The sequence below is a fragment of the Herbidospora sp. RD11066 genome (genome assembly GCF_054661255.1).
The window spans coordinates 229,321-338,257 of record NZ_BAAGDO010000007.1; the positions used below are offsets into that span (position 1 = coordinate 229,321).

103 protein-coding genes and 1 tRNA gene are annotated in these 108,937 nt (G+C 70.6%); 49 read left to right on the forward strand and 55 right to left on the reverse strand.

Annotation, left to right across the window (positions count from 1 at the left end; translation table 11 throughout):
* Positions 1–53: 53 nt before the first annotated feature.
* Positions 54–809 (forward strand): alpha/beta hydrolase, encoded by a 756-nt coding sequence (locus ACYQ78_RS26265; RefSeq protein ID WP_459803573.1) that lies wholly within the window; start codon positions 54–56, stop codon positions 807–809.
* Between the two features lie 60 nt (positions 810–869).
* Here the strand turns inward: ACYQ78_RS26265 and ACYQ78_RS26270 are convergent, their stop codons facing one another.
* The gene (locus ACYQ78_RS26270; RefSeq protein ID WP_459803574.1) at positions 870–2,306 is read right to left on the reverse strand and encodes an aldehyde dehydrogenase; all 1,437 of its coding nucleotides are present in this window, start codon (positions 2,304–2,306) and stop codon (positions 870–872) included.
* Between the two features lie 208 nt (positions 2,307–2,514).
* On the opposite strand from ACYQ78_RS26270, the gene ACYQ78_RS26275 reads away from it, so the two are divergent.
* Entirely contained in the window at positions 2,515–3,393 is an 879-nt protein-coding gene (locus ACYQ78_RS26275) for a coiled-coil domain-containing protein (protein WP_459803575.1), read from the forward strand.
* Here ACYQ78_RS26275 and ACYQ78_RS26280 read toward each other — a convergent pair.
* A complete protein-coding gene (locus tag ACYQ78_RS26280) occupies positions 3,375–4,625 on the reverse strand; it encodes a GH1 family beta-glucosidase (protein WP_459803576.1) in 1,251 nt (416 codons plus the stop codon). The two genes, ACYQ78_RS26275 and ACYQ78_RS26280, sit on opposite strands and share 19 nt — an antisense overlap.
* 74 nt (positions 4,626–4,699) lie before the next feature.
* Here ACYQ78_RS26280 and ACYQ78_RS26285 point away from each other — a divergent pair, with 74 nt between their 5' ends.
* The 3 genes from ACYQ78_RS26285 to ACYQ78_RS26295 all read left to right on the forward strand — a co-directional run bounded on the left by ACYQ78_RS26285 (position 4,700) and on the right by ACYQ78_RS26295 (position 7,269).
* The gene (locus ACYQ78_RS26285) at positions 4,700–5,332 is read left to right on the forward strand and encodes a TetR family transcriptional regulator (RefSeq protein WP_459803577.1); all 633 of its coding nucleotides are present in this window, start codon (positions 4,700–4,702) and stop codon (positions 5,330–5,332) included.
* A gap of 39 nt (positions 5,333–5,371) precedes the next feature.
* Positions 5,372–5,749 carry a MerR family transcriptional regulator gene (locus ACYQ78_RS26290; RefSeq protein ID WP_459803578.1) on the forward strand — a complete coding sequence of 126 codons (378 nt, stop codon included), beginning with the start codon at positions 5,372–5,374 and terminating at the stop codon, positions 5,747–5,749.
* Positions 5,750–5,823: 74 nt separating this feature from the next.
* The gene (locus ACYQ78_RS26295) at positions 5,824–7,269 is read left to right on the forward strand and encodes a peptidoglycan D,D-transpeptidase FtsI family protein (RefSeq protein WP_459803579.1); all 1,446 of its coding nucleotides are present in this window, start codon (positions 5,824–5,826) and stop codon (positions 7,267–7,269) included.
* On the opposite strand, the gene ACYQ78_RS26300 is transcribed toward ACYQ78_RS26295, so the two are convergent.
* A complete protein-coding gene (locus tag ACYQ78_RS26300; protein ID WP_459803580.1) occupies positions 7,266–9,164 on the reverse strand; it encodes an ABC transporter ATP-binding protein in 1,899 nt (632 codons plus the stop codon). The two genes, ACYQ78_RS26295 and ACYQ78_RS26300, sit on opposite strands and share 4 nt — an antisense overlap.
* 150 nt (positions 9,165–9,314) lie before the next feature.
* On the opposite strand from ACYQ78_RS26300, the gene ACYQ78_RS26305 reads away from it, so the two are divergent.
* The 7 genes from ACYQ78_RS26305 to ACYQ78_RS26335 all read left to right on the forward strand — a co-directional run bounded on the left by ACYQ78_RS26305 (position 9,315) and on the right by ACYQ78_RS26335 (position 19,187).
* A complete protein-coding gene (locus ACYQ78_RS26305; protein ID WP_459803581.1) occupies positions 9,315–11,744 on the forward strand; it encodes an ATP-binding protein in 2,430 nt (809 codons plus the stop codon).
* 349 nt (positions 11,745–12,093) lie between these two features.
* Entirely contained in the window at positions 12,094–12,813 is a 720-nt protein-coding gene (locus ACYQ78_RS26310) for an AMP-binding protein (protein ID WP_459803582.1), read from the forward strand.
* Positions 12,814–12,884: 71 nt separating this feature from the next.
* Positions 12,885–14,156 (forward strand): ABC transporter substrate-binding protein, encoded by a 1,272-nt coding sequence (locus ACYQ78_RS26315; protein ID WP_459803583.1) that lies wholly within the window; start codon positions 12,885–12,887, stop codon positions 14,154–14,156.
* A 24-nt stretch (positions 14,157–14,180) separates the two neighbouring features.
* A complete protein-coding gene (locus ACYQ78_RS26320; protein ID WP_459803584.1) occupies positions 14,181–15,383 on the forward strand; it encodes an MFS transporter in 1,203 nt (400 codons plus the stop codon).
* Positions 15,384–15,438: 55 nt separating this feature from the next.
* A complete protein-coding gene (locus ACYQ78_RS26325; RefSeq protein ID WP_459803585.1) occupies positions 15,439–16,890 on the forward strand; it encodes a benzaldehyde dehydrogenase in 1,452 nt (483 codons plus the stop codon).
* Positions 16,891–16,913: 23 nt separating this feature from the next.
* Entirely contained in the window at positions 16,914–18,074 is a 1,161-nt protein-coding gene (locus ACYQ78_RS26330; RefSeq protein WP_459803586.1) for a CynX/NimT family MFS transporter, read from the forward strand.
* 30 nt (positions 18,075–18,104) lie between these two features.
* Positions 18,105–19,187: a glycerophosphodiester phosphodiesterase gene (locus ACYQ78_RS26335; protein WP_459803587.1), complete on the forward strand. Its 1,083-nt coding sequence runs from the start codon at positions 18,105–18,107 to the stop codon at positions 19,185–19,187.
* Here the strand turns inward: ACYQ78_RS26335 and ACYQ78_RS26340 are convergent, their stop codons facing one another.
* A complete protein-coding gene (locus ACYQ78_RS26340; protein ID WP_459803588.1) occupies positions 19,188–19,727 on the reverse strand; it encodes a cysteine dioxygenase in 540 nt (179 codons plus the stop codon). It lies immediately after the preceding gene.
* A complete protein-coding gene (locus tag ACYQ78_RS26345) occupies positions 19,724–20,608 on the reverse strand; it encodes an amidohydrolase family protein (protein WP_459803589.1) in 885 nt (294 codons plus the stop codon). Before ACYQ78_RS26345 ends, ACYQ78_RS26340 begins: the two co-directional genes overlap by 4 nt.
* 126 nt (positions 20,609–20,734) lie before the next feature.
* On the opposite strand from ACYQ78_RS26345, the gene ACYQ78_RS26350 reads away from it, so the two are divergent.
* On the forward strand, positions 20,735–21,715 hold the full coding sequence (locus tag ACYQ78_RS26350) for a LacI family DNA-binding transcriptional regulator (protein WP_459803590.1): 981 nt from the start codon (positions 20,735–20,737) through the stop codon (positions 21,713–21,715).
* On the opposite strand, the gene ACYQ78_RS26355 is transcribed toward ACYQ78_RS26350, so the two are convergent.
* Both ACYQ78_RS26355 and ACYQ78_RS26360 read right to left on the reverse strand, forming a co-directional pair.
* Positions 21,698–23,023: an aromatic amino acid lyase gene (locus ACYQ78_RS26355; protein WP_459803591.1), complete on the reverse strand. Its 1,326-nt coding sequence runs from the start codon at positions 23,021–23,023 to the stop codon at positions 21,698–21,700. The two genes, ACYQ78_RS26350 and ACYQ78_RS26355, sit on opposite strands and share 18 nt — an antisense overlap.
* Positions 23,013–23,387 (reverse strand): phage holin family protein, encoded by a 375-nt coding sequence (locus tag ACYQ78_RS26360; RefSeq protein WP_459803592.1) that lies wholly within the window; start codon positions 23,385–23,387, stop codon positions 23,013–23,015. The genes ACYQ78_RS26355 and ACYQ78_RS26360 overlap by 11 nt, the downstream gene beginning before the upstream one ends.
* Positions 23,388–23,502: 115 nt before the next feature.
* Here ACYQ78_RS26360 and ACYQ78_RS26365 point away from each other — a divergent pair, with 115 nt between their 5' ends.
* Positions 23,503–23,787: a hypothetical protein gene (locus ACYQ78_RS26365; protein ID WP_459803593.1), complete on the forward strand. Its 285-nt coding sequence runs from the start codon at positions 23,503–23,505 to the stop codon at positions 23,785–23,787.
* On the opposite strand, the gene ACYQ78_RS26370 is transcribed toward ACYQ78_RS26365, so the two are convergent.
* Entirely contained in the window at positions 23,784–24,602 is an 819-nt protein-coding gene (locus tag ACYQ78_RS26370) for an FAD:protein FMN transferase (protein WP_459803594.1), read from the reverse strand. The genes ACYQ78_RS26365 and ACYQ78_RS26370 overlap by 4 nt on opposite strands.
* Before the next feature lie 149 nt (positions 24,603–24,751).
* Here ACYQ78_RS26370 and ACYQ78_RS26375 point away from each other — a divergent pair, with 149 nt between their 5' ends.
* The 4 genes from ACYQ78_RS26375 to ACYQ78_RS26390 all read left to right on the forward strand — a co-directional run bounded on the left by ACYQ78_RS26375 (position 24,752) and on the right by ACYQ78_RS26390 (position 27,878).
* Positions 24,752–25,438, forward strand: a complete 687-nt coding sequence (locus ACYQ78_RS26375; protein WP_459803595.1) for a response regulator transcription factor — start codon at positions 24,752–24,754, stop codon at positions 25,436–25,438.
* Positions 25,435–26,481 carry a HAMP domain-containing sensor histidine kinase gene (locus ACYQ78_RS26380; protein ID WP_459803596.1) on the forward strand — a complete coding sequence of 349 codons (1,047 nt, stop codon included), beginning with the start codon at positions 25,435–25,437 and terminating at the stop codon, positions 26,479–26,481. The genes ACYQ78_RS26375 and ACYQ78_RS26380 overlap by 4 nt, the downstream gene beginning before the upstream one ends.
* A 10-nt stretch (positions 26,482–26,491) precedes the next feature.
* The gene (locus ACYQ78_RS26385; RefSeq protein ID WP_459803597.1) at positions 26,492–26,881 is read left to right on the forward strand and encodes an OsmC family protein; all 390 of its coding nucleotides are present in this window, start codon (positions 26,492–26,494) and stop codon (positions 26,879–26,881) included.
* A 370-nt stretch (positions 26,882–27,251) separates the two neighbouring features.
* Positions 27,252–27,878 (forward strand): NYN domain-containing protein, encoded by a 627-nt coding sequence (locus tag ACYQ78_RS26390; RefSeq protein WP_459803598.1) that lies wholly within the window; start codon positions 27,252–27,254, stop codon positions 27,876–27,878.
* An 87-nt stretch (positions 27,879–27,965) separates the two neighbouring features.
* On the opposite strand, the gene ACYQ78_RS26395 is transcribed toward ACYQ78_RS26390, so the two are convergent.
* From ACYQ78_RS26395 to ACYQ78_RS26460, 14 genes are all read right to left on the reverse strand, one after another.
* The gene (locus ACYQ78_RS26395; RefSeq protein ID WP_459803599.1) at positions 27,966–28,628 is read right to left on the reverse strand and encodes an alpha/beta fold hydrolase; all 663 of its coding nucleotides are present in this window, start codon (positions 28,626–28,628) and stop codon (positions 27,966–27,968) included.
* A complete protein-coding gene (locus ACYQ78_RS26400; RefSeq protein WP_459803600.1) occupies positions 28,622–30,472 on the reverse strand; it encodes an anthranilate synthase family protein in 1,851 nt (616 codons plus the stop codon). Before ACYQ78_RS26400 ends, ACYQ78_RS26395 begins: the two co-directional genes overlap by 7 nt.
* Positions 30,466–31,083, reverse strand: a complete 618-nt coding sequence (locus ACYQ78_RS26405; protein WP_459803601.1) for an isochorismatase family protein — start codon at positions 31,081–31,083, stop codon at positions 30,466–30,468. Before ACYQ78_RS26405 ends, ACYQ78_RS26400 begins: the two co-directional genes overlap by 7 nt.
* Before the next feature lie 16 nt (positions 31,084–31,099).
* A complete protein-coding gene (locus ACYQ78_RS26410) occupies positions 31,100–31,789 on the reverse strand; it encodes an SDR family oxidoreductase (protein WP_459803602.1) in 690 nt (229 codons plus the stop codon).
* Entirely contained in the window at positions 31,786–33,135 is a 1,350-nt protein-coding gene (locus ACYQ78_RS26415) for an amidohydrolase family protein (protein ID WP_459803603.1), read from the reverse strand. Before ACYQ78_RS26415 ends, ACYQ78_RS26410 begins: the two co-directional genes overlap by 4 nt.
* Positions 33,132–33,359, reverse strand: a complete 228-nt coding sequence (locus ACYQ78_RS26420) for a phosphopantetheine-binding protein (RefSeq protein WP_459803604.1) — start codon at positions 33,357–33,359, stop codon at positions 33,132–33,134. Before ACYQ78_RS26420 ends, ACYQ78_RS26415 begins: the two co-directional genes overlap by 4 nt.
* Entirely contained in the window at positions 33,356–34,888 is a 1,533-nt protein-coding gene (locus ACYQ78_RS26425; protein WP_459803605.1) for a (2,3-dihydroxybenzoyl)adenylate synthase, read from the reverse strand. The genes ACYQ78_RS26420 and ACYQ78_RS26425 overlap by 4 nt, the downstream gene beginning before the upstream one ends.
* Positions 34,888–36,012 carry a ketoacyl-ACP synthase III family protein gene (locus ACYQ78_RS26430; protein WP_459803606.1) on the reverse strand — a complete coding sequence of 375 codons (1,125 nt, stop codon included), beginning with the start codon at positions 36,010–36,012 and terminating at the stop codon, positions 34,888–34,890. The genes ACYQ78_RS26425 and ACYQ78_RS26430 overlap by 1 nt, the downstream gene beginning before the upstream one ends.
* On the reverse strand, positions 36,009–37,313 hold the full coding sequence (locus ACYQ78_RS26435) for a salicylate synthase (RefSeq protein WP_459803607.1): 1,305 nt from the start codon (positions 37,311–37,313) through the stop codon (positions 36,009–36,011). Before ACYQ78_RS26435 ends, ACYQ78_RS26430 begins: the two co-directional genes overlap by 4 nt.
* A gap of 7 nt (positions 37,314–37,320) precedes the next feature.
* Entirely contained in the window at positions 37,321–39,426 is a 2,106-nt protein-coding gene (locus tag ACYQ78_RS26440) for a non-ribosomal peptide synthetase (protein ID WP_459803608.1), read from the reverse strand.
* 12 nt (positions 39,427–39,438) lie between these two features.
* Positions 39,439–40,509, reverse strand: a complete 1,071-nt coding sequence (locus ACYQ78_RS26445) for a 3-deoxy-7-phosphoheptulonate synthase (protein WP_459803609.1) — start codon at positions 40,507–40,509, stop codon at positions 39,439–39,441.
* A complete protein-coding gene (locus ACYQ78_RS26450) occupies positions 40,497–41,534 on the reverse strand; it encodes a ketoacyl-ACP synthase III family protein (protein WP_459803610.1) in 1,038 nt (345 codons plus the stop codon). The genes ACYQ78_RS26445 and ACYQ78_RS26450 overlap by 13 nt, the downstream gene beginning before the upstream one ends.
* Positions 41,521–42,681 (reverse strand): FAD-dependent monooxygenase, encoded by a 1,161-nt coding sequence (locus tag ACYQ78_RS26455; RefSeq protein ID WP_459803611.1) that lies wholly within the window; start codon positions 42,679–42,681, stop codon positions 41,521–41,523. Before ACYQ78_RS26455 ends, ACYQ78_RS26450 begins: the two co-directional genes overlap by 14 nt.
* Before the next feature lie 137 nt (positions 42,682–42,818).
* Positions 42,819–44,174, reverse strand: coding sequence for an MFS transporter (locus tag ACYQ78_RS26460; protein WP_459803612.1), 1,356 nt, complete (start codon positions 44,172–44,174; stop codon positions 42,819–42,821).
* A gap of 96 nt (positions 44,175–44,270) precedes the next feature.
* Here ACYQ78_RS26460 and ACYQ78_RS26465 point away from each other — a divergent pair, with 96 nt between their 5' ends.
* Positions 44,271–44,828 carry a CGNR zinc finger domain-containing protein gene (locus ACYQ78_RS26465; protein ID WP_459803613.1) on the forward strand — a complete coding sequence of 186 codons (558 nt, stop codon included), beginning with the start codon at positions 44,271–44,273 and terminating at the stop codon, positions 44,826–44,828.
* A gap of 26 nt (positions 44,829–44,854) precedes the next feature.
* Here ACYQ78_RS26465 and ACYQ78_RS26470 read toward each other — a convergent pair whose 3' ends face one another.
* From ACYQ78_RS26470 to lysW, 7 genes are read right to left on the reverse strand one after another with little or no spacing between them, the layout of a single operon-like run.
* Complete coding sequence (locus ACYQ78_RS26470) at positions 44,855–45,994, reverse strand: acyl-CoA dehydrogenase family protein (RefSeq protein WP_459803614.1); 1,140 nt, start codon at positions 45,992–45,994, stop codon at positions 44,855–44,857.
* A complete protein-coding gene (locus ACYQ78_RS26475) occupies positions 45,991–47,451 on the reverse strand; it encodes an AMP-binding protein (RefSeq protein WP_459803615.1) in 1,461 nt (486 codons plus the stop codon). The genes ACYQ78_RS26470 and ACYQ78_RS26475 overlap by 4 nt, the downstream gene beginning before the upstream one ends.
* Entirely contained in the window at positions 47,448–48,374 is a 927-nt protein-coding gene (locus tag ACYQ78_RS26480; RefSeq protein WP_459803616.1) for a transketolase family protein, read from the reverse strand. Before ACYQ78_RS26480 ends, ACYQ78_RS26475 begins: the two co-directional genes overlap by 4 nt.
* Complete coding sequence (locus ACYQ78_RS26485; protein WP_459803617.1) at positions 48,371–49,207, reverse strand: transketolase; 837 nt, start codon at positions 49,205–49,207, stop codon at positions 48,371–48,373. The genes ACYQ78_RS26480 and ACYQ78_RS26485 overlap by 4 nt, the downstream gene beginning before the upstream one ends.
* An 8-nt stretch (positions 49,208–49,215) precedes the next feature.
* Positions 49,216–50,250 (reverse strand): N-acetyl-gamma-glutamyl-phosphate reductase, encoded by a 1,035-nt coding sequence (gene argC, locus ACYQ78_RS26490; RefSeq protein ID WP_459803618.1) that lies wholly within the window; start codon positions 50,248–50,250, stop codon positions 49,216–49,218.
* Positions 50,247–51,089 (reverse strand): RimK family alpha-L-glutamate ligase, encoded by an 843-nt coding sequence (locus ACYQ78_RS26495; RefSeq protein WP_459803619.1) that lies wholly within the window; start codon positions 51,087–51,089, stop codon positions 50,247–50,249. Before ACYQ78_RS26495 ends, argC begins: the two co-directional genes overlap by 4 nt.
* Positions 51,089–51,271 (reverse strand): lysine biosynthesis protein LysW, encoded by a 183-nt coding sequence (gene lysW / locus ACYQ78_RS26500; RefSeq protein ID WP_459803620.1) that lies wholly within the window; start codon positions 51,269–51,271, stop codon positions 51,089–51,091. Before lysW ends, ACYQ78_RS26495 begins: the two co-directional genes overlap by 1 nt.
* Before the next feature lie 225 nt (positions 51,272–51,496).
* Between lysW and ACYQ78_RS26505 the strand changes: the two genes are divergently transcribed.
* From ACYQ78_RS26505 to ACYQ78_RS26530, 6 genes are read left to right on the forward strand one after another with little or no spacing between them, the layout of a single operon-like run.
* The gene (locus tag ACYQ78_RS26505) at positions 51,497–52,321 is read left to right on the forward strand and encodes a family 3 encapsulin nanocompartment shell protein (RefSeq protein ID WP_459803621.1); all 825 of its coding nucleotides are present in this window, start codon (positions 51,497–51,499) and stop codon (positions 52,319–52,321) included.
* Positions 52,314–53,216, forward strand: coding sequence for a sulfotransferase family protein (locus tag ACYQ78_RS26510; protein WP_459803622.1), 903 nt, complete (start codon positions 52,314–52,316; stop codon positions 53,214–53,216). Before ACYQ78_RS26505 ends, ACYQ78_RS26510 begins: the two co-directional genes overlap by 8 nt.
* A 13-nt stretch (positions 53,217–53,229) precedes the next feature.
* On the forward strand, positions 53,230–53,997 hold the full coding sequence (locus ACYQ78_RS26515) for an SDR family NAD(P)-dependent oxidoreductase (protein WP_459803623.1): 768 nt from the start codon (positions 53,230–53,232) through the stop codon (positions 53,995–53,997).
* A gap of 3 nt (positions 53,998–54,000) precedes the next feature.
* Positions 54,001–56,115 (forward strand): M20/M25/M40 family metallo-hydrolase, encoded by a 2,115-nt coding sequence (locus ACYQ78_RS26520; RefSeq protein ID WP_459803624.1) that lies wholly within the window; start codon positions 54,001–54,003, stop codon positions 56,113–56,115.
* On the forward strand, positions 56,115–57,008 hold the full coding sequence (gene cysD, locus ACYQ78_RS26525; protein WP_459803798.1) for a sulfate adenylyltransferase subunit CysD: 894 nt from the start codon (positions 56,115–56,117) through the stop codon (positions 57,006–57,008). The genes ACYQ78_RS26520 and cysD overlap by 1 nt, the downstream gene beginning before the upstream one ends.
* Positions 57,005–58,162 carry a sulfate adenylyltransferase subunit 1 gene (locus ACYQ78_RS26530; protein WP_459803799.1) on the forward strand — a complete coding sequence of 386 codons (1,158 nt, stop codon included), beginning with the start codon at positions 57,005–57,007 and terminating at the stop codon, positions 58,160–58,162. The genes cysD and ACYQ78_RS26530 overlap by 4 nt, the downstream gene beginning before the upstream one ends.
* Here ACYQ78_RS26530 and ACYQ78_RS26535 read toward each other — a convergent pair.
* Positions 58,139–58,837 (reverse strand): TetR/AcrR family transcriptional regulator C-terminal domain-containing protein, encoded by a 699-nt coding sequence (locus tag ACYQ78_RS26535; protein WP_459803625.1) that lies wholly within the window; start codon positions 58,835–58,837, stop codon positions 58,139–58,141. The genes ACYQ78_RS26530 and ACYQ78_RS26535 overlap by 24 nt on opposite strands.
* A gap of 17 nt (positions 58,838–58,854) precedes the next feature.
* Between ACYQ78_RS26535 and ACYQ78_RS26540 the strand changes: the two genes are divergently transcribed.
* Positions 58,855–59,913, forward strand: a complete 1,059-nt coding sequence (locus tag ACYQ78_RS26540; RefSeq protein WP_459803626.1) for an FAD-dependent oxidoreductase — start codon at positions 58,855–58,857, stop codon at positions 59,911–59,913.
* On the opposite strand, the gene ACYQ78_RS26545 is transcribed toward ACYQ78_RS26540, so the two are convergent.
* The 7 genes from ACYQ78_RS26545 to ACYQ78_RS26575 form a co-directional block, all read right to left on the reverse strand.
* Complete coding sequence (locus ACYQ78_RS26545) at positions 59,901–60,410, reverse strand: monooxygenase family protein (RefSeq protein ID WP_459803627.1); 510 nt, start codon at positions 60,408–60,410, stop codon at positions 59,901–59,903. The two genes, ACYQ78_RS26540 and ACYQ78_RS26545, sit on opposite strands and share 13 nt — an antisense overlap.
* 82 nt (positions 60,411–60,492) lie before the next feature.
* Positions 60,493–61,701 carry an RNA polymerase sigma factor gene (locus ACYQ78_RS26550; RefSeq protein WP_459803628.1) on the reverse strand — a complete coding sequence of 403 codons (1,209 nt, stop codon included), beginning with the start codon at positions 61,699–61,701 and terminating at the stop codon, positions 60,493–60,495.
* A complete protein-coding gene (locus ACYQ78_RS26555) occupies positions 61,701–62,063 on the reverse strand; it encodes a YciI family protein (RefSeq protein WP_459803629.1) in 363 nt (120 codons plus the stop codon). The genes ACYQ78_RS26550 and ACYQ78_RS26555 overlap by 1 nt, the downstream gene beginning before the upstream one ends.
* Before the next feature lie 92 nt (positions 62,064–62,155).
* Positions 62,156–62,959: an esterase/lipase family protein gene (locus ACYQ78_RS26560; RefSeq protein ID WP_459803630.1), complete on the reverse strand. Its 804-nt coding sequence runs from the start codon at positions 62,957–62,959 to the stop codon at positions 62,156–62,158.
* Positions 62,960–63,017: 58 nt separating this feature from the next.
* A complete protein-coding gene (locus tag ACYQ78_RS26565) occupies positions 63,018–63,509 on the reverse strand; it encodes a hypothetical protein (protein ID WP_459803631.1) in 492 nt (163 codons plus the stop codon).
* A gap of 3 nt (positions 63,510–63,512) precedes the next feature.
* Positions 63,513–65,522, reverse strand: coding sequence for an MMPL family transporter (locus tag ACYQ78_RS26570; RefSeq protein WP_459803632.1), 2,010 nt, complete (start codon positions 65,520–65,522; stop codon positions 63,513–63,515).
* Positions 65,519–66,661, reverse strand: coding sequence for a cytochrome P450 (locus ACYQ78_RS26575; protein ID WP_459803633.1), 1,143 nt, complete (start codon positions 66,659–66,661; stop codon positions 65,519–65,521). The genes ACYQ78_RS26570 and ACYQ78_RS26575 overlap by 4 nt, the downstream gene beginning before the upstream one ends.
* Before the next feature lie 69 nt (positions 66,662–66,730).
* Between ACYQ78_RS26575 and ACYQ78_RS26580 the strand changes: the two genes are divergently transcribed.
* The 3 genes from ACYQ78_RS26580 to ACYQ78_RS26590 all read left to right on the forward strand — a co-directional run bounded on the left by ACYQ78_RS26580 (position 66,731) and on the right by ACYQ78_RS26590 (position 69,480).
* Complete coding sequence (locus ACYQ78_RS26580) at positions 66,731–67,954, forward strand: wax ester/triacylglycerol synthase domain-containing protein (protein ID WP_459803634.1); 1,224 nt, start codon at positions 66,731–66,733, stop codon at positions 67,952–67,954.
* Positions 67,955–68,044: 90 nt separating this feature from the next.
* The gene (locus tag ACYQ78_RS26585) at positions 68,045–68,287 is read left to right on the forward strand and encodes an acyl carrier protein (protein WP_459803635.1); all 243 of its coding nucleotides are present in this window, start codon (positions 68,045–68,047) and stop codon (positions 68,285–68,287) included.
* Positions 68,284–69,480, forward strand: a complete 1,197-nt coding sequence (locus ACYQ78_RS26590) for a beta-ketoacyl-[acyl-carrier-protein] synthase family protein (RefSeq protein WP_459803636.1) — start codon at positions 68,284–68,286, stop codon at positions 69,478–69,480. The genes ACYQ78_RS26585 and ACYQ78_RS26590 overlap by 4 nt, the downstream gene beginning before the upstream one ends.
* Here ACYQ78_RS26590 and ACYQ78_RS26595 read toward each other — a convergent pair.
* The gene (locus ACYQ78_RS26595; RefSeq protein ID WP_459803637.1) at positions 69,477–69,974 is read right to left on the reverse strand and encodes a hypothetical protein; all 498 of its coding nucleotides are present in this window, start codon (positions 69,972–69,974) and stop codon (positions 69,477–69,479) included. The two genes, ACYQ78_RS26590 and ACYQ78_RS26595, sit on opposite strands and share 4 nt — an antisense overlap.
* 207 nt (positions 69,975–70,181) lie before the next feature.
* On the opposite strand from ACYQ78_RS26595, the gene ACYQ78_RS26600 reads away from it, so the two are divergent.
* Positions 70,182–70,886: a CAP domain-containing protein gene (locus ACYQ78_RS26600; RefSeq protein WP_459803638.1), complete on the forward strand. Its 705-nt coding sequence runs from the start codon at positions 70,182–70,184 to the stop codon at positions 70,884–70,886.
* Between the two features lie 38 nt (positions 70,887–70,924).
* On the opposite strand, the gene ACYQ78_RS26605 is transcribed toward ACYQ78_RS26600, so the two are convergent.
* Entirely contained in the window at positions 70,925–73,033 is a 2,109-nt protein-coding gene (locus tag ACYQ78_RS26605; RefSeq protein ID WP_459803639.1) for an alpha-L-fucosidase, read from the reverse strand.
* A 284-nt stretch (positions 73,034–73,317) separates the two neighbouring features.
* Here ACYQ78_RS26605 and ACYQ78_RS26610 point away from each other — a divergent pair, with 284 nt between their 5' ends.
* Positions 73,318–74,169: a hypothetical protein gene (locus tag ACYQ78_RS26610; protein WP_459803640.1), complete on the forward strand. Its 852-nt coding sequence runs from the start codon at positions 73,318–73,320 to the stop codon at positions 74,167–74,169.
* Here the strand turns inward: ACYQ78_RS26610 and ACYQ78_RS26615 are convergent.
* Positions 74,166–75,032: a LysR substrate-binding domain-containing protein gene (locus ACYQ78_RS26615; protein WP_459803641.1), complete on the reverse strand. Its 867-nt coding sequence runs from the start codon at positions 75,030–75,032 to the stop codon at positions 74,166–74,168. The genes ACYQ78_RS26610 and ACYQ78_RS26615 overlap by 4 nt on opposite strands.
* Before the next feature lie 248 nt (positions 75,033–75,280).
* On the opposite strand from ACYQ78_RS26615, the gene ACYQ78_RS26620 reads away from it, so the two are divergent.
* The 6 genes from ACYQ78_RS26620 to ACYQ78_RS26645 all read left to right on the forward strand — a co-directional run bounded on the left by ACYQ78_RS26620 (position 75,281) and on the right by ACYQ78_RS26645 (position 83,126).
* Entirely contained in the window at positions 75,281–75,511 is a 231-nt protein-coding gene (locus tag ACYQ78_RS26620) for a hypothetical protein (protein ID WP_459803642.1), read from the forward strand.
* Positions 75,508–77,460, forward strand: coding sequence for a TOMM precursor leader peptide-binding protein (locus tag ACYQ78_RS26625; protein ID WP_459803643.1), 1,953 nt, complete (start codon positions 75,508–75,510; stop codon positions 77,458–77,460). Before ACYQ78_RS26620 ends, ACYQ78_RS26625 begins: the two co-directional genes overlap by 4 nt.
* An 11-nt stretch (positions 77,461–77,471) precedes the next feature.
* The gene (locus ACYQ78_RS26630; RefSeq protein ID WP_459803644.1) at positions 77,472–78,920 is read left to right on the forward strand and encodes a SagB family peptide dehydrogenase; all 1,449 of its coding nucleotides are present in this window, start codon (positions 77,472–77,474) and stop codon (positions 78,918–78,920) included.
* A gap of 62 nt (positions 78,921–78,982) precedes the next feature.
* On the forward strand, positions 78,983–81,166 hold the full coding sequence (locus ACYQ78_RS26635; protein WP_459803645.1) for a sensor histidine kinase: 2,184 nt from the start codon (positions 78,983–78,985) through the stop codon (positions 81,164–81,166).
* Positions 81,167–81,248: 82 nt separating this feature from the next.
* A complete protein-coding gene (locus tag ACYQ78_RS26640; protein WP_459803646.1) occupies positions 81,249–81,866 on the forward strand; it encodes a response regulator transcription factor in 618 nt (205 codons plus the stop codon).
* 69 nt (positions 81,867–81,935) lie between these two features.
* Positions 81,936–83,126, forward strand: coding sequence for a lamin tail domain-containing protein (locus tag ACYQ78_RS26645; RefSeq protein ID WP_459803647.1), 1,191 nt, complete (start codon positions 81,936–81,938; stop codon positions 83,124–83,126).
* A gap of 17 nt (positions 83,127–83,143) precedes the next feature.
* Here the strand turns inward: ACYQ78_RS26645 and ACYQ78_RS26650 are convergent, their stop codons facing one another.
* From ACYQ78_RS26650 to ACYQ78_RS26660, 3 genes are all read right to left on the reverse strand, one after another.
* Positions 83,144–85,579 carry a DUF4132 domain-containing protein gene (locus tag ACYQ78_RS26650; protein WP_459803648.1) on the reverse strand — a complete coding sequence of 812 codons (2,436 nt, stop codon included), beginning with the start codon at positions 85,577–85,579 and terminating at the stop codon, positions 83,144–83,146.
* 85 nt (positions 85,580–85,664) lie between these two features.
* A tRNA-Lys gene (locus ACYQ78_RS26655) sits at positions 85,665–85,741 on the reverse strand.
* A 52-nt stretch (positions 85,742–85,793) separates the two neighbouring features.
* The gene (locus ACYQ78_RS26660) at positions 85,794–86,414 is read right to left on the reverse strand and encodes a hypothetical protein (RefSeq protein WP_459803649.1); all 621 of its coding nucleotides are present in this window, start codon (positions 86,412–86,414) and stop codon (positions 85,794–85,796) included.
* A gap of 294 nt (positions 86,415–86,708) precedes the next feature.
* On the opposite strand from ACYQ78_RS26660, the gene ACYQ78_RS26665 reads away from it, so the two are divergent.
* Positions 86,709–87,308, forward strand: a complete 600-nt coding sequence (locus ACYQ78_RS26665; protein ID WP_459803650.1) for a TetR/AcrR family transcriptional regulator — start codon at positions 86,709–86,711, stop codon at positions 87,306–87,308.
* A 159-nt stretch (positions 87,309–87,467) separates the two neighbouring features.
* Positions 87,468–89,795, forward strand: a complete 2,328-nt coding sequence (locus tag ACYQ78_RS26670; RefSeq protein WP_459803651.1) for a glycoside hydrolase family 6 protein — start codon at positions 87,468–87,470, stop codon at positions 89,793–89,795.
* Between the two features lie 71 nt (positions 89,796–89,866).
* Here ACYQ78_RS26670 and ACYQ78_RS26675 read toward each other — a convergent pair whose 3' ends face one another.
* The 5 genes from ACYQ78_RS26675 to ACYQ78_RS26695 all read right to left on the reverse strand — a co-directional run bounded on the left by ACYQ78_RS26675 (position 89,867) and on the right by ACYQ78_RS26695 (position 94,665).
* A complete protein-coding gene (locus ACYQ78_RS26675) occupies positions 89,867–90,985 on the reverse strand; it encodes a PP2C family protein-serine/threonine phosphatase (RefSeq protein WP_459803652.1) in 1,119 nt (372 codons plus the stop codon).
* Positions 90,986–91,116: 131 nt separating this feature from the next.
* The gene (locus ACYQ78_RS26680; protein ID WP_459803653.1) at positions 91,117–92,676 is read right to left on the reverse strand and encodes a trypsin-like serine peptidase; all 1,560 of its coding nucleotides are present in this window, start codon (positions 92,674–92,676) and stop codon (positions 91,117–91,119) included.
* A 458-nt stretch (positions 92,677–93,134) separates the two neighbouring features.
* Positions 93,135–93,602 (reverse strand): NUDIX hydrolase, encoded by a 468-nt coding sequence (locus ACYQ78_RS26685; RefSeq protein ID WP_459803654.1) that lies wholly within the window; start codon positions 93,600–93,602, stop codon positions 93,135–93,137.
* A gap of 32 nt (positions 93,603–93,634) precedes the next feature.
* On the reverse strand, positions 93,635–94,123 hold the full coding sequence (locus ACYQ78_RS26690) for a TIGR03668 family PPOX class F420-dependent oxidoreductase (RefSeq protein WP_459803655.1): 489 nt from the start codon (positions 94,121–94,123) through the stop codon (positions 93,635–93,637).
* A 116-nt stretch (positions 94,124–94,239) separates the two neighbouring features.
* Positions 94,240–94,665: an ATP-binding protein gene (locus tag ACYQ78_RS26695; RefSeq protein WP_459803656.1), complete on the reverse strand. Its 426-nt coding sequence runs from the start codon at positions 94,663–94,665 to the stop codon at positions 94,240–94,242.
* Positions 94,666–94,798: 133 nt separating this feature from the next.
* Here ACYQ78_RS26695 and ACYQ78_RS26700 point away from each other — a divergent pair, with 133 nt between their 5' ends.
* Genes ACYQ78_RS26700 through ACYQ78_RS26710 form a run of 3 tightly spaced genes read left to right on the forward strand, consistent with a single transcriptional unit; the run spans position 94,799 to position 97,210 of the window.
* Positions 94,799–95,305 (forward strand): PadR family transcriptional regulator, encoded by a 507-nt coding sequence (locus tag ACYQ78_RS26700; RefSeq protein ID WP_459803657.1) that lies wholly within the window; start codon positions 94,799–94,801, stop codon positions 95,303–95,305.
* Positions 95,298–95,963 carry an ABC transporter ATP-binding protein gene (locus ACYQ78_RS26705; protein ID WP_459803658.1) on the forward strand — a complete coding sequence of 222 codons (666 nt, stop codon included), beginning with the start codon at positions 95,298–95,300 and terminating at the stop codon, positions 95,961–95,963. Before ACYQ78_RS26700 ends, ACYQ78_RS26705 begins: the two co-directional genes overlap by 8 nt.
* Positions 95,960–97,210 carry a hypothetical protein gene (locus ACYQ78_RS26710; RefSeq protein WP_459803659.1) on the forward strand — a complete coding sequence of 417 codons (1,251 nt, stop codon included), beginning with the start codon at positions 95,960–95,962 and terminating at the stop codon, positions 97,208–97,210. The genes ACYQ78_RS26705 and ACYQ78_RS26710 overlap by 4 nt, the downstream gene beginning before the upstream one ends.
* Here the strand turns inward: ACYQ78_RS26710 and ACYQ78_RS26715 are convergent.
* Complete coding sequence (locus ACYQ78_RS26715) at positions 97,179–97,682, reverse strand: shikimate kinase (RefSeq protein WP_459803660.1); 504 nt, start codon at positions 97,680–97,682, stop codon at positions 97,179–97,181. The genes ACYQ78_RS26710 and ACYQ78_RS26715 overlap by 32 nt on opposite strands.
* 91 nt (positions 97,683–97,773) lie before the next feature.
* On the opposite strand from ACYQ78_RS26715, the gene ACYQ78_RS26720 reads away from it, so the two are divergent.
* From ACYQ78_RS26720 to ACYQ78_RS26735, 4 genes are all read left to right on the forward strand, one after another.
* Positions 97,774–98,034: a DUF6458 family protein gene (locus tag ACYQ78_RS26720; RefSeq protein WP_459803661.1), complete on the forward strand. Its 261-nt coding sequence runs from the start codon at positions 97,774–97,776 to the stop codon at positions 98,032–98,034.
* Positions 98,035–98,283: 249 nt separating this feature from the next.
* The gene (locus ACYQ78_RS26725) at positions 98,284–99,159 is read left to right on the forward strand and encodes an alpha/beta fold hydrolase (RefSeq protein WP_459803662.1); all 876 of its coding nucleotides are present in this window, start codon (positions 98,284–98,286) and stop codon (positions 99,157–99,159) included.
* A gap of 37 nt (positions 99,160–99,196) precedes the next feature.
* The gene (locus ACYQ78_RS26730; RefSeq protein ID WP_459803663.1) at positions 99,197–99,487 is read left to right on the forward strand and encodes a putative quinol monooxygenase; all 291 of its coding nucleotides are present in this window, start codon (positions 99,197–99,199) and stop codon (positions 99,485–99,487) included.
* An 18-nt stretch (positions 99,488–99,505) separates the two neighbouring features.
* Positions 99,506–100,405 (forward strand): alpha/beta fold hydrolase, encoded by a 900-nt coding sequence (locus ACYQ78_RS26735; protein WP_459803664.1) that lies wholly within the window; start codon positions 99,506–99,508, stop codon positions 100,403–100,405.
* A 135-nt stretch (positions 100,406–100,540) separates the two neighbouring features.
* Here the strand turns inward: ACYQ78_RS26735 and ACYQ78_RS26740 are convergent, their stop codons facing one another.
* Positions 100,541–101,338: a hypothetical protein gene (locus ACYQ78_RS26740; protein WP_459803665.1), complete on the reverse strand. Its 798-nt coding sequence runs from the start codon at positions 101,336–101,338 to the stop codon at positions 100,541–100,543.
* 26 nt (positions 101,339–101,364) lie between these two features.
* Complete coding sequence (locus tag ACYQ78_RS26745; protein WP_459803666.1) at positions 101,365–102,402, reverse strand: medium chain dehydrogenase/reductase family protein; 1,038 nt, start codon at positions 102,400–102,402, stop codon at positions 101,365–101,367.
* 101 nt (positions 102,403–102,503) lie between these two features.
* On the opposite strand from ACYQ78_RS26745, the gene ACYQ78_RS26750 reads away from it, so the two are divergent.
* Positions 102,504–103,139: a TetR/AcrR family transcriptional regulator gene (locus tag ACYQ78_RS26750; RefSeq protein WP_459803667.1), complete on the forward strand. Its 636-nt coding sequence runs from the start codon at positions 102,504–102,506 to the stop codon at positions 103,137–103,139.
* Between the two features lie 59 nt (positions 103,140–103,198).
* Positions 103,199–103,729, forward strand: coding sequence for a hypothetical protein (locus tag ACYQ78_RS26755; protein WP_459803668.1), 531 nt, complete (start codon positions 103,199–103,201; stop codon positions 103,727–103,729).
* A 59-nt stretch (positions 103,730–103,788) separates the two neighbouring features.
* Here ACYQ78_RS26755 and ACYQ78_RS26760 read toward each other — a convergent pair whose 3' ends face one another.
* Positions 103,789–104,055 carry a hypothetical protein gene (locus ACYQ78_RS26760; protein ID WP_459803669.1) on the reverse strand — a complete coding sequence of 89 codons (267 nt, stop codon included), beginning with the start codon at positions 104,053–104,055 and terminating at the stop codon, positions 103,789–103,791.
* A gap of 30 nt (positions 104,056–104,085) precedes the next feature.
* Positions 104,086–105,402, reverse strand: a complete 1,317-nt coding sequence (locus ACYQ78_RS26765; RefSeq protein ID WP_459803670.1) for a PfkB family carbohydrate kinase — start codon at positions 105,400–105,402, stop codon at positions 104,086–104,088.
* Positions 105,403–105,513: 111 nt separating this feature from the next.
* On the opposite strand from ACYQ78_RS26765, the gene ACYQ78_RS26770 reads away from it, so the two are divergent.
* Positions 105,514–106,521 carry a glycosyltransferase family 9 protein gene (locus tag ACYQ78_RS26770; RefSeq protein WP_459803671.1) on the forward strand — a complete coding sequence of 336 codons (1,008 nt, stop codon included), beginning with the start codon at positions 105,514–105,516 and terminating at the stop codon, positions 106,519–106,521.
* A gap of 117 nt (positions 106,522–106,638) precedes the next feature.
* Here the strand turns inward: ACYQ78_RS26770 and ACYQ78_RS26775 are convergent, their stop codons facing one another.
* Together ACYQ78_RS26775 and ACYQ78_RS26780 are read right to left on the reverse strand one after the other, a co-directional pair.
* Positions 106,639–107,562 carry a glycosyltransferase family 9 protein gene (locus ACYQ78_RS26775; protein WP_459803672.1) on the reverse strand — a complete coding sequence of 308 codons (924 nt, stop codon included), beginning with the start codon at positions 107,560–107,562 and terminating at the stop codon, positions 106,639–106,641.
* Positions 107,559–108,755 carry a glycosyltransferase gene (locus ACYQ78_RS26780; protein ID WP_459803673.1) on the reverse strand — a complete coding sequence of 399 codons (1,197 nt, stop codon included), beginning with the start codon at positions 108,753–108,755 and terminating at the stop codon, positions 107,559–107,561. Before ACYQ78_RS26780 ends, ACYQ78_RS26775 begins: the two co-directional genes overlap by 4 nt.
* Positions 108,756–108,937: the final 182 nt, after the last annotated feature.

Here is a 108,937-nt window from a genome sequence, read left to right on the forward strand (position 1 = left end):
GAGCCTGCCGCCCGCAAGAGGGTGACAATTCACAACGCCGTAATGTTGCGCCCATGATCTATGGGGCCATGTTGCGTACTCCCGACGGTGTCCGGATCGACGCGGCGCACCTGCCCGGCGACGGCGATCTCGGGATCGTGCTGGCCCACGGATTCACCGGAACCTGGCGTTCCCCGGCCAACCGGCGCATCGCCGCCGCGTTCGCGCGGCGCGCCGGGGTGATCGCGTTCGACTTCCGGGGGCACGGCCGTTCTTCGGGGCTCAGCACCGTCGGTGACCTGGAGGTCCTCGATCTCGATGCGGCCGTACGCCATGCGCGCGCCCACTATTCGAAGGTCGCGACCGTGGGGTTCTCGATGGGCGCGGCGGTGGCCGTCAGACACGCCGCGCTCAACCGGGGCGTCGACGCCGTCGTCTCGGTGAGCGGGCCCGCACGGTGGTACTACCGGGGCACCCGGCCGATGCGGACGGTCCACTGGGCGATCGAACACCCGCTGGGGCGGCTGGCCGCGAAAGTGGGCAAACGTACCCGGATCAAAGTGGGCACCTGGGACCCGATCCCGCTGGCGCCCTACGAGGCCGTGCCGCTCATCACCCCCGCGCCGCTGCTGGTCGTCCACGGGGACAGCGACGCCTTCTTCCCGCTGGAGCACGCCGAGCAGCTCTACGCGTGCGCGAACGAGCCGAAGGAGCTCTGGGTCGAGCCGGGTTTCGGGCATGCCGAGGCCGCCGCGAGCGCCCATCTGATCCGGCGGATCGAAGACTGGATTTTCGTCCGAACCAAATCGGCTCAGGCGTCGTCTACATGAAAGTGCGGGAGGGGCCCAGCGTCGCGGGGGCGCGATGGGCACCCTCCCGGTGGCCTCCGGCTAACCCAGCCGGGCGATGCTCTTGTACTCCAGGTAGCCCGCCAGTCCCTCCGGGCCGAGTTCGCGGCCGATGCCGCTGGCCTTGAAGCCGCCGAACGGGGTGCCGCTCTCCAGCGGGTTCATCATGTTGACGCCGTAGGTGCCGGTGCGGACCTGCCGGGCGATGTCCATGCCGTGGTCGACGTCGGCCGTCCAGACGCTTCCGGACAGGCCGTAGTCGCTGTCGTTGGCGATGCGGACGGCGTCGGCCTCGTCGTCGTAGGGGATGACGGTGAGGACCGGGCCGAAGATCTCCTCGCGGGCGATCCGCATGTCGTTGGTGGCGCCGGCGAAGACGGTCGGGGCGACGTACCAGCCCCGGTCGTGGGGGCGGTCGAGGCCGCCGACGACGGCCTTGGCGCCCTCTTCCAAGCCGATGCGGATGTAGCCCTCGACCCGTTCCTGCTGGCGCTTGGCCACCATCGGGCCGATGCCGGTGGCCGGGTCGGCCGGGTCGCCGACCTTCTGGCCCGCGGCCATCTCGGCGACCGCCTGCACGACCTCGTCGTAGCGGCTGCGGCTGGCCAGGATCCGGGTCTGCGCCACGCACGCCTGGCCGCTGTTGAGCAGCGAGGCGATCGAGAACATGCCCATGGCCGAGGGCAGGTCGCAGTCGTCGAGGATGATGGCGGCCGACTTGCCGCCGAGCTCCAGGCTGACCCGCTTGAGCTGCTCGCCGCAGATCGAGGCGATGCGCCGCCCGGCCGCCGTCGAGCCGGTGAAGGCGACCTTGTCGACGCCGGGGTGGGAGATCAGGTGCTCGCCGGCCTCGCGTCCGGCCGCGACGATGTTGACGACGCCCTCGGGGATCCCGGCCTCGCGGATCACCTCGGCCAGGATGTAGCTGTCGAGCGGGGTCTCGGGGGCGGGCTTGACCACGACCGTGCAGCCCGCGAGCAGCGCCGGGGCCAGCTTGGTCATGATCACGAACTGCGGGACGTTCCACGGCACCACGGCCGCCACCACGCCCACCGGCTCCCGGCGGACGGTGACCGCGCCGAACATGCCCGGCCGCTGCTCCTCGACCTGGAAGGTCTTACCGAGTTCGGCGTACCACTGGAGGACGCCGGTCGGCGGGCCGACCTGGCCGAAGTGGGAGAAGGTGATGGGCGAGCCCATCTCCAGGGTGATCAGCTCGGCGAGTTCGGCGGCGCGGGCCGCGTAGAGCCCGGCCAGGCGGCCCAGGACCTCGGCCCGCTCCGCCATGGTCAGGCGGGGCCAGGGGCCGTGGTCGAAGGCCCGGCGCGCGGCGTCGACGGCCCGGTCGAGGTCGGCGGGGGTGCCCTCGGGAACCCGGCCGACGATCTCCTCGGTGTGCGGGGAGACCACGTCGATCGTGCCGGTCCCCGCCGGGGAAACCCAGTCGCCGCCGATGAAGAGCGTGTCGTGCTGGATCATGGGATCCGCCTCCATTAGGTATGCCGGTCGCACCCGACCGAATCATGTTCTGTGAGGGCTTGGCAAGGATGGGACAGTCCCGGCGCATCATCTCGTCCCATACAAAATGTGGGAATCTTCGCCAAAGGCGCATGGGTTCCCTGGTTCCGGTGGCGACCATCAAGATCGTCTTCTATAGTTTCGGTCCGACTGGGAGAGGGAGGGACACATGCGGCGATCACTCGCGGCCGTCCTCGTCTCCGGTCTCCTGCTCGGTCTGAGCGTGTCGCCCACGGCGGCCGAACCCGACCGGCAGGCCAAGCTCAACAAGCTCACCAAACAGGCCGCCGACCTGGCCAAGGCCTATCGCGGCGAGATCGCCACCCTCGACGACACCCGCAAGGACGCCGAGAAGGCCGAGTCGAAGGTCAAGAAGCTCAAGCGAGACCTGACGGCGGCCCAGCGCCGGGCCGTGCAGTTCGCCCAGACCTCCTACATGGGCGGCGGCCTGGAGACGGTCAGCCTCTTCGCGATGTCGAGCGACCCCGCCAGCGCCGCCACCCTCGCCTACCTGTCGACCGAGAAGGTCGAGCGGCTCGGCAACGTCAAGCGCCTCATCGACAAGCAGAAGCTGGCCGCCAAAGAGGCCGACCTGAAGCTCGACCAGCTCGAGAAGGACATCAAGGAGCTGAAGTCGAAGCAGAAGGACGTCGAGAAGCTGCTGGCCAAGTTCGGCTTCCAGACCCCCGGTTCGCCCGACGGCCTGACCGCCCGCATGGTCAGCATCCGCGCCGCGATCCAGGCCCAGTTCCCGATGCCCTACGGCGTGGGGTGCCTGCGCCCCGGCGACTTCGGTGAACACGGCAAGGGCCGCGCCTGCGACTTCATGATGTCGGGCGGCGGCAGCTCAGCCGCGGGCGACAACAAGGCCCGCGGCGACGCCCTGCTCCAGTGGTGCCTCACCAACGGGCGCGCGCTCGGCATCATGTACGTGATCTGGCAGCAGAAGTACTACGACATCCGCACCGGCGCGCCGGGCAAGATGATGGCCGACCGTGGCGGCGCCACCGCCAACCACTACGACCACGTTCACGTGTCGGTGCTCTGAATCCGCTCCCTGAACCAGCGATACGACGCCTTCGGCGTGCGCACGCCGGTCTCGAAGTCGACGTGCACCAGTCCGAACCGCTGGTGGTAGCCCTCGGCCCACTCGAAGTTGTCGAGCAGCGACCACACGAAGTAGCCCCGCACGTCGGCGTCGGCCTCCAGGGCGGCCGTGATGTGCCCGTCGAGGTAGGCGATGCGCTCCTGGTCGTCGAGGCCGTCGTACGAGCAGCCGTTCTCGGTGACGTAGAGAGGGACGCCGTAGCGCCCGTGCAACCCGGTGAGGAGCTCGCGCAGGCCGTCGGGGACGACGGGCCAGCCGAAGGCGGTCAGGGGGTGGCCCTCGACGCCCGCGTCGGTGAAGGGCAGCTCGGGGGACTCGGGGGCGGAGATGCGGGTCGGGTTGTAGTAGTTGACGCCCAGGCCGTCGATCGGGCGGCCGATGACCGCCAGGTCGCCGTCGCGAAGGCCGGGCATCTCCTCCAGTCCGTACATGGAGAGATCCGGATACTTCCCGAGGAAGACCGGGTCGTTGAACATCCGGTTGTGCAGGGTGTCGTAGGCGTCGGCCGCCGCCAGGTCCTCGGGGGAGTCGGAGGCCGGCCACACGGGGGTCAGGTTGTTGGTGATGAGGACGGTCTCCGCGCCCGCCGCGCGCAGCGCGTCGACGGCCAGGCCGTGGCCGAGGAGTTGGTGGTGCGCGGCGGGCAGGGCATCCAGGAACAGCGCCTGTCCGGGGGCGTGGACGCCCAGCGCGTGGCCGTAGACGGTGTGCACGAACGGCTCGTTCAGCGTGATCCACGGGCCCACGCGGTCGGCCAGCCGACCGGCGACCAGGGCGGCGTAGTCGGCGAAGCGATACGCGGTGTCCCGGTCGAGCCAGCCGGGCAGCGCCGCGGGCAGGTCCCAGTGGAAGAGCGTCAGCGCGGGTGTGATCCCGGCCGCGAGCAGCGCGTCGACGAGCCGCTCGTAATGGTCGAGACCCTTCGTGTTCGCCGGGCCGACACCCTCGGGCTGGATCCTGGTCCAGGCGACCGAGAACCGGTAGGCGTTCACGCCGAGGTCCGCGAGCAGCGCGACGTCGTCGGCCCAGCGGTGATAGCTGTCGCAGGCGACCTCCGCCGTGTGACCATCGCGGATGGGGCCGAAGGAGTCCCAGATCGACGGCCCCCGGCCGTCGTCGGAAAGGGCGCCTTCGATCTGGTACGCGGCCGTCGCCGCACCCCACAGGAACATCGGCGGATCCCCCCTAGAACGCGAGTGCGACTCAGGTTAACTCGTTGGCAATCGAACCGGGAGAAAATGGGTTCATGACAAACACCGCCACCGGAACCCTGCGCCGCAAACCCGCCCAGCGCAGGAGCGCCGAGAGGGTGGAGCGCATGCTCGACGAGTGCGCCCGGCTGCTCGACGAGGTGGGCTACGAGGGCCTGACCACCAAAGAGGTCGCCCGCCGGGCCGAGGTCCCCATCGGCACCTTCTACCAGTTCTTCCCCGACAAGCAGGGGCTCGTCCGGGCGCTGGCGTTCCGCAACCTCGACGCGTTCCTGGCCCGGATCACCGCCACCCTCGCGGCGACCCGCATCTCCGAATGGACCGAGGCCACCGACCTCGTCATCGACGAGTTCGTCTGGATGAAGCGCTCGACGCCCGGCTTCAGCGTCTTCGACTTCGGCGTCGCGCTGGCCGCGCCGGGCACCTCGCGGATGCTCGACGAGGCGCTCGAGGACAACCTCGTCGTCGCCGACCGGCTGCGCGGGTTACTGATCAACCTGATCGGCGTGCCCGCCGGAGAAGAGCAGGCGCGCGCGTTCGTGGTGGCCGTCGAGGCCGCCGACGCCGTGCTCAAACTGGCCTTCCGGGCCTGCCCCGACGGCGACCCCGACCTGATCGCCGAGTGCAAGCGGTTGGTGCGCCGCTACCTGTCCGACCACCTCGGCTAGCTTGACCTGGAGCCGACTCCAGGTGTGATGATGCGATCCATGGCCGTTTACACACCCGGACAGGTCGTCGAGGAGACGGGGTTCAGCCTCGACACGCTCAGGTACTACGAACGGATCGGGCTGCTCGGCAACGTCGGCCGCAACGCGGCAGGTCAGCGCCGGTTCACCGACGGCGACGTCGGCTGGCTCGGCATGATCCGCTGCCTGCGCGACACCGGCATGCCCATCGCCGAGATGCTGCGGTTCGCCGAGCTCACCCGGCAGGGCGACCACACCATCCCCGAGCGCATCCGCCTGCTGGAGGCGCACGACCACCAGGTCGAGGAGCAGGTCGCCGACCTGCGCCACAAGCAGGGCGCCATCCAGCGCAAGGTCCAGTACTACAAGGACGTGCTCGCCATCCCCGAAGCGATCTAGTTCCCCGCTTTACCCATCGGGAGCCCCCTCTTTCCGGTCCGGCTGTTAGACCGGAGTCCGGAGGAGGGGGCGGTATGGCGGGTCCGCGCGCCAGGCGCATGAACGTGCCGCTGCGCGGCGTCGCGGCGGTGTCAGGGGTGATGCTGTTCGCCCTGCTCGGCAACGTCACCTGGGTTCAGGGGTTCCGGTACGAAGAACTGATGGCCGATCCACGCAACAACCGGACCATGATCCTGCGGTTCGACGAACCCCGGGGCGAGGTGCGGCTGCGCGACGGCACCGTGGTCGCGGCCAGCGAACGCGTCACCGACCAGCGCTTCGCCTACCGCCGCGTCTACCCCCAGGGCGCCCTCTACGCGCCCGCCACCGGCTACGCCTCGCTCTACCGCACGACCGGCATCGAGGGCGCCGAAGACGGCTCCCTGACCGGTGAAGATCCTCGTGTACGCGTCCGCGCGCTCCTCAAGGACATCGACCGGGGCGCCACCGTCACGCTGACGCTCGACTCGCGGGCCCAGAAGGCCGCCTACGACGGTCTGGCCGCCACGGGCAAGCGCGGCGCCGTGGTCGCCCTCGACCCGCGCACGGGCGCGATCCTCGCCATGGTCTCGCTGCCCTCCTTCGACCCCAACGGCTTCGCCACCTTCGACGTGGACGAACTGACGGCGTACGACAGGAAACTCCAGCGCGACCCCGCGCGGCCGCTGCTGAACCGCGCGATCGGCGAGAACTACCCGCCCGGCTCGACCTTCAAGGTGATCACCGCCGCGGCGGCGCTGGCCTCCGGCGACTACGACCCCGAGACCGAGGTACGCGCCCCCGCCCGCATGAAGCTGCCCGGCACCCAGACGTGGCTGCGCAACTCCGGCGGCGAGGCCTGCGGCGACGGCACCCCCGCGCTCCTGGACGCCTTCGTGCTGTCGTGCAACACCGCCTTCGCCGACCTCGGCCTCGAACTCGGCGAGGAGAAGCTGAGCCGCTGGGCCGGCGCCTTCGGCTTCGGCGACGCGGCCCTCAAGGTGCCCCTGGCGGTGGCCGAGAGCGTCTACCCGTCGGGCCTCGACCGCGCCCAGACCGCGATGAGCGCCATCGGCCAATATGACGACCGCGCCACCCCGCTGAGCATCGCGATGATCTCGGCGGCGGTGGCCAACGGGGGCTCGCTGATGCGCCCCTACCTGGTCGACGAGGTGCGGCTGCGCGACGGCACGATCGTCCGCTCGACCGACCCCGACGAATACCGCGACACGATGCCGATGGCCGTGGCCGACCGGCTGACCGAGATGATGGTCGCCGTCACCGGCCCCGGCGGCACCGGCACCGCCGCCGCGATCCCGGGCGTGAAGGTCGCCGCCAAGACCGGCACGGCCGAGAACGAGGGTTCCGACCACGCCATCTTCACCGCCTTCGCCCCCGCCGACGACCCGGTCGTGGCCGTCGGCGTACTGGTCGAACACGGCGGCTTCGGCGGTCAGGTCGCGGCCCCCATCGCCCGCGCGGTCATGCGCGCTCTGCTCTAGGCCTGGTAGGCGCTCGCTTGTAGTCCGTAGAGGTCGGCGTAGATGCCCTGGCGGTCGATCAGTTCGTCGTGGGTGCCCTCCTCGACGACCAGGCCGTGGTCCAGCACGTAGACGCGGTCGGCGTAGCGGACGCTGGCGAGGCGGTGGGTGATGAGCAGGACCGTTCGTCCGTCGGCGTGGGCGCGGATGCGGTCGAACAGGGCGTGTTCCGCTCTCGCGTCGAGGGCTGCTGTCGGTTCGTCGCAGATCAGGAGCGGGGCGTCGCGGTAGAAGCCTCTCGCCACCGCGATGCGCTGCCACTGGCCGCCCGAGAGCTCCTGGCCGTCTTTGAACCGCCGGTCGAGGAGGGTGCGGTAGCCGTGGGGGAGTTCGTCGATGACCTCGTCGGCCCCGGCGACCCCGGCGGCCCTCACCACGGCCGGTTCGCCCTTGTTCAGGCCCATCGTGATGTTGTGGCGGGCGGACAGGGGCCAGCGGGTGTGGTCTTGCGCGATGACCGCGATGCGGCCGCGTAGGGCATGGGCGTCGACGGTGGCCAGGTCGGTGTCGTCCCAGGACACGCGGCCTGACTGGGGTTCGTAGAGGCCCGCGAGGATCTTGGCCAGGGTGGTCTTGCCGGAGCCGTTCTCGCCGACCAGGGCGACCACCTCGCCCTGGTCGATGTGGATCGAGACGCCCTTCAGCGCCGGGGTGTCCTTGCCCGGGTAGCTGAAGACGACGTTCTCGGCCGTGATGCGGGCGAAGCCGTCGGGCGGAGCTCCCGAGCCCGCCATGACCGGCGCCCGTTCGGTGGTGGTGCAGAAGTCGATGAAGTCGGTGAAGTAGAGGCCGTTCTCGTAGCTGCGATTGACGGAGTAGAGAAGGCGCTGGAGAGCGCCCTGGCCGGTGCGGACGGCCAGCACCGCCGTGCCCGCGACGGCGAGCGGGACCGAGCCGCCCGCCAGCAGCAGGCCGAGGGCGAGGAAGACGAGCCCGGTGCCCAGGCCGCCGAGCGCCTCGCCGATCAGCCGGGCCGTGGTCTGGCGGCGGGCCAGGTCGACCATGACGTCCTGCTCCTTGCGGGCCACCATGTCGTAGACGCGCAGCAGGAAGCCGCGCATTGTGAACGAGCGCACCTCGGCGGCGGTGTCGCGGTCGGCCAGCAGCTCGCTGACGATCCACTTGCGGCGGAAGGTCGGCAGCAGCGACAGCAGCGTGGTGTAGCGCATGCGCGCGGCCCGCACGGTCGCCCACGCGTCGGGCAGCACCGCCAGCACCAGCAGCGGCAGCAGGACCGGGTGGAGCACGCCCAGCACACCACCGGCCGCGATCAGGCTGATCGACGCCGTGAGCACGTCGATGGCCGAGCCGACCACCTCGTCGGAGGAGTTGACCCCGCGCGAGCGGGCCCGCTGGAGCGTGTCGTGGAAGTCGGGGTCGTCGAACCGGGCGAGGTCGACGCTGGAGGTCAGCCCGTAGAGGCGTTCCTCGGCGATGCGGAGCACCTGGGGCTGGAGCCGCGACTGGGCCCATCCGGCGCCCGCCGAGAGCAGCGAGCGCATCACGGCCGCGCCCGCGACGACCAGCAGGGCGGGCAGCGCGTCCCGGACCCGCTCGGGGGTCGGGCCGGCGGCGAACAGCGCCTCCAGCACCCCCGTGGTGGCCAGCAGGCCGAACGCGGTGAACACGCCGCTCAGCAGGTTCAGGGTGATGGTGGCGACGGTGTCGCGGGGACTGGCCTCCCAGGCCATGCGGAACGCCTGATTGATGAGGGCGGGCAGGCGGCGGGCGACGGTGAAGAAGCCCACGCTGCTCATCAGGTCGTTGTGCGTGTGCCACTCGCTGGTGGTCAGATCGGAGAAGTCCGGTAGGTCATCGCTTTCTGACGGGTCGTCCCTGTCGATGGTGACGGTCATTCCGTCAGTGTGCGCCCGCCCACCGACAAAGCGGCACCGGTGATCTCCGGGGCCAAACCGGAATACGATCTGGGCACGTTCCGGAATTGGTGCGACACTTCCTGTGACGATGCACCCCCCGAAGCACACGTAAGGCGACTCCGAGGGCCGATGACCACTGAGATCTCCCACTCGATCGCCGTCGAGGGCAACCTCCCCCTGGAACCCAACGCGTTCGTCGGGCGCGGATCCGATGTCGAGGAACTCGTCACGCTGATGACGGCCACGCGGGTCGTCACGCTCTGCGGCGTGGGCGGCATCGGGAAGAGCCGGCTGGGCCTGCGGGTCGCGGCCGAGCTCGCGCGCGACCTGCCCGACGGCGCGTGGCTGGTGGAGTTCCCCGAGGGCACCCGGCCGAAGGAGACGATCCGGCGGGTCGCGTCGGTGCTCGGCGTGGAGGGCGAGCCGGGGCGTGACCTCGATCTGGCGATCGCCGAGGTGTTCGCCGGGCGCAAGGCGGTGATCCTGCTCGACAACTGCGAGACGGTGGTCGAGGAGTGCGCGCTGCTCACCCGGCGGCTGGCCGAGCACTGCCCGGAGGTCCGGGTGCTGGCCACCAGCCGCGAGCCGCTGCGGGTGCCCGGCGAGACGGTCTGGCGGGTGCCGCCGCTGGCGCTGCCGCCCGACCACAACGCGGGCGCGGCCGTCGTCGGCGGCTACGAGGCGGTCCGCCTGTTTCAAGACCGGGCGGCCTCGGTCCGGCCGGGGTTCACGCTGTCCGACGACAACGCCTCCGACGTGTCGCGCCTGTGCCACGCGCTCGACGGCATGCCGCTGGCGCTCGAACTGGCCGCCGGGATGACGCGGGTGCTGTCGATCCCGCAGATCGTGGCCCGGCTCGGCGACCGGTTCCGGCTGCTGTCGGCCGGCGACCGCACCGCCCCGCCCCGGCAGCGGACCCTGCGGGCCACCGTCGACTGGAGCTACGACCTGCTCGCCGAGCCCGAGCGGGTGCTGCTGCGCCGCGCCACCGTGTTCCGCTCCGGCTGGACCCTCCCGATGGCCGAACAGGTCTGCGCGGGCGGCCCGGTCGAGACCCCCGACGTCCTGGGCCACCTGACCGCCCTGGTCGACAAGTCGCTGGTCGTGGTCGACGGCGAACTCGCGGGGGAGGCCCGCTACCGGCTGCTCGACACCATCCGCCAGTACGCCGCCGAGCGCCTCGACGGCCTCGACGAAGACGAGACCCGGCGGCGGCACCGCGACTTCTTCGTCCGGTTCGCGCACGACTGGGAGATCGCGGTCGACGCAGGGTCGTGGCCGGCGGTGCACCGGCGTACCGAACGGCTGGAGCGGCTGCAGAGCGACCTGCGGGCGGCGGTCGAGTGGTCGCTCAAGACGGGCGACGCCGCGCCCATGCTCGACGCGCTGCTCGGGCTGCGGTGGATGCTGCTCGGCAGCGGCCGGTTCCAGGCCGAGCTGACCCGCTGGGCCGACCGGCTCGTGGAGCTCGCGCTGCCCGGCATCGACCCGGCCACCCACGGGCGGGTGCTGGCGTTCACCGCCAACCTGCTGTCGAACACCGCCGACTTCGCCGGGGCCCGCGAGCGCGCCACCCAGGCCCTCGACCTGTGCCGGACGGCCGGTGACCGGCTCGGCGAGGGGCAGGCGCTGCTGGTCCTGGCCATCAGCGACGGGTCGGAACCGGCCGAGACCCGGCTGGAGGCGACGATCGCGATCGCCCGCGCCATCGGCGAGCGCGTGCTGGAGGCCGAGGCCCACGGCACCCGCGCCTTCCTCGCGCTGGCCCAGGGGCGCCTGCGCGAGGCGCAGCGGTCGGCCGAACGCCTGGTCGCGCTGGCCAGCGAGCTCGACAACCACCTGGCGCTGGTCATCGGCCTGTCGGGGCTCGGGCAGACCGCCCGCCGCCGGGGCGACCTCCCGGCCGCCCGCCACCACTTCACCCGGGCGCTGCGCATCGTGCGCACCTTCGACGCCCGCCAGTGGCTCATCTCGTGCCTGGCCGGGCTGGGTTCCGTGGCGCTCGATGCGGGCGACCTGCCCGAGGCCCGCCGCCGGTTGGGCGAGGCGCTGCGGCTCGGCCGCGACGCCGGGCTGCGCATGCAGTCGGCCCGCCGCCTGGAGGCCTTCGCCGCGCTCTACCTGAAGCAGGGCGACACCCGCAGGGCGGTGCTGCTGGCCGCCGCCTCGGCCGGGCTGCGCAGCGGCCGTCCCGGCGCGCGGGTCGAGTCGATCCTGACCCCCGCCCGCGACGAACTGGGCGAGCCCGTGGTGGCGGCGCTGTGGTCCGAAGGGCAGAACCTGCCGTTCGACACCGCCGTCACGCTCGCGCTGGAGGAGTCGGCCGGGAGCCCGGTGCCGGTCGTCGCGCCGATCGCGGTCACCCCGCAGAGCAGCCTCACCGCCCGCGAACGCGAGATCGCCGGGCTGGTCGCGCGCGGCCTCAGCAACCGGGCCATCGCCGACGAACTCGTCATCAGCCAGGCCACCGTGGCCCGTCACGTCGCCAACATCCTGGCCAAACTCGGTTTCACCTCGCGCACCCAGGTCGCCACCTGGGTCGTCGAGCACGGTGTGTAGACGCCGCCACCCGGCCTTCTACACACCCACATGCGCACATCAGCCGATGTGAGGACGGTCCCCGCCGATCTACCGTGAACTCTGTGGTCGGGTGCGGCGCGACTCCGTGGCCGCCCACCGGCCCGCGAGGGCGGATGCCTACTGAAGCCGGACGTCAGGGGGGGCATCTGGAAACGGCCACGTGCCCGTCACGCCGGTCGAGGTCACCTCGGAGGGGTGGAGACCGAGACCGGGGGCACCTGGCCCGCGGGCCCGGGTCGCGCAGGACCCGGGCCCGCCCTCTGTTACACATCCGCCTACACACTTATGCGGATTCCGGGGCGGGAGCCCGGCCCGTACGGTCACGGACATGGAGTCAGGGGTCAACGGCGCGGTGTTCGGCCGATCCGCGCTGTGGGCCGACCGGCCGGCGCTGGTCGATTTCGGCGCGGGCCGGGCCGTCAGTCACGACACGCTGACGGCGACGGTGTACGGAGCCGCCTCGGGGCTGGTTCGGAGGGGGACCCGCCCCGGGCAGGCGGCCGCCGTCTACACCGACGGGGTCTACGGCCACCTGACGGCCGTCTTCGCGGTCATCGCCGCCGGTGGGGTGGCGCTGCCGCTGACCGTGCCCGATCCGGCCGAGCTGCTCGCCCACGATGTCCGGCTGATGTTCACCAGCGGGCGGCTGGCCGCCGAGGCGGTCGCGGCGGCCGACGCGTCGCGGGTGCGGCAGGTCGTCTCGTTCGGCGGCGGGCACGGCGCGACCGAGTTCGAGGACCTGCTCGGCCTGGACCCCCTGCCGCTTCCCGTCGTGGATTTCACCAGCAAGGCGATCATCGCGGAGGAGGGCGACCTCGGCCACGACGGGTTCGCCGAGGCGATGGCGCTGCTCGACGGCCATCTGTTCCTCTGCGAGCGCGACGTCGTGCTCATCGACTGGCCGCCGACGGGGTCGGCCGACCTGGCGGTGCTGGCCGGGCTGGCGTTCGCGAAGGGAGCCCTGGTGGTGACGGGTGGTGGGCGGGAGCTGGGGGTGACGGTGGCCGCCGTCGTGGAGTGCGGGAAACGCGGCGTGCGGCGTATATAGAACCGTTGCTTGACGAGGTACCTCCCACGGTGGGTTGATTGGCTGCCATTCACACCCGGAGGTCGGCCGCGATGAGGCGACGTTTGACCGCGGTCGCCGCGGCACTGCTCGTGCTGGTGACGTCGTGCAGCAGCGCGGCGACGGAAGCACCGGAGCCGTCGGCGAAGGAACGCGTCGAGGTGTTCTCGTGGTGGACGGGCTTAGGTGAGGCCGACGGCCTCAAAGCGATGCGCGCCCTGTTCGACAAGCAGAACCCGAAGTTCACGTTCGTCGACGCCGCCGTCGAAGGCGGCTCGGGAGACCAGGCCCGCGCCCTGTTATCCAGCAAGCTCCAGGCCAACCAGCCCCCCGACACCTTCCAGGGCCACGCGGGCGCCGAACTCCAGGGCTACATCACCGCAGGCAAGCTCGAACCCCTCAATTTCCTGTACGACGAGCTGAAGTTACGCGACGTCTTCCCGCCCCAGCTCGTCGAGCAGATCTCGGTCCACGGAGAGATCTTCTCCGTCCCGGTGAACATCCACCGTTCCAACGTCCTGTGGCTCAACCCGGCGGTGCTCAAGGCGGCCGGAGTGAACGGGGCGCCGCAGACCCTCCCGCAGTTCGTCGAGGCGCTGGAGAAGGTGCGGGCCACCGGAAGGATCCCCCTGGCCATCGGGCCGCAGTGGACCGTCGTCCACCTCTTCGAATCCGTGTTGCTGGGGTCGCTGGGGACCAAGGCGTACAACAAGCTCTGGACCGCCGACGGCGACTGGAACAGCGCGGCGATGAAGCGGGCGCTGACCGACTTCGCCTCGGTGCTGTCCTACGCGGGAACGCCGCAGGCCGACTGGCAGCCGGCCGCCAAGCAGGTGGCCGACGGCGAGGCCGCGTTCACCGTGATGGGCGACTGGGCCTACAGCTACTTCCACAACAAGCCCGACGGCGGGCTCGGCAAGACCTCGAAGACCGACTTCGACTGGGCGCCCTCGCCGGGCACGGCGGGCACCTTCATGTGGCTCTCGGACAGTTTCACCCTGCCGCGCGGCGCCCCCAACCGCGAGGGCGCGCTGGCCTGGCTCAAGGTGGCCGCCAGCAAGGCCGGGCAGGACGCCTTCAACCCGCTCAAGGGCTCGATCCCGGCCCGGGTCGACGCCGACGTCAGCCTCTACAAGGACTACCTGGCCTGGAACCTGACCGAGTGGTCGCGCGACGACCTGGCCGGGTCGATCCAGCACGGCGTCGTCGCGGGCGACGGCTGGCGGGCGGCCATCAACGACGCGGTCGGGATCTTCATGGAGAACCCCGATGTCACGGAACTGCAGCGGGCTCTCGTGCTGGCGGCGAAAAACAGCGGCCAATAGACCGTTTTGTCATAACATCGCCCGATGAGTGCGGTGGACGAACGGGGTGCGACCTTCGGGGAGCTCTTCCGGATCGGTGAGTTCCGGGTGCTGTTCGGCAGCCAACTGCTGCTGACGCTGAGCGAGTCGGTCAAGATGCTGGCGTTCTCCGTCATCGTCTTCGACCGCACCAACTCGGCCGGGCTGTCGGCGGTCTCGTGGATGCTCGGCTTCCTGCCGATGATGCTCGGCGGGCTGTTCCTGGCGTCGCTGGCCGACCGCGTCAGGCCCCGGGTGCTGATGGTCATCGGTGAGATCGTCCGGGGGGCGGTGTGCCTGCTCCTCGGGTTCGCCGGGCTGCCGGTGTGGGCGATGTTCGTGGTCGTGCTGGTCACCGGTGTGCCGACGGCGGTGTTCATGGCGGCGCGCAACGCCGTGCTGCCGGAGATCCTCGACGGCGACCGGTTCGTGCTCGGCCGGGCGCTGTTCACCATGACCGGCGCGGGGGCGCAGATCGCCGGGCTCGCGGTCGGCGGCGCCATGATCGCGCTGACCGGCGCGGAGGGCGCGCTGCTGATCACCGCCGGGCTCTCGCTCGTGGCGGTCCCGCTGATCCGGTTCGGGCTGAAGAACCGGCCACCGCGCGCGGTGAACGACGGCACCGGCGCGATCCGCGCCACCCTGCGCGGCAACTGGGAGCTGATGACCGACCGGACGATCAGGGGCCTGCTGCTGGCCGGGTGGCTGCCGCTGATGTTCATGGTCGGCTCGGAGGCGGTCTTCATCCCCTATCTGACCGGGATGGGGCAGGCCGGGGCGGCCGGGTTCGTGCTGGCCGCGGCGGCGGCCGGGATGGGGTTCGGGGAGTTCGTCGTCGGGCGGTTCGTGTCGCCCGCCGGGCGCGACCGGCTCGGGCTCGCGCTGGTCGCGCTGATGGGCGTGCCGCTGGTCGGGTTCGTGCTCGAACCGGGGCCGTGGTGGGCCGGGATCCTGGCGTTCCTGGCGGGTAACGGGCTTGCTTACCAATTGGTGTTGCAGAGGCCGTTCGTCGACGCGGTGCCGGAGGAGCGGCGGGGGCTGGCGTTCGGGCTGCAGGGGTCGGGGATGATGACCGTCCAGGGGCTCGGCGGGGCGGTGGCCGGTGGGCTGGCCGAAGTCGTCGAGGTGCACCACGCGATCGCGATCTGTGGCGGGCTGGTGCTGGTTTTCGGGGCGCTGCTGTGGCGGCCCTTGGCGCGGCGCTCTTGACGGGACCATTTCGCCCTGACAAAACGGGCTGAACCCCAATATTTCGGAGGGTCACATGTCTTTGCTGGACCCCAAACTCTGGACCGGCCGCATCCACAGCGACGGCTGGGTCACCTCTCAGGCGGGTGACGCGGCCGTCGTCGAGCCCGCCACCGGCGCCGAACTCGGCCGGGTCGGGATCGCGAACGCCGATGACGTGCGGGCCGCCGTCCGGAAGGCGGCCGCCGCGCAGCGGACCTGGGCCGAGACCAACTTCGAGGAGCGCGCCGCCGTGCTCCGCCGCGCGGGCGCCCTCTTCGAGCAGTACGCCGCCGACATCCACCACTGGATCATCCGGGAGACGGGCTCCGTACCGCCGAAAGCCGGGCTGGAGACCCACGTCGCCGCGCAGGAGTGCTTCGAGGCCGCCGCCCTCGCCTCCGGGACGACCGGCGAGATCCTGCCCACCAACCGCAAGCGGCTCAGCCTGGCCCGGCGGGTGCCGGTCGGGGTGGTCGGCGTGATCGCGCCGTTCAACGTGCCGCTGATCCTCGGCATCCGCTCGGTGGCGCCCGCGCTCGCGCTCGGCAACGCCGTGGTGCTCAAGCCCGACCCCAGGACCGCCGTCTCCGGCGGCGTGGTGATCGCCCGGGTGCTGGAGGAGGCCGGGCTGCCCGAGGGGCTGCTGCACGTGCTGCCCGGCGGGCCCGACGTGGGGGAGGCGCTGGTCGCCGACCCGCTCGTGCCGGTCATCTCGTTCACCGGCTCCACCGCCGCCGGGCGCAAGGTGGGGGAGGCCTGTGGACGGCTCCTCAAGCGCGCCCACCTGGAACTGGGCGGCAACTCGGCGCTGATCGTGCTCGACGACGCCGACCTTGACCTCGCCGTCTCGGCCGGGGCGTGGGGGTCGTTCCTGCACCAGGGCCAGATCTGCATGACCACCGGCCGCCACCTGGTGCACGCCTCCCTCGCCGACGAGTACGTCGAGCGCCTCGCCGCCAAGGCCGACCACCTTCCGGTGGGCGACCCCGCGACCGGACAGGTCGCCCTGGGGCCGCTGATCTCGGCGAGCCAGCGCGACAAGGTGCACGCCCTTGTCAGCGGCAGCGTCGAGGCGGGCGCCCGGCTGGCGGCGGGCGGGACCTACGAGGACCTCTTCTACCGCCCGACCGTGCTCGCCGGAACGGGCCCCGCCTACGACCACGAGGTGTTCGGCCCGGTCGCCCCGGTCAGGTCCTTCTCGACGATCGAGGAGGCGGTGGCCCTGGCGGGCGACAGCGAATACGGCCTCAGCCTGGGCATCCTCACCCGCGACGTCATGAAGGCGATGCACCTGGCCGAGCGGATCCCCACCGGGATCGTGCACATCAACGACCAGACCGTCGACGACGAGGCGGTCGCGCCGTTCGGCGGAGTGGGGGCCTCGGGCACCGGTTCGCGCTTCGGCGGGGCCCGCGCCAACGCCGACGCGTTCACCCACACCCAGTGGGTGACGCTCCAGGGCGACATCGCCTCTTACCCGTTCTGACCCATGTTGTAGGTTCGCGGGTCATGAGAAAGAACGGCTGGTTGTTGCTGGTCGCCGGGTTCGTCCTGGCGGCACTCAACCTGCGACCGGCCCTTGCCGGAGTCTCGCCCCTCCTCGGCGAGATCATGACCGACCTGTCCCTCTCCCCCGCGGCGGCCGGGGCCATCACCACGATCATGTTGCTGTGCCTCGGCCTGCTGGGCCCGCTGGGCCCGATCCTGTCGTCGCGGCTCGGCCTCGACCGCACCCTCATGGCAGGCATGCTGCTGCTCATCGCCGGAGTCGTGATCCGCAGCTCCGGCGGCGTCGTCACGCTCTATCTGGGCGCGGCGATGGCCGGCACCGCCATCGCGTTCATGAACGTGATCATGCCCGGCCTCGTCAAGCAGCACTTCCCCGACCGCGTGGGCCTGTTCACCGGCCTGTACGTCACCTCGCTGGTCAGCGGCGCCGCCCTCGGCTCGGCCGTGATGGTGCCGCTGGCCCACGAGATGGGCTGGCGCTGGGCCGCCGCGACCACGGCGATCTTCGCCCTGGTCTCGGCGATCGTCTGGCTGCCGCAGGTGCTCAAACCGCCGCAGCCCGCCCCGCCGCAGGCGCCCCGGCCCTTCCGCGCCCTGATGAAACGTCGGGTCACCTGGTACGTCGCCACCTACATGGGCGTCCAGAGCATGACCTTCTACATCATGCTGGCCTGGTTGCCGACGATCTTCACCGACGCCGGTCTCAGCGCCGACGACGCCGGATACCTGCTCGGGCTGACCAACGTCGCCCAGATCGCCGCCACCCTGACCGTGCCGCTTCACGCGGGGAAGGCGAAATCCCAGGTTCCCCACGTCGTCGGCGCGGCGATCATCACGATCGTCGGGTACATCGGTGTCCTGTTCTGGCCGACCACGGTGCCGTGGCTCTGGATGATCGTGCTGGGTGTGGGCCAGGGTGCCTCCATCGCCCTCGCCCTGCTGATCATCACGCTGCGCGCGCCCGACCCCCGCTCGGTCACCGCCCTGTCGGCGGTCGCCCAGTCGACCGGTTACACCCTGGCCGCCATCGGCCCGGTCGTCATCGGCGCGATCTACCAGGTCAGCGGCGACTGGACGGTTCCACTGACCGTGGGCCTCGGCGTGTGCGGGGTGCAATTGGTGTTGGGTTATCTCGCCGCACGTCAACCGCAGGGCACCTGATCTTCATGTGACGCGTTTACCGTCCGGCCCATGAGTCTCACGCGCAGAGGCGCGATCACCGTGCTCGCGGCCGGAACGGCCGCCGGCGCCCTGATGGGCACCACCCCCGCTCTCGCCAAGCGACGTTTCGGTGACGTCACCGTCATCGGCCACCGGGGCGCCAGCGCTCTTCGTCCTGAGCACACCCTGCTCTCGTACGAGGCGGCCATCGCCCTGGGGGCCGACTACATCGAGCCCGACCTGGTCTCGACCAAGGACGGCGTGCTGGTCGCCCGGCACGAGAACGAGATCGGCGGCACCACCGACGTCTCGACCAAGACGGAGTTCGCGAACCGTCGCGTCACCAAGATCATCGACGGCCGCCCGATCACCGGCTGGTTCACCGAGGACTTCACCCTCGCCGAGCTGAAGACGCTGCGCGCCACCGAGCGGATCCCGGACCTGCGCCCCGGCAACGCCGCGTTCAACGGCCTGGCCGAGATCCCCACGCTCGAAGAGGTCATCCAGCTCGCGCAGAAGCACGAGGTCGGCATCTACCCGGAGACGAAGCACCCCACGTACTTCGACTCCATCGGCCTCTCCCTGGAGGAGCCGCTGCTGGCCACCCTGGCGAAGTGGGGCTGGACCCGTTCCGGCGACCCGGTCATCATCCAGTCGTTCGAGGTCGGCAACCTGAAGGCGCTGCGCCCGAAGACCAAGCTCAAGCTGGCCCAGCTCATCGACGCCGCCGGCAAGCCGTTCGACACCGCCACCCTCACCTACGACCAGATGGTCACCCGTGAGGGCCTGCGCGAGATCCGCACCTACGCCAACGGCATCGGCGTCAACACCCGCCGCATCCTGCCGGTCGGCCCCGACGGCCGCACCACGGCGCCCACCACGCTGGTGCACGACGCCCACCGCGAGGACCTGATCGTCCACGCCTGGACGCTGCGCAACGAGAACTCGCAGCTCCCCGTCGACTACCAGTTCGGCAACCCGGCCAACCCGGTGTTCCCGCGCGCGGTCGGCAACGTGATGGGCTTCGCCGCGGCGCTGTTCGAGCAGGAGATCGACGGCATCTTCGCCGACGACCCCGCCATGCCCCGCGCCGTGCTCAGCTCCGACAAGTAACTAGTCGAGCGGGCGCAGCTCGTCGGCGTAGCTCACCGACTGGCGGCGCATCATGCCGTCGTCGCTGATCGAATACTGACCGAGCCGCCACAGGGGCGGGGAGTAGGCGTGGATCGACACGCTGCCGTGCTCCGCCCCTGTGAGGCGGTGGATGTGGTCGGGGCCGAAGCTGAACGAGGTCCCGGCGCCGACGCTGGTCTCCAGGTGCTCGCCGCCGATGCGCGGGTTGGCCTCCACCAGCGTGCCCCGCACCACGTTGACCGCGCCCGACGAGACGTCGTGGTCGTGCCAGCCCGTGTCGTCCTCCGGGCGCCAGCACAGCAGCCAGACGTCGACGTAGGAGTCGCGGTAGAGCGAGGCGTAGTGGCGCCCGCCGTCTTCCGCGCCCTCGAACGAGAGGTGCTCCTCCCACAGCTCGGGCTTGGTGGCCAGGTCGTCGACCAGTTCGCGCAGCTCACGACGGTCGAGTGAGCGTGGTGGCAGCGTCTCGAAGGGGGCCGCCGGACAGGTCGCGGGCACCGGGATCGTGGGCGTGCTCATGAGGACGGCTCCTTTCGTGTCAGCAATCTGGCCGGGTTCGCCACGGTGATGGCGTGCCGCGCCGCGTCCCCGAAATCGAGGGCCGGGGCTTCGGCGTAAGGGCGGTCGGACCCGTTCACGACGACGTCGATGCCGAGCTCGCGGACGATCGCGTCGACGGCCCGGCGGCCGTAGGACGAGGTCTCCACGAACAGGGCGGGATCGACGAGGCCGCGGCCCTGTCCACCGCGGGTGATCTGACGTTCCGAGTGCAGCGGTGCCAGTCCCGCCAGCAGCGCGAAACAGACCTTGAGCCGGGGGTGCCGGGGCCGCCCGAACGCCTGGAAGGCGTACCAGGAGGCGTGCATCTGCTGCACATACGGCACGACGGCGGGCCACCAGCCGGGAGTACCCGGCGCGGCGGCCGGCCCGGGGTGGATGAAGAGCGGCCGGTCCCCGAGGGTGTCGAGCAGAGGTGCGAGGGCGGCGAGGCCCTCTGCGTCCTGCACCGCTGTGGCCGGAAGCTGGAGGCCGACCGCTCCCGCGTCGAGCGCTTCTTCAAGCTTCTGTACGGAGATGTCGGTCACCGGGGCCGACGCCCAGAAGCCGAAGGGCTCGGGAAGCTCCGCCACGCCCTCGTGGAAGGCGTCGATCAGCGGCCACGCCTCGTCGGGCGGGAGGTGCTCGATGCCCAGCGGGCTCGACAGCGAGACGAGCGCGAGATCGAGTTCACCGTTCAGCTTGGCCCGTGCGGCGGGGTCGTGGTCGGCCGGGTTCACTTCGTAGGCCGGTTCGCCGTCGAGCAGCAGGGTCCAGCCGTCGAGGCGCGGATTTTCGGTGCGGGAGCGCAGCGCGTCGAGGAAAGCCGCAGGCCAGAGGTGCTGGTGCACGTCCACTGCCATCTCCGCCTCCTCTAACCCGAATTCCCTACCCATAATACAGGTATATCGATCTGAGGCTAGTGAAACGGTTCACTGATTCGCTTCAGTGAACCGTTTCACCCCATATGTGTCAAGTAGTGTGGACCGATGCCCCAACGGAAGCGCGCGACGATCCGTGAGGTGGCCCAGGCGACCGGGCTGTCCACCGCCGCTGTCAGCTACGCGTTGCGGGGTCTCCAGGTCTCTGAGGAGACCATGCACCGGGTCCGACGCGCCGCGGCCGAACTCGGTTACGAGGCCGATCCCAACGCGCGGGCGCTGGCGAGCGGGCGTACCGGAATGATCGGTGTGCTCTGCGGATCGCTTGAGGACCTCTGGCAGCAGTCGCTGGCCGTGGGCATCGGCCGGTCCCTCCGGGAGAAGGACCACTACGGCCTGATCCTCGACGCCGCCGGTGACCCCGACCGCGAACGCACCCTGGCCCGGCAGCTCCGGGGGGTCGACGGGCTGATCGTGCAGCCGGTCGACCCGGCGGCGCCGTTCTGGGCGGAGATCGCGGAGAACGTGCCGCTGGTGACGATCGGCGACGCGCTGAAGGAGACCAGGACCGCCGCCGAGGTCGTCTTCGACAACCAGAGCGGGGTGACCCTGGCGCTGGAGTACCTCGCCGGTCGCGGTCATAAGAGGGTCGCGGTGCTGACCTCGACCTTGGCCGAGACGCCCGACCGGCCCGCCGACCGGCTCGTGGCGGCCGAGGCTTCCCGGCTGGGGCTTGAGGTGACCGTACAGACCTGCCCTCAGGGTCTGGGACCGGCGGCCGAGACGGCCCGCGCGGTGCTCAGAGACCGGCCGAGCGCGGTGTTCTGCTTCTCCGACTCGATCGCCTACGGGGTGCTGAAGGCGGCAGGTGATCTGGGGCTCTCCGTGCCGGGCGACGTGTCGGTCATGGGCTACGACGACCACCCGATGTCGGAGCTGCTCGGCCTGACCACGGTGAGCTGGGACCTCGACACGATCGTCCGCTCGGCGGTCCGGCTGGTGCTCGGCGCCGCCGACGGAACGCTGCGCCGCCGCCGGGTGGTCCAGGCCCCCACGCTGCGAGAACGCGGGTCAGTCGGCCAGTGCTGACCGGGCCGCTTCGATGTCGCCCTCCAGCGACCGGTCCTTCTCCACTTCGCCACGCCGCATCGCCAAGGCACGGTCGGCGGCGACGAGTTCGCAGGCCAGGATGATCTCGTAGGGTTCCCGTGCGGCCAGGCAGGCTCGTGCGGCCTGGGTGCCGAAACCGGCGTGATCCTCCACGCTTCGGGACAGGACCGCCCCGCCCAGGGTCACCGGGGCGGCCAGCTGACGGAGTGAGGCGAGGGCGTCGTGGGCGACGTACTCGAGGATCAGGACGCCTGAGCCGCCGGGGGAACCCGCGAGGAAGGGGTGGAGGCCGGTGTAGGCCGGTTCCATCAGCGTGGCCAGGCGAGCCGTGGACAGGGAGGCCGTCTGGACGAGGGCGGCGCGGAGGGCGTCGAGGGCCAGGGCGATCGGGGCGGTGTGGAAGTTGCCGTTGTGCCAGGCCGCGTCGCCCGCGATCAGGGGGTTCTCGGCGGCCGAGTTCATGTCGATGGTGACCGCGCGGCGGGCGACGTCGAGCGCGTCGAACGCGGCGCCGTGGACCTGCGGCAGGGCGCGGTAGCCGTAGGGATCCTGGAGGCGTCCGGCGGGGGCGTGGTCGTCGAGGAGGGCGCTCAGCGCGGCGGCGACCCTGGCCTGGCCGGGGTGGCGGCGGGCGCGCTGGACCTCGTACGCGAGCGGTTCGACCGAGGCGCCCGCCGCGCGCCAGGTGCGGGCGGCGACCCGGACCGAGGCCTCCAGCAGGCGGGCCAGGTCGGCGCAGGCCATCGCGGCGTCGGCCAGGGTGAGCGCGTTGGAGCTGATGAAGGGGAGCGCGTCGGCGGAGGTGAGCGGGAAGCGCGGACCGTTCCAGGGGACCTCGCCGAGCAGGCAGAGCGCGGTGGTCGACAGGGCGGTGAGGTCGCCGGTGCCGATCGCGCCGTAGCGCCTGATCGGGGGCGTCGCGCCGGTGTTGATCGCCTCGGCGAGCGTCGGCAGGATCGCCGGGTCGAGGCCGGAGCCGCCGCGCAGGAGCTGGTTGAGGCGGACCGTGAGCATCGCGGTCGCGCAGGCCGGGTCGATGAGCGGGCCGGCGCCCCCGGCGTGGCTGCGCAGCAGGTCGAGGCCGGGTTCGTGCACCTCGACGTCCTTGTTCGCGCCCACTCCGGTGGTGCGGCCGTAGACGGGGCCGGTCTGCGCGCGGGCGGCCGCGAAGGCCTCCTCGGCCTGGGTCGTGGAACCGAGGACGACCTTCGCCGTGCCGTGGGCGACGGCCCTGACCTGATCGCAGGTCAGGGTCGAGCCATCGAGGAGAACGGTCTTAGTCGTCAATTCCGAAGATCAGGTCGAGCAGCCAGGAGATGATGCCGATGATGAGCGCTCCCCAGAAGGCCGCCCAGAATCCGACCACCTCGAACGGGAGGGTGAGCTGTTCGGCGATCCAGCTCGTGAGCAGGAGCAGGCCGGCGTTCACGACGAGCGCGAACAGGCCCAGCGTCAGGACATAGAAGGCGCAGCCGATGGTCTTGATGATCGGCTTCAGGAGGGCGTTGATCACCCCGAAGATCAGCGCGACGGCGAGCAGCGTGCCGATCTCTTTGGCGGTCGTATCGCCGCCGATCGTGATGCCGTCGACGACACGTGTGGAGACCCACAGAGCCGCCGCGATCACGATGATCTTGACGATGACTTTCACGAGGGTGATCCTCGCATGTCGAGCCGGTCTCCGCGAAGGTCGCGTGACTCTGACCCGTTGTTGGGCATAGGTGGTGATCGTCCCGGGAAATCACCGCTTGGGGGTGGGCCAGATCATGAACGTCGACCAGCTCGAACAGCTCTCCGCGAAGGAACTGCACGACCGCGCGGTCCGATATGCCGTGAGGCATGGCGATTTCGGGTTCCTGTGGGACCTGCTGAAGGTCATCCCGGCGGCCCAGGGCGCCAGCGGGAGCGAAGACGAGACGGCCAACGACCTCAGCCGGGTCTCCGCGCTGCTGAGCGACGCCCTCGCGTCGGGCGAGGGCAAACTCGGAGAGGCACTTCGCCCGGTCTACATCGAGTACCTCTCCAAACACGACGTCGATCTCGACGACTAGCTCGCTTTGACCTCGGGCCCGTACACGAGGAAGCCCGGCGTGCTGGTCACCTTGCCGTCGAGGCCGGTGAGCATCACGTCGTAGGGCGTCGCCTGGACGTCCTTCGGCAGGGCGATCTCGCGAGCGAAGCGGCGGGCCCGGACCGAGCCCATGGCGTAGAGCGCCGCGGCGTACGCGCCCGCCGTGGCCAGGTCGGGCCCGACGACGGTGACGGAGGCCAGGTCGCTCTGCCCGCCGGAGCCCCCGGGACGCTCGGTGGTGGCGACGGCCAGGTCGTGCGCGAACACGACCCGCGACACGGCGCCCTCGTTGGCGTCCTTGAGCCCGACGCGCCACGGCACCCCGGGCCGGGCGGAGCCGCGCACGCGGACGTCGCCGTCGGCGCTGACACAGTGGTCCACCGCGCCCGCGGCGGCGAGCGCGCGGGAGACCCGTTCGAGGGCCCAGTCGCGCACGTATCCGGCCCCGGCCGCGGCGCCCGCCGGGTCGCCCGCAGGGCCGCCGAAGAAGCCGTCCGTGGTCTTGCCGATCTCCGCGATCCGCTGGAGGACCTCGGTCAGTTCGGGCGCGGCCTCCTCAAGGGTGATCTCCCCCCGGGCCAGCCGGTTGAGCTCGCTGTCCTCCCGGACGGTGCTGAACGTTTCTTCGACCCAGCGCAGCCACGTGAACGCGTCGTCGAGGAGCGGCCGCAGCTCCCGCTGCGGGAGAGCCGTGCGGATGTCGATCCCGACATGCGATCCCATGAGGTCCTCAGCTCGGTGAGCACCGGGAAAGCGGTCGATGCGGCGGGTGGTGGTGTCCGTAGAGGTAGTCATCGCACTCCTTCGTCTCCGACGGGAGGTACGCGCCGGAGCACGGACGCGTTCAACCCCGATAACGATTCAATCTCAAACCCTTCGTCCCTTTTAAGAGGTATGTCGGATTCTTTACGTTCCTCAGCGACTTTTCATGAACCGGCGCCACAATGGCCGACGTGCCAGAGACCCGAGTGCTCGTCGTGGACGACGAGCCCGAAGTGCGGACCGCCATCGCCCGTGCGCTCCGCGTCGAGGGCCACCGCGTGGCCAGCGCCGTCGACGGCGTCACGGCTCTCGCGGCCATCGCCGGGAACGCCCCCGACGTGGTCGTCCTGGACGTGATGATGCCCGACATGAACGGTTTGGAGGTCTGCCGCCGCCTGCGCAGGAACGGCGACCGCACCCCCGTCCTGATGCTGACGGCCCTCGACGGCGTGGGCGACCGGGTCGCGGGATTGGACGCCGGCGCCGACGACTACCTGGTCAAGCCGTTCGCCCTGGAGGAGCTGTTCGCCCGCGTGCGGGCCTTGTTGAGAAGGGCGGCCCCGCCGCCCGAGACCTCGTTCGCCGACCTGCACCTGCTGCCCGACCGGCGGCAGGCCCGGCGCGGCACCCGGGTCTTCGACCTGACCCGCACCGAATACGCGCTGCTGGAGCTGCTGATCCGCAACGGCGGGCAGGTGCTGACGCGCGAGGTCATCCTGGAGAGGATCTGGGGCTACGAGTTCACCCCCGGGTCGAACTCCCTTGAGGTCTACATCCGCTACCTGCGCCGCAAGACCGAGGCCGACGGGGAGACCCGGCTCATCCAGACCGTCCACGGTCTGGGCTACGCCCTTCGGGAGCGTCCGTGAAACTCCACTGGCGGATGGCCCTGGCCTCGGCGCTGGCCGGGGCGGTGAGCGTGATCGTGGTCATCTACGCCGCCTGGCGGATCACGTGCAACCGCGTCGAGTCGGCGATGGGCGGCTACACCGGCGACTACCGTCCGCCACCCGGGGTGCTGACAGGGCTGGCCGAGGTCACCGACCTCGGCTGGCCCTTCTTCGCGATCGCCCTCTGCGGCCTGTGCCTGTCGGGCGCGTTGGGCTGGATCGCGGCCTGGACGGGCCTGCGCCCGGTCGGCAAGTTCAAGAACGCCGCCCAGCGGGTCGCCGCCACCAGCGACCTCACCACCCGCATCGACGTGACCGGCGACGACGAACTCGGCAGCCTGGCCCGCAGCTTCAACACCATGCTCGACGCCCTCGAACGCTCGGCCAAGGCCCAGAAACGCCTGGTCGCCGACGCCTCCCACGAGCTGCGCACCCCGCTGACCGCCGTCCGCACCAACGCCGAACTGCTCCAGCGCGGCAAACTCCCCGCCGAGGAACGCGAAGAGGTCGCCGCCGCCGTGATCAGCGGCCTGGAGGAACTGACCGGCCTCGTCTCCGACATCGTGGAACTGGCCCGCGACGAGGAACCCCAGGCCCTCGTGGAGTCGTTGCGGCTCGACGAGATCGTCTCCAGGGAGATCTCGCGCGCCTCGGCCCACTGGCCCCTGACCAGGTACGCCTCCGAACTGGAACCCGTGGTCGTCCAGGGCGTGGCCGACCGGGTGTCGCGCGCGGTGGGCAACGTCCTCGACAACGCCGCCAAATACAGCCCGACGGGCGCGGCCGTGGAGGTCCTGCTGCGCGACGGCGTCCTGACAGTCCGCGACCATGGCCCCGGTATCGCCGTCGACGACCTCCCTCATGTCTTCGACCGCTTCTACCGTTCCTCCAGCGCCCGCTCCATGCCCGGCTCCGGCCTGGGCCTCGCGATCGTCCGCCAGGTCGTCGACAGCCACGGCGGCTCCGTTTCCGCAGGTCCCGCTCCCGGCGGGGGCACGCTGGTCCGGCTCGCCTTCCCGTAGGGTTTCTTTCATGGGAGATGTACGGGTTTCGCGGACCCCGTCCGGCTTTGTCGCGACCAACGAGCGGGGCGCCTCCGTCGCGTTGGGCCATGGTGAGGGTGAGTTCGGGGCGGTCGAGCTGCTTCAGGTCGCCGTCGGGGCCTGCAACGCCATGACGGTCGAGCCTTTGACCGCCCAGCGGGGGCTCCGGTTGCCCTCGCTTTCTGTGACGGTGAGTGCCGAAAGGTCTGCTCCGACCCTGCTGGGCAAAGTGACGGTCAGCTACGAAATCGAGCTGCCCGAGGGCATGACGATGGCGAAGTTCCACGAAATAGCCCAGCGTGTGCACGACAGGCACTGCATCGTGAGCCGATCCCTGGAAGCCGGGACCGAGGTCAAGCTCGACCTGCCGGACTCCTGAGAGTTAGACCAACATCCGGCTGTGGCATTGCGTGGTCCTTAAGGTCGGTTCAGTAACGTGGAAGCAGGTCAAGGGGGCTGGAAAGCCGCCACACAAGCCTTTTTCCCATAAGGGCGCGGAGGGGGAACCGCGCCCGAGAGCGGGGGAAGCCGTCCAGACGTCTTTGGGGGAGGACGTCTCGGCGGCACCGCTTGGAGTCGGGGCCGGCCGCAGTTGGGGGACTGCGACCGGCCCCGACGTATGTTCGAAAGAAGTCGCGACTCTGTGCGACGTTGACGCTACTGATGGTAGCTTGCTATAAAAGAGCCACTGTTCCCCGTCATCTGGCTCTGCTGGATTGGCGGGGCTATTTTTTCGTGAGGCACCCCCCATGCCTGATCGCGTGATCCTCTTCCTCGACTACCAGAACGTCTATAAGGGCGCTCGTGAGACGTTCCACGAACCGTCGGCGGCGCCTGGCCGAGACGGACAGATCGATCCCCTCCGCCTCGGGACCTGGCTGATCGATAACAGCCGCTTCGAGCGCGAGCTGACCGAAGTGCGCGTCTACCGAGGCCAGCCTCACCCGTCCCGGGACGCCAGGGGGCACGCCGCTTTCGTCCGGCAGCGAGTGGCCTGGGAGGCTGACTCGCGAGTGGTCGGCGTCTTCCGTGACCTGCGTTACCCGCGCGGATGGCCTGACCGCTGCGCACCTGGCGTGAAGCCGCAAGAGAAGGGCATCGACGTCGCCCTCGCGATCGACTACGTCAGGCTGGCGCTGGAGGGGCGCTATGACGTCGGCATCCTTATGTCCACCGACACCGACCTGAAGCCGGCGCTCGAAATCGTCGCCGAGATGAGGTCGAGGGGCGGGCCTCGAGTTGAGGCGGCAGCATGGAATGGGCCGGGCGCTCAGAGATCGTTGTCGCTCACCCAGCCGAAGATCTGGCGCCATCTTCTCGACAAGTCCTGTTACGACGTCGTCCGAGATCCGACCAACTACGCCCTGCCCTTCTGAGGGCGGCACATGGAGCAGGTTGCGATGACAGGGTGACTCCTGGTAGTCTTGACCTACTGTTCCCCGCCATCCACTGGATTGGCGGGGCTATTTTTTTGCGCTGATGGCGTCCATGAACTCGTCGTGGTGGCCGTACCAGACGTGGTGGTCGGCTCCCTTGACGGTGATGGCGCCCTCGGTGTCCTCCGGGACGAAGCGGCTGCCCTCCGGTCTGATGACCAGGCCCTTCTGGGGCGGGGTGAAGTCCTTGCCCGCCGCGTTCAGGAGCAGGGCCACCGCCGTTTCCACGTCGAAGCGTTGGGCCGCCTCGGCCTCGGCCTCGCGGTCGATCTCGTGCCAGTTCGGGTGTTTCTCCGTCAGGGCCGCCAAGGTCCGCTTGGACTTGGCCTTCTCGTAGGTCGCGCGGAGCGCGTCTTCGGGGATCGTGTAGCTCGGGCCCGTCGGAGTGTCGACGTACACGACCCGGCCTGCCATCAGGGCGGTGCCGAGGATGAAGGAGCCCATCGAGTGGGCGATCGCCAGGTCGATCTCGGCCGGAACGGCCTGGAAGAGTTCCAGCGCCATCCGCTCGACCGTCGCGTCGCGCATCGGGGCGCTGCGGCCGTGGCCGGGAAGGTCCACGGCCACCACGTGGTAGCCACGTGAGGCCAGGTCGGGGCCCACCTGCCACCAGCAGCCCGAGTCCGACAGGATGCCGTGCACCAGGACCGCCGTCTTCGGGCCCGTTCCCCATTCGCGGACGTTCAGCATGTCGCCGCCTCTCTCGTCAGTCGCGTCAGCAGGTCGGCCAGGATCTCCACGCCGTTCCTGGTCAGGACCGACGCCGGGTGGAACTGGACCGACGCGAAACCCGGGCCCATCAAGGCATGGACTTCGTCCTCTTCCCTGGAGACGGCGATCTCACCGAGAAGGTCCGTTGAACACCGTGCGGCGAAGGTGTTGTAGAAGCCGACCTGCTCCATGCGGCCGAAGAACGGGATGGTCCGCTGGACGCCCTGGTTGGGGAACGGGTTCCGGGTGATCGACAGGCCCAGCAACGTGCAGAGCACCTGGTGGCCCAGGCAGACGGACAGGAACGGGATGCGGCGGTCGAGCAGTTCGCGGGTGGTCTCGCGCAGGCGGGCGATCTTCGGGTGGTCCACGTCGCGCGGGTCCCCGGGGCCGGGGCCGACGATCACCAGGTCGTGGTCGTCCACGACGTAGGGCTCGTCGTAGCGGCTCACCGTCACCTCGCAGCCCAAGGCGCGGATGATGTGGCGGGCCATCGCGGTGAAGGTGTCCTCGGCGTCGATGACCAGGACGCGGAGGCCGGTCAGTTCCGGCACGCGGCGGTCGCGGCACTCCGGGCCCTCGAACCAGAAGCCCGCCAAGGGCTCGTTGCGGGACATCAGCGCCTGGTAGATCGCCGGGTGGCCGTCGAGGCCCGTAACGGCGTCGCGGCAGGTGCCGCCTCGCAGCGCTTCCAGCAGGCCGGAGGCCTTCGCTCTGGTCTCGGCCGCTTCCGAAGCCGGGTCGCTGTCGCGGACCAGGGTCGCGCCTACCGAGATGCGCATGTCTCCGGAAGGGGAGATGTCGGCGGTGCGGATCAGGATCGCCGAATCGAGGGAGCGGTCGCCCGCACCATCTCGGCCGATCAGGGCGACCATGCCGGCGTAGTAGTCCCGCCCCTCCGGTTCGAATTTGGAGATCACGCGGCAGGCGCTCTCCAGCGGGCCCCCGGTCACGGTCGGGGCGAAGAGGGTTTCGCGGAGGATGTCGCGGACGTCCAGGGAGCTGCGGCCCTCGATCAGGTATTCGGTGTGGGCGATGCGGGCCAGTTGCTTCAGGTGGGGGCCGATCGCGCGGCCGCCCTGGTCGCAGACGCGGCCCATCATCTTGAGTTCCTCGTCGAGGACCATGTAGAGCTCGCCGGCCTCCTTGTCGTCGTCCAGGAAGTCGAGGACTCCCGGGAGTTCGGGGCCGCCTCTCGGGTATCGGTAGGTGCCGCTGATGGGGTTCATCACGACGTTTCCCGATTCGAGGGTGATGTGGCGCTCCGGGGACGAGCCGACGAACGTCCTGGTGCCGGTCCAGATCACGAAGGTCCAGTGGCAGCCGGGGTCGCGGCCCAGCAGGCGGCGGAAGTAGGACAGCGCCGCACGGTGGGACCAGCCGTCGATCGAGGCGCCGAAGGTCCGCTTGATGACGAAGTTGGCGCCGGTGCCCTCGCCGATCTCCTCGGCCAGGACTCTGCGGACGACCTGCTCGTATTCCTCGTCGGAGGTGTCGAAGCCCTCGTCCCGCAGGACGATCGGTTCGTCGGGGAGGACGGTCAGCGCCTCGTCCACGGACAGGGTCGACTGGCCGGTCACGGTCATCGCGAGCAGTGGCGCGGCGTCGTCGGGGCAGGCGTAGCCGCGCTCCCTGATCTGGCGGTAGGGGAGCAGGACGAGGGTCTCGTGTCCCGGAAGGACCTCCGAGGAGAGCGGGATGTCGGCGATGTGCTCGTACGACGAGATGTCGCCCACCAGCACGTCGATGTCCGCCACTCCCGATCCCGGGCGGTGGAGCAGGGCGAACGGGGGTGGGTCGGTGCCCAGCAGCGTGTCTAACATGTCGCCCCCAGGACGTCCCGGGTCGAGAGGGTCACGGCGCAGCGGGAGGCCGCGTAGTCGAGGGCCAGGCGGTGGAAGTCGGGGGTGAAGTCGGCGATCGCGTCGGCCACGACGAAGGTCTGGATGTCGTGGGAGAAGCTCTCGTGGGCGGTCATCAGGATGCCCACGTGGGCGTACACCCCGCAGATGACGAGCTGGTCGCGGCCCTGCTCACGCAGCAGGCGCAGCAGGTCGGTGCGGCAGAAGGCGCTCGGGCGCCACTTCGTGAGCACGACGTCCTCGGGAGAGGGCTCCAACGAGGGGACGATCGCGCGGTGCGACGGGTCGGCGGTCATGCCGGGGCCCCAGAAGTCCATCAGGAGACCGCGGTCCTCGGTGCTCATGCCGCCGGGCTGGGCGGTGTAGAAGACCGGCGCGCCCCACGAGGCGAACCGCGACTTCAGCGAACCGACGTTGGCCAGCAGCGCCGACGGGTCGGTGAACGGGCTCAGGAAGTAGTTCTGCATGTCGTGCACGAGCAGCGCGGCCCGTGCGGGGTCGACCCGCCATCCGGCGATGTTCTCCGGCAGCTCGGTCGGCATCGGATACGGCTCGATCGCGGGGATCGCCATGGTGGAACAGCTCCTTTCAGACGCCCAGGGAGGCGCCTCCGTCGACCGTGAGGTCCTGCATCGTGATGTGGGCGGCGCGGTCGGAGAGCAGGAAGGCGACCGCGTCGGCGACGTCGGAGGGCCGGGCCACCCGGCCCAGCGGGATTCCCACTCTGTACGCCCCCGGCGCCCCTTCGACCGAGGTCCGGAGCGCATCGGAGCCGTCCCAGAGACCGGTCAGCATGGGGGTGTCGGTGGAGCCGGGCGCGACGACGTTGCACCGGATGCCGAACTCGGCCAGTTCCAGGCCGAGGCACTTGGTGAACGCGGTCGCGGCGGCCTTGGAGGCGGCGTAGGCGGCCATGTTCTGGCGGGCGGTCCTCGCCGCGTTCGACGCCACCGTCACGATCGCGCCGCTCCTCCGGGGGATCATCCGGCGGGCGACCGCGCGCGAGACGTGGAAGACGCCCGAGCAGTTGACCGCCAGCGTGTCGGACCAGTCGGCGTCGGAGAGCTCGACGGCCCGGCCGGTGCGCAGGATCCCGGCCGTGTTGACCAGGGCGTCGATCGGCCCTCGGGAGGACTCGACCTGGTCGACGAACGACTCGACCTGTTCGGCAGAGGTGACGTCGGCGTCCAGTTCGACCACGGTGAAACCGTCGTCGGTCAGGCGCTTCACGACCGCGGTGCCGATGCCTCCGGATGCGCCGGTGACCAGGGCGATCATGACAGGTCCACCCCCAGGCAGCGCACCGAGAACGAGCGGAGCGCCTCCAGATAGTCGTCCTTCAGGGTCCTCTCGTCGGCCTTCACGACCTTCCCGTTGACGATCACGGTGTCGACGTCGGCCGAGCCGCCCAGGGTCAGGAACGCCTCCAGCGGGCGCGGGTTGAGCAGGTAGCGCCAGTCGTCGGCCCTGATGAGCACCAGGTCGGCGCGCTTGCCCACCTCCAGCGACCCCACGTCGGTGAGGCCCAGGCCCCGGGCCGCGATGCGGGTGGCCATGGCGAGGGCGTCGCTCGGCCGCAGCGCGGTCGGGTCGGCGGCCATCTCCGTGTACGTCTGCCACGCCGCCGTCATGTTCTCCGCCATCCCCGGCACGGGCATCGAGGCCCCGTCGGTCGACAGCGACACGTCGAGCCCGGCCTCCCGGAAGGCGGGGATCCCCCGCGTCTCGGTCATGGTCGACTCCCCGGCCGGGCCGTATTTGGCGGGGGAGTGCGTGATGTGCGCGCCCGCTTTCACGAGCAGATCCCGGTCCGAAGGGGAGGCGAACGCGCAGTGCACCGCGGTGAACCGTTCGTCGAGCAGCCCGAGGTCGGCGAAGCGGCGGACCGGGGAGACCCCGAACCACGCCTTCATGGCCTCGGCCTCGTTGCGCAGGGCGCCCACGTGGGCGGCGAACGGGAGGTCGTGCTTGGCGCAGAGGTCCCGCAGGCCGGAGCCGAGTTCGTCGGACATGTTGGTGCCGTACACGGCGGTGGGTCTGACCCGCACGAATTCGTCTTCGAGATCCATGAGCCCGGAGACCCGGGCGAGGACCTCGCCGGCGTCGCGGGTGCGGCGGCCGCAGGCGGTGTCGGAGACCCAGGCCGAGACCGACAGGCGCATGCCGAACTCGCGCGCGGCCCGCGCCAGCGCGGCCGGTTTGTTGACCGAGCCGACGTCGCCGAGGGTCGTCACACCCGAGCGGAGCTGCGTCCACAGCGAATAGCGGGCGACGGCGAGGGCTTCGTCGTCGGTGAGGGCGCCGACCAGGCCGTGGAAGCGGTCGAACGCCATCGAGATGGCCGGGATGTCGCCGCCGTGGGCCATGAAGGCGGGCTTGTCGTCCCGGTCGGAGGCCGGCCGGAGCGCGCCCTTGAACGGGTAGCGCAGTGCGAACATCTCGTGCCAGTGCGGGTTGACGAAGCCGGGCAGCACCAGCATGCCGGTGGCGTCGATCACCTCGGCGTCACGCGCGTCGGGCGCGAAACCGGCGATCAGGCCGTCGTCGATCAGCACGTCGGAGACGATCCGATGGTCGGAGTCGGCGGTGTGGACGGTGCCGCCCTTGATCAGCAGGCGGCTCATGCCCTCGCCTCCTCGATCCGCTCGGCCCACGCCGAGATGGTCGGGGTGGCCGCGAGGTCGCGGAACTCGACCTTCAGGCCGTCGCGCCGCCACCTGGTGACCAGGCGCATCATCTCCAGGGAGCCGAGGCCGAGGAAGACGAGGTTGTCGTCGTCGGCGACGGTCGCCGGGTCGGCGCCGACGATGCCGGCGACGGTGGTGCGGAGTTCCTCCTTGACGTTCATGCCTGTTCCTTCCAGTCACGGGCCGTCATCGGGTCGGCCGCCGCCGCGGCCAGGGTCTTCTTGTCGACCTTGCCGAGGGGGGTCAGCGGGAAGGCGGTCACGAACTCGACCCGGTCGGGCAGCTTGAAGTCGGCCAGGCCGCGCTCGTGCAGCGACCGCTTGAGCTCGGCCAGCGACGGCTTCCCCCGGTGGCTGACGAGGAAGGCGTAGATGCGCTCGCCGAGGAACTCGTCGGGCACCGGCACCACGGCCGCGCGGTCGACGTCGGGGTGGGCCAGCAGATGGCCCTCCACCTCACCGGCGGCGATCTTGTCGCCGCCCCGGATGACGACGTCCTTGATCCGGCCCTCGATGACTAGGTCGCCGTCGGGGGTGACGGAGGCCAGGTCGCCGGTCCGGTAGAAGCCGTCGGGGGTGAACGCCGTCGCGTTGTGCTCGGGCGCGTTGTAGTAACCCCGCAGTGTGTACGGCCCCCGCGCCAGCAGTTCGCCGTCGACGATCCGGATCTCGTCGAACGGGCTCACCGGACGGCCCTGGGTGTTGACCACCCGTTCGATCGGGTCGCCGGGGCGGGACATCGACAGCAGCCCCTCGGCCATGCCGAACACCTGCTGCAACCGGCAGCCGAGCTCCGGTTCGATCCGGGCGGCGAGTTCCGGCTGGAGCCTGGCCCCGCCGATCTGCACCAGCCGGAGCGACGACAGGTCGTCGTCGAGGAACTCGCGGGCCTCCAGCCAGAGGTGCGCGACCGTCGGGACGACCGAGGTGACGGTGACCCTCTCCCGCGCGATCAGCGCGAAGCAGCCGTCGGCGCCGGGGTCGTCGGCCAGCACGACCGTGCCACCTTTGTGCAGGGTGCCGATGACGCCGGGGCAGCCCCAGGTGAAGTTGAACTCGACCGGGAGGGCGGCCAGGTAGACGTCTTCTGCGGTGATCTCGCAGAGGTCGGCGACCGTGCGGGTCTGGTAGGCGTAGTCGTCGTGGGTCCGGGGGATCAGCTTCGGCAGCGCGGTCGTGCCGCCGGAGAGCAGGAAGAACGCGACGTCCGAGGGGTCGGCCGCCGGATGGGCGACCGGGGTGGCGTCGAGGTCCTCGGGCGAGAGCACATGCTTGATCCGCAGCGCGTGGGCGATGTCGTGGTTCGGGCCGACGTAGCCGATGGCGCCGGAGGTGTCCGACAGGTGGCCGACCTCGTTCGACCGGTGGGAGGCCAGCGAGAAGACCGCCTTCACCCCCGCCTTGAACGTCGCGAACGCGACGATCACGAAGTCGGGCGTGTTCGGCAGCTGGAGCACCACCCGGTCACCGGGCTCGATGTCGTGCCGGGCGAACCCGGCGGCCGTCCGGGCGACCCTGATCGCCAGTTCCCGGTACGAAATCCGCTCGTCCCCCCACACCAGAGCGGTGGCGTCCCCGTAGCGAGAGGCCCACTCGGACGGGAGGTCGCCGAGGGCGACGCCCTGCCAGACGTGCTGGGATCGGTAGTAGGCGGCCAGGTCCTCCGGCCACGGGGTGCAACCGGGCAGCATCACGTGCTCCTTTCGGTGATCTCGACGACCGCGCAGCCCGACTCCATGCCGGGCGCGGTGCCGATGAGCAGCACGTGGTCGCCGGGCTCGACGTCGCCCCGCGTCCACAGCCACTCCAGGCCGATGAACGGATCGGCGGCGCCGGCATGGCCGGTCGTCCGGGTCAGCTCCCACGTGCCCTTGGCGGCGTCGATGCCGAGGGGGTCGAGGTAGATGTCGTTGAGCGGCCCCTCGGTGAAGCCGACATGGCAGACGCGCTTGACGCGGTCGATGGAGCTGCCCGCCTCTTCCAGGGTCTTCAAAGCGACCTCGCTGACGAGTTCGCCCAGGTGACCCATGGGCGGGGTGACTCCGGCGGCCCACTGCTCCCGCCACCAGCCAACCCGCTCCTCGAAGTTGAGACCGCGGGAGAGGTCAGGCGGGAACAGCGTCTCGCCACCCCGGTGGAGCTCCTCCATCTCGGGATGCGACACCGCCCCCGCCGCCAGAACCTTCGCGAACCCGCCCTTCCGCGACACGACCACGGCCGCACCGCCATCGGCCAGCAGGAACATCCGCGACGCCTTCCACCGATCGACCAGCGGGGTCCCGTAGTTGTCCCCGGTGGTGAGAAGGACGGCATCGCTGTTGCGGCCCAGCCGATCTGCATCGGTTTCGCCGGTTGGCTGAGCTGCGTCGGTTGCTCTGGTCCGGAGAGCGGCGGTGTCTGCTCTGTTCGGCGGGGCGGTGTTGTTTCCCTCGTTGAGCAGGCCGGCGGCGATGCGGAGGCCGGACAGCATGCCGAGGCAGCCCTGGCGGACTTCGAGGGCGGTGATTGGGCGGTCGATGGTGTTGCGTAGGACGTAGTGGGGGGCGGACCAGCCGTCGGGGCCCTGGTGGTAGCTGCCGCTGTGGAGCAGGGCGATGAAGTCGTCGGGATCGTGGCCCGAGCGCTTTATGGCGATATTTCCGGCGTGGGCGGCCATCTCCGGGGCCGGGGTGTCACCGGCCACCATCACGCTGAGCATGCCCGACATTTCGCGATCTGCCGCGCTGTAAAGGCCCCGGGAGATGGCGTCGCTCGTCGTGACCGTACCGGGAAGGTAGGAGCCGAGCCCGGACAGGTAAAGGTCGTCGAATCTCATGCCGCGCTCCTCACCAGGTAGCGCGCGACGCTTTCCAGCTTCTCGCACGTCTCCTCGAACTCGCGTTCCGGTGTCGACTGGCCGACGATTCCGGCGCCGGCGCGTAGCCAGGTCCGGCCGTCGCGGCGGTAGGCCGAGCGGAGGACCAGGGCGGCGTCCATCGTGCCCGTGTGGTCGACGGTCATGACGGCGCCGCTGTAGAGGCCGCGGGCCTCCGGTTCGTGGGCGCGGATCGCCTCGTAGGCGGCCTTCTTCGGGACGCCCGACGCGGTGACGGCGGGGAAGACGGCGCCGAAGGCGTCCCAGGCCTGCATACCGGAGGACAGCCGCCCGGAGACCCGGGAGGCCAGGTGCTGGACGCTGCCGCGTTCGCGGATCGCCATGAACTCCGGCACCTCGACCGAGTGGGGCTCGCACACGTCCACCAGTTCGTCGGTGCCGACCTTCACCGAGATGGCGTGCTCGTAGACCTCCTTGGCGGAGCCGTAGAGGTCGGCCCGCAGGGTCGCGTTGACCGACTCGTCGGGGGTCAGCGCGCGGGTGCCGGCGAGCGGCTGCGAGACGACGTGCCCGTCTTCGGAGACCTGCACGACGATCTCGGGGCTGAACCCGGTCGCGGCCAGGCCGCCCAGGTTGAGCAGGAACGAGCGGGCGGGGGTGTTGCAGCGGCGTCCGGCCAGGTAGGTGGCGGTCAGGTCGACCTCGTCGGGGACCTCGACCACCCGGGACAGGATGACCTTGTGCAGCTCCCCGGCGTTGATCGACTCGACGGCCAGTTTCACCGCCTCGCGGTAGGCGTCTTCGCCGGTGCACCAGACGTCCAGAGGAGTGGGCTTGGTGGTTCTGACCGCTGAAGCGGCATTCACGATCCCGAGCAGCGCGGTCAGGGTCCCGGTGTCGACGGCCCGCAGCCGGGCGTGACCCTCCGAGATGCGCGCCTCGGCCTGCGGGACCACCAGGTGCAGCAACCGGCCGTCGCCCACGTGCTCTTCGGTGTACGACAGCTCGAACGCCGCCCACCCGTAAGCGCGCCACTCGGGGATCGACACGCGCTCCAGCAGCCCGGCGACCTGGTGCAGCGGGTCGCCGTTCCACGGTTCGACGACGTCGTCACGCCCTTCGTGGACGAGACGCGCGCCGGTCCGGTCGAGGGTCAGTTCGGCGCGGGCGCCGCCCGCGTAGGACCAGACGCCGCCGTTCTCGTAGACGACGTAGTCGGCGAACAGTCCCGAGTCGGCGAGCCGGGCAGCGACCTCGACCGCGTCCTCGGTGAGGGGGACCTGGGTCTCGAAGTAATGCATGCCGTCCTCATTTCGCGGCGATGGCCACGGCCATGCGCTCGATCGTCGGGTCGTCGAAGAGGTCGTCGATGTCGGTGTCCACGGAGAACCGCGCCCTGATCCGGTCGGTCAGCGCGGCAGCGCGCATCGAGTCGCCGCCCAGGTCGAAGAAGTTGTCGCGCACCCCGATGCCGTCGAGGTCGAGCGTGCTCGACCACAGGTCGCGCAGCGCGAACTCGACGTCGGTGCGCGGCTCCTCGTAGGGGCTGTCGACGTCGGGGCGCTCCTTGGGCGGCTCGGGCAGCGCGTTGCGGTCGATCTTCCCGTTGGTCGTGAGCGGGAACTGCCCGACGACATAGGCGGAGGGGACCATGAACGACGGCAGGGCTTTTGCCAGCGCCTTTCTGACCTCGCGGATCGAAGGGTCGCCTTCGAGGTAGGCGACCAGCCGGGTGTCCCCGGAGGCGTCCTTCTTGGCCAGTACGGCCGCCTGGCGGACGCCGGGCTGCGCGGCGATGGCCACCTCGATCTCGCCGAGGTGCACCCGGTTGCCACGCACCTTCACCTGGTTGTCGGTACGGCCGACGATCTCGATGCTCCCGTCGGTCCAGAACCGGGCCAGGTCACCGGTCCGATAGAGGGTGCCGAGGGCATGCTGCACCCATTTCTCGGCGGTGGCCTCCGGCCGGTTGAGATAACCCGACGACAGGCTCTCCCCGGCGACGCACAGTTCGCCGACGACACCCGGAGGGACGGGCTTGAGCCGCTCGTCCAGGACATAGGTCCGCACATTGGGCGTCGGGCGGCCGATCGGCGGCAGGCGCCGGGCCCGCTCGCGTTCGCCGAGTTCCCGGCCCAGGTCGGTGATGTCGCAGGTCGCGACGACGGTGGCCTCGGCGGAGCCGTACAGGTTGAAGACGTGGAACGGGAGGTCGAGCGGCCACGACTGGACGCGCTCGCCGCAGATGCGGATGTTGGTCAGCGCCGTCTCCGCCGGCCACTCCAGGGCCCAGAGACGCTCGCACATCGCCTTCATGAGCAGCGTGTGGGTGATCTCCTGACGCACCAGCCAGTCGCGCAGCCACTCGGGCGACGTGACGACCGACGGTTCGGGGATGAAGACGGGCGCCCCGGCGGCCAGCACCGAGAAGCACTCGACCTCGACCATGCCGTAGCCCGGTGCGGCCAGCCAGGTGCCGCGCGACGACGGGGTGACGCCGCAGATCGTGCGCATGGAGAAGATGAGGTTGCGGGCCGCGCCGTGGCGGACCATGACGGCCTTCGGCTTGCCGGTCGAGCCGCTGGTGTAGCAGATGTGGATCAGGTCGTCGGGATCGACGACCGAGTTGATCGGCGTGGGGGGCTCCAGCCACCAGTCGTCGCCGTCGAGGGTGACCACGTGGCCGGTGACGACCTCACGGTGCGCCTTCAGGGTGAGGGTGAGCTTCGCCTGGCCGTCCACGATCATGAACTGCACGCGGTCGGCGGGGAAGTCGGGGTCGAGCAGGATCGCGGCGGCGCCGACCTTGAAGCAGGCGAGCTGGGCGATCAGGCTCTCGGGGCCGCGCGGGAAGCAGGTGCCGACGCGGTCGCCCCGGTGCACGCCCAGCCTGGTCAGGCGGTGGGCGAGGCGGTTGGCGTCGTCGTCGAGCTCGCGGAAGGTCATCGTGCCGCCCGGCCAGACGACGGCGGGGGCGTGCGGGGTGGCCTTGGCGATCTCGGCGACGCGCTCGTGGAAGTAGGGCGCCGGAACCGGCTCGTCGGTCTGGTTCCAGGCGACCAGCATGCGCTCGGTCTCGTCGGGGGTGAGGATCTCGACGTCGCGCACCTTCGCCGACGGGTCGGAGAAGCGGGCCAGATGGGTGGCGTACTGGTCGGCGGCGTCGGCGTCGAACTCCGAGCCCTTCATGACCAGCGTGCTCCCGTCGAACGAGAGCGGGCCGATCGTGATGGGCAACCCGGCGGTGATCTCGCCGATGGTCATGTCACCGGTGACGTGAGCATCGGCGATCTCGGTCTCGCCCGTGTAGCGGTGCAGCAGGGCGACCAGGGCGCGGGCCGGTGCGTCGACCGGGCGCTCGTGGACGACGGCCGGGTCCCCGCCGGGACGGGCCAGAGGGAGTGCGGTTTCCATGATCAGGTCCTTTCAGGCGGCGACGGAGGCGGCGCGGCCGGCGGCGACGGCGTCGGCGAGCTGGGCGACCATGCGGGTCGTGCGGTCCCAGCCGACGCAGGCGTCGGTCACGCTCTGGCCGAAGGTCAGCCGGTCGGATTGGCCCAGCACGAGGTCCTGCCGTCCCGAGGCCAGGAAGCTCTCGACCATCAGGCCGGCGATGCCGCCCTCACCTGCGGCGATGCGGCGGGCGACGTCGGCGACCACGACCGGCTGGCGTTCGTGGTCCTTGCCGCTGTTGCCGTGGCTGGCGTCGATGACGAGCCGTCGCGGAAGCCCGGCGCCGCCGAGGGCGTCGAGGGTCCGGGCGACGTCGAGCGGGCCGTAGTTCGGGCCCGACGCGCCGCCGCGCAGGACGATGTGGCAGTCGGGGTTGCCGCTGGTCTCGATGACCGAGGCGAGGCCGTCGTCGTCGATGCCGGGGAACACGTGGCCCTGGGCGGCGCAGACGATCGCGTCGATGGCGTCGCCGACCGCGCCGGTCGTCGTGTTCTTCATGCCGACCGGCATCGCCAGGCCGCTGGTCAGCGCCCGGTGGGTCTGGCTCTGGACGGTCCTGGCGCCGATCGCGCCCCAGCAGACCGCGTCGGACAGGTAGCGGGCCACGGTCGGGTCGAGGAACTCACACCCGGTGGGCAGGCCCAGCTCCAGCACCTTCGTCAGCAGTTCGCGCGACAGGCGCAGGCCCTCGTTGACGTCGTGGGAGCCGTTCAGGTGCGGGTCGCTGACCAGGCCCTTCCAGCCGAGGCGGGTGCGGGGCTTCTCGACGTACACCCGCATGACGAGCAGGAGCGTGTCGGAGACCTCCTCGGCCAGGTGGGCCAGCCGCTCGGCGTAGGTGAGGCAGGCGGCCGGGTCGTGCACCGAGCACGGGCCCGTGACGACGAGCAGCCGGTCGTCGGTGCCGTCGAGCACGCGGGCGATCTCGGCCCGGCTCCTGACCAGGGTCTGGACGGCGAGGTCGCTCACCGGGACGGTGGCGCGCAGTTCGGCCGGGGTGAGCAGCGGCTCGACCGCGGCGATGCGGGGGTTCACCGGACGCATGTCGGGTCCTCCTTGGTGAGCACTGCCGCGGAGAAGGTGAAGCCCATGCCGGTGCCGAGCACCAGCACCGAGGCCCCCGGTGCGAGCAGGTCGTCGCGGATCAGGTGGTGGAGCGCGTAGAGGCCGTCGGCCGGGCCGAGGTGCCCGGTGGTCAGGCCCAGGTCGAGCAGGGTGTTCTTCGGCGTGAAGCCGTCGAAGGGCCGGATGAAACCGTCCTGGTAGAGGGCCCGCCCGACGAAGGGCGTGACGAACCAGTCGATGTCGTCGAGGCTCTGATGAGCTTCGTCCAGCGCCCGGGTGACCACGCTGTGGGTGCGGTCGGCGGAGCGGCGGCGCACGTCCTTCAGCGACAGGCCGCTGTGGGCGAGGAACGCCCGGGTGCGGCCCCGCATGTCGGCTCCCGGCTGGGGCGCGGAGCGGAACGGTTCGTCCCCCCGCGACAGACCCTCGAGCGTGGCGTCGGTCTCCGACACCAGGCTGCGGAGCCGGAGCCGCCCGCTTCCTCTGGTCAGTACGGCCGCCGCCGCGCCGTCCCCGAACACCATGCCGGGGGACAGGTACCACCGGTCGGCCGGCGGCGCGAAGCGGTCGGCGACGGTGATCAGCGCCGAGGGGACCTCGGGCCGGGCGTTCAGCATGTTCGCCGCGATCTCCAGACCGGCCAGCGACCCGTTGGAGGCCGCCTGGACCGTCATCGGCATCCCGCGCAGATCGGTGCCGAGGAGTTCCCCGCCGATCCAGCAGGCGGCCGGCCACATGTCGACGCCCTGGAAGTGGCTGTGGCTGTGCAGGTAGAAGGTGTCCGGCGTGATCTCCGCTCCGGTCTCCTCGGCCGTCTTGACCGCGCGGCGCCCGGCGGAGACCGCCATCTCGGGCGGGGCCTGCCGCGACATGGAGACCGAGACCTGCCCGGTGCTCTTCGCGGCGTCGGCCGAGTAGTCGCCGCAGGCGACGGCCCGCTCGACCGGGACCCGTTCGCCGAGCGTGCCGCCGGTTCCGGCGACCCAGATGTCATCGAACCGCATCGCTCGGGATCCTTTCTGTGCTGTCGAAGGCGTGTAACCAGGCCACGTGGTCGTGCAGGTCCGTCTCGGACAGCGCGGCCAGCATGGTGTTCCGCTCGCGGGCGGCCTCGCCCGCCGGGTGGTACAGCTCCTCGCCGAGCCACCGGGCGGTGCGCGTCGCCTTCGCGGTGCGCTCCCGCCGCAGCCCGGCGTAGGTGTCGAAATCGGGGAAGACCCTGCCGAGCACGACCGCGTCCTCCAGGGCGGTGCAGGCGCCCTGGGCGGCGTACTGGAGCATCGGATGCGCCGCGTCGCCCAGCAGGGCCACCCGGCCGTCGGTCCAGGTCTCGACCGGTTCGCGGTCGCAGAGGACCCATGTCCGCCACTCGTCGCCGAGCCCCAGCAGGGCTCGGGCCGTGCGGCTCAGATCCGGAAAACGGTTCTGTACGTGGTCTCGCGCGACCGGTGCGCCCGCGACCTCCCGGGTGGCTCCGTCGTCGACGGTGGCGGCCAGGTTGAGGAAGGCGCCGCCGCCGATCGGATAGTGCACGAAGTGCCACTTGGGCCCGGCCCACAGGGTGACGACGTTCCACCGCAGCTCGGGCGGGACCCGGTCCATCGGGATGACCGACCGGTAGATCGTGTGACCGGACACCCGGGGGCGGCCGTCGCCGACGAGCTGGGCCCGGACGGCCGAGCGGATGCCGTCGGCGCCGATCAGGTAGTCGGCCTCGAACCCGTCGGCCCGCACTTCGGTGGCGGTCTGGGTGTAGCCGGTGACCGTCCGGCCGGGGAGGAGTTCGATGCGGCCGTCGGCGCGGCAGGCGTCCAGCAACGGCTGGTAGAGGTCGCCGCGGGCGACGACGGCGTAGGGGTTGCCGAAGCGCTTCCGGTAGGTCTCCCCGAGAGGCAGCCCGGCGACTCTGCGGCCGGTGGTGCCGTCCATGAAGCGGAGTTCGTCGATGAAGACCGCGCGCTCGCGCACCCGGTCGCCGACGCCCAGCAGGTCGAGGGCGCGGAACGCGTTGGGCGCGAGCTGGATCCCGGCGCCGAGCTCGGCGAACCGGTCACCGCGTTCGAGCACGGTCACGCGATTGCCTTCTCGGGCGATCGAGAGTGCGGCCGCCAGGCCGCCGATCCCGCCGCCGGCGATCAGTGTGTTCGCCATGTCCGTCCTTTCGCTGTTACCGCTTACAACGCTATGGCGGTAACCAAGGGCAAACAATGGCGTGGTGATTAGCGCTCGTTATGCAGGAAAAAGGCCGGACCCCTTATCGGGGACCGGCCTTTTTCCTCAATGCGTCGTTATGCGTCGACCTTCTCCTGCTCGGCCACGGGCGCGGCCTTGCGGGCGGGCAGGACGGCCGCCGCGATGATCGCGATCAGCACCGACAGGACCGTGCTGATCCCGAACGCGACGTGGTAGCTGCCGATGTTCTGCGGATCGGTGCTGGGCACCGCCGCCGTCACGGCGATCGCCAGCAGCAGCCCGACCCCGAGCTGGCGCAGCGAGTTGTAGAGGCCGCTGGCCAGGCCCATGCGCGGGCCGTCGACGCCGGTCGTGGCGGCCACGGCGGTGGAGATCATCATCACCGTGACGCCGAGCCCAATCAGGACGCCGCCGGGCAGCACGTGCAGCCAGTAGCTCCCGTTCACGGGCACCGTGAGCAGCCAGGCCGAACCGGCGGTCAGGAACGCGGCGCCGCCGATGAGCACGGGCCGGGGGCCGATGCGGCCGGTCAGGTCGGCCACGAACTTCGCGGCCAGGATGGTGACGACGGCCTGCGGGAAGAACGCGACACCCGTCTGGATGGCGGAGTAGCCGAGGCCGTGCTGCATGTAGAGGGTCAGGAAGTAGGTCGAGATCGACATGACGCCGCCCGACAGGAACGCGATCGAGTCACCCGCGACCACGCCGCGGATCTTGAAGATCGAGAGCGGCACCAGCGGGTTGGCCGACCGGGTCTGGAGGACGAAGAAGGCGGCCAGCAGCACCGCCGCCCCGACCAGCGGGTAGACGACATTGGGCGCCGACCAGCCGTGGTCGGTGGCGGTGGTGAGGGCGTAGGTCAGCGCGCACATCCCGGCCGTGACCAGGATGGCGCCGGGGATGTCGATCTTCTGGGTGCGGGTGGTGACGTGGTCGGCGTCCAGGCGCCTGATCGCCCGGAGCACCAGCGCGACGCCGACGGGGACGTTCACGAACATGACCGCCCGCCAGCCGAACAGCTCGGTCAGGACGCCGCCGAAGAGGACTCCGCCGGTGAACCCGGCCGAGGCGACCGCGCCGAAGATGCCCATGGCCTTCGCGCGCTCTTTCCCCTCGGGGTAGCCGCCCGCGATCAGCGCCAGCACGGCCGGCGAGACCATCGCCGCCGACAGGCCCTGGAGGGCGCGGGCCACGATGAGCACGATCGGCTCGGTCGCGATCCCGCCCACCAGCGAGGCGGCGGTGAAGACGGCCAGGCCGCCGACGAACATCCTCTTGCGTCCCACGATGTCGCCGAGCCGCCCGCCGACCAGCAGGAACCCGCCGAAGAACAACGCGTACGCGCCGACGACCCACTGCAGGGCGCTGTCGGTGAAGCCGAGGTCCTGCTGAATGGAGGGCAGGGCGACGTTGACGATCGCGAAGTCCAGGACCAGTACGAACTGGGCCATACACAGCAATGCCAGGGCCGGCTTCCGGTTCTCCTGGAACATGGTCTTTCCTCCTCTTACTTGATTGTTACCAGTGAAATCCGTTTACTGGTAAGCATGAAAGGTCAGCCGGGAGACAGGGAGATCGCGCCGGGGCCGCTGGCGCTGGTCCAGTCGTTCGTGAACAGCGTCAATGTGGAGTTCGGGCCCGACGAGTTCGCGACGACCGAAGGGGTCGAGCGCTGGCTCGCCCGCAACGGCTTCGCGCTTCGGGGCGTCGGGGAGTTCGATCGGCGCGACGCCGTCACCCTGCGGGAGGCGCTGCGCGCCGTCCTCCGCGAGAACAACGGCTCCGCCCCCGACCGGGAGGCGCGGCTGACGATCGACCACGTCGCCCGCGACTGCCCGCTGGTGCTGTCGGGCGAGACCCTGGGCCTGCGCCCGGCCCAGCCGGATCTGCGCGGTGTGTTCGCGACGGTCCTCGGCGCGGTCGCCGCCGCCGTGGCCGACGGCTCGTGGTCCCGCCTGAAGGCCTGCCACGAGCACCGCTGCGAATGGGCCTTCTATGACCGCTCGCGGAATCGGGGGAGCCGCTGGTGCTCGATGGCCGTCTGCGGCACTCGCGCGAAAATGCGCACCTACCGGCAGGCGACGGCCGACCGGGTGAAGCCCTGACCGGCCATGGGGCTGGATTCGGGTGATCACGGGGCTGCCTCCCGACCTAAGAGTTGGCGGGCGACGACGAGTTTGGTCGCGGCGGCGGTGCCGTCGGCCAACTGGAGGCCGATGACGTCGCGGAACCGCTGGGCCACCGGGCCGTCTTCCGACCAGCCGACGTGGCCCATGGTCAGGAGTGACTGGTGGACGGCTTCCATGGCGGCCTTCGGGGCCCACCATTTCGCCATGTTCGCGGGGAGGCGGGGATCGCGGCCCGCGTCGGCGGCGGCCAGCGCCTCGTAGGAGACCAGGCGGGCGGCGTGGAGCATCGTCGCGTGCTCGACCAGGGGGAACGCGACCGACTGGAACTTGCCGATCGGCTGCCCGAAGGCTTCGCGCTGCCCGGCGTAGGCGATGGCCTCGTTCAATGCGGCCTGGCCCACGGCGATGGCCATCAGGGAGATCAGCGCCCGGGAGACCCCGAAGCCGCGCATGACCTCCACGAATCCGGCGCCCGGCCGGCCGACGAGGTCGTCGTCGGCGACGCGTAAGCCGTCGAGGGTGAAGCGGCCACGACCGCCCGAGCGGCAGCCCAGGTCGGAGTGGAGTTCGCGGCGGATGCCGTGCAGCGGGGTGTAGAAGGCGCTGATGCCGCGTGCTCCGGACTCGCCCGTGCGGGCGAAGAGGAGGCCGTGGGTGGCGTAGGCGGTGGCCATGATGGAGGTCTTCTCGCCGGTCAGCCGCCAGCCGTCGGTGCCGTGTTCGGCGATGGTCTCGATGGCGGCGGCGTCCGTGCCGTGGCCCGACTCGGTGAGGCCGAGGGCGACGATGGACGTACCGGCGGCGATTCCAGGGAGCCATCTGGCCAGCTGCTCCGGGTTCCCGTTCGCGGCCAGGACGCCGCCGACCAACGCCGCGTTGAGCACCGGGTAGCAGACCGACAGGTCGGCCGCCGCGAGCTCCTCCAGCACGATGCCGGCGCTGACCGCGTCGAGGCCCTGGCCGCCGTACTCCTCGGGGACCCGGATCGAGAACAGGCCCTCGGCCGCGAGTTCCTCCAGCAGGGCGGGGCGGTATTCGCCCCGGCGATCGCTCTCGGCCCGGAAGGGGGCCACGCGGTCGGTGGCGAACGCGCGGACGCGTTTGGCCAGGCTCTCCTGCTGGGGTGTGAAGTCGATGGTCATCGCAGCCCCTCCCGCAGGGCGAATTTCTGGATTTTTCCGGACGGCGTGCGCGGCAGTGCGCCGACGAGCTCCAGCCGTTCCGGCCAGTACTGCTTGGCCATGCCGAGCCCGGCCAGGTGCACCCGCAGGTCGTCCAGGCTCAGCCGAGAAGACGCGACCAGCACGGCGCAGGCGCGCTCGCCGAGCCGCTCGTCGGGGTAGCCGACGACCGCGACGTCACGGACCGCATCCAGTCTGAGCAGGGCGTTCTCGACCTCGACGACCGGGATGTTCTCGGCGCCGCGCATGATGACGTCCTTCACCCGGCCGGTGATCCGGATCCCGCCGTGCCCGTCGTCGCGGGCCAGGTCACCGGTGTCGAACCAGCCGTCGTCGGTGAGGCACGCCTCGTAGACGTGGTCGCGCCGGAAGTAGCCGAGACACTGCGACGCACCCCGGACCTGCAACCGGCCGTCGGGGGTGATGCGCACCTCCATGCCGGGCACGGCCGTCCCGTCGCTCTCGGCCGCCCGCATCGGCGGGTCCTCCGGCCGGGTGATGGTGACGCAGCCGTTCTCGGTCATGCCCCACAGGGCGTAGAGGCGGCAGCCCAGCACGTCGCGGGCGCGTTCGACCAGGTAGGGGGCGATAGGGGCGCTTCCGGTCGCGAAGGTCTCCAGCGACGACAGGTCGCGAGGGCATGAAGACTGCGCGTCGATCAGGTCGGACAGGAACGTCGGGGCGCCCATGAAGAAGGTCACCCGATGCTCCTGGAGGAGGTCGAGCATCCGGTCGGCGTCCCACGACTCGACGTGGATCGCGGTGCCGCCGAGCAGCAGCGGCATGAACAGGTTCCAGGTGAACCCGGCCTGGTGCGTCGTCGGCGACCCCATGGCCGTCACGACGTCTGAGGTCAGGTGCAGCACGTCGGCCTGCGCCCGGTTCATCGCATGGAGGGTGTCATGGCTGTGGACGACGCCCTTCGGCTCCCCGGTCGTCCCGGAGGTGAAGGCCACCTGCGCGGGGTCGCCGGGGCCCGACTCGGTGACGCCCGCCAGATCGGGCTCGGGAAGCGACAGCTCCTCGGCGAACAGGGTGTGGCGCAGCGCGGGCGCGTCCACGGACGCGATCATCTCCCGGTACGAGAACCCGCGGAACTCCGCCCGCGCGATGTAGACCGGGCTCTCGGTCAGGTTCAGCATGAACTGGACCTCACGCCGCCGCATGATCGGCACGACGGGCCCGGGGATCGCCCCGATCCGGTAGCACGCCAGGATCAGCGCCGCGAGCTGCCACGAGTTGGGCAGCTGCAACGTCACGACCTGGCCCCTGGTCACCCCGAGGCGGTGCAGCAGGGTGGCCAGGCGGTCGACGCGGTCGAGCAGGTCGCCGTAGGTGAGTTCGACGGCGGTGCCGTCCTGGTGGGTGACGAGGGCGAGCTTGCCGGCCGGATGGTTCCTGAGGTCGTCGAGGATCATCGCTGGTCCCTCCCGAGGGCGGTGCGGACCTTGCCCGCGACCGCGGCCGAGGTGACGCCGCCGCGTTCGGCGAGGTACCGCTGCCCGCCGGAGACGGGGACGAACGCGTCGGGCATCGCAACCCGGAGCACCAGGCTGGGCATGATCTCGGCGAGCGATTCGGCGACGGCCGAGCCGAACCCGGCGTTGCGCCAGTGCTCCTCGACGGTGACGACCACGCCGGAGCGCTGAGCGTGGGCGGCGATGGTGGCGACGTCCAGAGGCTTGACGGTGTGGACGTTGAGCACCGACGCGCTGATGCCCTCCTCTTCCAGAACCAGAGCGGCGTCGAGCGCCGCGAGCACCGGATAGGGCCCGCACGCCGCGAGCGTCACGTCGGTGCCGTCCTTCAGCACCTGCGCCAGGCCGAGCACGGCCGGGGGCGCGTCGGGCAGTTCGGGCGTGGCGTTGCGGCCGAGCCGCAGGTAGGTGGGGCCGTTGACGCGCAGCGACTGCCGGAACAGGGTGCCCGTCTGCGGGCCGTCGGCCGGGACGACCACGGTCATGTTGGGCAGCGCCCGCATGACGGCCAGGTCCTCCAGCGCGTGGTGGGTCGGGCCGAGATGCCCGGCGGAGACGCCCGAATGGGTCGCGGCGATCCGCACCGGCAGGTCGTTCAGCGCGATGTCGATCTTCACGGCCTCGTTGGCGCGCGACGCCGCGAACGCCGCGAAGGTGTTGACCAGCGGCATCCGGCCCGACTTGGCCAGACCGGCCGCCGCGCCCATCAGGGTGTGCTCGGCGATGCCGAGGTTGACGTAGCGCTCGGGGAACGCGGCCTTGTCGAACAGTCCGGTGTCGGAGTCGAGGCAGACGAGCCGCTCGTCGCCGGGAAGCAGTTCGAGGACGGCCTCCCGGTAGACCTCACGGGATGACGCGGTCATGATCGGGTCCCCCTTCGCAGCGCGGCGAGGGCCTTGGCGTGCTGGCGTTCGCCGAGCTTGGCGTAGTGGCTGCGCGGCTGGTCCTCGACGAACGGGATGCCCTTGCCCTTCACGGTGTGGGCGATCACGACGGTCGGACGGCCTTGCACAGGCGCTTCCGTGAGAGCGGTCTCGAGTTCTTCAACGGAGTGGCCGTCGACTTCACGTACCGACCAGCCGAAGGCCGACCAGCGATCGGCCAGGGGTTCGAGGGCGTCGATCGTCTCGGTGGCGCCGGTGATCTGGAGCCTGTTGCGGTCGACGATCGCGACGATGGAGTCGAGCCGCTGCGAGGCGGCCACCGAGGCGGCCTCCCAGACGGAGCCCTCCTGGAGTTCGCCGTCACCCATGACGACGAAACACCGCCGGTCGGAGCCGTCGAGGCGGAACCCGAGGCCGAAGCCGACCGCGAGCGCCAGGCCGTGGCCGAGCGATCCCGAGGGCATCTCGACGCCGGGGATCTCGGCGTGCGGGTGGGCCATGAACTCGCTGCCGGGCTGGGCGTATTCGTCCAGGCGGCTCGAAGGGAAGAACCCGGCCTCGGTCAGCGCCGCGTAGAGCGCCAGCCCGCCGTGGCCCTTGCTGAGCAGCAGGATGTCGCGGTCCGCCCAAGAGGGTTCCGACCGGTCGACGCGCAGCACCCGCGTGTACAGGGTCGCGAGGATCTCCGCGAGCGACATCGAGCCGCCCAGGTGGCCGCCCTCCGCGCTCGCGCACAGGTTGACGATGTGCTCCCTCATCCGGGCGGCGGTCTCGGCCGCCGTCCCCGGAGGGGCACCGATGGTCGTGGTCATCGAGACTCCTAGTTCGGGTGCAGGCCCACGAACTCCAGGCCCTCGCGTTCGGGGCGGCCGTGGCGGATGTTCATGCACTGCACGGCGTTGCCGGCGCCGCCCTTGACGAGGTTGTCGAGGGCCGCGATCACGGTGACCGTGGTCGACCCGGGGTCGAGGGCGAAGCCGACGTCGCAGAAGTTCGAGCCGGAAAGGATCTTGGCGTCGGGGAAGCGGTGCAGGCCGCGCCGGTGGGCGACCACGCGCACGAAGTGCTCGTCGGCGTAGCGGTCGCGGTAGGCCGCGCGGATCACGCGCTCGTCGGCGCCCTCGGTCAGCCGCGCCTTGCAGAGCAGCTGCACCCCGCGCACGGCCTCGACCCCGGTGGCGGTCATCGCGACCGGCAGGCCGGTGGCCTGGGAGATCTCCGCCTCGTGGCGGTGCCGGGTGGGCGCGAACACGCGCAGGGCGCCGCTGCGTTCGGCGTGCAGGTTCTCCGCCCCGGCGGTCGCGCCGGCGCCGCTGGAACCCGTGCGGGCGTCGACGGACAGTTCGCCGTGGATCAGCCCGGCCTCGGCCAGCGGGGTCAGCGCCAGGATGCCGGCGTTGGCCATGCACCCGGGCACGCTGATGCGGCTCGCCTTCTGGAGTTCGCTGCGGTGCAGTTCCGGTACGCCCGTCGTGAAGGTCCCGATCAGGTCGGGGGCCATGTGGTCGACGCCGTAGTAGTCGGCGTAGACCTTCGGGTCGTGCAGCCGGAAGTCGCCCGACAGGTCGATCACGGTCGCGGCCAGCCCGAGGAACTCGGGCATCCGGCGCATCGTCTCGCGGTGGGGCGTGGCCAGGAACAGCACGTCATAGGGGCCGTCCTGGTCGAGCTCCTCCTCGGAGACGAACGACAGGCGGGTGCGGCCGCGCAGGTTGGGGTGGGCGCCGTCGATCAGCCGTCCGCGCAGCCGCCGTGAGGTGGCGGCCACCAGTTCGGCCGAGGGGTGCCCGGTGAGGATGCGCAGGAGTTCGCCGCCGATGTAGCCGGCGCCTCCCACGACGGCGCATCGGATCATGCCTCTGCCCTCGCGACGGCGTAGGACGCGATGACGTCGGCGACGTCGATCTCGTGGGCCTCCTGGAAGCCGCGGAACTCGACCCGGTCGTTGACCTCCAGCACCGTCAGGTGCCCGTCGGCGTCTTCGAGCAGGTCGACCCCGGCGATCTCGGCGCCCACCGCCTCGGCGGCGGCGACGGCGAGTTTCGCGTGGACGTTGGTCAGCTCGCACTTGGTCGAGACGGCCCCCCTGGCGACGTTGGTGCGCCATTCGTCACCGCGCCGGTAGGTCGCGCCCAGCGCCTCGCCGCCGACGACCAGCACCCGGATGTCCCGGTCGGCCTTCTCGACGAGTTCCTGCACGTAGACGATGTGCTGCTGGGGCGAGGGCAGCGCCGCGACGTGTTCGAGGATGCCCACGGCGGTGGCGCGGTCGGGGAGCGCGGTGACCAGGCGTCCCCACGATCCGACCAGCGGTTTCACCACGGCCGGGTAGCCGATCTGGTCGAGGGCGTCGAAGGCGGCCTCCGGCGTCATGGCCAGGGCGGTGCGGGGGGTCGGCAGGCCCTTGGCCATGAGCGCCGAGGTCGTCAGCCACTTGTCGCCGCTGACGTGGGTGGCGGCGGCGGTGTTGAGCACCGCCGCCCCCGCCGACTCCAGCGCACTGGCGGCGTAGAGGGCCCGGTAGTGGCCGACCTCCCGGTTCAGCACCGTCTCGTCGCGGTGCGTTCCGTCGGCGACGACCAGGGTCCGGGGATCGATGTGGACGAACGGGACGCCGCGCCGGTCGAGCGCGGCCATGATCTGTTTCTCCTCGAACCGCACGCGTGACGCGAGCACGGCTAAACGCTGGTCCATTACTCTCCCCAGTCCTCTTCGACCTCGGGCGCGACCGTCAGGGACGGCGGCGTGACGGAGGCGATCTCCAGTTCACTGCGGCAGTCGTGGCATTCGACGATCTCGCTCACCCGGGCGTCGGCGTCGAGGGAGACCTGCGCCGCGCACTCGGGACACTCGGGGGCGTTCACAACCTTCTGCATGGCTCGTCCCTATGTCGGTCGGGGAAAATTTCGGCGTTTCCACCGTAACCAGAATCGGCGCCGAATCGCCAATAAGGGTTGCCGATCGAAGTGAATTCCCACGCTTATCGGGGGCCGTATAAACAGGTTGTCCCACGAGCATAAGCGCTCCTACTGGATTTGCCGAAGAAATTGATTGAACGCGTTATTAGGCTCGGCTGGAGTCGTATATATCTAGGAGGGCTCATGCGAGCGATCGCCCTACAAGAAGCCCCTGTGGCGGCCTCCCCAGGGGAGCGGTTCGCCGCCGAGGTGGCGGCCGGGGCCCGTGAGGTGCCGTTCGACCTGCACCTTCCGGCCGCGTTCCCGCTGTTCGCGGCCCGGCCGCGCTACACCGTCCGGCATCTGCTGAAGACCAGTGACGTTTCCGACGGCGCGGTCTCCTACGTCCACGAGCCACCGAAAGGCCGGCTTCAGAACGCCGGGACCGCTTATGGCGCCACGCCCGAGGCCGCTTTCGCGCCGCGGTTGATGAAAGCGCCGCTGACCGATCTTTCCGTCGAGGTCCCGCTTCCCGACGGCGTCGCCGCCGAGCCTTCGCTGCTCGCCGCTTATGTGGACTACCGCGTTCTGGTACGTCTCTCCGTCGTCGAGAACGAATCGCTGCTGCACGGCACGTCCGACGGCGCGATCACCGGCCTGCTCGGCCTGCCGGGCAGCCGTTCGGCCGAAAGCCACGACGATCTCGCGACCACGGTCACCCGGGCCGCGGGGGAGATCGAGGAGACCGGCGGGTCGTGCGACGGGGTGGTGGCGCATCCCGAGACGTACTGGAAGATGGTCCGCGACGATCTGCTGGGCCGGTTCCAGAACGCCGGGATCACCGTCTCGCGCACCCGGATGATGCCGAAGGACACCCTGCTCATGGGCGACTTCCGGGCCGCCTGCACGCTGCTCATGCCGGGCGTCGCCTCGATCGCGCTGGTGCCGGGGGCGGTGCGGGCGACGTCCAGGATCGGGCTCGCGGTGCACCTGCCGCAGCACCTGATGGCGGTGAAGTGGCATGGGTGAGCCGCGCGTCCTCTACATCACCGGCTGGCTGCGCAGCGGCAGCACCATGCTCGGCAACGTCCTGGGCGAACTGCCCGGCGTGCTGCACGTCGGTGAGCTGCACTACCTGTGGCAGAACGGCATCCTCAAAGCCGGCACCAACTCGACCTGCGGCTGCGGGGCCGACGTGACCGCGTGTGACCTGTGGTCGAAGGTGATCACGTCGTCCGCGGGCGAGGCGCGGCTGATGACGCTCCAGCAGCGTTCTCTGCTGCGCACCCGGCACACGCGCGACCGGATCGCCGAGTCGACGGGCCGGACCGCCGCGGCTCCGGGGGTGGCCGAAGCGGTCGGCCGTACCGCCGACGTCTATCGGACCCTCGCCGCGCACGGCGGCGAGCGGCTCATCGTCGACGGCTCGAAGTTCCCGGCCGAGGCCGCGGCCCTGCTGGGCCGCGCCGACCTCGACGTGAAGGTCCTGCACATGGTGCGCGACCCGCGCGCGACCGCCTTCTCCTACGCGAAGGCCAAGGACTACATCGACCCGATGAGCCCCTCGCGCAGCAGCCGCTTCTGGACCGGGTTCAACCTGGCCTCCGAACTGTCCGGCCACGCCGCACCCGACCGCTACCTGCGCGTTCGCCACGAAGACCTGTGCCGCGACCCGCGCGGAACGCTCGCCCGGGTGCTCGCCTTCGCCGGGCTCGACGACGAACCGCCCGCCGACGCCGACGGCAACGTCATGTTGAGCGTGAACCACACGGTCACCGGCAACCCCGACCGCCTGTCGGCCGGCCCGGCGCGCATCCGCGCCGACGAACGCTGGCGCACCGGCCTGTCACCCCGCGCCCGCGCCGCCGCCACGGGCCCCGCGCTCCCGCTGCTCGGCCGATACGGCTATCCGATTCTGACCTGAGGGGACATTTCCCATGGATCTGCGCCTGAAGGGACGCGTCGCCCTGGTGGCCTGCTCCAGCAGCGGCCTCGGCCTGGGCGTCGCCAAGGCCCTGGCCGCCGAGGGTGCCAGCGTCGCCATCTGCGGCCGCGACCCCGACCGGCTCGCCCGCGCCCACGTCGAGGTGAGCGCGATGGGCGACGGCGACGTGCTGAGCGTCCCGGTCGACCTGTGCGACGAGAACGCCGCCGCCGCCTGGGTCAACGACACCGCCGCCACGCTCGGCGGCATCGACATCGTCGTGACGAACTCGGGCGGCGTGCCGTTCGGCCCCGTCGACGCGTTCGGCGTGGCCGACTACCGCGCCGCCCTCGACGCCAACCTGATCCCGCACATCGCCCTGACCCTGGCCGCGCTGCCCCACCTCAAGAAGGACGGCTGGGGCCGGGTCCTGATGATCGCGTCGGAGTCGGTCAAGCAGCCCCACCCCGAGAGCGGCCTGTCGTCGGTGGCCCGGCTGGGCCTGCTCGGCTACATGAAGGGCCTGGTCTCCGTGCTGGGGGCGAGCGGTGTGACGGTGAACGTGCTGGCCCCCGGCTTCCACCGCACGCCGATCCTCGACGAACAGTTCGGGGACGCCATCGAAGAGGAGCTGGCCGAGGTCGCCCGGCGGATCCCGCTCGGCCGGATCGGCGACGTCGCCGACCTGGGCGCGCTGGCCGCCTTCCTCGTCAGCGACCAGGCCTCCTACGTCACCGGAACGGTCTTCGTGGCCGACGGCGGCAACACCAGAGGAGTGTGAATCGTGTCCGTACTCGGTGAGGTCGCCACGACCCATACGGCGGCCCTCTACGTTGTCAAGATCGGCAGCGCGAGCCTCGCCCACGAGAAGATCTTCGACGAGGTGGCCCGCCTACGCGGCCGCGGCGCGAGGATCCTCCTGGTGGCGGGCGGCGCGGCCGGAATCAGAGCCCACTACGAGGCGATCGGCCGCCCGGTCCGGAACCTCCTGTTGAAGAACGGCTCCGAGGCGCGGTATTGCCCGCCCGAGGAGATGTCCCACATCGTGGCCGCCTACGAACGCGTCACCCTGCCCCGGGTCCGTGAGGCGCTGACCTCGCGGGGTCTGACCTGCTTCACCTCGACCGCCCAAGCGGGCTCGTTGGTGACCGCAGACCCCAACCCCCCGCTGAGAGCACGGCTGAACGAGCCATCGGTCACAGACCTCAACCCCCCGCTGAGGGCGCGACTGAACGAGCCTTCGACCGCAGACCTCAACCCACCGCTGAGCGGGCAAGAACTCTCGACCGCCGACCCCGACCCTGCGCTGAGGACCGGGGTGAACGGGCACGAGCTCTCACCCGCCAACCCCGACCCGGCATCGCGAGCGCGGGTGAGCGGGCAAGGACCCTCGACCGCGGATCCGTCTTCGCATGCCTCGGGCCCGGGGCGGTCCTTGATCATTAGGGATCACCGGGCCGGGACCGTGGCGGAGGTCGCCACCGAGTGTCTTGTGCAGTTGCTCGATGCGTTCGATGTCGTCTGTGTCGCGCCGCCCGTTGCCGCGTCCGATGGTGGGGCGCCGCTCAATGTGGATGCCGATGTGCTGGCCGCTGAGCTGGCCAATGCGCTCGACGCCGACCACTTACGGCTGGTCACCGGGACACCCGGCCTGCTGGCCGACCCCTCATCCGACATTTCGGGAATTCCGGATATCGGCCGTGGGGAAGGGCTGCGCTACGCCCAGGGCCGCATGCGGCAGAAGGTCCGCGCGGCCGAGATCGCGCTCGACGGGAACGCCGACGTCGCGATCACCGGTCCTCACTCGCTCCAGGTCGGCACCCGGTTCTGGCGGGCCGACCCGCCCGCCGACGACCTGACCCTGCTGACCCGCGCCGTCGAGATCTCCTCGGTGTCGCGGGACGAACGTGAGCTGGCCGAATACCTGGTGGAGTGGTGCCGTCAACGAGGGATCGAGGCCGACGTCGACGACGCCGGGAACTTCGTGGCGTTGAAGGGTTCGGGCCGCCGCCGGCTGCTCATGCTCGGCCACCTCGACACCGTCCCGCACCGATGGCCCGTCCATTGGGATGACGGCACCATCTCCGGCCGGGGCTGTGTCGACGCCAAGGGCAGTCTGGTCGCCTACCTGGAGACCCTGCACGACCTCGACGTCCCGCCGGACATCCAGGTCAGGGTGGTCGGCGCGGTCGAAGAGGAGATCACCTCGGCGGGGGCGTTCTTCGTCCGCGACCACTACAAGGCCGACGCCGTCGTCATCGGCGAGCCCTCGGGCGCCGGCGCGCTGACCATCGGCTACTACGGCCTGCTGAAGGTCCGGATCGGCGTCGCCGACCCCGTCGGGCACACGGCGGGCCAGGGCGTCACCACGGCCGCCGACCAGATGGTCGACGTGCTGGCCCGGCTGCGCGACGGCCTGGCGGAGGAAGGTCCCGACGCGCTGCTGGCCGTGCTCGGCATCCACGCCGTCAACGGCGGCGACGTGCAGCGCGGGGAGGCGGTCGTGGACGTCCGCGTGCCGTCGACGATGTCCCTGGACGACCTCATCGGGCACTTCCGGCAGGTCGCCCACCCCATCGAGATCGAGGTGCTCCGGGCCACCCCCGGACACGTCACCGCGCGCACGAGCCCGCTGGTCAAGGCGTTCTCGCGGGCGTTCAAGGCCGAAGGGGTGGTCAACCGGTTCCTCGCCAAGAAGGGCTCCAGCGACATGAACACGCTGGCCACGACCTGGCACGGGGTGCCGATGGTGGCGTACGGCCCCGGCGACGCCAAGCTCGACCACACCCCGCACGAACACCTGGAGGCCGCCGAATACCGCCGCGCCCGGAGCGTCCTGTCGCGCGCGGTCGCCGAGTGGATCGCCGCCGAGACCCAGACGATCAGGAGGGCCGCGTGATGAGAACGCTGGAGATCGGCGCCACCACCCACCTGGAGACGCTGGAGGCCGAGGCCGTCCACATCATCCGCGAGACGGCGGGCGAGTTCGAACGCCCGGTGCTGCTCTTCTCGGGCGGCAAGGACTCGATCGTCATGCTGCACCTGGCGCGGAAGGCCTTCGCCCCCGCGCCACTGCCCTTCCCCCTCCTGCACGTCGACACCGGCCACAACTTCCCCGAGGTCATCGCCTTCCGCGACGAGATCACGCGAGACCTGCGGCTGAACGTCGCCTCGGTGCAGGACTACATCGACCGGGGCGCGCTGCCGGACGTACCGGAGAGAAACGGCCTGCAGACCACGCCCCTGCTGGACGCCATCGAGTCGGGCGCCCACGACGCCGTGTTCGGCGGTGGCCGCCGCGACGAGGAGAAGGCCCGAGCGAAGGAACGCGTCTTCTCCCTGCGCGACGAGTTCGGCGCCTGGGACCCCCGCCGCCAGCGCCCCGAACTCTGGAACCTCTACAACGGCCGCCACGTCCCCGGAGAGCATGTCCGCGTCTTCCCGCTGTCCAACTGGACCGAACTGGACGTCTGGCAGTACATCGCCGCCGAGGACCTCGCGCTGCCCTCGATCTACTACTCCCACGAACGGGAGGTCTTCGACCGGCGCGGCATGTGGCTCTGCCCGGGTGCGTGGGGCGGCCGGGCCGAGCCCGTGGTCCGCAAGACGGTCCGCTACCGCACGGTCGGCGACATGTCGTGCACCGGCGCCGTCGAGTCGACCGCCCGCACGCCGCTGGAAGTGATCGAGGAGATCGCCGCCTCGCGCATCACCGAACGCGGCGCGACGAGAGCCGACGACCGCCTCGCCGAGGCCGCCATGGAGGACCGCAAACGAGAAGGGTATTTCTGATGTCCACGCTGCTCAGACTGGCCACGGCGGGCTCCGTCGACGACGGCAAGTCCACTCTGGTCGGACGTCTCCTGCACGACTCCAAGTCGGTCATGTCCGACCAGCTCGCCCAGATCGCCTCCCCCAGCGACCTGGCCCTCCTGACCGACGGCCTGCGCGCCGAACGGGAACAGGGGATCACGATCGACGTGGCCTACCGCTACTTCGCGACCCCGCGCCGCCGCTTCATCCTGGCGGACACGCCGGGGCACGTGCAGTACACGCGGAACATGGTGACCGGCGCGTCCACGGCCTCCCTGGTCGTCCTGGTGGTCGACGCCCGGAAGGGCGTGACCGAACAGACGCGGCGGCACGCCGCCGTGGCCGCCCTGCTGCGGGTGCCCCACCTGGTCCTGGCGGTCAACAAGATGGACCTGGTGGGCTGGTCGGAGGAGGTCTTCGCGGGCATCGCCGACTCCCTCGACTACCCCGGCGACCTCACGGCCATCCCCATTTCGGCCCTGACCGGCGACAACGTGGTGGTGCCCTCCGCGCACATGGACTGGCACACCGGCCCGACCGTCATGGAGTTCCTGGAGACGGTCGAGGTCTCGGAGGACCTGACGGCGCTTCCGGCGCGGCTTCCGGTCCAGTACGTCATCAAAACGCGCGGCCGCCGCGCCTACGCCGGCCAGCTGAGCGGCGGCATCCTGCACGTGGGGGAGCGGGTGACGGTCCAGCCCGGCGGCCAGACCACGACGGTGACCGGCATCGACGTGCTGGGCGAACCGGCGGCGATGGCCTGGGCCCCGCAGTCGATCGCCGTCCGGCTGGCCGACGACCTGGACGTCTCGCGCGGCTGCCTGATCGCCCCGGAGGCGACCGCGCCCGAGGTGACGCGGGAACTGCGCGCCACCGTCTGCCACCTGCACGAGAAGGCGCTGCGGGTGGGCGAGAAGATCCTGGTGAAGCACACGACCCGGACCGTCCAGGCGGTCGTGGCAGCGATCGAACCGGGCGGCGCGCTGGCCGTCAACGACATCGGCGACGTGATCGTCCGCACGGCCTCCGACCTGGCGGTCGACGACTACACCGAGAGCCGGACCACGGGCGCCTGCCTGCTGATCGACCCGGCGGACGGCGCGACGCGCTCAGCCGGAATGATCTCGGCCTGAGCCGAGCCGGGCGGCCACACCGTCGAGGACCCACTCCAGGCCCGTCGTGAAAGACGTCTCGGCGTCCACCTCACCGCCGTCGTGGACGAGTCTGGCCAGCATCGGGAACCGGCCCGTGGCCAGCAGCTTCACCATGTGGGGCCCGTGGGCGCGCTGCCATTCGCGGTCGCTCAGCCCCGTGGCCCGCTCGGCCCGCAGGTGGGCGATCTCCCGTCTGATCGCCCCGGTGAAGTAGGCGGCCACGGTCTCCACCACACGCATCACGGTGTCGATGTCGGCAAGGCCATCGAGCGCCCCCAGCGTCGACTCGGCCACCGAGAGAGCATGCGGCCCCAGCGCGGGACGCCCCCCGAGCAGGTCGGCCAGCCATTCGTGCCGGAGCGCGGCCCGCCTGGTCAGACAGGCATGAACGCGCAGCGCCTCTCGCCAGTCGCCGGGCCGCTCCTCGGGCAGGATCTCGGCGTGCACCTCGTCGACCATGAGGTCGAACAGTTCTTCCTTGGTCGCGATGAACCCGTACAGCCGCATCGGCCCGGCGCCCAGCCGGGCGGCGACCTTTCGCAGCGACACCTCCTCCAGCCCGCCCTCGTCGGCGAGTGCGATGGCGGCGGCGACGATGCGCGCCCGGTCGAGCGGCACGGGGCGCGGTGGTTCGGGGCGGTCCCAGACGGTCACCGATACACTGTATCGCTATGAGACACCGTATCGCCGTGGTGGGAGCTGGGCCCGGCGGGCTCACCTTCGCCCGGGTCCTGCACCGCCACGGCCACGCCGTCACCGTCCTCGAACGCGACCCCTCGCCCCACGCCCGCCCCCCTGGCGGCAGCCTCGACCTGCACGAAGGTCTCGGTCAGCTCGCGCTCGACAAGGCCGGGCTGCTGGCCGGGTTCCGGGAGCTGTCCCGCCCCGAGGGGCAGGCCATGCGGATCCTCGACACCGACGGCACCGTTCTCCGCGACTGGCGCCCCCGGCCCGGCGACCACGCCAATCCCGAGATCGACCGGGGACAGCTCCGCGATCTGCTGCTCGGGGACCTCGACGTCCAGTGGGGGCGAGGCGTGCGGGAGGTCCTGCCGGGCGGGCGTGTCCGGTTCGACGACGGGCGGGAGGAGACGTTCGACCTGGTCGTCGGTGCCGACGGTGCCTGGTCGCGGGTCCGCCCTGCGGTCTCGGCCGCCAGACCGGGCTACACCGGCGTCACCATGGTCGAGACCTCCCTCGACGACGTCGACACACGGCTGGTCGGCGACGGGGCCTTGGCCGTCTACGGCGTGAACCGCAACCTCGTCGCCCAGCGCAGTAGCGGCGGCCACGTCAAGGTGTACGCCCAGTTCCGCGCCCCGCTCGACTGGTACACCCCCGAACGCCTGCCGGCGCTGTTCGACGGCTGGGCCGAGCCCCTGCTCGACCTGCTCCGTGGCGGTGGCGAGTTCGTCCACCGGCCTCTGTACGTCCTGCCCGCCGGTCACACCTGGGCCCACGTTCCGGGTGTGACGCTGCTGGGGGACGCCGCCCACCTGATGCCGCCGCTGGGGGCGGGCGCGAACCTCGCGATGCTGGACGGAGCCGAACTCGCCGAGGCCATGGCCGGAAACCCGGGCGAGCTCGACGCCGCCGTCCGCGCGTTCGAGGAGCGGATGCAGGCACGGGCCGGGCGTTGGGCGGAGATCACGACGAGCGGGCTCGACCGGCTCGTCAGCCCGGATCCCGCCGCGGCCATCGCCCTGTTCGACGCGGTTCAGGTCTCGTAGAGGTCGGTCTCGCTGAGGACCGGGGCGCCGTCGTCGTCGGTGCGGCCCAGGCGGGACGCCGAACCGAACATGGGGCCCCGCGCGCGGCGCACCCCGGCGAAGCGGCCGAAGCCGATCGCCTTGGGGACGTCGTCGTAGACGGCCTCCATCCCGCCCCTGGCCGAGTAGGTCTCGTGCCAGAAGCCGGTGCCACCCGAGTCGCGCAGGAAGTCGAGCCACCACTGGCGGTGCGGCTCCGACCGGGCGAAGGCGAGCAGCGACGGCAGATCCCGCCAGTACTGGCGCATGCCCATGTTCAAAGGAAAGAACGAGTAGTAGATCGGTTCGTGCAGCAGCAGGCCGTCAGGCTTGCCCGCGACCGAGTCCTGGATCTTCTTGCCGAAGCCGAGGAAGGTCCGGATCCCGTACAGGTGGTTCACCCGCATGCCGAGGTAGAGGACCATGAGGTCCGGATATTCCGACAGGTCGACGGTCTGCCGGGTCACTCGAGTAGGCATCTGACGCTCCTTGGGGCTCGGGTTCGGACTCAATGTACGAACGCCGAGTTGACTCGTACTGAACGAAGTCTTCCCAAGGAGGTCAGTCGAGGTCGGCGGCCTTGCGGAGCAGCACCGAGCGCTCCCGCCGGTTGGCGCACAGCCGGGCGGCCAGCTCCAGTTCGGACCGCGCCTCCGCCCGGCGTCCGAGGCGGGTCAGCAGTTCGCCGCGTACGGCCGGGACCAGGTGGGACCCCGGGAGCCGGTTCGAGGCGATCAGCTCGTCGACGATGACCAGACCCTCTTCGGGACCCGAGGCCATGGCGACGGCGACGGCCCGGTTGAGCTCGACCACCGGCGAGGGTGCGACCCGGCCGAGCATCTCGTAGAGCCGCACGATCGTGTCCCAGTCGGTCGTCCCGACCGAGGGCGCCGACGCGTGGACGGCGGCGATCGTCGCCTGCAAGCCGTAGAAACCCAGGGGCGTCGCCCGCGTGAGCGCGGCCAAGCCGCGGTGGATCGCCGGGGCGTCCCAGAGCCGCCGGTCCTGGTCTTCCAGGAGGATCGGCGCGCCGTCGTGGTCGGTGCGGGCCGGGAAGCGGGCGGCCGTCAGCTCGCACAACGCCAGCAGGCCGTGCACCTCCGGCTCGCCGGGCTGAAGGTCGGCCAGCGTGCGGACCAGCCGGATCGCCTCGTACGCCACGTCGGGCCGCAGCAGGTGATCGCCCGACGTGGCCGTCGAGCCCTCGGTGAAGATCGAGTAGAGCACACCGAGCACCCCGGCCAGCCGTTCGCGGCGCTCTTCCGGCGGGGGCAGCTCGAACGGCACCCCGGCCGCCGCGATCGCCTTCTTGGCCCGGGTGATGCGGGCCTGCACGGTCGGCACCGGCACCAGGAACGCCCGTGCGATCTCCTCGCTGGTCAGGCCGCCGACCACGCGCAGGGTCAGCGCCACCCGGGCCTCGGGCGAGAGCACCGGGTGGCAGCTGACGAACATCAGCGCCAGCACGTCGTCGCCGATCCCGTCGGGATCGACGTCCCCCTCGGGCGGGGGATCGGCCGCCAGCAGGGCGTAGCGGTCGGCGAGGGCGGCCCGGCGGCGGATCGCGTCGATCGCCCGCCGCCGGGCCGTGGCCATCAGCCATCCGGCCGGGTTGGCCGGGGAGGCGCGCGGCCACGACACCAGCGCCTCGGCCACCGCTTCCTGGGCGGCGTCTTCGGCCAGCCCGAAATCGCCGGTGAACCGGGTCAGCGCGGCGACGATCCTGGCCGACTCGACCCGCCAGACGGCCTCGACGTCGGCCGTGCCCATCAGTTCGGGGTCTCGTCTTCCCCGGCCACCCGCCGGACCTCGATCTTCGACCCGGCGACGGCCGGAACCCGGGTGGCCCAGGCGACCGCTTCGTCCTGCGTGGCCACCTCGACCAGGAAGTAGCCGCCGAACAGCTCCCTCGTCTCGCCGTAGGGGCCATCGGTGACCACCGGAGTCTCGCCGCCGAAGTGGACCACGGCGCCCCGGCCCGGGTCGTCGAGCCCTTCGGCGGCGAGGAGGACCCCGGCTTCGAGCATCTCCTCGATGAACTTCCGGGTCGCGGCCATCGCCTCGTCGATCGACGCCATCATGGCCGCGTTCGACTCGTCGGTGCCCCGCATGATCAGCATGTACTTCGCCATCGTGGTCTCCTCATCCCGCGGGGCCGTCTCTCGGCCCTCGCACCCTCAGGTCGAACGGGCGGGCCGCGGATCGACAGACTTCGGGAAAGAACTTAGACGAGTGCGCGGTCGAGTTCCTCGAGCACGATCCGGTGCACCAGCGGGTCGATGTTGACGGCCAGGTGACCGCTGAAGTCGAGCGGGAAACGGTCCTGGAGCAGGATGTTCCTGACCGAGTCTCCGGTGAGGAAACTCGACGTGTACGGCGTCACCACCAGGTCGTACCTCGTGGCGATCACCGAATATTGAACTCCGGGCACCGTGTCGCCCCCGTCGTTCAGCGTCTTCATGAAGTCGGAGTCGACCATCTGCTGCTGGCACGACTGGCAGACCAGCGCGATCGCGGGGCTGAGCCCGAGCAGCCGGGCGAGGTTGACCCACCCGCCCGAGTTGGTGCCGTGGTTCGACGGCGTGACGCCGACCAGCCGGTGGACCTTCGCCGCGCCGCCCAGGAACTTCAGGTAGTGGCGCGGCATCATCCCGCCCTGCGAATGGCCGACGATGTCGACCTTCGACGCCCCGGTCGCCGTCAGCACCTTGTCGACGAAGTCGGACAGTTGCCGGGCCGATTCGGGGATGTCCCCCATGGCCTGGAGGGGGCCCGCACCACGTACACGACCGTAGTTGAGCGCGAAGACGCAGTAACCCGCCGCTTTCAGCTTCGGCGAGAGGGTCGCCCAGTTCCCCAGCATGTCCTCGAACGTGCCGTGCACCAGCACCACCGGACGCGGGCGGAGCTCCGACGGCTTGCAGGTCCAGATGTTGGCCCCGAAGGGCGAGATGTCAGCGGACGCAGGGGCGGCGGTCAGGGTCAGGGCCATGGCCAGCGCGGCGGCCACCATGCGATGGATCTTCATGTGCCCATTGCGACGCCTCACCGGGAGGGAACCGGGCACCCCACGCCGACCCAGAAGATCATTTGAACGTGATCGTGCCGACTCCCGTCACCGAGCGCAGGCCGGTCAGCGCGCAGCCCCCGGTGTCGGAGGTCGGCGTGGCGGTGCCGCTCGCCTTCGCGCCCTTCAGCCGCCCCTTGGTGACGTGGGCGTTGAGCAGCAGGTCGGCCGGGTTGGCCATGGTCACCTCGCTGGTGACCAGCCGGACCGTCGAGCGCGCCTCCACGTCGCCCTTGCGCCCGAACCACTCGATCCGGCCGTCGCCCCGCATCTGCCGCCCGCCGACGCACGACGCCTGCGCGGTGCCGTCGACGACCATCGTCGCCCCGTGGCGGCAGTTGCCCAGGTTCAGCACGGCCCGCACCCTGACCGCGCGCGGCAGCAGCCCGAGAGGCGGGTCGAACGTCACCGAACTCCCGGGGGCGGTGGAGACATCGCAGGTCAGAGCGGGTGCGGCGGGTGTGGGTGCGGTCAACAGGGCGGCGGCGAGCGCCACGGCGACAGCCGACATGAGTTACCTCCCGTGATCGGTGAGCTCCAATTCGTAGCAGGGCGCGGGTGATGGGGAGGTCACAGGCCGGCCAGGGAACCAGTTCCAGCGGCCGAACAAGCGCATCAGGGCCGGGACCAGGACCATGCGGATCAGCGTCACGTCGATGACGATCGCGACGGCCACCGCGAAGCCGGTCTGCCGGATGTCCTCCCGGTGGGTGAACATGAGCGCGCCGAAGGTGACGGCGATGGTGGCGGCGGCGAGCGTGATGGCGTGGGCGGTGTGGCGCAGGCCGTACACGACCGAGGATGGGGTGTCGCCGGTGCGGCGCCAGTGCTCGGTGACGCGGTGCGCCAGGAACACCTCATAGTCCATCGACAGGCCGAAGACCAGCGAGAACGTCAGCAGCGGCACCAGCGCGCCGATCCGCCCGTCGAAGGCGAGCGACAGCAGCCCGAAGGTGGCGGCGACGGTGAGGACGTTCATCGCGATCGCCTTGAGTGGGATGAGCAGGCTCCGGAACAGCACCATCAGCAGCGTGAACGACCCCGCCAGCACGACCCCCGCGACCTGCCAGACCCGGGTGCCCAGCTCCCGGGTGAGGTCGTCGAGCTGCGCGGCCGGTCCCGCCACCAGACCGCGCGGAGCCAGCTGCCGATAGCGGGCCAGCAGCGCGGCCGCCTCGGGATGGTCGGCGGGATGGCGTTCGGCGACGGTGATCAGGGTGAGGTCGCGGCCGTTGTCGAGCGCGGCCACGGCCGACACGCGCGGGTCGGCGCGCAGCGCGGCGGTCAGCGGCGCCGTGTCGACGGGTGGCCCCGGCGGATGCGGCAGCGCGAGCAGGGTGAACCCGGCCAGGCCGTCGGCCTCCATGCGGGCCAGCCCGGCGCCCGCGTCGGTCCCCGCCAGCACCGACCGGTCGTACCGCAGCCCGAGCGTGGCCCACGCGGCCGGGAGCGCGGCGATCGCCAGCAGTGCGGTGACGGCGAGCGTGTAGCGCCAGGGATGACGCATCAGATGGGTGGCCCACCGGGCCCATCGCGGGTTCTCGCCGGTACGGCCGATCGGCACCCCCCTCGCCAGCAGCGCGGGCGCGAGGGTCAGCGCGGCGGCGACCGTCACGACGGTGGCCAGGATCGCCGCGCCCGCGATGCCCCTGATCTGCGGCGCGGGCACCACGAACAGCCCGGCCGCGGTCAGCACCACGACCAGCGCGCACCACGAGACCGTCACCCCGGCCGTCCTGACCGCGTGCGCGGCGGCGGCGACGTCGTCCATGCCGTCGCGTCTGGCCTGCCGGTGGCGGAGCAGGAGCAGCAGCGCGTAGTCGAGCCCGAGCCCCAGGCACACCGTGACCGTCACCGTCACCATGAACGTGTCGACCCGGCCCGCCGCCGCCAAGGCGCCGAGCCCGGCGAGCACCGCCGCGCCCGCCACCGCCAGCGGGATCAGCGCAGCCCGGAGTGACCCCAGGCCGAACGCCAGCAGCACCAGCACGACGGGGACCGTGACCAGCTCGACCACCCGCAGGTCGCGCACGTCGGTCCCGGCCAGCTCGGTGAACACCGCCGTCGACCCGGTCAGCGACACCTCCACCGCGCCGCCCGCGGCCCTTTGCGCCGCCTCCTGGGCCACTCTTCGCTGGCCGGGGAGCAGATCCCGGCGCTCCTGCTCGCCGCCGCGCACGCCGACCAGCACGTACACATGCCCGGGGTCCTGGGCCGCGACGGCGGGGAGCGGCCGCAGATCGCCGATCTCCGGCCGATCTCCGAGATCTTGTACGACCGCCACCAGCGCCCGCTGGTAGAGCACGTCGTCCGAGGTGAGCGTCGGCGAGGTGAACGCGAGCATCATCTGCTCGTCGCCCAGCCCGGGGAACCCGGCGGCCACCACCCGCGCGGCTTCGGCCGACGGCGCCCCCGGGACCTGCAACGACGGCGGCACGAGCCGCTCCAGCAGCCCGGGAAGGGACATCAGCGAGGCGAGCGCCACCAGCGCCCACACCACGATCACCGGCGTGCGGGCGGTCATCGGTGCACCCCCACGGGGAGCGCGGTCACGCGGGTGAACACGAACCCGCGCCGCAGCACCGGCCCGGCCACGGTGAGGGGCGGCCGGTCGAGCAGCAGACGGAGCACCACGCGCGACTGGAGCTGGGCGAGCCGGGCGCCGACGCAGTAGTGAGGACCGTGCCCGAAGGTGAGGCCGCGCACCGGCGCGCGGGTCAGGTCGAGCCGGTCGGGGTCGTCGAGCAGCGCCGGATCGCGGTGCGCCGAGCCGATCAGCAGGTGGACGACCTGACCCGCCGCCACCGCCTGCCCGGCGACGACGGTGTCACGGGTGGCGTACCGGCTGACGACCTGGATGAGCGGGTCGTGCCGCAGCACCTCGGCGACCGCGCCGTCGAGGCGGCCGGGATCGGCCCGCAGCCAGTCGGCCCGGTCCGGGTCGGCGGCCAGCACCTCGACCAGCGACGACAGGGCGCTCGCGGTGGTGTGCCACCCGGCCAGCAGCAGCGTCGCGGCCAGCAGGTCGTCGACGTCGAGCGCGAACGCGCGCCCCGCCAGGTAGGCGCCGAGCTCCCCGGTCGCGCGGTCGGCGGCGTCCAGTTCGTCGTGGGTGGGGAACAGCTCCAGCGCGGCGGAGACCTCCCGCACCATGTCGGCCAGCCGGGCCGCGTCATCGGGGGGCAGCCCGAGCAGCGCGCACATCACCGCCATCGCCAGCGGATCTCCGACCAGGCGGGCGAAGTCGGCGCGGCCGTGCGAGGCCAGCTCCCGGTCGAGGGCGTCGAGGTGGACGACGGCCAGGCGCTCGATCTCCGCCTCCAGCCGGGCCAGCGCCCGGGGCGAGAGTCCCGGCAGCGCGGCGGTGCGGACCGTGGTGTGCTCGGGCGGGTTGAGCTGCATCATCGTCCGGCCCGCGTAGTGCAGGGAGGGCCGGTCCCGCCAACCCGGAACCCAGGTGTCCCGCCAAGCCGGGTCGGGCACCAGGAACTCCGGCCCGGTCAGCACCGCGCGGCAGGTCGCGTGGTCGGTGGCGAGCAGCCCGCCCCACAGCGTCGGCAGCAGCGGCCCCATCTCCCGCAGCGCGGCGTAGGCCGGATAGGGATCTCCGGACCGGGCCCGCCGCACGAGGGCCGTCACCTCTCGGGCCAGGGTGTGCGTCATCTGGTCGCTCCTTGATCAAGTCCGGGTAAACCCGCCGCCGCCGGGGTGGCGGCCCGTTAGGACAGGGCCATGAGCCATGTCATCCCGGCCGACGTGTACGACCGGTTGCTGCTGCTGGAGGCCGACCGGTCCGCCGACGAGACGCACTGGTACATCGGCGCCGCCGCCCGCCTGCCTGGCCCGCCGCCGAGGCGGGAGGACCTGTACGCGCTGCTCGCCGACGGCGCGGCCAGGATCCCGGCGCTGGCCTACCGCCCGTCGGGGAACCTGCGCTGGGAGCACGACCCCGGCTTCGACCCGGCCCGGCACGTCACCTTCGTCGACCTGCCGCCCGGCACCGACCTGAACGAGGCGCTGCTCGCGGCCAACGCCGAGAAACTCCCGCGCGACCGCCCGCTCTGGAACCTCCTGGTCCTGTCCGGCCACCGCCCCGGCGAACACGTCATCTGCTACCGCGCCCACCACGCCTTCCAGGACGGCGCCGCCGTGGCCGACGCCGTCGGCGCCCTGCTCACCGGCGGCACGCTGCCCGTCCCCGAGCCGCAGGCCCGGCCGGAACGGGGCCCGTGGTGGCCGCCGATCCGCAACCTGCTGCGCCTGTGCGCGCCCAACCCGAGATGGAGCGCCGGCGGCGGGACGGGCCCGCTGATGGTCACCGCCACCCTCGACCTGGAGCTCTACCGGACCGTCACAAGAGCCACCGGCGCCACCACCGCGCAGATCAGCCTCGCCGCGCTGGCCGGGGCGCTGCGCGAGTGGTGCGCGCCGCGACGGGACATCACCGTCGCGCTGCCGGTGCTGGAGACGGGCGGCCCGGCGCGATCCTCGGTGCGGTCGGGGCTCGGCAACCGCGCGTTCCTGCTGGCGGTCAAGCTCCCGTGCACCGACCCCCACCCGCGCCGCCGCCTGTGGAAGGTGATGACGCAGACGGGATACGCCCGCCTGGCCGAGGTGCGGCACCGCTCGCCCGTCGCGGTCGCGATCCTGCGCTCCCTGCTGGCCGCCCGGATCCCGCCGACCGCGCTGGGCTCGGGGAACCGGTTCGACGTCACCACCCCGCTCGGCGGCCCGCCCCCGGAGGGCGCCCTGGAGGTGCTCTCGCTGCCGCCGCTGGGCCGGGCCAGCCGGGGCGTCGCGGCCTTCACTCAGTACCCCGACCGGGTGGATGTGACCTGCCGGTTCGCCGTCCGCGAGGCGCGCAACGCGGCCCTGCCCGGCCTGCTCGAACGCGGTCTCCACGACCTGGCCGCCCTCCCCGCGATTCGAGATGCGCTCATAGTCCGCGGAGGCTAGCCGCCCGCCGGACGACGCCGGGGATCCTTGGCGAGGACCTTGCCATCACCACACCGGGGCCACAGTCCCGGTCTTGCACAATCGGCCACGATGAACGACGACGAGATCCTGACGATCCTGCGCGACACCTGCGCGCGCATCCTGAAGGTCGCCCCCGGGGAGGTCGTCCCGGAGGCGGGCTTCCGCGAGGACCTGGGCGCCGACAGCCTCGACCTGGTCGAGCTGCACGCCACCCTGGAAGATCTGTGGGGCCCGATCCCGCGCGAGACGTTCGCCCAGATCCGCACCGTCGGAGACGTCCTGGAGCAGGCCCGGCAGCTGGTGTCCCGATGAGACGCGTCGCGGTCACCGGCCTGGGGCTGCGCACCCCGGCGGGCGGCAGCGGCAAGGAACTGTGGAACACCCTGCTGGCGGGCCGGTCCACGGCCCGCCCCATCACCGATTTCGACGTCGCGGGCCTGATGGTCGGCGTCGCCTGCCAGACGGTCTTGGACGTCGAGGGCTACCTCACCCCCAAAGAGGCCCGCCGCTACGACCGCCTCACCCAGCTGGCCGTCTGCGCCGCCGCCGACGCCCTGACCGACGCGGGCGACCTCGCGGCGTCACCGGAACGCCGGGGCGTCGTCACCGGCTCGGGCTTCGGCGGCACCGCCACCATCGAGTCGGGCATGCTCGACGGTCGTCATCCCGGCCGGGGCAACCCCGGCCCGCTGCACGTGCCGATGGTGATGGCCAACGCCCCGGCCGCCGCCGTGAGCATGCGCCACGACCTGCGCGGCCCGAGCATGACGGTCACCACGGCCTGCGCGTCGGGCGGCCACGCGATCGGCGAGGCGGCCCGCCTGATCCGCGACGGCACCGCCGACGTGATGGTGGCCGGGGGCGTGGAGGCGAGCGTGACGGCGACCGTCCTGCTCGCCTTCGACCGCAGCGCGACCCTGTCCCGCACCGAGGCCCGCCCCTTCGACGTGGAGCGGGACGGCTTCGCCCTGGCCGAGGGCGCCGCGTTCCTGGTGTTGGAGGAGCTCTCTCACGCGCGGGCCCGGGGCGCCCGGATCCACGCCGAACTGGCGGGCTACGCCAGCACCTCCGACGCCTACCACCTGACCGCTTCGGCTCCGGGTGGCGAGGGCGCCCACCGCTGCATGGCCGCGGCGATCGCCGACGCCCGGCTGACCCCCGCGGACATCACCCACGTCAACGCCCACGGCACCGGCACCCGCCTCAACGACCTGAACGAGGCCCAGGCCATCACCCGCCTGTTCGGCGCGGGCGGCGTCCCGGTGACCTCGATCAAGGGGGTGACGGGTCACGCCATCGGCGCGGCGGGCGCCGTCGAGGCGGTGGCCTGCGTCCTGTCGATCGTGGAACACGTCGTCCCGCCGACCGGAGGGCTACGGAATCTGGACCCGGCCTGTGAGATCGACGCGGTGCTGCTGCCCCGCCCGATGCCGGCCGGACCGGTGCTCTCCAACAGCTTCGGCTTCGGCGGCCACAACGCGGCGCTGGTGTTCACCCCTGTTTAGGGCTCGCCGAAGCCGAAGTTGCGGTGGATGACGTTGGAGCTCTTGGTCATGCGGGAATAGCCGGGCGCCTCGAAGATGATCTTCGTGTAGATCTCGTCGCCGTAGTCGAACGGCGGCTTGTCGTCCTCGTCGAGGTAGCTGACGCACGACAGCTTCACGTCGGAGACGATGAAGAGCCCGCCGCCGTTCCTGTCGGAGATCGCGCTGAGCATCGCCTTCGGCGCCTTGTAGACGCGGTTGTCGTAGATGGGGTCGTCGGCCCAGACCTCGACCCGGGCGGTCGCGCCGTTGTCGACCAGGTACTGCGCCTGCGCGTTGGTCATCCCGACCTTGCCGACCGTGAGCACCCGGCACTCGCTGCCGCTCCCGGTGATGGTCAGGCGGGCGGTCAGCTTGCCGGCCTCGTCGGCGGCGTGGGCGGGTGCGTTGCCGAGGGCGAGCACCGCCACGGTGGTCAGGGCGGCCACTCGGACGGCCTTCGTGATGGGGGACACCATTCCTCCTGCGATAGCGGCCCACCGGGATCCCGGCGGCCGATCGCACGGTCGGACGGCCCGCTTGCACCGGGCTTGACGCGTGGCGCTGTGCGTCCGGGAAAAGCGCTTTTGACCTGGGGATTCATGGGTGGACCACTCTGGTGCGCCACTTTGAGTAAAGGCGTACTCAAGCCCTCAGCAAGCCGCCGATCGCACCATGAGCGCATGAAACACCTCGCGCTCCTCGGGGCGGCCGCTCTCGTGGCCGCCGTCGTCACCGTTCCCGCCTCCCCGGCGCTGGCCGCGGCACCCCTCGCCGGTGCCGCGGCCTGTGCCGACGTCGATCTCGTCTACCAGCCCAGGTCCGCCTTCCCCGCCACCGCCAGGGGCGGGTACGACCATCTGATGCAGGGCAGCAGGATCGAGAACGCGGTCCTGTGCCTGGTGAACGCCGAGCGCACCGGCCGTGGCCTCCAGCCCGTCAAGCGCTACCTCGCCCTGCGCGGGATGACCGTCCCGCTGAGCAGCGCCACGGCCAAGCAGGTCGCCGCCGCCGTGCGGATCCGCTGGTGGGGCACGGTCGCCCAGGTCGGCAACTGCACGCCGCTCAAGTCGGACCCGACAAGATGCGACGTCCACGTCAACCCCGAGACCGGGACCGACCCCGCGGCCAGGGCGAAGGCCGCGGGTTACTGCAAGCGGGGCACCTCGTGGGCCGTCGCCGAGAACGCCTACTTCGGCTGGGGCCGCCCCTCGGTCACGCCGAGGGCCGCTGTCACGTGGTGGATGGGGAGCGCGCCGCACCGGGCCACGATCCTCACCCCCGGCTACACCGAGATGTACACGAAGACCGCCTACGGCAGCGCCGACCCGTCCGTGTCGGCGACCCCGGCGGTCACGTACGTCCAGATGTTCGGTCGTTGCAGCTGAACGGGAGAGCCTCCGGCGCGGAGGCTCTCCCGGGTCGATCAGGAGTAGACGTCGAACGCGTCGACCAGCATGTACTGGCCCGATCGCTTGACGCCGCGCAGCGTGTGCGAGCCCGACGTCAGGTTGCGGACGCCCCAGATGACGGCGGCGGCCTGGCGGGTGGTGCTGGTGGTGTCGACGGTGGCCCGCAGGACGTTGTCGAGGTAGATGTCGACGAGGCCCTGGTCGGAGTACTTCTCCGACAGGAAGTCGATGCCGGTGCCGGTGAAGGTGTAGCTGAACGACGCGCCGTTGGTGGTGGTGTACTGCACGTCGTCGTTCACGTCGCCGTAGCCGCGGCCGCTGCTGGTCGACCAGCCGCTGCTGTACGTCGCCTCGTTCTGGTTGACCCGGCGGACCGTCGGGCCCGTGGTGTAGAGCTGGGTCGCGGGCACGATCTCGGCCGGGGTGTTGGGGCTGGCCCAGGCGAGCTTCATGAACGCCTCGCCGGTCCGGTCGGTGTAGTCGATCCGGATGTCGTGGCGGCGACCGGCGACGAGGGTCACGTTGGCCTGGTTGACGGCCGCGGTGTGCGCGGTGTTGTTGTTGATGACGAGCTGCCCGTCGATCCACACCTGGACGGTCTCGTCCGAGCCGACGGTGAAGGTGTAGCGCTCGGAGTAGCGCGGCTCGATCGTGCCGGTCCAGCGGGCCGAGAAGTTGTCGGTGTTGACCTGCGGGGCCGGCGAACCGCCGAACTTCCAGGCGTAGTTGACGGTCGGGTCGGTGCGGATGAGCGCCGGGGTGCCGGAGAACGTGGTGTTGTTCCAGTACGTCGCCTTGAGGCCGGTGCCCGTGCCGACCGCGCGGGGCGCCGTCGGGGTGATGTCGGCCTCGATGACGGTGGCGATCGCGTTGGTGGCCGAACCGCTCGGCCGGAAGTCGTAGCCGTCGCCCGCCGCCGCGAAGGTCACCGGTGAGCTGCTGCCGATCACCCGCGCGCCGGTGACGGTGAAGGGCGCGGCCCGGGTGACGTGCAGGGTGCTCGCCCAGTTGTTGACGATCAGGTAGAGCTTGTTGCCCTTACGGGTGATTCTGCCCCAGCTCGGCTGGGTGACCAGGCCGGTGTGGCCCGCGCCGTGGATGGCGGTGCTGTTCACGGCCATCCAGTTGCCGATGCCGCTCAGGCCGCTCGACTGGCCGGCGGTGACCGCGCCGGTGTCGGTCGGGCCGATGTTGAGCAGCAGGTTGGCGCCGTTGCTGGTCAGGGTGGCCAGGTCGCGCACCATCGAGGTCGGCGTCTTGAAGTTCGTGTCCCAGGCCGCGTAGCCCCAGGTGTTGTTGATCGTGATGCACGACTCGTTGAGCTGGATCGAGGGCGCGGAGCCCTGGAGCGCCTGCTCGGGGGTGCCGAAGTCGCCGTCGAGGGGGCGCCGCTTGCCGACCCGGTTGTTGATCACGGCCTGGGGGGCGATGCTGCGGACGTACCGCTCGAGGTCCTCGCCGTTCTGGGCCGACCACGGGTTGGTCGGGTTGCTCTCGGTCCACTCGCCGTCGAACCACAGCACGGCCGGGTCGTAGGCGGTCACCAGCTCCTGGAGCTGCGCCTTCATCTTGGTGATGTAGGCGGGGAAGTTGCCGGTGAAGTCGGGGTCGTGCCAGTCCCAGATGGAGTAGTAGAAGCCGAGCTTGATGCCGTTGGCGGTCGCTGCCGTCTTCAGCTCGCGCAGGATGTCGCGCTGGAAGCCCGAGTGGTCGCGCAGGTTCCACCGGTTGACGGCGGTCGGCCACATGGCGAAGCCGTCGTGGTGCTTCGAGGTGATGACGATGTACTTCTGACCGGCCTGCTTGGCCATCTGCACGATGGCGTTCGCGTCGAACGAGGTGGGGTTGAACGCGGCGGCCTTCGCCTCGTAGTCACTCCACGGGATGTTGCACTGCCGCTTGATCCACTCGACCTCACGGCAGTTGTTGTACGTGCCGCGGTACATCGCGTAGGGCCCGAAGTGGATGAACATCCCGAAGCGCGCCTCGTCGAACCAACGGGTGCGCGAGGAGGTCAGCGCGTCGTCGACGACGTAGTTGTCGCCGGGAGCGGCGGCGGCGGGGGACGACTGCGCGACGACGGTGCCCGCCAGCGCGACGAGCAGTGTCAGGGCTGCTCGCATGAGTTTCGACCGCATGAAGTCCTCTCAGGTGGCTGGATGCGATCAGCTCGCCGCCGCGTGTACGCCGCTACAGCGGAGGCGAACCAGAGGAATGTACGGTGCTATTAATCCCCTGGAAACATCGGACCTGTCAAGGATTGATTAGTAATGTATTCAAGCAATCACCCGACAGGATAGGGCCTGTACGTGCCCTAGAGCACCGCACACATTGGATGTCTTGGCCGGTGGGGTGGCCCGTGTGCTATCTCTTGATCTTGATCTTGCCGAGAAGATCGGATCTCCCCGTGTTCGCGTCGCTCCTCCGCCGGATCGCCTTCGTCGGCCTCGCCCTGCTCCTGCTCTCCGGCGACGCGTTCGCCGGGTTCCAGAGCCGCGCCCGCGAGGTCGCCGCGCGGTGGCAGGGCTCGGCCCTCGACCGCGCCTGGCGCACCGGCTTCGTCTCACTGGAAGTACTGAACCCCTGGGGCTGGGATCGCGCCGGCCGGGTCCCCTACTGGGCGGCCCGGAGTGCCCACAACGGCGCCTGGGAGCTCGATGCCGAGTTGCCGGATGAGGCTCCCGCGCCCGTCGAGCTGAGCTGGCCGGACGGTTCGACCTCACGGGTGCCCGTGGTCCCCGCGGCGGCGGCCTTCGAGAAGTTCCGCCACGGCCCCGACCTCAACGAGGACCCCTGCCCGAAGAAGTGCCGCCCGCTGGTGGTGACCGGAGTGGAGCTCGGCCGGGTTCCGCTGGAGACCAGCCGGGGCGTGATCCAGGTTCCCGCCTGGAAGTTCGCCGTCAGGGACGTCGACCGGCCGTTCGTCCACGTGGCCGTCGAGCCGTCGGCCGTGACCGAGAAGCCGCGCCCGGCGAAGGGGTTCCACCGGCACTTCTGGAAGGCCGAACCGGTCGCCGGGAGACCGGCGGAACTACGGGTGCGCTACGGCTTCGGTGAATGCGACGTCGTCCGGGGCCCGTTCGTCCACGAGACCGACCAGGTGGTGGTCATCGGGATGGAGACGACGCTGCGGCCCGATGCGGGGGCCTGCAACGAGATGCTCCTCACCGACACGGCGACCGTGCGACTCTCCCGGCCGCTCGGCGACCGGATCGTCCTCGACCTCGGCACCTGGCTCCCCGTGACCGACGATCACTAAGCGAACGGATAGTCGCGCAGCGCCTGCTGGAACGCCCGCTCCGCGATCGGCACGTACTCCGAGTGGGTCGCGTTCGCCGACAGGGCGACCGTCACCGGCAGCGGCCCCGGCGCCGACGGCAGCGCGAGGCGGGCCGCACGCGGCAGCCCCCACAGCTCGTCGCCGTTGGCCACCAGGCAGGCCACCCCGAGACCGGCCTTCGCGGCGGCCCGCAGCCCGACGAGCTCGGGCCCCTCGTAGGCCACCCGCCACGGCACCTCCGACGCGTCGAGCGCGTCGACGATCCGCCGCCGCAGCGTGCACGGCTCGGTGAACAGCGTCAGCGGCAGCGCGGCGCCCTCGCCGTGGGCGGGACGGCCGAACCAGTCCATGCGCATCTCGCCCAGCTGATGGGCGGGCCCGGCGACCGGCTCCGACTGGAGCAGCAGGGCCAGATCGAGCTGCCCCGACGACACCTGGTTCTCCAGCGACTCGCTCAACCCCGTCTGCACGCCCACCTGGACGTGCGGCAGCCCCCGGTTCAGCAGCCGCAGGATCTCCGGCAGCGCCTCGGCGAGCTGGTTGACCACCCCGATCGTCAGCCGCGCCGTTCCCGACGGCGGGACGAACCGGCCCACGGCCTCGTCGTTCAGCGCGACGATCCGGCGGGCGTACCCGAGCAGCTCCTCACCCTCGGTGCTGAGCTCCAGGATCCGGCCGGTCGAGGTGAAGATGGGCCCCTTGACGAGACCACCGAGCTGACGGATCTGCTGGCTCACCGCCGGCTGGGTGACGTGCAGCGCCTCGGCCGCCTTACGGAACCCGCCGAGCTCGACCACGGTCACCAAAGCCCTCAGCCGATTGATTTGCAGATCGTGATACATGCCATTTCCCTCAATAAGGCAGATGGACGCCGGACGGCGTGCGCGTGTCGATGTCCCGGACCGTCCCGGGCCGCGGCCTCACGGGGCGGCGGATTCGAATGCGATTCACGCGGCTCAGCCTAGAAGCGCTTACACCCACGCGTCTGTACGTCGTTTCACGTTCCCGATGTGAAAATCTCACACCCGTCTCGTGAATCGCTGAGTGTCGGCCCGCGCACGCCCTGCGGAGAATCGATGACATGGCCACGATGACTCATGCAGACGAAGACTGGCGTTTCGCCGAACTGGTGATGCGGGCGTGGACCGAACCGGCCCTGGCCGCACGCTACGAAGACGACCCGGCCGCCACCCTGGCCCAGTTCGGCATCGACCTGGGCCCCGACGAGGCACCCCCGCTCGCGGCGGGCGGTGACCCCCTGCGCATCGCCGACCTGTCCCAGCCCTCGCTGAAATCAGCCAAATGGACGTATTGCGGATGAAAGTCGGATTCAAGCGGCACTGGCGGGCGGTGACCGTGCCCGGCGACGGGGTCTACCTGACCTCGGCGCGGGCCACGGTCGCCCTCCACGGTGACCACATCGAAGAGGTCGCGCCCCTCCTCGACGGCAGCCACGACCTGGCCGACCTGCACGAACAGACCGGTCTGGGCGCCGCAGACCTGGGGCGGCTGCTGGGACGGCTGTCCGAGGCCGACCTGGTGGCGCCGCAACCCGACGACTCCGACGACACGCCATCCGAGGTCCGGGCCTACTGGGACCTGGCGGGGCTCGAAAGGCCCACGGGCGCGGTCGAGGTGATCTCCCTTGGCGACTCCGCGCTCGAACCGGCCCTCCACGATCTGGGGCTGCGCACCGGCGAGGCCGCCGACAGGGTGCTGGTCGTCTGTGACGACTACCTCGACCCCGCGCTCGCGCAGGTCAACGCCGACCGGCTCACCGACGGGCGGCCCTGGCTGCTCGCCGCGATCGACGGCCCTGACCTGTGGATCGGTCCGGGGTTCCGGCCGGGGGAGTCGGCCTGCTGGGAGTGCCTGGCGGCCCGGCTGAGGATCCGGCGACACGGCGTGGCGCCCCCGGCCGCGCTGCCGCAGACGAAGGAGATCGGGGCCCGGCTTGCGGCCCTCCAGGTCGTGCGGTGGCTGGCGGGCGACCCGCTCGACGCGTTGTGGACGTTCGACCCGCTCACGCTCGACGCCGCCCACCACTCCGTGACCCGGCGCCCGCAGTGCCCGGCGTGCGGTGATCCCCGGATCACGAGCGGGCCGGTGACGATCACGTCCAGGCCCAAGGTCCACGCCCACCGGGCGGCCGGGCTCCAGGAGACCTGGGATCGCTACGTCCACCTCACCGACCCCGTCACCGGGGTCGTCGACCGGGTGCGCCGTGATCCCCGCGCGCCCGAATTCCTGCACGCCTACCTCTCCGGACGCAACCTCGCCCTGCCGGTCAGCGGGCTGCGGGCCAACAGCGGCGGCAAGGGCGGGACCCCGCTCGAAGCCAGGGTGGGTGCGCTGTGCGAGGCCGTCGAACGCTACTGCGGTTCCCGTCTCGGAGAGGAGGAGGTCGTTCTCGACTCCTACCGGAACATCGGCGCGGAGGCCGTCCATCCCGATGAGGTTCTGCTTTTCGATCCGCGTCAGCGGGCGCCTTTCGACGAAACGCGGGAGACCGAATGGACCCCGCTCTTCACGCTCGAAGGGAAGCGCCGCTACCTGCCCACCGACCTGCTCTATTTCACCGAAGGCGGCCAGGCCGACTCGAATGGGAACGCCGCCGGAACATGCGTCGAGGACGCCATTCTTCAAGGCTTTTTCGAGTTGGTGGAAAGGGACGCCGTCGGCATCTGGTGGTACAACCGGACGCGGCAGCCCGAGGTCGTTCTCGACGATCCGTGGAGCGAAAGGCTGAGAGACGACTACGCCACGCTCGGCCGTGATCTGTGGGTCCTCGACCTGACCACCGACCTCGGCATCCCGGTCAGGGCGGCCGTCTCGACCAGGGGCGGGCACGAGGTCATGCTGGGGTTCGGCGCCCATGCCGACCCGGCGACGGCGACCCGCCGCGCGCTGACCGAGCTCGGCCAGCTGCTTCCCGCCGCCACCGACATCGACATGCGCCCGTGGTGGGGCCGGGTCTCCACCGCGAGCCATCCCTGTCTGCTTCCCGACGGGGTGGCGGCGCCCTGTTCGTACAGAGAGAACCGAGATCTGAAAGCCGACGTCGAGCTGATCCGGCGGTTCGATCCGCTGATCCTCGACCAGACCCGCCCGGACATCGGGCTTCCGGTCGTCAAGGTCGTCGTGCCGGGACTGCGGCACTTCTGGCCCCGGTTCGCGCCGGGCCGGCTGTTCGACGTCCCGGTGAAGCTGGGGCGGCTCGACCGGCCGACCGCTTACGACGACCTGAACCCGGTCGCCCTGTTCATGTGAGAGGAGCCGACATGCACGACACGCTCCCCCCATTCCCGTTGTGGTCGTTCCGCGAGGACGTCTTCGTCGAACCCGACACCGGCGAGGGCGTGGTCGTCGTGCACTCACGCTGGGAGGACACCGTCCTCCCGATGCCGGCGCCGCCCGTGATGGAGGCGCTGCGCCGGATGAGCCTCGGGCCCATCTCGCTCGGCAACGTCATCAGGTCGGGCGCCGACCGGCTGGCCCTGACGGCGATCCTCGACCGGCTGGCCCACCTGGTGGTGCGGTCGTTCGGCGTCGACCGGGAGCAGCCGCTCGTGTCGGTCGTGCCGCTCACCCCGCAGGCCGCCTTCCACCTGCCCGACGGGCCGCTCGACCATCCGGTACGCCTGTCGCGCTTCGCCGTCCTCACCACCGACGGCACCAACTACCTGCTCGAATCGCCGCTGTCGCAGCACCGCGTGATCCTGCACCGCGCCGACGCGATGGCCCATCTCGGCGCTCTCATGCGCCCGGCCGTGCCCGCCTCGGTCGGCCCGGAGACCCGGTCGGTCATCGCGTTCCTCATGGCGGCCGGGATGGTCGTCGAGGCCGCGACCGGCGACCCGTTCCAGCGCATCGAGTTCGCGGAGGACAGCGATCCGGCCCTGACCACCTGGACGCCGATCGACCTGATGTTCCACACCCGCTCCACGCTGGGCCGCCACGACCAGGACTTCGGCGTGACCTACCCGCTCGGCGAAAGCGGCGGCGTCGAGCCGGTCGTGAAGGAGGCGGCGGCGGGCATCCCGCTGCCCCGGCCGTCCTGGGACGACCTGGCCGGCGATCCGCCCTTCTCCGCCGTCGTCGAGGCCCATCACCCGGCCGAGGCGTTCGCCGACCGGCCGATGACCGTCGCCGACCTGGGCGCGCTGCTCTACCGGACCGCCCGGGTCCGCGCGCTGACCGGCTCGGCCTCGGCGAAGGCGACCAGGGCCACGAGCGACCGCCCCTGCCCGACCAGTGACGACCTGCACGAACTGGAGCTCTACGCCGTCGTCGACCGGTGCGCCGGGCTGCCCAGGGGCGTCTACCACTACGACCCGTACAACCACGGGCTGACCCTGCTCGACGGCGATCCCGACGAACTGCTCGTCTCCGCCAACCTGGCCTCCACCCCGCCCGTGCTGCTGATGATCACCGCGCGGTTCCGGCGGCTGTCGTGGAAGTACAACGGGCTCGGCTACTCGCTCGTGCTCACCGACGCGGGCGCGCTGGTGCAGACGTTGTCGCTGGCCGGGACGGCCATGGGCCTGGCCGGGCGCCGGGTCGACGGCCCCGACATCGACGCCTCGGCGCACGTGTTCGGGCTCGACTGGCGGACCGAGTCGAGCGTCTGCGGCTTCGCCGTCGGCCACGCCAGGGAGCGGGTCGCCGACGACGGTTTTCCGGTCAACGACGCCGATTGGCCGATGCTCGCCGCCGCCCTTCTCGCATAAGCCGACATATCCGGGTAGGTGGGGGCGCTGTGATGGTGTCGTCAGGAATACGGCCCGGACTGATGGCGCGTGCCGTCATCGTCGTCGTGCTGTCCGCCTACACCTTCAACGCCCTGATGTTCGTCTGGGGTGAGGGGCTGCGCGGCTGGTCGCTCGGCGGGTTCATCGTCTGCCTGCTGACCGGGTTCGGGCTCCAGCTCGTCCACTCGACGCGTGACGTGCTGTCGTGGCCGGGGCCGCTGAAGGCGGTCACGCTGTCGGCGCAGGCCGTCGTCACGTTCGCGCCGTTCGCCTGGGCCGGGCCGCAGGCCGGGTCGCCCGCCGGGTTCCTGGCCGGCTCGATGCTCCTCGCCGTCGCGGGTCCGCTGCGCTGGGCCCTGTACGCCGCCGTCCCCGCCGCGATGTTCCTGCTGCTCACGGCGGCGGGCATGTCCCTGCTCGACGTGGTCTACGGCACCTACTTCACCGCTCTGACCGGCCTCATGGTCTACGGCGTCAGCTCGCTGGCCTCGCTCGCGCTGACCGTGCACGCCGCCCGGGGCGAGCTGGCCGGGGTCGCGGTCGCGCGGGAGCGGCTGCGGGTGGCCAGGGACGTCCACGACCTGCTCGGCTACAACGTCTCGGCGCTGACGCTGAAGAGTGAGCTGGCCTACCGCCTGCTCCCCGGCGCGGCCGACCGAGCCCGCCGCGAGCTGCGCGACGTGCTCACCCTGTCGCGCCAGGCGCTGGGCGACGTCAGGGTGGTCGCGGGCGGCAGCAGGCCGATGTCGCTGGCCGCCGAGGTGCGTTCGGCCGAGTCGATGCTGATCGCCGCCGACATGGACGTCGAGATCACCCTGTCTCCCTGCCCGCTGCCCGAGGAGGTCGACACCGTCCTGGCCATCGTGCTGCGCGAGGCGGTGACGAACGTGCTGCGGCACAGCAAGGCGAACGCGTGCGCCATCGCCACGGAACTGGCCGGCGACCGCATGGTGCTGCGCGTGGTCAACGACGGCGCCGACCCCTCGATGCCGGACCCCGGCGGGGGAGCGGGCCTGGACAACCTGTCGGCCCGCCTCGACGCCGCCGGGGGCGTCACCACCACCGTCCTGGACGACGAGCGCTTCACCTTCACCGCCGAGGTCCCACTCGCGGGCCCGGCCCCGCCGGTCGTCGACGACCCGGTGACCAGGACGTTCGCCCAGCTCACCGGCCAGCCGTGGCACCTTCGGGTGGCCCGCACGATCGCCGTCGTCGTGCTGTCCGGCTACGGCGTGCTGATGGTCGTGAACGTGCTCGCGCAGAGCCCCGGCTCGCTCGGCCTCATCGAGTTCGCCCTCTGCGCGGCCGTGCAGGTGGGCGTGCAGATCGCCCTGTCGCTGGGCCACTTCCGGCGCGCGGCGCTCCCGGTGCAGGCCGTGGCGACGTATCTGCCGCTGCTGTGGATCGGCGCGCCCTGGGGCTCGATGGGCGGATTCCTGGCCGGGACGGCGCTCACCGTCCTGTCCGGCGCCTGGCGCTGGTGCTGCTACGCCGCGGTCGGCGTCAGCGTGGCCGCCCTGTCGGTGGTCAACGGCGACGCGGGGGAGTGGAGCGCCTACCTCACCCTCTCGACCCTGCTGACAGGCCTGGTCGTGTACGGCATCAGCTCGCTCACCGACCTCGTCGCCCAGGTCGACCAGGCCCGCGACGACCTGGCCAGGGGCGCCGTCACGAGGGAGCGATTACGGGTCGCCCGCGAACTCCACGACGTGCTCGGCCACGACCTGGCCGACATGACCGTCAAGAGCGAACGCGCCTACCGCCTGCTCCCCGGCTCGGCCGACCGCGCCCGCGCCGAACTCGCCGAGGTCCTGGACGTCGCCCGCCGCGCCGTCGCCGACGTCAGATCGGTCGCCAGCGGCTACCGCCACATGTCGTTCGCCGCCGAACTCGACTCCGCCCGCGCGACCCTGGCGGCGGCCGGGGTGTGCGTGGAGGTCCGCGCCGACCAGCCCCCGGAGGAGGTCGACGCGCTGCTGGCGGTCGTGCTCCGCGAGGCGGTCACCAACGTGCTGCGGCACAGCGCCGCGACCAGGTGCGAGATCGTCGTGACCCCGGCCGTGACCCTGACCGTCTGGAACGACGGCGTTCCCACTCTCGTGCTTCCCGGTGAACCCGGCACCGCCCTTGATGACCTGGCCGAACGCCTGAACTCCATCGGCGGATCGTTGAAATGTGTACGAGATTCCGGCGCGTTCCAACTAAAGGTCGACATCCCAAAATGACGTTCTGTCAAGAATGTCGGCATTGCCTATATCCGCCGCCTCGGTACAAGATTCATTTTGACCTTTTGAACCGGCCGGGGGAATGGACGTGCTCACGTTACGGATCCTCCTCGCCGAGGACGTTCGCATCGTCCGGGGCGCTCTGGCCGCACTCCTGGAGATCGAGCCCGACCTCACCGTGGTCGCCCAGGTGGGCAGCGGCGCCGACATCGTCCCGGCCGCCCTGGAACACCGCCCCGACGTGGCCATCATCGACGTCGACCTCCCCGTCATCGACGGCCTCTCGGCGGCCGAGGAGCTCCACGCCAAACTCCCGTCGTGCCGCACCCTGATCCTGACCGGCCTCGGCCGCCCCGGCACGCTGCGCCGGGCCCTGTCGGTCTCGGTCTCGGGCTTCCTGCTGAAGGACACCCCGTCGGAACGCCTGGCCCAGGCGGTGCGCGAAGTGGCGGCGGGCCGCCGGATCATCGACCCCCAGCTGGCCCTGACCGCCTGGGACGTCGGCGAGATCCCCCTGTCGGGCCGCGAGATCCAGGTGCTCCGCCTGGCCGCCGGGGGAGCGGAACCTCCGGAGATCGCCGCGCAGATGCACGTTTCGGTCGGCACAGTGCGCAATTACCTGACCAAAATCGTGACCAAGCTCAATGCACGAAATCGGGTGGACGCGATACGCATAGCCACGGAAGCGGGCTGGATCTGAATTCCTGACCCGGTTATTCTCGCCACGGGGTGATAGGCGATGACATATACAGTTCTACGCGGCAATTTCGTGATCAGATATCCCGATCTCCCGCGCCAGGGCCCCGAGCCCGACGGTGACACCATCAAGTTCCTCCCCGACACACCCGCACTGGTCGAGGCGCTCCCGAGGCCGTCCGGGACCTCCCCCGACCTGAACCGGCGCGGCATCTCGGTCCGCCTGGAGGCCATCGACGCCCTGGAAACGCATTTCGAAGAGACCCACCAGCGGCTCGACTGGGCCTTCGCCGCCCGCGACCGCCTGCTGGGCCTGCTCGGCTTCACCGGCGTCGAGTTCTTCGACGACCTCCCGAACAAGGTCCGCCGCGCCGACCAGGACTCCATCCCCGGCTACGTGCTGACCAACGGCATCGACGCCAACGGCAGGCTGATCGCCTTCGTGTACGGCGGCACCACCGACACCCCCGACGGCGCCCCGGTCTTCCTGACCTCCGCGCTGGCCGACGCGTCCGCCAACCGGATCCTGCTGGCCGAGGGCCTGGCCTACCCGGCCTACTACGCGACGCTGCCCGTCGAACTCCGCGACCATCTGGCCGGGATCTCCCGCGCGGCCCGGCCCTCCATGGGGTTGTGGCCCGTGGCCGACGGCCATCCCGGGCGCCCGGCCACGGTGACGGCCGACACGCTCGACGAGACGGTCATCTGGCCGAAGCTGTTCCGGCGACTGGTGCCCTACTTCGCGGCCGGGTTCACGACGTTCGACCAGTTCGACACGTGGCTCCGCGCCGACCCGGTGCATCGCGACGACGCGGTGTGGCTGATCGAGAAGCAGGAACGCGGCAACCTCCACGACGTGGTCAGGGCGGGCGGCACCACGATCGAACTCACGGTCTGGCCCGAGGACTTCGTCATCGCCCCCGACCCGGTGACCGGCCCGACCACACCTCCGGCCATCGTCACGGGCGACCTGCTCATCGTGGCGGCGCTGCCCAAGAACCCCGGCGCCGAAGGGATCACCCTGCTCAACGTCACCCCCGACGCCCTCAAACTGGACGGCTGGACCCTCCGCGACGCCGCGGGCAACAAGACCGCGCTGACGGGCGCGATCGAGGCGGGGACCGTGAAAGTGGTGACCGTGAGCTGGCTCGACAACGACGGCGACTCGATCATGATCGTCGACCCGAAGGGCGTCGTGATCGACACCGTCACCTACAGGTCCGACCAGGTGAAGAACGGCCGCACGATCGCCTTCGGCCGCTGAACGCTCACACCCACCGATCATGTGCCGATCTGGCGGGTGATCGTCGGGTCGGTGATGGCGGTGTCGTCGGCGAGGAGGAACGCCTTCGACAGGATGATCGACAGCATGCCGCCGTCCTCCTCGAACGGCAGGAACACCCGTTCCCGCGACCGGTCGGTGCCCGGCACGATGCAGAGGTAGGCGTCGTTCGGTTCCATCAGGATGTTGCCCGAGCCTAAGTGGATCTTGTAAGTGCGCAGGTCGCCGCGGACCCGCAGGAAGCGTTCCGTCAGCTCGGCGCGCTCGGAGATCTTCAGGCGGGGGAGCAGCCGGGCCAGGGCGTCGCGGCGGGTCCGGGCCGTCTCGGTCAGGTCGCCGAAGCCCTGGGAGTGCCAGGAGGTCTCGTGGCCCGTGACGGCCTGCGGGCCGAGGCCGACCGAGGACACGCCGACGGCGAGGTCGGCGTCGCGGAGCGCCTCCGACAGCACCAGGGGCGGGACCTCCGTCAGCGGCAGGCCCTCGCGGGCGTAGCCGTAGAGGTCGGTGTCGGGCTCGTCGGCGCGGTAGAAGCGGATCTGCTCGGCGGCGCAGAACGACGCCGTGCCCCAGCCGTCGGCCTCCGGATCGCTGTTGACGTGCATCTCCCAGCGGACCCGGTAGCCCGACAGCTCCTTGATCGCGGCCCCCGCGTCGCCTTCGCACTCGTAGTCCCAGTGGCCGATGGACAGGCCGGTCCAGCCGCGCTGGTTGAGCAGCGCCTTGGCCTGGCCATAGTGCAGAGTGTGGCCGGCGAAGCGGTTGGAGAGGGTGCGGGTCCGCTCCTCGGCGGGGGTGAGGAGGTAGACCTCGCGGAACGCCTGCTTGAAGGGCTGCCGGATGCCCGCGTCGAGCAGGTGGTCGCGCCAGTTCCGCACGCTCTCGGCGGGCTCGTCGATGGGGTGCCACAGCAGGACGGGGGTGTCGGGGTTCGGCTGGATGCGCCGCCCGGCCGGGTCGGTGAGCTCCCACCCGTCGGTGGTGCGGACCGGGATTCCGGCCGGGCCCTGGAGGATCTTCCAGATCAGGGAGCGGGCGAACAGGCCGGTCACCGGGTGGTCGAGGAAGAACTCGGTCACCTGGTTCCAGCGCCAGATGCGTTCCTCGATCAGAGCGCGCTCCAGCCGGAACCGCTCGGCGGGGAGCATCTGCTTCAGCTCTTTCAGAGAGGTCTTCAGCTCGGCCAGTGCCGGGTCCTTCCGGATCGCCGCCGGAGCCGCCTTGACGATCTTGCCCTTGGCGTTGACGAACTCCAGCGCCTGCGTCTCGGCCCGCAGCCGCACCAGGCAGTCGCCGATCCGCTCCTCACGAACGCCGTCGGCGCCGAAGCCGAACGCCGGGACCGTGCGGTCGAGGAGTTGCTCGGGGGAGAGCCCGGTCGACTCGGCGACCGTGTCGAGGGCGCGGGCGACCGCGGCGAGCACGGACTTCTTCCGGACCTTGGCCTGGACGCGGGCCAGGTGGGGGACGGCGCTGAGGTCGCCCTTGTGGTCGAGGGTGCCGACGGCGGCGTTGGCCAGCTTCTCGCTACGGGAGTTGGCGCCCGCGCCGCCGATGCCGGTTCCGCAGGTCACGGCGCAGTCACCGAGGAGCGGGATGACCCACGGCTCGTCGATCAGCCGGCAGGTCCACAGCATGCCGCGCAGGGAGACGGCGGTGCGGTCGTGCAGGAAGACGGTCTCGGTCCACTCGTGGCCGTCGTGACGACGGCCGAACGACCTCTCCCGGTGGGCGGCCAGGCGCTGGAGGATCTCCCGGATCAAGGGGACGGCCTCGGGCCGCAGCAGCGCCTCGGCCGTGGCGAGCCAGCCGATGCCGGGCCGGGCCGCCGTGGCGGTGTTCCAGCGGCGCAGCAGCGGGAAGACACCGGGAGCCGCCAGCCGGTCGCCGAAATCGGCGAGCAGCGCCGTCGCGAAATGGTCGTGTTCGCCGATCAGCGCCCGCACGGCCGACGTGTCGCCGGTGCCGCCGGTGTGCGCGGCCAGGAAGTCGTCGAGTTTCCGGGTGGTCTGGTCGCGGAGCGTCCAGTCGTGGTCGCCCATCGCCTCGCGCGCCCGCGCCGCCTGCTCGACGAAACGTTCGCGCACGTCGGCGGGGAGCGTGGCGGTGGCCGCCAGCGGCAACGTCACCAGCTTCGTCGTCACCCACCAGGTGTGCTCCCGGTTGAAGACCAGGTGCCACAGGAGTTCGACCTCATCGGCCGTCCAGGCCAGCTTGCGGCGGGCCACCCGGGTGATCAGCTCTTCGAGGAGGTAGTCGTGGCCCTTCACGGACAGGCGGCGCTGGACCCAATGTCCGAGCACCCGCCACTCCTCGTCGCCGAACCGGGCGATGTGGCGCCCGAACTCGGTCTCACCGAGAGGGGAGCGCTGCCACTGCCACTCGCGATCGGCCGGCACGGTGGCGATCAGGCGGTCAAGGACGACATCGGTTTCCATGGCCGCAATTGGTATCAGCGCGGGGCGACAATTCCGGCGTACACAAAAGGAAAACCCAGATCACCGAAGTGATCTGGGTTTTCATTGGTGCGCCGCCAGGGACTCGAACCCCGGACCCGCTGATTAAGAGTCAGCTGCTCTAACCAACTGAGCTAGCGGCGCCCGCGAGGAAAACTTTAGCAGCTCCCCCGCCCGCATCGCACATCCATAGACGTCAGTGCTTCCACGCGCCGACCGAGAACGGCACCGGGGCCGCCTTGAGGCCGGTTCCGTCGCCCCACTTGGTGATGTGGTATTCGATCGGGATGTGGCCGAAGCCGCCGTTGCCCTTCACGGCCAGGGTGTTCATGTCGAACGTGCCGCCGGTCAGCTCGGCGAAGGTCTGGCCGTCGAGGTCCAGCATGACGCCCTTCGACGAGGGCACGCCCGGGCCGCGGTCGCCGACGAAGAACGGCTTCTTGACGCCGTTGTAGACCACGTAGCCCTCGGTGCCGAGCGGCCAGCTGGGGGAGGCGGCCATGCCCTTCTGCATCGGCTTGCCGCTGGCCGGCAGGCCGGTGTCGCCGGCGCGGCCGGAGGAGTCGTCCCAGAAGTAGGAGGCGGTGGTCTTGCCCGTCAGGACGGCGGGCTTCACGAACGACGGCTCCTTCAGGTCCGGCTTGGCGGGCTGCACGATGGCGGCCGGCTTGGTGTGGATGCGGACGTGTCCGGCGTGCGGGGGAGCGGCCAGGGCCGTGGTGGCGCCGGTGACGCCGAGGCCGAGGACGGCCATTCCGGCGGTGACGAGGGCAGTGGTCGCGGTCTTGTTCTTCAGGATGCCTTTGATGGCGTACATGAAAAAGGGAGATCTTCCGTACGACGACAGGACTGCCACGCAGGTCAGATGGGGTGGCTTGTTGCCGGACACGATGGTCAAGCGCTGGCTAGTGGGATGGTCAGCTCTTGGCAACGAAACCGACACTAGCCACCAAACCATGACATGGCAAACGTAAGACAGTAAAACATCCCAGAAGGCCATGAAGTGCCCATAAATAAGGGGATTCCGTGGTCAAGCGCGCCGTTTGCACTCCCGTGACCGGTCGGCTGCTGGACTCGAAGAAGGTATGGACGAAGGGATCGGGAGCCCTGGATGGAAATCCTGCTGCAGGGGGCCACACGGCTGTTCGCCGCACTCGGATACGACGCCACGACCTTGAAGCAGATCGTCGACTCGACCGGGCTCGACCCGGCCAAGGAAGGCTTCGACGGGTCCAAGCGGGACCTCTACCTGGCCGTCATCGAGCGCGCCGCACGGATCGAGACCGAGGCGCTCGAAGGAGTCGTCAACGACATGATGGCGGCCGACCACGTGACGGCCGCGGGGGCGGTGCACGAGATCGTCGACCGCTACATCGACTTCTGCGTCGCCAACCCCGAGTTCCCGGCCCTGTGGATCCACCGCTGGCTGTACGACGCCGCCGACCTCACCGGGCTGGAGCGCCAGTACTCCCAGCCGTTGATCACCATGACCACCTCCGTGCTGGAGCAGGCCGCCGACGCCGGGTACATCGACGACACGGCCGACATGGAGTACTGCGTGTGGACGCTGATCTGGTGCGTGCACGGGTTCGTGCAGGGCGGCGTGCTCGACGACGCCGGTGACCGGATGGGCGCGGAGAACCCCGAGGTACTCGCCCGATTCCGGCGGCATCTCCACCGGCTGGCCGAGCGGACCCTGAATCTTTCATAGGCATCCTGGCCATATCTCGTCGAAACCGGAAACACGCTGTACACCTCGGCGAAACGAACCCATGTTGGGAGCGCTCCCAATCGTGTACGCCGAGGAGAAGAGAAAGCTATGGGACCCCGATTGAGTTCCTGGCGCAGAGCCCTTATGGTCGCGGCCGCCATGCTATTGGCCGTCACCGGGCTCGCCGTCATGCAGGCCCCAGCGGGCGCGGCCGTCGCCTGCCAGGTCACGTACGCCAAACAGTGGGACAACGGCAGTGGTTTCGGCGCCAACATCACGATCAACAACCTCGGTGACGCGGTGAACCCGTGGCGGCTCACGTACACGTGGCCCGGGAACCAGACCGTGCAGCAGGGTTGGAACGCCACCTGGTCCCAGTCGGGCCAGAACGTGACCGTCGTGGCGCCCTCGTGGGCCGGGAACCTGGGCACCGGTCAGTCGGTGCAGATCGGGTTCAACGGGCAGTTCAGCGGCACCAACACCAACCCGACGTCGTTCTCGCTGAACGGGACCGTCTGCAACGGCGCGAACCCCTCGCCGTCGCCGTCGCCCTCCCCGTCGCCGAGCCCGTCGCCGCAGCAGCAGTCGCTGATCGTGACGCCGACCAGCGTGAGCGTCCCCGAGGGCGGCACCGCCACCTACTCGGTGCGGCTCAACCGCCAGCCCACCTCCAACGTGACCGTGACCACCACGGCCGGCAGCGGTGACACCAACCTGACGGTCAGCTCGGGCTCCAGCCTCACCTTCACCACGAGCAACTGGGCCACCGCGCAGAACGTGACCCTCGCGGCCGCGCAGGACAGCGACACGACCAACGGCACCCGTCCGTTCACCGTCGCCTCCAGCGGTCTGACCAGCGTGACCGTCAACGCCACCGAGGCCGACGACGACACCACGCAGACCCAGTCGCTGGTCGTCTCCTCGACCGCCGTGACCGTGAGCGAGGGCGGGACCGGCACGTACACCGTCCGCCTCGCGACCGCGCCCAGCGGCAACGTGACCGTGACCAACACGGCCGGCTCCGGTGACACCAACATCACCGTCTCCTCGGGCGCCAGCCTGACCTTCACCACGTCGAACTGGCAGACCCCGCAGACCGTCACCCTGGCCGCCGCGCAGGACAGCGACCAGACCAACGGCACCCGCCCGATCACCGTCGCCTCCAGCGGCCTGACCAGCGTCACGGTCACCGCCACCGAGGCCGACGACGACGTCGACCCGACGGTCCGCGTCGACAACCCCTACGCGGGCGCCGCCGGCTACGTGAACCCCGACTGGTCGGCCCAGGCCGCCTCCGAGCCCGGTGGTTCCGCGGTCGCCAACACCTCCACGGCCATCTGGCTCGACCGGATCGCCGCGATCAGCAGCGGCTCGGCCGGCAGCAACACCAAGGGCCTGCGCGACCACCTCGACCTGGCCGTCGCCCAGGACGCCGCCAACGGTTCCACCCCGGTGATCATCCAGGTCGTGATCTACAACCTGCCCAACCGTGACTGCTCGGCCCTCGCCTCCAACGGTGAGCTGCTGATCGCCAACGACGGTCTGAACAGGTACAAGACCGAGTACATCGACGTGATCGCCGGGATCATGGCGGACACCAAGTACCGCAACCTGCGCATCGCCGCGATCATCGAGATCGACTCGCTGCCGAACCTGGTCACCAACCTCAACGTGGCCAAGTGCTCGGAGGCGAAGTCGACCGGCGCCTACGAGCAGGGCGTGGCCTACGCGCTCTCCAAGCTGTACGCCGTCCCGAACGTCTACAACTACGTGGACGCCGGTCACCACGGCTGGCTCGGCTGGGACACCAACTTCGGCCCGTCGGCCGACCTGTTCGGCTCCACCGCCGACCTGGCCACCGGCGGCAAGGCGACCGTCCACGGCTTCATCACCAACACCGCCAACTACAGCGCCCTGACCGAGCCCTTCTTCACGGTCAACGGTTCGGTGAACGGCCAGCAGATCCGCCAGTCGCGCTGGGTCGACTGGAACTTCTACATCGACGAGCTGTCCTTCGCCCAGGCCTTCCGCACCCGGTTGGTCCAGGAGGGCTTCTCCTCCAACATCGGCATGCTGATCGACACCAGCCGCAACGGCTGGGGCGGCTCCGCCCGCCCGACCGCGGCCAGCACGTCGACCGACCTCAACACGTTCGTCAACAACTCGCGCGTCGACCGGCGCATCCACGCCGGCAACTGGTGCAACCAGAGCGGTGCCGGCCTGGGCGAGCGTCCGAGGGCCAATCCGGCCACCGGCATCGACGCCTACGTGTGGGTCAAGCCGCCGGGCGAGTCCGACGGCTCCAGCACCCAGATCCCGAACGACGAGGGCAAGGGCTTCGACCGGATGTGTGACCCGACCTACGGCGGCAACGAGCGCAACGGCAACAGCGCCACCGGCGCTCTGGCCAACTCGCCGCTGTCGGGCCACTGGTTCTCGGCCCAGTTCCGTCAGCTCCTCGCCAACGCCTACCCGCCCATCAGTTAAATGAGGACGTCGTGGTCTCGCCGAGGTTGGGGGTCCTCCTCGGCGGGACCACGACTTTGACGGCTCGTACGTCAGACCAGGTCGAGGCCGGGTTCCCGGCAGCGCATCAGGAGCATGGCCGCGTCGTCGGTCGGGGGGCCGTCGATGTGGGAGATCAGATTGCGGCGCAGGGACTCCAGCGCCGCCTCCGGGTCGTCGTCGTTGAGCAGATGGACCCGGTCGTCGAGCGGATAGAAGCGGCCCAGGGCGTCGCGGGCCTCGATGACACCGTCGGTGTAGAAGAGGATCTGGTCGCCCGGTTCGAAGGTGATCGAGTAGGGCGCCGGCCCCATGGGCCCCAGGACCGCGAGCCCCAGCGGGGGCACGTGGTCGTCGGGGTCGGCGAACTCGATCTCCCCGTTGGCCCGCAGCACCAGCGGCGCCGGATGGCCGTAATTGAGGAGCGTCATCGTCGTCTCCTCCAGGTTGAACTCGGCCAGCACGGCGGTGACGAACTCCTCACCGGAAAGCCGGCGGTTCAGCGCCTTCTCCAGCCGGGCGCTCACGCCCTCGAGGTCCTTCTCGTCGTGGGCCGCCTCGCGGAAGGCCCCCAGGACCAGCGCGGCCGTCTCGACCGCCTCCAGTCCCTTGCCCTGGACGTCGCCCACGATCACCCTGACTCCGGTGGGGGCGACGACGACCTCGTACAGATCACCACCGATGTGCGCCTCGGCCATGGCCGAGGTGTAGGAGACCGCCACCCGCATGTGCCCGGCGCGGCGCGGCACCGGGCGCAGCAGCACCCGCTGCGCGACCTCGGCCACCGACCTGACCTGCGCCAGTTCCCGTTCCCTGCGCCGGCGTCCCACCGTCGCCAGGGCGCTCGCCGCCGTGACACCGGCGATCGAACCCATGGTGATGTACGCCCTGCGCAGCTCCAGATGGTTGTACGCCGCCAGCCCCAGGGCCAGGACCAGCGCGGTCACCCCGACGAGCAGGGTCCGCCTGATCCCCCCGGTGAGCGAGGCGAACGCCGGGCCGACCGCGAGCAGGGGCAGGAAACCGATCTCCGGCCCCGTGGTCAGATCGAGCACCGACACCAGGGCCATCATGAGGAACGGCAGCACCGCGAGAGCGAACGCCGTGCGGGCCCCGGCCGCCCGGCGCCGTCCCTTGCCCGGACGCAGCGGTCCGGCGAGGCGCAACGGCATCCGGCGAATCCCCTCTAATCCCGTCTGGTTGGCGCTTGCGACCATACTTCACGATCCAGCCTGGGATGCGAAGTCGCGAAAACGAGAGGCGCCCGCATCCCTGTGGATACGGGCGCTCCCAAATCAGCTGGTTAGAGGATAGAACCAGACCACACGTTCGCCGCCTGCTTGTAGACGCCGTAGGTCTCGCCGTCGAAGTAGGCCGAGACGGAGGTGTCGATGCGCTTGTTGCCGTCACGGTCGGAGACCGCGATGGTGACGCCGTTCAGGTAGCCGAGACGGCGGGTGTTCTTGTAGCTCGCCAGCCACGAGGAGCCGATGGCGCCCTGGCCGGTGAACGACGACTTGATGCCGACGAGCTCCTGCGCCTTGATCGCCGACGCCGAGGCGGCGAAGGTCTTCCCGTAGGTCCACTTGAGGGTGTTCCCGGAGAAGACGCGGTTGCCGTCGGGGTGGGCGCCGCTCGGGTAGCCGAAGACGTAGTGGGCCTTGCCCAGCTTCTGGTTGTACGCCAGGCCCTGGCCACCGACGTTGTCGCCCAGGCGGCCGACGTCCTCGACGCCGCGGACGATGTAGTGGTCCTTGAAGTAGGCCTCGGCGACCGAGGTCTTGACCCACTTCTTCACGAACCATTCCTTCTTGAAGAACTGGTTCTGCTCGGTCTTGCGCAGCACACCCTTGAAGGCGGTGTCGGCCTTCAGCTTGTTGTAGGTGGCCTCGTCGATCGGGTATTCCTTGCCCGAGTCGGGCCCGCACCAGGTCGGGCACTTCTCGCCGTTCTTCATGGCGTTGGTGCCGTTGGGCGCGGCGTTGTAGGTGGCCTCGGCCACCGACTCGGTCGTCAGCTTCACGCCGTCAACGCCGTCGGTGTAGTACTTCTCGGCCTCGGCCTGCGAGAACGACGCCTTCGGCGGGTCGACCGGCGCGGTCACCGGCGCCAGGGTCTTCTTCCAGTAGGGCCCGCCGTCGGTGTACTTGGCCTCGAACTCCTCCTTGGTCACGACCTCGGAGAGGATCTTCTTCTGGCCCTTCCACTTGTCGTAGGCGGCCTTGTCGACCTCCTTGTCACCCGACAGCTTGACACCGTTGTAAACGGTGACGAACGCGTAGTTGCGGTCGCCGTCCTCGAAGACGTCGTAGTCGTAGTGGGTGTACGCGGTCTTGCCGACGTAGATGCCCCAGGGGGTCTTGCCCTGGTAGTAACCGGGCACGAAGACCCAGTTGTTCAGGACGGGCTTGTTGCTCTCGGTGTCGTACACACACTGGCCTGCCGTGGCCACCAGGTTGCGGTACTTCGACTGCAGCGAGGTGCCGGAGCACCAGTGGGGCTTGCCGTCGGCGCCCATGAAGAAGACCTTGCCGCTCGTCCGGGGCAGGTTCACGTTCTTGGACGTGCTGGTCGACTTCTTCTCGTCGCCGATCGCGGGAACGGTGCCCGCCTTGGTGTCCGCGGTGGGACCGCCCGTGGAGATGTGCTTGGCCGCGACCGTCGTCTCGACGTTGTAGGGGGTCGCGTCCTGGAGCTGCGCCTTGTCCCAGAAGTAGGCGATGGCCTGCGCCTCGCTGGAACCGGCGAGCACCTCCTTCTCGATGTACTGGGGGGCGGCTGCGGCGGGGCTCGCGACCAGCGCTGCGGCCAGCAGTCCGATGGATCCGGCGAAGGTGCTGCCGATGAGGAGGGTGCGCTGCACTGCGGGGTCTCCCTTGCTCTGCCGTGGGACGTCACTCGCGCCCCATCCGTCAGTAAATGGATTGGCAAGGACGTTACATGTGACGATTCGGATAGTTCCCGCAGCTTGTTATAAGTGTGACCCAGATCACATTCCCAGAATGGAACCGGATGGGATTGGACACCGTCCAACTTCGCTCGGGGGGCGACCCCCGAACCCCCGCTGTCAGGGGGCTTGCGCCCCCTCACGCTCCCCCTGGTCCGCTGGCGCGGCCCCGACGTCGCGTTCGCTCCGGGTCGCTGCGCTCCATGCGAAGGGCTCCGCCCCTCGCGCTCCCAGGCAGGGCCTCGCTCCGCTCGGTCGGCACTCGCTCCGCTCGCCGATTCCGAAATCCGGCCATGGGCCAACCACGGGTGTTGGAGCCTTCCGGTGTCAGGCTTCACGGCGCCCGGCGGCCCGGAACCTTTCGCGTGGGCCGGTCAGTTCAGCACATGGGGAGTGTGCGGCGCACCGGTGGTGATGACCTCGGCGATCAGGTCGGCCAGGCCGGTCGGATAGACGGTGTCGGCGGTGTTCCGTAGTTCATCAAGGGTCCACCAGCGGAACCCGCGAATCGTGTCGGGCCGGGTGGCCTGAGCCGGATTGATCGCGGAGGCCGCCATGTGGGCCAGGAAGTAACGCTCGACCTGACGGACGTCGCGATCCCCGACCTGATGGACCTTGCTGCGCTCGGCGATGAGCGCACCGATGCGCACCAGCGTGTCATCGACGCCGAGTTCTTCCCGCAGCTCGCGGTGTGCCGCTGCCGGGTGATCCTCCCCTGGGTCGAGGGACCCGCCGGGGGTGGCCCAGAATCCGCCGTGTTCGTCGTAGCGCAGCAGCAGGACACTGTTCTCGTCGTCCAGCGCGATGACGCGGGCGGCTGGCCGCAGCGGCAGGGCCGTCATGAGATCGATTGTCGCAGCTCGACGGCGATCCCTCAGTCGTTCCGGCCCTGACCCCGGCGCTCAGCCGCTCGTCCGGCGCGATCCAGGTTTGCTCCCGCCGGTATGTCTTCCGCAGGTGTCGAGGACCAGCCGCTCCACCGGGTAACGGTGATGTCGATGACCGGTCCTTGAGGGCGGTGTTCGGCGTACTGCTCGTACCGTTCCGCCAGCAGCGTGAGCGCGGGTTCCCGTTTGGAGCCGTCCAGGATTCGGGCGGTGCCGTCGGCGCGTGCCCACCACAACCGTGTCCAGTCGGCTTCGTAGTGGTCGGCCAGGAGGCTGACGCGCGGGTTGTCGCGGATATTGCGGAGTCGGCGCAGGTTGTGAGTGGTCTTCGGCTTGTGGTCGATGGCGATCACCACCTGATCTCCGGAGACGGCGAACGTGACTGGTACCAGGTGCGGGGTGCCGTCGGCTGCGGCGGTGGCCAGCCGGGCGACGGGAGAGGCCGCGAGCAGGGCGCGAGCGCGATCGGTGTCCATCCCTTCATCTGACCCGACGGCGCACGCGGGAGCGAGGTGCAATGGTCTTTCATCGGGGTGACGGCCGGCGGAAGGCGTGGCGGGTCCGCGTTCCATTGGGACCGTGTGGAACGCGGTTACGAGTCGCCCAGGACGAACCAGACGATCTTGCCGCCGCGTACTCCCGGCGCGTAGCCCCAGGATGCGGCCAGGGCGCCGACGATGAGCAGGCCCCGGCCGTCGGTGGATTCCGGGCGGGGGTCGCGGGCGCGCGGAGGTGTCGCGCCGGTGTCGTAGACCTCGCCGTAGATCCACGCCGTGGTGCCGCGCAGGCGGAGGGCGAAGGCGGTGCCCGCGTGGCGGACGGCGTTGGTCACGAGTTCGCTGACGATGAGCTGGCAGTCGTCGACCAGGCCGGTGTGGCCACGGCCGGTGAGCTCGCGCCGGACCAGTCTGCGGGCCTCGGCGACGCTGGCGCCGACGGCGGGGAGCAGGCATTCGGCCGACCAGGTCTCGAAGTCGTCGAGCCCGTCGAGCGCCGCGACGGCGAAGGGGACTGTCATGCCGGCGTCCTCTCTGACCGTCTCTTTGGGAGCGCTCCCATCTGGTTCCAAGGTACGCGACCAGGGCTCACATGTGAACCGAAAGCGTCGAACTTGTTACACGCGACTATTCGCTGAATGTATAGTCTTGATCATGACAACTGGTCATGTGCTACTTGGATTCCTCGTCGAGCGCCCGAAGCATGGCTACGAGCTCAAGAAGGAGCACGACCACCGGCTCGCCGGCGCCAAGCCGCTGGCGTACGGGCAGGTCTACGCCACGCTGCAACGCCTGGAACGCGACGGCCTGGCCGAGGTGGCCGAGACGCGGCAGGAGGGCGGTCCCGAGCGGACCCTCTACGCGATCACCGACGAGGGCAGGGCCGAGCTCGACCGGTGGCTGAACACCGTCGAACCGTCGGCGCCGTATGTCTCCAGCCCCTTGTTCGCGCGGGTCGCCGTCGCGGGGAAGGGCGCCGACGACTATCTCGTACGCCAAAGAGAGGCGCATCTCGCCCGCATGCGGGAGCTGACCGCGGAGAAGGCGTCCGGCGCGCCCGCCCAGGTGCTGGCGGCCGACTACGCGCTCCAGCACCTCGACGCCGACCTGCGCTGGATCGAGACCGCGCTCGCGCGGATGAAGGAGCACAGCAATGCTTGAGGCCAGGGGCCTGGGCAAGTCGTTCGGCCGGACGAGGGCGCTGACCGACGTCTCCCTGACGATCGCGGAGGGCGAGATCGTCGCCATCACGGGCCCGAGTGGCGCGGGCAAGTCGACGCTCCTTCACTGCCTGGCCGGGGTCGTCCGGCCGGAGTCCGGGGAGGTCGTCTTAGACGGCAGGCGGATCGACACGCTGCCCGAGGCCGAGTCGACCAAGCTGCGGCGCGAGACCTTCGGCGTGGTCTTCCAGTTCGGCGAGCTGGTGCCCGAGCTGACCGCGCTGGAGAACGTCGCGCTGCCGGTGCTGTTCAACCGGCACGGCAGGCAGGAGGCGATGGCCCTCGCGGCCGAGTGGCTGGCCTGGCTGGAGGTGTCCGGCTGTGCCGACCAGCGCATCGGCGAGCTGTCCGGAGGGCAGCGGCAGCGGGTGGCCGTCGCGCGGGCGCTGGTGACCCGTCCTCGGGTGGTCTTCGCCGACGAACCCACCGGATCGCTCGACACGATCGGCGGCGAGCAGGTGATGAACGCGCTGATCGGCGCCGCCCGCACCAGCCGGACCGCCGTCGTCCTGGTCACCCACGACAACCGGGTGGCCGCCTACGCCGACCGCGAGATCGCCCTGCGCGACGGAACGGTCCTGGCGGGGGTGCCGCGATGATCACCGTGCTGCTGATGCTGAACAGGGGACGCTCACGGGCCGAACGGGTGCGCGCCGGGCTCGTCGCGGCGGGCGCGGCGGCGGCGACGTTCCTGGTCTGCGTGGCCGTCCGCCTGGCCGACTTCGACGACGAGGGGAGTTCGCTGACGGGGCTCGGTCTCGCGCTGCTGGCCGTGCCGGTCGCCGGTCTGATCCACCAGGCCAACCGGCTGGCCTCGGCCACCAGGGAACGGCGGCTGGCCGCCCTGCGGCTCGCGGGGGCGACGCCGGGTGACGTGCGGCTGCTGGGCGCCCTCGAAGGAGGCGCGCTGGCACTGGCCGGGTCGCTGGGCGGCGGCGCGCTCTACGTGGTCACCCATCTCTCCGGCCCGCTGCCACAGGTGCCGGTCGTCGTGGCCGTGGTGACGCTCGGCGGGGTGCTGTCGGGGGCCCGCGCCGGGCGGCACGTCGTCTCCTCTCCGCTGGGATTGGTCCGCCGGGCGCGCGTGCGGGGGCCGCGCGTCCGGGATCTGCTGCTGTTCGCGGCGGGCCTCGGCCTCTTCGCCCTCGGGGCCGTGGTGAAGGGCGGCTTTCCGCTCGCCGGTAAGTACGGCTCCGCGCTGGTCATGGCGGCCGGGCTGGTGCTGCTGCTGTTCGGAGTGACCTTGGCCGCGACCTGGCTGATCAGGGCGTACGCCCGCCGGGTCGGTCGGCGGGCCGGTACAGCGGAGGCGCTGCTGGCCGCGCGCCTGGTCGAGGCCGACCCGCGGGCGTGGGCCAGGGCCCTGTCCGTGGTGGGCCTGACGGTGTTCTTCGGCGCGGGAGCCGGGGCCCAGCAGGCGGGGACCGGCTACTTCCAGGCCCATGCGCTGGTGGACGTCGCGCTCCTGGTGGCCCTGGTGACCTCGGCGGTCGCCCTGGTCGTCCACCAGGCGGAGGAGTTGATCGACCTGCGCCGCTCGTTCTCCGCGCTGGCCGCTTCCGGGGTGCCGGAACGGGCGCTGGGCAGGGTCCTCCTGAGGCAGGCGGTCATCGCCGCGCTGCCGGTCTGCGCGGTCGCGGCGATCTCGGGAACCGCGATCGTCGTCTTGACCCTTACGGACATCTACCAGGTGCAGTGGCTCGGCTGGGCGGTCGGCAGGGCCGTGGCCATGGCGGGCGTCGGGGTCGCCGCCGCGGTGCTCGTCGCCCTGGCGGCACGTCCCCTGCTGCGCGGCGCCCTCCGGTTCGAGACGATCAGCGGAACGCGGCCAGTACCGCCGTCGTGATCTCGTGGGGCGTCCGGGTCGCGTCGGCCATGTGGTCGGCGAACTCCTGGAACTTCGGCAGGCGCTTGTCCCGCTGGCTCTTCAGCATGTGGACCAGGTCGGGCTCGAAGTGTGGCCGGTGGCTGCTCGACAGCATGCGTTCGGCCAGGACCTCCGGAGGGCCGTCCAGGAAGACGACGAACGACGAGGTCAGGGCCTCGCGCGCGGCGGGGTCTTCGACGGTGCTCGCCGCTGCGGCGACCACCACCGGGGGGCGGGCCGCGACCGCGTCGAGCAGGACCTCGGTTTCGCGGTCGTGGAGGACGTCGGCGCCGACCGTCTCGTTCATGCGGGCGGCGGTCTGGCCGTAGCGGGCTTCCAGGTCGCCGTCGCTGTCGCGCATCTCGCGGCCCAGGGCCTCCGCGACCAGGCGTGCGACCGTGCTCTTGCCTGCGCCCATCAGGCCCATGATGACGATGGGGGTGTCGTTCATGACGGGCATTCTGCCCTTGTGGTGCTGATTTGGTCCCGTCACGTTTGAGATTCCCTGACGGGATAGTGCACCGGGCGAAGGAGGGAACGCCATGACCATCGCCGGAAGCATCATCCTGATCATGTTGGGCGCCATTCTCACCTGGGCTGTCGAGTTCACCCTCGCCGGGCTCGACATCCAGGTCATCGGGGTCATTCTCATGGTGGGCGGCCTGGCAGGGCTGCTGTTCGGCCTCTACCGGCTGAGCACCGTCCGCCGTGCCGCCGCCACCCCCGTGGTCGCCCCCGTGGACGAGGTGCACACCACCCAGCGTCGCGTTTACGAGGAGCGCCGCTACGACGACCCCATCTAAAGCTGCACGAGTGAGAGGAGCCGGGTGTCCCGACCCGGCTCCTCTTGTTTGTATCCGAGATCACCGGCGTTTGCGGTAAGTCATATTCGAGTAACGGCGTTCCATTGAAGATCTCCCCAGGTAAAGCCGACATTCGGGCATATGTGGACATCGTGTGCTGCGCGAGTACTGTGGGCCGGGTACGGCTTCATAGTTCATCGCCCGAACTGTAAATATGGCCAAACCGAGTCGTAGTCGGAGGAGATTCTCGTGCCTTTCTCGCAGCCGACTCAGGGCTTCCGGAATTATTACGAGCGTTCAGGCGGCGGAACGCCTGTCGTGCTCGTGCACGGCAATCCGGGAGACCACGAGGAGTTTTCGCGTGTGGTGCCGCTCCTGGGTGACGACGTCGATGCGGTGACGCCGGACCTGCGCGGATACGGGAAGTCCGATAAGCATTTGGAGGACGTCGGAAACGCTTATTCGGTCGGCAGTCAGGTCGACGGCGTCATCGCGCTCATCGACGAACTGGGTATCAGTGACGCCGTGCTGTGCGGGTACGACATCGGCAGCTTCACCGTTCAGGCCATCGCCATGAAGCGCCCGGATCTGGCGCACTCTCTGGTCATCGCACCGCCGACCATGGGCGTCGGGCGGCGCATTCTGGAGGAGAAGGCCGTCAACGCCTTCCTGCACGCGATCATGTACAAGACCAGGCTGGTCGAGGACCTGATCGACGGGAAGCCGGAAGCCGTCCGGGCCGCACTTCGGGAGAACCTGGAGAAGTGGTCGCCCCCCGGTTCCACCGCGGTCGATGAACTTCTCGACCACCTCACCGAGAATCACTCGGCACCGGGTGCGTTCCTGGCGGGAGCGATGTGGTTCCGCCACCCCGAAGGTAATCCCATCACCGCTTACGCCAATGAGACCAGGCCGGCGCGAGGTGACAGGTTCTCGAAGAACATCACGATCCTGTGGCCGGACAGCGACGCGCTTTTCCCGACGGAATGGTGCGACACGCTGGACGACTTCTACAGCGATTACGACCTTCATTTCATGGAGAAGACCGGGCATTTCAGCCCCGTCGATTCTCCGGAGACCTGGGCGGAGCACATCCTGAAGCATGTGGAGGTCGCCGCCAAGTAGCGGAGGTCGGCGCCCGAAATCGTACGAGGAGGAGCTGATGATCATCCTGAACGTCTACTTCGACGTGGCCCAAGAGCATGAGGCCGAGTTCCTGAAGCTGCTGAACCACATGGTGGTGGAGTCCAACAAGGAAGACGGGTGCAGCCTGTATCAGCTGTGGCGCAACGCCCATGATCCGTACAGCTACGTCCTGGTCGAGCACTGGGAGACGCAGGAGCACTTGAATGTGCACGGCAAGACGCCTCACTGGATCGATTTCAACGACACCGTCAACGGCTATCTGAAGTCGGACTACGACGAGCACCACTACGAGGAGATCTCTCGTTAGTCGTCAGGAGGAAGGGCCATGCACGGAATCCACCACAACATGTTCGATCACGCCGATGTCCGCATCCACTACGCGACCGCGGGGACGGCGCCGAGTCACGGTGGAGACGACAGGGCGATCGTGTTGCTGCACGGATGGCCCGAGACCTGGTGGGAATGGCGCCACGTGATGGAGCCTCTCGGTTCCGACGGCCTGTTCGTGGTGGCCCCCGACTATCGAGGGGCGGGCGCGTCGTCGAAGCCCGCGAGCGGTTATGACAAGCAGACCATGGCCGGAGATATCAGGGCGCTGCTCGACCACCTCGGGGTGGAGAAGCCGATCACCCTCGTCGGGCACGACCTCGGGATGCTGGTCGCCTACGCGTTCGCCACCCTCTACCCGGATGACGTCGAGCGTCTCGTGCTCATGGAGGCTCCGATCCCCGGCACCGAGGCGTACGAGGGCAGCCTGGCGACGACCAGGTACAGCGAGAACAAGTTGTGGCACTTCCACTTCCACGGCGCGGCGGGCAACGAGGCCGAGACGCTCATCGCCGGCAGCGCCTATCCGTATCTGCGCAACTTCTACGTCAAGCTGAGCGCCAACCCCGACGCCATCTCCCTGTCGGACGTGGAGCGGTATGTCGCCGACTACACGGCTCCCGGTGCCATGCGGGCGGGGCTCGAACTCTTCCGGGCCTTCGAGAAGGACGCCGACGACAATCGGCGCATGCTGTCCGAGAAGGGCAAGCTCAAAATGCCCGTCCTCGGGATCGGCGGGACCGCGAGCTTCTTCCTGCCCGTCGCCGACAAGATGCTCTCGGAGGTCGCCGAGAACGTCACCGTCCGGCCGATCGATGATTCGGGGCACTGGATCGCCGAGGAACAGCCGGAGATGCTCCTGCACTGCCTGCGCGAGTTCATCCCGAAGGCCGGCTGAGGCTCTTTCTTGGTCATGAATACGTCCCGCCTGGTTTCCGAGGGGCTCGCGACCGACGAGACCAGGACAAGGTCTGGGTGCGCGGCCCCGGCGACGAGCCGTGGGAGGCCTCGACACTGACCAAGCCGGGTGCGGTCACCAGTCGGTGCTGAGGAGGCGCTCGGGCGGGGCCGTGATCCTGGCTCTGGTTCCCCAGCCTCGATAGATGATGTTCATCGTCATGGTCTCGACCTCGACGTCGTCGGTCCATTTCGCGTGGTGCCGCATGATGGCGTGGAAGCGTCGCGGCAGGTTGTCGGGGCCTACCCAGAGTTTCCAGATGATCGGGCCGCGGTAGGAGCCGTCGTCCTCCGCCAGGTCGAAGAACATCCCGGCCTGCCGCTCGCCCAGCACGGGAACCGTCACTGTGCCGCTGTGGAGGGTCGTCTTCACTCCCTCGAACGTGCCGCCGTCGGTGGTGGTCACGCCGGTGGTGGCGGCCAGCTCGAGGAAGCCGGGGTTGATGCCGTTGATCAGGTCGTCGCCCCAGATGACGCCTGCCAGGTGCCGGCCGTGGCGCCACTTTCCCAGCTGCGAAGGCGACTTGTGGGTGTACTCGCCGGTCTTGGAACGCACATAGGACTGTGAGTAGAACTCGTGGCCGATGCTGATGCCCCGGGATCGGCCCGTTCCGCCGGAGGGCTCGCGGGTGATCTGCACGGTGTCGGCGGCGTACACGCCCGAGGCTCGGAAGCGGTAGGTGCCGGACCCCTTCATGTCGAACGAGTACGGGGGGCCGCCCTGGCGCTTGACGGTGAAGCGCACGCCGCTCTTCTTCGCGAACTGGGTCTTGAGGGCTTTGACGACGGGGTCGAGAGAGCCGGGTTCCGCGGCCGCGGGCGTCGCGACGCTCAGCAGTGCGGCCACCAGCAGCATGACGCCCAGGCGTTTCATGCGCCGATCTTCACAGAAGATGATCTCTAATGCGTCACGGGCTCCGGCACGATGACGACCTTGCCGAAGACGGTGCGCGACTCGGCCAGGGCCAGCGCCTCGGCCGCCTCCGAGAGCGGGACGCGGGCGGCGATCCTCGGGGTGACGGCGCCCATGGCGACCAGGCGTAGGACCTCGGTCAGGTCGGTGCTCAGGCGGGCGCGGAAGGACGACGTGCGGAAGCGGCGGCCCGCCCAGAAGTTGTAGAAGTGGGCGCTCCTGCCGTTGGGGAGGTAGTTCCAGAGCAGCAGGCGGGCGAACAGCTTGAGCACGGGCAGGGCGGCGTTGCCCTTGTCGTCCTTGGTGGCGGCCGAGCCGTAGTTGACCAGGGTGCCGCCCCGGCGCAGCAGCTTCCACGACTCGGTCAGGCCCGCGCCGCCGACGTGGTCGAAGACGGCGTCCACTCCCTGGGGGGCGAGGGCGCGGATGCGGTCGTACAGCTGAGGGTCGCGGTAGTCGACCGGGGTCGCGCCCAGGTCGCGGACCGTCTGGTGGTGGCGGGGCGAGGCGGTGCCGATCACGGTGATCCCGGCGTGGTGGGCGAGCTGGACGAGGATCGAGCCCACACCTCCGTTGGCGCCGAGCACCACGATCGTGCCGCCGGGGCGGACTCTGGCGGTGCGGTGCAGCATCTGCCAGGCGGTGACGCCGTTGACGGCCACCGTCTCGGCGGTGGCGGCGTCGACCTCGTCGGGGACCGGCACCAGGTCTGCGGCCTCGACGAGCAGGTGGCTGGCCCAGCCGCCGACCTTGACGACGGCGGCGAACCGGCGGCCGGTCAGCCCGGGGTCGACGCCGGGGCCGGTGGCGGTGACCGTGCCGACCACGTCGTAGCCCGGGACGAACGGGAAGGGCGGCTGGTCGTAGTACTTGCCCAGGCGCATCTGCTGTTCGGCGAAGGAGACGCCGGTGGCGTCCATGCGCAGGATCACCTGACCTGAGGCGGGTTCGGGCAGGTCACGGGTCCGGACCTGGAGGCCGCCGGGCTCGACCACTCCGGGGAGGACGATCTCTGTCGCGTTCATGGTCAACCTCTCGTCTGTGTACTTACAGTCGTAACGTAACAAGTGTAAGTTTAAGAAAGCAAGAGGCAACACCTGTAAACTTCGCGGTGTATGGTTACGGCGTGAAGAGCACTGAGCCACGCAGGCGCAACCGCCGCGGCGAGGGCGGGAAACTGCGCGACGAGATCATCGCCGCCGCCGTGGAACTGCTCGACGAGGAGGGCGACGAACGCGCGATCACGCTGCGCTCGGTCGCCCGCCGCATCGGGATCGCCGCGCCCTCGATCTACCCGCACTTCCCCGACCAGCCGGCCATCATGCTGGCCGTGGTCCGCCAGGAGTTCGACCAGCTCACGGCCGCTCTGGTCGCCGCCGTGGCGAAGGCCGGCGACGACCCGGTGGCCCGGCTGACCGCCGCCTGCCACGCCTACCTCGACCTGGCGGCCACCCATCCCGGCCGCTACCGGATCATGTTCGGCGGGCTGTGGATGCCCGATCTGGGCGAGGGCTCGGTCGGCCAGTCGGACATGGACGCCCTGGGTGCCGAGACGCTGCAGACCCTCGTCGACCTGCTCGGCGCCTGTGTCGAGGCGGGCCGCTCCACCAGCACCGACCTGTTCGGCGACGCCGTCGCGCTCTGGCTCGGCCTCCACGGCCTGGCCCACCAGCGCATCGTGGTCCGCTACTTCCCCTGGCCGGAGAACCTTGAAGGTCGCATGATCGCCGCGCTGGCCCACCTGGTCATGGAAGAAAGCTGACCGTTCGCGGGCGCGTGGCCGACGGCCGGTGACAGGGGGCCGCGAAGATCATGGGGCGCATGCGTTCACTCCTGTGGTCCGCCGCCGTCCTCGCGTTCGGGCTCACTCTCGCGCCCGCCCCGTCGGCCGTCGCCGAGGACATCGGCGACGTCGCCTGTATCGGTGGCAGCCTCCACGTGCAGTTCAATCCCGGTGTCACGTTCAGCAGGAACACCGTGCGCCTGACGGCCAACGGTGACCTGGGCGTCTGCGCCTCGCAGAAGCACCCGAAGATCACCGGAGGGATCATCCGGGCCGAGGCGTCCCTCACCGCCGCGTGCCCGGGGCCGTTCGGGCCCGGCTCCGCCAAGGTGACGATCAGCTGGAACGACGGCAGCAGGACCGTGGTCGACCAGTCGACGTTCCGGGGCGACTCGTCCTCGTTCGGCTTCGAGGGCGGCAGCATCGCCACCGGCGCCTTCACGGGCGGGCCCGCGCGCGCGAACGGCCGCACCACCAGCAACCTCATCGAGCTGGGCGCGGGCTGCGTCCTCGGCGGGGTCACCTCCTACGCCGTCTCGATCGATCAGTTCGCGGTCGGCGACCTCTAGAAACCCCGAGGGCCGGAACACCTGTCCCGGCCCGGCTTTCTTTTCCCGTACGTTCCCCGCTACCCCGCCTCCGACTGCGGCCCGCCCCCCAATGACTGCTGGCGCCGGGTCGCGACGTACATGTCGATGCCGATGGCCACGGCCGCCACGATGCCGACGATCATCAGCCACCACACGTGGCTCAGCCCCGCGATCACCGCCACGGCGATCGCGATCACCAGCCCGAACGACCCGAGCCTGACGTGAACGACGTCGCGAGGCGTCGCCGGCACCATGGGCTTGCCCCTGGGGTCGACCTGCTCTTCGGTCCTTCTCGGCTCTGTCATGATTTATCCCCTACCCTCCGATTTGACCTGCTACCACCGCTCGACCAGCCGGACCTCGCCGCCGAGCTCGCGCACCAGCCGGGCCTCCGGCACCAGGTCGGGGTGGCCGCCGTCGCCCCTGACGTACACGTCGGGGCGGATCAGGCGCAGCAGGGACGCGGGGGAGTCGTCCTCGATCAGGGTGATGTAGTCGACCGAGCCCAGGCCGGTCAGCACCGCCGCCCGGTCTTCGGCCGAGTTGACCACCCGGTCGGGGGCCTTCCTGCGGGCGGCGCTGGCGTCGTCGCGTACACCGACGACCAGCACGTCGCCCAGCCGCCTGGCCTGGTCGAGGTAGGTCACGTGGCCGGGGTGCAGGACGTCGAAGCAGCCGTCGGCGAAGACGATGCGGCGGCCCTGGGCCCGCTCGGTGGCGACCCGTTCGGCCAGGACCTTGGCGGGCATGGCCGGTCGGGGTCCCAGCTCGGCGAGCAGGTCGTCGGCGTCGCAGACGGCGGTGCCGGGGCGGCGGGAGACCACGTCGGACCCCGCCTGGGCCAGGTCGGCGGCGGTGGCGGCGTCGGCGCCCGCCGCCAGGGCCAGCGCGAACACCGCCGTGAAGGTGTCGCCCGCCCCCGCGCCCAGCAGCTCGCCGGAGCCGGGATGGGTGCGGTGGGGCGGGCGGTCCTCCCGGTGCACCACCGCGCCTTCACCCTCGTCGGTGACGACGATCGGGGCGCCGGTGAGCTCGAAGGGATCGTCCGCGACGAGCTCGCAGGCGTCGTATCGGGCCAGCACGGCCGCCGGGGCGGCGTCGCGCCAGAGTTCGGGGTCGTAGGCGTCCACGACCAGCAGGGGCAGGCCCGCGAGGGCCTGGCGCACGCCGTCGGTGCACACGCCCGCGCCGGAGTCGCAGACGACCACGACGTGGGCCAGTTCCGCCATCTCCCGGATCTGGGACACCAGCTCGCGTTCGACCGACGCCGGTACGGGGGAACGGTCCTCTTCGTCGTAACGGGCCACCATCTGGCCGCCCGACATGACCCTTCGTTTCACGGCGGTCCGGCGGCCCCGGGTGATGATGGGGCCGTCCACCTCGTGGCGGAGCAGCGAACCGATGAGCGCGGTGCCGGCCGGGTCGGCCCCCGCCACACCGAGCAGGTGCACGCGGGCGCCGAGGGCGGCCAGGTTGGCGGCGGTGTTGGCGGCGCCGCCGGGGGCGTCGTCGATCTGCTCGACGCTGACCACCGGAACCGGCGCCTCCTGCGCCATCCGTCCGGCCCGGCCCTGGAGCCACGAATCGAGCATTACGTCCCCGACGACCACGGCGGTGAGGCCGGGGAAGCGGCGGACTGTCTCTTCCGTCATGGTCATCCCTGCTGCCCGAGGGTGCGCGGGGAAAACCGCAGCGTGTTTGCTCATCAACCCCTCGGGTAACCGGGCCGGGGTACCGAAAACGAACCGAGCGAAGGCCAATCGATGAACCTCATTGTTGAGAGCGTCGAGCGGATCGCCGTTCTGCGGGCCACGGCCCTGGGTGACCTGCTGTTGATCCTCCCCGCTGTGGAGGCGCTGCGCCGTACCTATCCGGCCGCGTCGATCACTCTCCTCGGCCGGGAGTGGCAGGTGCCGTTCCTGCGCAACCGCCCCGGCCCCGTGGACGAGGTGGTCGTCGTGCCCGCCATGGAGGAGTCGCCGTCCGCCCCACCCGACCTGGTCGGACGCTTCGACCTGGCGCTCCAGATGCACGGCGACGGGCTGCACGCCAACGCCTTCGTCAACGGCCTGGGCGCCCGCGTGACCGCCGGGCTGCGCGGCGACGACGCCCCGCCGCTCGACCGGTGGCTGCCCTACGTCCCCTACCAGCACGAGACCCTGCGCTTCCTGGAGGTCGCCGGGCTGGTCGGGGCGAGCTGCGACTACGTCGAACCCCGCATGCAGGTGACCCGCGCCGACTACGCCGAACTCCGGTCGGCGCTGGGCGAACTGCCGCGCGGCCTGATCGCCGTCCATCCGGGCGGCAAGGACGCCCGGCGCCGCTGGCCCGCCTCCTGCTTCGCCGAAGCCGCCGCCCGTCTGGGGCGCCCGGTCGCGGTGACCGGCGGGGAGCACGAACGCGACCTGGTCGAGGAGGTCTGCGCCCTGATCCCGAAGGCGATCCCGGTCGTCGGCACACTGTCGGCCGGTGGCCTGGCCGCCCTCTACACGGCGTGTGACGTGGTGATCGCCAACGACAGCGGCCCCCGCCGGCTGGCCGCCGCGATGGGAACGCCGACGGTCGGCGTCTACTGGTGCGGCGACCTGATCAACGCCGGTCCGCTGACCCGCAGCCACCACCGCCCGCTCATCTCCTGGACCACCACCTGCCCGGCCTGCGGCGGCGCGGGCCTCCGCGAACCGGGCGGCTGCGCCCACCCGGTCTCCTGGCTGACCGACGTGGAAGCGGAGGCAGTGGCCGAACAGGCCGACGAGTTGCTGAGCGCCTGAGCGACGCACCGCTCACGCGCGCCGAGCATGCGGGTGACGCGTCTCACCGACTCGGCGCGACAGAGGCTTGGAGCGACAGACGCGCGGCGCTACAGACGCGCGGCGCGCTATTCGCGCTCAACGTCTCACCAAGCCTTCGCTCAGCACTTCCGCCGCCGCCGACAGCACGTCCTTGGTCGTCACGTCGGCCGGGTCGGGGCCGTTTCTGAGGGCCTGGTGGCGGGGGCGGTCCTTCGGCGGACCCCAGCGTTCGGGGCGTTCCGGGCCGAAGATCGTCACGGATGGGGTGCCGTAGGCGGTGGCCATCTGTGAGACGCCCGTGTCGGAGCTGATCACCAGGCGGGCACCGGCCACGATCGCGCACAGTTCCCTCAAAGAGGTGCGGCCCGCGTACACGATCTGCGGGGGTAAGACCGCCTGGTTCGCGACCAGCAGCGCCAGCGGGCGTTCCTTGCGCGACCCGGTCACCACGACCGGGAGGCCTTCGCCCGCGATCGCGCGGGCCACCTCCGCGAACCGGGCCGGGGGCCAGCGGCGGGACAGGCCCGTGCCGCCCGGGTGGATGACGACCGCGCCCGGTGCGGGGCTCGGGGTCGTGGGGGAGGGGAGCAGCAGGTCACGGGGGTCGGCCTTCAGGCCGTACCACTCGACGAGGCGGCACCAGCGCCGCGTCTCGTGCTCGTCGTCGTCCCACTTCGGGCCGGGGGGATAAGCCTCCTCCGCGTACGCCCACAGCCTCCGGGGCCGCAGATCGGCCAGCAGCTCCGTGGATCGGGGGCCCCGGCCGTGCAGGTTGACCGCGATCTCGGGGAAGAAGGGCAGGTCGGAGTTGCGGTCGGTGAGGCCGGGCCACAGGATCGGCTCCAGACCGTAGGCCGGGATGAGCCGGTCGACCACCCCGGTCAGCGCGGCCAGTTCGCTCAGCTCCGGCGGGCAGGCCAGCGCGATCCTGATGCCGCTGCGGCGCAGGGCGCGCAGGGCGGGCACGGCCGTCAGGAGATGGCCGATGCCCTGCGCGCGGAGCACGAGTGCGGTCGTCATGCCGTCGCCTCCAATCTGACGCCGACCTCTCGATAGGCGGCGACCGTCTCTGTCGCGATCCTGTTCCAGCCGTAGCGGGCCTTGGCCCGGTCGGCGCCGGCGATGCCGAACGCGCTGCGCCGCACCGGGTCGGCCAGCAGTCTCTGGACGGCCCTGGCCAGCGCGGTCGGCCGCTTCGGCGGCACCAGCACCCCGGTGATCCCGTTGACCACGGTCTCCTTCTGGCCGCCCACGCACGACGCGATCACCGGCACCCCGCAGGCCATCGCCTCCAGCGCGACCATGCCGAAGGGCTCGTACCAGGGCACCGTGACGACGGCGGCGGCCGAGCGCATCAGCGCCGGCACGTCCTCGCGGGCGACCTGGCCGGTGAACGTCACCCGGTCGGCCACCCCGTTCCGCTGGGCCAGCCAGCGCAGCCGGGTCACCTCGGCGTCGTGGTGCAGCGCCGAGGCGGGCGGCCCCCCGGCCACCACGAGCTCGACGCCCTTGACCCCGCGCAGCGCCTCGATGATCGTCGCCACGCCCTTGCGCGGGACCAGGCGGCTGATCGCCACCAGGCGGGTCCGGGCCGTCTCCCCGGTTCCGGCGTGCGGGTGGAAGTGGGCCAGGTCGACGCCGCACGGCACCACCCGCGCCCGACGCCGGTTGACGCCCATGCGGCGCAGTTCGTCGACCTCGTCGGTGCAGGTCGCGATGATGGCGTCGGTCTCGCGGCCGATGCGGGTCTCCGCCTCGATCCGCTCGCGCGGGCTGGTGTCGTCGGCGCCCTGGTGGCGGCGCTTGACCGCGCCGAGCGCGTGATAGGTGTGCACGACCGGGATGCCCAGGTCACGGGCGGCGCCGAGGGCGGCCAGGCCGCTCATCCAGAAGTGGCTGTGCACGACGTCGGGCCGGTCGAAGAGCCACTGCTCCCGCAGCCACTTCGCGAAGTGCGGCACCCACGGGAGGATGTCGTCCTTGGGGATCTTGCGCGCCGGTCCGGCCGGCACGTGCACGACGGTGACGCCGGGAGCCAGTCGTACCCGCTCGGGAACCCGCTCGTCGTCGCGGCGGGTGTAGACGGTCACTTCGTGGCCGAGGGCGGCGATGGCCCTGGCCAGGGCGTCGACGTGGACGTTCTGGCCCCCGGCGTCGGTCGTGCCGACGCAGGCGAGCGGGCTGGCGTGCTCCGAGATCATGGCGATCTTCACGGGGTTACCTCCGGGAACGGCTGGTCCCGCTCGCGGGCGGGATCGCTAGCGAGCGGGGAGCCCAGGTCCGGGGTCACGGGAACCGGGAGGAGAGCACGCCGACTGGATGCGGCGAAATGGGGGAGATGTGCGGGGTGCAAGGGACCTCCGGGACGGCATGCGTCAACACGGGAGGTGCCTGC

What these genes read in the sequence shown, in the direction of transcription:
- ACYQ78_RS26265 (WP_459803573.1), top strand. Translation starts at nt 54, where the DNA reads ATGATCTATGGGGCCATGTTGCGTACTCCCGACGGTGTCCGGATCGAC.
- ACYQ78_RS26270 (WP_459803574.1), bottom strand. Translation starts at nt 2,306, where the DNA reads ATGATCCAGCACGACACGCTCTTCATCGGCGGCGACTGGGTTTCCCCG.
- ACYQ78_RS26275 (WP_459803575.1), top strand. Translation starts at nt 2,515, where the DNA reads ATGCGGCGATCACTCGCGGCCGTCCTCGTCTCCGGTCTCCTGCTCGGT.
- ACYQ78_RS26280 (WP_459803576.1), bottom strand. Translation starts at nt 4,625, where the DNA reads ATGTTCCTGTGGGGTGCGGCGACGGCCGCGTACCAGATCGAAGGCGCC.
- ACYQ78_RS26285 (WP_459803577.1), top strand. Translation starts at nt 4,700, where the DNA reads ATGACAAACACCGCCACCGGAACCCTGCGCCGCAAACCCGCCCAGCGC.
- ACYQ78_RS26290 (WP_459803578.1), top strand. Translation starts at nt 5,372, where the DNA reads ATGGCCGTTTACACACCCGGACAGGTCGTCGAGGAGACGGGGTTCAGC.
- ACYQ78_RS26295 (WP_459803579.1), top strand. Translation starts at nt 5,824, where the DNA reads ATGGCGGGTCCGCGCGCCAGGCGCATGAACGTGCCGCTGCGCGGCGTC.
- ACYQ78_RS26300 (WP_459803580.1), bottom strand. Translation starts at nt 9,164, where the DNA reads ATGACCGTCACCATCGACAGGGACGACCCGTCAGAAAGCGATGACCTA.
- ACYQ78_RS26305 (WP_459803581.1), top strand. Translation starts at nt 9,315, where the DNA reads ATGACCACTGAGATCTCCCACTCGATCGCCGTCGAGGGCAACCTCCCC.
- ACYQ78_RS26310 (WP_459803582.1), top strand. Translation starts at nt 12,094, where the DNA reads ATGGAGTCAGGGGTCAACGGCGCGGTGTTCGGCCGATCCGCGCTGTGG.
- ACYQ78_RS26315 (WP_459803583.1), top strand. Translation starts at nt 12,885, where the DNA reads ATGAGGCGACGTTTGACCGCGGTCGCCGCGGCACTGCTCGTGCTGGTG.
- ACYQ78_RS26320 (WP_459803584.1), top strand. Translation starts at nt 14,181, where the DNA reads ATGAGTGCGGTGGACGAACGGGGTGCGACCTTCGGGGAGCTCTTCCGG.
- ACYQ78_RS26325 (WP_459803585.1), top strand. Translation starts at nt 15,439, where the DNA reads ATGTCTTTGCTGGACCCCAAACTCTGGACCGGCCGCATCCACAGCGAC.
- ACYQ78_RS26330 (WP_459803586.1), top strand. Translation starts at nt 16,914, where the DNA reads ATGAGAAAGAACGGCTGGTTGTTGCTGGTCGCCGGGTTCGTCCTGGCG.
- ACYQ78_RS26335 (WP_459803587.1), top strand. Translation starts at nt 18,105, where the DNA reads ATGAGTCTCACGCGCAGAGGCGCGATCACCGTGCTCGCGGCCGGAACG.
- ACYQ78_RS26340 (WP_459803588.1), bottom strand. Translation starts at nt 19,727, where the DNA reads ATGAGCACGCCCACGATCCCGGTGCCCGCGACCTGTCCGGCGGCCCCC.
- ACYQ78_RS26345 (WP_459803589.1), bottom strand. Translation starts at nt 20,608, where the DNA reads ATGGCAGTGGACGTGCACCAGCACCTCTGGCCTGCGGCTTTCCTCGAC.
- ACYQ78_RS26350 (WP_459803590.1), top strand. Translation starts at nt 20,735, where the DNA reads ATGCCCCAACGGAAGCGCGCGACGATCCGTGAGGTGGCCCAGGCGACC.
- ACYQ78_RS26365 (WP_459803593.1), top strand. Translation starts at nt 23,503, where the DNA reads ATGAACGTCGACCAGCTCGAACAGCTCTCCGCGAAGGAACTGCACGAC.
- ACYQ78_RS26370 (WP_459803594.1), bottom strand. Translation starts at nt 24,602, where the DNA reads ATGACTACCTCTACGGACACCACCACCCGCCGCATCGACCGCTTTCCC.
- ACYQ78_RS26375 (WP_459803595.1), top strand. Translation starts at nt 24,752, where the DNA reads ATGGCCGACGTGCCAGAGACCCGAGTGCTCGTCGTGGACGACGAGCCC.
- ACYQ78_RS26385 (WP_459803597.1), top strand. Translation starts at nt 26,492, where the DNA reads ATGGGAGATGTACGGGTTTCGCGGACCCCGTCCGGCTTTGTCGCGACC.
- ACYQ78_RS26390 (WP_459803598.1), top strand. Translation starts at nt 27,252, where the DNA reads ATGCCTGATCGCGTGATCCTCTTCCTCGACTACCAGAACGTCTATAAG.
- ACYQ78_RS26395 (WP_459803599.1), bottom strand. Translation starts at nt 28,628, where the DNA reads ATGCTGAACGTCCGCGAATGGGGAACGGGCCCGAAGACGGCGGTCCTG.
- ACYQ78_RS26400 (WP_459803600.1), bottom strand. Translation starts at nt 30,472, where the DNA reads ATGTTAGACACGCTGCTGGGCACCGACCCACCCCCGTTCGCCCTGCTC.
- ACYQ78_RS26405 (WP_459803601.1), bottom strand. Translation starts at nt 31,083, where the DNA reads ATGGCGATCCCCGCGATCGAGCCGTATCCGATGCCGACCGAGCTGCCG.
- ACYQ78_RS26410 (WP_459803602.1), bottom strand. Translation starts at nt 31,789, where the DNA reads ATGATCGCCCTGGTCACCGGCGCATCCGGAGGCATCGGCACCGCGGTC.
- ACYQ78_RS26415 (WP_459803603.1), bottom strand. Translation starts at nt 33,135, where the DNA reads ATGAGCCGCCTGCTGATCAAGGGCGGCACCGTCCACACCGCCGACTCC.
- ACYQ78_RS26420 (WP_459803604.1), bottom strand. Translation starts at nt 33,359, where the DNA reads ATGAACGTCAAGGAGGAACTCCGCACCACCGTCGCCGGCATCGTCGGC.
- ACYQ78_RS26425 (WP_459803605.1), bottom strand. Translation starts at nt 34,888, where the DNA reads ATGCTGCCCGGTTGCACCCCGTGGCCGGAGGACCTGGCCGCCTACTAC.
- ACYQ78_RS26430 (WP_459803606.1), bottom strand. Translation starts at nt 36,012, where the DNA reads ATGAGATTCGACGACCTTTACCTGTCCGGGCTCGGCTCCTACCTTCCC.
- ACYQ78_RS26435 (WP_459803607.1), bottom strand. Translation starts at nt 37,313, where the DNA reads ATGCATTACTTCGAGACCCAGGTCCCCCTCACCGAGGACGCGGTCGAG.
- ACYQ78_RS26440 (WP_459803608.1), bottom strand. Translation starts at nt 39,426, where the DNA reads ATGGAAACCGCACTCCCTCTGGCCCGTCCCGGCGGGGACCCGGCCGTC.
- ACYQ78_RS26445 (WP_459803609.1), bottom strand. Translation starts at nt 40,509, where the DNA reads ATGCGTCCGGTGAACCCCCGCATCGCCGCGGTCGAGCCGCTGCTCACC.
- ACYQ78_RS26450 (WP_459803610.1), bottom strand. Translation starts at nt 41,534, where the DNA reads ATGCGGTTCGATGACATCTGGGTCGCCGGAACCGGCGGCACGCTCGGC.
- ACYQ78_RS26455 (WP_459803611.1), bottom strand. Translation starts at nt 42,681, where the DNA reads ATGGCGAACACACTGATCGCCGGCGGCGGGATCGGCGGCCTGGCGGCC.
- ACYQ78_RS26460 (WP_459803612.1), bottom strand. Translation starts at nt 44,174, where the DNA reads ATGGCCCAGTTCGTACTGGTCCTGGACTTCGCGATCGTCAACGTCGCC.
- ACYQ78_RS26465 (WP_459803613.1), top strand. Translation starts at nt 44,271, where the DNA reads ATGAAAGGTCAGCCGGGAGACAGGGAGATCGCGCCGGGGCCGCTGGCG.
- ACYQ78_RS26470 (WP_459803614.1), bottom strand. Translation starts at nt 45,994, where the DNA reads ATGACCATCGACTTCACACCCCAGCAGGAGAGCCTGGCCAAACGCGTC.
- ACYQ78_RS26475 (WP_459803615.1), bottom strand. Translation starts at nt 47,451, where the DNA reads ATGATCCTCGACGACCTCAGGAACCATCCGGCCGGCAAGCTCGCCCTC.
- ACYQ78_RS26480 (WP_459803616.1), bottom strand. Translation starts at nt 48,374, where the DNA reads ATGACCGCGTCATCCCGTGAGGTCTACCGGGAGGCCGTCCTCGAACTG.
- ACYQ78_RS26485 (WP_459803617.1), bottom strand. Translation starts at nt 49,207, where the DNA reads ATGACCACGACCATCGGTGCCCCTCCGGGGACGGCGGCCGAGACCGCC.
- argC (WP_459803618.1), bottom strand. Translation starts at nt 50,250, where the DNA reads ATGATCCGATGCGCCGTCGTGGGAGGCGCCGGCTACATCGGCGGCGAA.
- ACYQ78_RS26495 (WP_459803619.1), bottom strand. Translation starts at nt 51,089, where the DNA reads ATGGACCAGCGTTTAGCCGTGCTCGCGTCACGCGTGCGGTTCGAGGAG.
- lysW (WP_459803620.1), bottom strand. Translation starts at nt 51,271, where the DNA reads ATGCAGAAGGTTGTGAACGCCCCCGAGTGTCCCGAGTGCGCGGCGCAG.
- ACYQ78_RS26505 (WP_459803621.1), top strand. Translation starts at nt 51,497, where the DNA reads ATGCGAGCGATCGCCCTACAAGAAGCCCCTGTGGCGGCCTCCCCAGGG.
- ACYQ78_RS26510 (WP_459803622.1), top strand. Translation starts at nt 52,314, where the DNA reads ATGGGTGAGCCGCGCGTCCTCTACATCACCGGCTGGCTGCGCAGCGGC.
- ACYQ78_RS26515 (WP_459803623.1), top strand. Translation starts at nt 53,230, where the DNA reads ATGGATCTGCGCCTGAAGGGACGCGTCGCCCTGGTGGCCTGCTCCAGC.
- cysD (WP_459803798.1), top strand. Translation starts at nt 56,115, where the DNA reads ATGAGAACGCTGGAGATCGGCGCCACCACCCACCTGGAGACGCTGGAG.
- ACYQ78_RS26540 (WP_459803626.1), top strand. Translation starts at nt 58,855, where the DNA reads ATGAGACACCGTATCGCCGTGGTGGGAGCTGGGCCCGGCGGGCTCACC.
- ACYQ78_RS26545 (WP_459803627.1), bottom strand. Translation starts at nt 60,410, where the DNA reads ATGCCTACTCGAGTGACCCGGCAGACCGTCGACCTGTCGGAATATCCG.
- ACYQ78_RS26550 (WP_459803628.1), bottom strand. Translation starts at nt 61,701, where the DNA reads ATGGGCACGGCCGACGTCGAGGCCGTCTGGCGGGTCGAGTCGGCCAGG.
- ACYQ78_RS26555 (WP_459803629.1), bottom strand. Translation starts at nt 62,063, where the DNA reads ATGGCGAAGTACATGCTGATCATGCGGGGCACCGACGAGTCGAACGCG.
- ACYQ78_RS26560 (WP_459803630.1), bottom strand. Translation starts at nt 62,959, where the DNA reads ATGAAGATCCATCGCATGGTGGCCGCCGCGCTGGCCATGGCCCTGACC.
- ACYQ78_RS26565 (WP_459803631.1), bottom strand. Translation starts at nt 63,509, where the DNA reads ATGTCGGCTGTCGCCGTGGCGCTCGCCGCCGCCCTGTTGACCGCACCC.
- ACYQ78_RS26570 (WP_459803632.1), bottom strand. Translation starts at nt 65,522, where the DNA reads ATGACCGCCCGCACGCCGGTGATCGTGGTGTGGGCGCTGGTGGCGCTC.
- ACYQ78_RS26575 (WP_459803633.1), bottom strand. Translation starts at nt 66,661, where the DNA reads ATGACGCACACCCTGGCCCGAGAGGTGACGGCCCTCGTGCGGCGGGCC.
- ACYQ78_RS26580 (WP_459803634.1), top strand. Translation starts at nt 66,731, where the DNA reads ATGAGCCATGTCATCCCGGCCGACGTGTACGACCGGTTGCTGCTGCTG.
- ACYQ78_RS26585 (WP_459803635.1), top strand. Translation starts at nt 68,045, where the DNA reads ATGAACGACGACGAGATCCTGACGATCCTGCGCGACACCTGCGCGCGC.
- ACYQ78_RS26590 (WP_459803636.1), top strand. Translation starts at nt 68,284, where the DNA reads ATGAGACGCGTCGCGGTCACCGGCCTGGGGCTGCGCACCCCGGCGGGC.
- ACYQ78_RS26600 (WP_459803638.1), top strand. Translation starts at nt 70,182, where the DNA reads ATGAAACACCTCGCGCTCCTCGGGGCGGCCGCTCTCGTGGCCGCCGTC.
- ACYQ78_RS26605 (WP_459803639.1), bottom strand. Translation starts at nt 73,033, where the DNA reads ATGCGAGCAGCCCTGACACTGCTCGTCGCGCTGGCGGGCACCGTCGTC.
- ACYQ78_RS26615 (WP_459803641.1), bottom strand. Translation starts at nt 75,032, where the DNA reads ATGTATCACGATCTGCAAATCAATCGGCTGAGGGCTTTGGTGACCGTG.
- ACYQ78_RS26620 (WP_459803642.1), top strand. Translation starts at nt 75,281, where the DNA reads ATGACTCATGCAGACGAAGACTGGCGTTTCGCCGAACTGGTGATGCGG.
- ACYQ78_RS26625 (WP_459803643.1), top strand. Translation starts at nt 75,508, where the DNA reads ATGAAAGTCGGATTCAAGCGGCACTGGCGGGCGGTGACCGTGCCCGGC.
- ACYQ78_RS26630 (WP_459803644.1), top strand. Translation starts at nt 77,472, where the DNA reads ATGCACGACACGCTCCCCCCATTCCCGTTGTGGTCGTTCCGCGAGGAC.
- ACYQ78_RS26635 (WP_459803645.1), top strand. Translation starts at nt 78,983, where the DNA reads ATGGCGCGTGCCGTCATCGTCGTCGTGCTGTCCGCCTACACCTTCAAC.
- ACYQ78_RS26640 (WP_459803646.1), top strand. Translation starts at nt 81,249, where the DNA reads ATGGACGTGCTCACGTTACGGATCCTCCTCGCCGAGGACGTTCGCATC.
- ACYQ78_RS26650 (WP_459803648.1), bottom strand. Translation starts at nt 85,579, where the DNA reads ATGGAAACCGATGTCGTCCTTGACCGCCTGATCGCCACCGTGCCGGCC.
- ACYQ78_RS26660 (WP_459803649.1), bottom strand. Translation starts at nt 86,414, where the DNA reads ATGTACGCCATCAAAGGCATCCTGAAGAACAAGACCGCGACCACTGCC.
- ACYQ78_RS26665 (WP_459803650.1), top strand. Translation starts at nt 86,709, where the DNA reads ATGGAAATCCTGCTGCAGGGGGCCACACGGCTGTTCGCCGCACTCGGA.
- ACYQ78_RS26670 (WP_459803651.1), top strand. Translation starts at nt 87,468, where the DNA reads ATGCTATTGGCCGTCACCGGGCTCGCCGTCATGCAGGCCCCAGCGGGC.
- ACYQ78_RS26675 (WP_459803652.1), bottom strand. Translation starts at nt 90,985, where the DNA reads ATGCCGTTGCGCCTCGCCGGACCGCTGCGTCCGGGCAAGGGACGGCGC.
- ACYQ78_RS26685 (WP_459803654.1), bottom strand. Translation starts at nt 93,602, where the DNA reads ATGACGGCCCTGCCGCTGCGGCCAGCCGCCCGCGTCATCGCGCTGGAC.
- ACYQ78_RS26690 (WP_459803655.1), bottom strand. Translation starts at nt 94,123, where the DNA reads ATGGACACCGATCGCGCTCGCGCCCTGCTCGCGGCCTCTCCCGTCGCC.
- ACYQ78_RS26695 (WP_459803656.1), bottom strand. Translation starts at nt 94,665, where the DNA reads ATGACAGTCCCCTTCGCCGTCGCGGCGCTCGACGGGCTCGACGACTTC.
- ACYQ78_RS26700 (WP_459803657.1), top strand. Translation starts at nt 94,799, where the DNA reads ATGACAACTGGTCATGTGCTACTTGGATTCCTCGTCGAGCGCCCGAAG.
- ACYQ78_RS26705 (WP_459803658.1), top strand. Translation starts at nt 95,298, where the DNA reads ATGCTTGAGGCCAGGGGCCTGGGCAAGTCGTTCGGCCGGACGAGGGCG.
- ACYQ78_RS26710 (WP_459803659.1), top strand. Translation starts at nt 95,960, where the DNA reads ATGATCACCGTGCTGCTGATGCTGAACAGGGGACGCTCACGGGCCGAA.
- ACYQ78_RS26715 (WP_459803660.1), bottom strand. Translation starts at nt 97,682, where the DNA reads ATGAACGACACCCCCATCGTCATCATGGGCCTGATGGGCGCAGGCAAG.
- ACYQ78_RS26720 (WP_459803661.1), top strand. Translation starts at nt 97,774, where the DNA reads ATGACCATCGCCGGAAGCATCATCCTGATCATGTTGGGCGCCATTCTC.
- ACYQ78_RS26730 (WP_459803663.1), top strand. Translation starts at nt 99,197, where the DNA reads ATGATCATCCTGAACGTCTACTTCGACGTGGCCCAAGAGCATGAGGCC.
- ACYQ78_RS26735 (WP_459803664.1), top strand. Translation starts at nt 99,506, where the DNA reads ATGCACGGAATCCACCACAACATGTTCGATCACGCCGATGTCCGCATC.
- ACYQ78_RS26740 (WP_459803665.1), bottom strand. Translation starts at nt 101,338, where the DNA reads ATGAAACGCCTGGGCGTCATGCTGCTGGTGGCCGCACTGCTGAGCGTC.
- ACYQ78_RS26745 (WP_459803666.1), bottom strand. Translation starts at nt 102,402, where the DNA reads ATGAACGCGACAGAGATCGTCCTCCCCGGAGTGGTCGAGCCCGGCGGC.
- ACYQ78_RS26755 (WP_459803668.1), top strand. Translation starts at nt 103,199, where the DNA reads ATGCGTTCACTCCTGTGGTCCGCCGCCGTCCTCGCGTTCGGGCTCACT.
- ACYQ78_RS26760 (WP_459803669.1), bottom strand. Translation starts at nt 104,055, where the DNA reads ATGACAGAGCCGAGAAGGACCGAAGAGCAGGTCGACCCCAGGGGCAAG.
- ACYQ78_RS26765 (WP_459803670.1), bottom strand. Translation starts at nt 105,402, where the DNA reads ATGACGGAAGAGACAGTCCGCCGCTTCCCCGGCCTCACCGCCGTGGTC.
- ACYQ78_RS26770 (WP_459803671.1), top strand. Translation starts at nt 105,514, where the DNA reads ATGAACCTCATTGTTGAGAGCGTCGAGCGGATCGCCGTTCTGCGGGCC.
- ACYQ78_RS26775 (WP_459803672.1), bottom strand. Translation starts at nt 107,562, where the DNA reads ATGACGACCGCACTCGTGCTCCGCGCGCAGGGCATCGGCCATCTCCTG.